The sequence below is a fragment of the Vreelandella sp. 2A-K22 genome (assembly GCF_054065485.1).
The window spans coordinates 57,672-160,881 of record NZ_JBSUGC010000015.1 but is presented as its reverse complement, the minus strand read 5'-3'; the positions used below and the strand labels follow the sequence as shown (position 1 = coordinate 160,881).

The 103,210-nt window shown below is 54.4% G+C and carries 107 protein-coding genes, 1 tRNA gene and 1 pseudogene (1 of these 109 running past the window's edge); 54 read left to right on the top strand and 55 right to left on the bottom strand.

Annotated features, from left to right (window positions below):
• Together ACW17M_RS19745 and smrA are read right to left on the bottom strand one after the other, a co-directional pair.
• On the bottom strand, nt 1-295 hold a 295-nt coding region (locus tag ACW17M_RS19745), incomplete at its 3' end, for a helix-turn-helix domain-containing protein (protein WP_457547995.1).
• A 95-nt stretch (nt 296-390) separates the two neighbouring features.
• The gene (gene smrA / locus ACW17M_RS19740; protein ID WP_027959436.1) at nt 391-981 is read right to left on the bottom strand and encodes a DNA endonuclease SmrA; all 591 of its coding nucleotides are present in this window, start codon (nt 979-981) and stop codon (nt 391-393) included.
• A 217-nt stretch (nt 982-1,198) separates the two neighbouring features.
• On the opposite strand from smrA, the gene ACW17M_RS19735 reads away from it, so the two are divergent.
• The 3 genes from ACW17M_RS19735 to ACW17M_RS19725 all read left to right on the top strand — a co-directional run bounded on the left by ACW17M_RS19735 (nt 1,199) and on the right by ACW17M_RS19725 (nt 2,779).
• Entirely contained in the window at nt 1,199-1,669 is a 471-nt protein-coding gene (locus tag ACW17M_RS19735; RefSeq protein ID WP_159177929.1) for a gamma-glutamylcyclotransferase family protein, read from the top strand.
• Nucleotides 1,670-1,754: 85 nt separating this feature from the next.
• Nucleotides 1,755-2,378, top strand: coding sequence for an NAD(P)H:quinone oxidoreductase (wrbA, locus tag ACW17M_RS19730; protein ID WP_039859893.1), 624 nt, complete (start codon nt 1,755-1,757; stop codon nt 2,376-2,378).
• Nucleotides 2,375-2,779, top strand: coding sequence for a DUF2069 domain-containing protein (locus tag ACW17M_RS19725; protein ID WP_027959438.1), 405 nt, complete (start codon nt 2,375-2,377; stop codon nt 2,777-2,779). The genes wrbA and ACW17M_RS19725 overlap by 4 nt, the downstream gene beginning before the upstream one ends.
• Nucleotides 2,780-2,790: 11 nt before the next feature.
• On the opposite strand, the gene ACW17M_RS19720 is transcribed toward ACW17M_RS19725, so the two are convergent.
• Complete coding sequence (locus ACW17M_RS19720; RefSeq protein WP_159176796.1) at nt 2,791-3,477, bottom strand: cytochrome b/b6 domain-containing protein; 687 nt, start codon at nt 3,475-3,477, stop codon at nt 2,791-2,793.
• 235 nt (nt 3,478-3,712) lie between these two features.
• Between ACW17M_RS19720 and pdxH the strand changes: the two genes are divergently transcribed.
• A complete protein-coding gene (gene pdxH / locus ACW17M_RS19715; protein WP_009287866.1) occupies nt 3,713-4,357 on the top strand; it encodes a pyridoxamine 5'-phosphate oxidase in 645 nt (214 codons plus the stop codon).
• A gap of 74 nt (nt 4,358-4,431) precedes the next feature.
• Here the strand turns inward: pdxH and ACW17M_RS19710 are convergent, their stop codons facing one another.
• Nucleotides 4,432-7,179, bottom strand: coding sequence for a bifunctional acetate--CoA ligase family protein/GNAT family N-acetyltransferase (locus ACW17M_RS19710; RefSeq protein ID WP_159176797.1), 2,748 nt, complete (start codon nt 7,177-7,179; stop codon nt 4,432-4,434).
• A gap of 103 nt (nt 7,180-7,282) precedes the next feature.
• On the opposite strand from ACW17M_RS19710, the gene ACW17M_RS19705 reads away from it, so the two are divergent.
• Both ACW17M_RS19705 and ACW17M_RS19700 read left to right on the top strand, forming a co-directional pair.
• On the top strand, nt 7,283-8,224 hold the full coding sequence (locus ACW17M_RS19705) for a histone deacetylase family protein (protein ID WP_009287865.1): 942 nt from the start codon (nt 7,283-7,285) through the stop codon (nt 8,222-8,224).
• 122 nt (nt 8,225-8,346) lie between these two features.
• Complete coding sequence (locus ACW17M_RS19700) at nt 8,347-8,979, top strand: helix-turn-helix domain-containing protein (RefSeq protein WP_009287864.1); 633 nt, start codon at nt 8,347-8,349, stop codon at nt 8,977-8,979.
• A gap of 33 nt (nt 8,980-9,012) precedes the next feature.
• Here the strand turns inward: ACW17M_RS19700 and ACW17M_RS19695 are convergent, their stop codons facing one another.
• From ACW17M_RS19695 to ACW17M_RS19665, 7 genes are all read right to left on the bottom strand, one after another.
• On the bottom strand, nt 9,013-9,363 hold the full coding sequence (locus tag ACW17M_RS19695; protein ID WP_233973984.1) for a TusE/DsrC/DsvC family sulfur relay protein: 351 nt from the start codon (nt 9,361-9,363) through the stop codon (nt 9,013-9,015).
• A gap of 1 nt (nt 9,364) precedes the next feature.
• Complete coding sequence (gene tusB, locus ACW17M_RS19690) at nt 9,365-9,655, bottom strand: sulfurtransferase complex subunit TusB (RefSeq protein ID WP_041159476.1); 291 nt, start codon at nt 9,653-9,655, stop codon at nt 9,365-9,367.
• 16 nt (nt 9,656-9,671) lie between these two features.
• Entirely contained in the window at nt 9,672-10,037 is a 366-nt protein-coding gene (gene tusC, locus ACW17M_RS19685) for a sulfurtransferase complex subunit TusC (protein ID WP_041159477.1), read from the bottom strand.
• A gap of 10 nt (nt 10,038-10,047) precedes the next feature.
• The gene (gene tusD / locus ACW17M_RS19680; RefSeq protein WP_041159506.1) at nt 10,048-10,437 is read right to left on the bottom strand and encodes a sulfurtransferase complex subunit TusD; all 390 of its coding nucleotides are present in this window, start codon (nt 10,435-10,437) and stop codon (nt 10,048-10,050) included.
• An 84-nt stretch (nt 10,438-10,521) separates the two neighbouring features.
• Complete coding sequence (locus ACW17M_RS19675; RefSeq protein ID WP_457547994.1) at nt 10,522-11,202, bottom strand: Bax inhibitor-1/YccA family protein; 681 nt, start codon at nt 11,200-11,202, stop codon at nt 10,522-10,524.
• Nucleotides 11,203-11,506: 304 nt separating this feature from the next.
• Nucleotides 11,507-11,677 (bottom strand): hypothetical protein, encoded by a 171-nt coding sequence (locus ACW17M_RS19670; RefSeq protein WP_022523446.1) that lies wholly within the window; start codon nt 11,675-11,677, stop codon nt 11,507-11,509.
• A 142-nt stretch (nt 11,678-11,819) separates the two neighbouring features.
• Nucleotides 11,820-12,002 (bottom strand): hypothetical protein, encoded by a 183-nt coding sequence (locus ACW17M_RS19665; RefSeq protein WP_457547993.1) that lies wholly within the window; start codon nt 12,000-12,002, stop codon nt 11,820-11,822.
• Nucleotides 12,003-12,135: 133 nt separating this feature from the next.
• On the opposite strand from ACW17M_RS19665, the gene ACW17M_RS19660 reads away from it, so the two are divergent.
• The 4 genes from ACW17M_RS19660 (at nt 12,136) to ACW17M_RS19645 (ending at nt 14,104) form a co-directional block, all read left to right on the top strand.
• Nucleotides 12,136-12,306, top strand: a complete 171-nt coding sequence (locus tag ACW17M_RS19660) for a hypothetical protein (RefSeq protein WP_457547992.1) — start codon at nt 12,136-12,138, stop codon at nt 12,304-12,306.
• Between the two features lie 50 nt (nt 12,307-12,356).
• Nucleotides 12,357-12,683, top strand: a complete 327-nt coding sequence (locus ACW17M_RS19655; RefSeq protein WP_141224391.1) for a hypothetical protein — start codon at nt 12,357-12,359, stop codon at nt 12,681-12,683.
• Entirely contained in the window at nt 12,680-12,823 is a 144-nt protein-coding gene (locus ACW17M_RS19650; protein WP_155705851.1) for a hypothetical protein, read from the top strand. Before ACW17M_RS19655 ends, ACW17M_RS19650 begins: the two co-directional genes overlap by 4 nt.
• Before the next feature lie 219 nt (nt 12,824-13,042).
• Nucleotides 13,043-14,104 carry an ion channel gene (locus tag ACW17M_RS19645; protein ID WP_457547991.1) on the top strand — a complete coding sequence of 354 codons (1,062 nt, stop codon included), beginning with the start codon at nt 13,043-13,045 and terminating at the stop codon, nt 14,102-14,104.
• 99 nt (nt 14,105-14,203) lie between these two features.
• Here the strand turns inward: ACW17M_RS19645 and ACW17M_RS19640 are convergent, their stop codons facing one another.
• The 3 genes from ACW17M_RS19640 to ACW17M_RS19630 all read right to left on the bottom strand — a co-directional run bounded on the left by ACW17M_RS19640 (nt 14,204) and on the right by ACW17M_RS19630 (nt 19,102).
• Nucleotides 14,204-15,109 carry an extracellular catalytic domain type 1 short-chain-length polyhydroxyalkanoate depolymerase gene (locus ACW17M_RS19640; protein ID WP_041159480.1) on the bottom strand — a complete coding sequence of 302 codons (906 nt, stop codon included), beginning with the start codon at nt 15,107-15,109 and terminating at the stop codon, nt 14,204-14,206.
• Nucleotides 15,110-15,400: 291 nt separating this feature from the next.
• Nucleotides 15,401-17,023 (bottom strand): BCCT family transporter, encoded by a 1,623-nt coding sequence (locus ACW17M_RS19635; RefSeq protein ID WP_457547990.1) that lies wholly within the window; start codon nt 17,021-17,023, stop codon nt 15,401-15,403.
• 129 nt (nt 17,024-17,152) lie between these two features.
• A complete protein-coding gene (locus ACW17M_RS19630) occupies nt 17,153-19,102 on the bottom strand; it encodes a winged helix-turn-helix domain-containing protein (protein WP_457547989.1) in 1,950 nt (649 codons plus the stop codon).
• Nucleotides 19,103-19,324: 222 nt separating this feature from the next.
• On the opposite strand from ACW17M_RS19630, the gene ACW17M_RS19625 reads away from it, so the two are divergent.
• Nucleotides 19,325-19,930: a DUF1326 domain-containing protein gene (locus ACW17M_RS19625; RefSeq protein ID WP_457547988.1), complete on the top strand. Its 606-nt coding sequence runs from the start codon at nt 19,325-19,327 to the stop codon at nt 19,928-19,930.
• Nucleotides 19,931-19,955: 25 nt separating this feature from the next.
• Nucleotides 19,956-20,717 (top strand): DUF2182 domain-containing protein, encoded by a 762-nt coding sequence (locus ACW17M_RS19620; RefSeq protein ID WP_457547987.1) that lies wholly within the window; start codon nt 19,956-19,958, stop codon nt 20,715-20,717.
• Nucleotides 20,718-20,856: 139 nt separating this feature from the next.
• Here ACW17M_RS19620 and ACW17M_RS19615 read toward each other — a convergent pair whose 3' ends face one another.
• Nucleotides 20,857-22,164 (bottom strand): ATP-grasp domain-containing protein, encoded by a 1,308-nt coding sequence (locus ACW17M_RS19615; RefSeq protein WP_009287860.1) that lies wholly within the window; start codon nt 22,162-22,164, stop codon nt 20,857-20,859.
• 311 nt (nt 22,165-22,475) lie between these two features.
• Nucleotides 22,476-23,597 (bottom strand): endonuclease/exonuclease/phosphatase family protein, encoded by a 1,122-nt coding sequence (locus ACW17M_RS19610; protein ID WP_027959452.1) that lies wholly within the window; start codon nt 23,595-23,597, stop codon nt 22,476-22,478.
• Between the two features lie 255 nt (nt 23,598-23,852).
• On the opposite strand from ACW17M_RS19610, the gene ACW17M_RS19605 reads away from it, so the two are divergent.
• The 6 genes from ACW17M_RS19605 (at nt 23,853) to ACW17M_RS19580 (ending at nt 32,892) form a co-directional block, all read left to right on the top strand.
• Nucleotides 23,853-25,610: a sensor histidine kinase gene (locus ACW17M_RS19605; RefSeq protein WP_051430427.1), complete on the top strand. Its 1,758-nt coding sequence runs from the start codon at nt 23,853-23,855 to the stop codon at nt 25,608-25,610.
• Nucleotides 25,607-26,989, top strand: a complete 1,383-nt coding sequence (locus ACW17M_RS19600; RefSeq protein WP_081742516.1) for a sigma-54-dependent transcriptional regulator — start codon at nt 25,607-25,609, stop codon at nt 26,987-26,989. Before ACW17M_RS19605 ends, ACW17M_RS19600 begins: the two co-directional genes overlap by 4 nt.
• Before the next feature lie 227 nt (nt 26,990-27,216).
• Nucleotides 27,217-28,260, top strand: a complete 1,044-nt coding sequence (locus ACW17M_RS19595; RefSeq protein ID WP_161463403.1) for a TAXI family TRAP transporter solute-binding subunit — start codon at nt 27,217-27,219, stop codon at nt 28,258-28,260.
• Nucleotides 28,261-28,341: 81 nt separating this feature from the next.
• Nucleotides 28,342-30,474, top strand: coding sequence for a TRAP transporter permease (locus ACW17M_RS19590; RefSeq protein WP_457547986.1), 2,133 nt, complete (start codon nt 28,342-28,344; stop codon nt 30,472-30,474).
• Between the two features lie 167 nt (nt 30,475-30,641).
• Nucleotides 30,642-31,583, top strand: a complete 942-nt coding sequence (locus tag ACW17M_RS19585; RefSeq protein WP_457547985.1) for a cobyrinic acid a,c-diamide synthase — start codon at nt 30,642-30,644, stop codon at nt 31,581-31,583.
• A 97-nt stretch (nt 31,584-31,680) separates the two neighbouring features.
• Nucleotides 31,681-32,892, top strand: coding sequence for a toxic anion resistance protein (locus tag ACW17M_RS19580; RefSeq protein WP_457547984.1), 1,212 nt, complete (start codon nt 31,681-31,683; stop codon nt 32,890-32,892).
• Between the two features lie 55 nt (nt 32,893-32,947).
• On the opposite strand, the gene ACW17M_RS19575 is transcribed toward ACW17M_RS19580, so the two are convergent.
• Nucleotides 32,948-33,235, bottom strand: coding sequence for a sll1863 family stress response protein (locus ACW17M_RS19575; RefSeq protein WP_022523436.1), 288 nt, complete (start codon nt 33,233-33,235; stop codon nt 32,948-32,950).
• A 103-nt stretch (nt 33,236-33,338) separates the two neighbouring features.
• Nucleotides 33,339-34,199 (bottom strand): amidohydrolase family protein, encoded by an 861-nt coding sequence (locus ACW17M_RS19570; protein ID WP_457547983.1) that lies wholly within the window; start codon nt 34,197-34,199, stop codon nt 33,339-33,341.
• 89 nt (nt 34,200-34,288) lie between these two features.
• Between ACW17M_RS19570 and ACW17M_RS19565 the strand changes: the two genes are divergently transcribed.
• From ACW17M_RS19565 to ACW17M_RS19550, 4 genes are read left to right on the top strand one after another with little or no spacing between them, the layout of a single operon-like run.
• Nucleotides 34,289-35,047 (top strand): GntR family transcriptional regulator, encoded by a 759-nt coding sequence (locus ACW17M_RS19565; RefSeq protein ID WP_009287856.1) that lies wholly within the window; start codon nt 34,289-34,291, stop codon nt 35,045-35,047.
• Nucleotides 35,048-35,102: 55 nt separating this feature from the next.
• Nucleotides 35,103-36,065: a Bug family tripartite tricarboxylate transporter substrate binding protein gene (locus ACW17M_RS19560; protein ID WP_009287855.1), complete on the top strand. Its 963-nt coding sequence runs from the start codon at nt 35,103-35,105 to the stop codon at nt 36,063-36,065.
• A 29-nt stretch (nt 36,066-36,094) separates the two neighbouring features.
• A complete protein-coding gene (locus ACW17M_RS19555; RefSeq protein WP_400674396.1) occupies nt 36,095-36,541 on the top strand; it encodes a tripartite tricarboxylate transporter TctB family protein in 447 nt (148 codons plus the stop codon).
• 15 nt (nt 36,542-36,556) lie between these two features.
• Complete coding sequence (locus ACW17M_RS19550; RefSeq protein WP_457547982.1) at nt 36,557-38,047, top strand: tripartite tricarboxylate transporter permease; 1,491 nt, start codon at nt 36,557-36,559, stop codon at nt 38,045-38,047.
• Between the two features lie 389 nt (nt 38,048-38,436).
• On the opposite strand, the gene ACW17M_RS19545 is transcribed toward ACW17M_RS19550, so the two are convergent.
• From ACW17M_RS19545 to ACW17M_RS19520, 6 genes are all read right to left on the bottom strand, one after another.
• Nucleotides 38,437-38,961, bottom strand: coding sequence for a DUF4411 family protein (locus ACW17M_RS19545; protein ID WP_035579397.1), 525 nt, complete (start codon nt 38,959-38,961; stop codon nt 38,437-38,439).
• The gene (locus tag ACW17M_RS19540; RefSeq protein ID WP_457547981.1) at nt 38,961-40,133 is read right to left on the bottom strand and encodes an ImmA/IrrE family metallo-endopeptidase; all 1,173 of its coding nucleotides are present in this window, start codon (nt 40,131-40,133) and stop codon (nt 38,961-38,963) included. The genes ACW17M_RS19545 and ACW17M_RS19540 overlap by 1 nt, the downstream gene beginning before the upstream one ends.
• 527 nt (nt 40,134-40,660) lie before the next feature.
• Nucleotides 40,661-40,816 carry a hypothetical protein gene (locus tag ACW17M_RS19535; RefSeq protein WP_457547980.1) on the bottom strand — a complete coding sequence of 52 codons (156 nt, stop codon included), beginning with the start codon at nt 40,814-40,816 and terminating at the stop codon, nt 40,661-40,663.
• Between the two features lie 49 nt (nt 40,817-40,865).
• Nucleotides 40,866-41,336: a VRR-NUC domain-containing protein gene (locus ACW17M_RS19530; RefSeq protein ID WP_457547979.1), complete on the bottom strand. Its 471-nt coding sequence runs from the start codon at nt 41,334-41,336 to the stop codon at nt 40,866-40,868.
• The gene (locus tag ACW17M_RS19525; RefSeq protein WP_457547978.1) at nt 41,333-41,992 is read right to left on the bottom strand and encodes a metallophosphoesterase; all 660 of its coding nucleotides are present in this window, start codon (nt 41,990-41,992) and stop codon (nt 41,333-41,335) included. The genes ACW17M_RS19530 and ACW17M_RS19525 overlap by 4 nt, the downstream gene beginning before the upstream one ends.
• Nucleotides 41,993-42,070: 78 nt before the next feature.
• Nucleotides 42,071-42,376, bottom strand: coding sequence for a hypothetical protein (locus ACW17M_RS19520; protein WP_457547977.1), 306 nt, complete (start codon nt 42,374-42,376; stop codon nt 42,071-42,073).
• 260 nt (nt 42,377-42,636) lie between these two features.
• Between ACW17M_RS19520 and ACW17M_RS19515 the strand changes: the two genes are divergently transcribed.
• From ACW17M_RS19515 to tal, 8 genes are all read left to right on the top strand, one after another.
• The gene (locus ACW17M_RS19515; protein WP_141441081.1) at nt 42,637-43,140 is read left to right on the top strand and encodes a hypothetical protein; all 504 of its coding nucleotides are present in this window, start codon (nt 42,637-42,639) and stop codon (nt 43,138-43,140) included.
• Between the two features lie 201 nt (nt 43,141-43,341).
• Nucleotides 43,342-43,752, top strand: a complete 411-nt coding sequence (locus ACW17M_RS19510; protein WP_457547976.1) for a hypothetical protein — start codon at nt 43,342-43,344, stop codon at nt 43,750-43,752.
• A 406-nt stretch (nt 43,753-44,158) separates the two neighbouring features.
• Entirely contained in the window at nt 44,159-44,887 is a 729-nt protein-coding gene (locus tag ACW17M_RS19505) for an SDR family oxidoreductase (RefSeq protein WP_041159501.1), read from the top strand.
• 262 nt (nt 44,888-45,149) lie between these two features.
• Entirely contained in the window at nt 45,150-46,088 is a 939-nt protein-coding gene (locus ACW17M_RS19500) for an ABC transporter substrate-binding protein (RefSeq protein ID WP_427769530.1), read from the top strand.
• A 62-nt stretch (nt 46,089-46,150) separates the two neighbouring features.
• The gene (locus ACW17M_RS19495) at nt 46,151-47,653 is read left to right on the top strand and encodes a sugar ABC transporter ATP-binding protein (RefSeq protein ID WP_027959477.1); all 1,503 of its coding nucleotides are present in this window, start codon (nt 46,151-46,153) and stop codon (nt 47,651-47,653) included.
• Nucleotides 47,650-48,630 (top strand): ABC transporter permease, encoded by a 981-nt coding sequence (locus ACW17M_RS19490; RefSeq protein ID WP_457547975.1) that lies wholly within the window; start codon nt 47,650-47,652, stop codon nt 48,628-48,630. The genes ACW17M_RS19495 and ACW17M_RS19490 overlap by 4 nt, the downstream gene beginning before the upstream one ends.
• Before the next feature lie 67 nt (nt 48,631-48,697).
• Nucleotides 48,698-49,429 carry an SDR family oxidoreductase gene (locus ACW17M_RS19485; RefSeq protein WP_039859866.1) on the top strand — a complete coding sequence of 244 codons (732 nt, stop codon included), beginning with the start codon at nt 48,698-48,700 and terminating at the stop codon, nt 49,427-49,429.
• A gap of 203 nt (nt 49,430-49,632) precedes the next feature.
• Entirely contained in the window at nt 49,633-50,586 is a 954-nt protein-coding gene (gene tal / locus ACW17M_RS19480; RefSeq protein ID WP_414126782.1) for a transaldolase, read from the top strand.
• 131 nt (nt 50,587-50,717) lie between these two features.
• Here tal and ACW17M_RS19475 read toward each other — a convergent pair whose 3' ends face one another.
• Both ACW17M_RS19475 and ACW17M_RS19470 read right to left on the bottom strand, forming a co-directional pair.
• Nucleotides 50,718-51,728 carry a LacI family DNA-binding transcriptional regulator gene (locus ACW17M_RS19475; RefSeq protein ID WP_230805727.1) on the bottom strand — a complete coding sequence of 337 codons (1,011 nt, stop codon included), beginning with the start codon at nt 51,726-51,728 and terminating at the stop codon, nt 50,718-50,720.
• Between the two features lie 325 nt (nt 51,729-52,053).
• A pseudogene (locus tag ACW17M_RS19470) lies at nt 52,054-52,248 on the bottom strand (IS4 family transposase); the annotation flags it as partial.
• Between the two features lie 9 nt (nt 52,249-52,257).
• Between ACW17M_RS19470 and ACW17M_RS19465 the strand changes: the two are divergent.
• From ACW17M_RS19465 to ACW17M_RS19455, 3 genes are all read left to right on the top strand, one after another.
• Nucleotides 52,258-52,467 carry a hypothetical protein gene (locus ACW17M_RS19465; protein WP_457547974.1) on the top strand — a complete coding sequence of 70 codons (210 nt, stop codon included), beginning with the start codon at nt 52,258-52,260 and terminating at the stop codon, nt 52,465-52,467.
• A gap of 100 nt (nt 52,468-52,567) precedes the next feature.
• The gene (locus tag ACW17M_RS19460) at nt 52,568-52,978 is read left to right on the top strand and encodes a DUF3617 domain-containing protein (RefSeq protein WP_457547973.1); all 411 of its coding nucleotides are present in this window, start codon (nt 52,568-52,570) and stop codon (nt 52,976-52,978) included.
• Between the two features lie 99 nt (nt 52,979-53,077).
• Nucleotides 53,078-53,251, top strand: a complete 174-nt coding sequence (locus tag ACW17M_RS19455; RefSeq protein WP_457547972.1) for a hypothetical protein — start codon at nt 53,078-53,080, stop codon at nt 53,249-53,251.
• 113 nt (nt 53,252-53,364) lie between these two features.
• On the opposite strand, the gene ACW17M_RS19450 is transcribed toward ACW17M_RS19455, so the two are convergent.
• Nucleotides 53,365-53,913 (bottom strand): hypothetical protein, encoded by a 549-nt coding sequence (locus ACW17M_RS19450; protein ID WP_457547971.1) that lies wholly within the window; start codon nt 53,911-53,913, stop codon nt 53,365-53,367.
• A gap of 118 nt (nt 53,914-54,031) precedes the next feature.
• Between ACW17M_RS19450 and ACW17M_RS19445 the strand changes: the two genes are divergently transcribed.
• Nucleotides 54,032-54,295, top strand: a complete 264-nt coding sequence (locus ACW17M_RS19445; protein ID WP_457547970.1) for a hypothetical protein — start codon at nt 54,032-54,034, stop codon at nt 54,293-54,295.
• Nucleotides 54,296-54,410: 115 nt separating this feature from the next.
• Here the strand turns inward: ACW17M_RS19445 and ACW17M_RS19440 are convergent, their stop codons facing one another.
• The 8 genes from ACW17M_RS19440 to ACW17M_RS19405 all read right to left on the bottom strand — a co-directional run bounded on the left by ACW17M_RS19440 (nt 54,411) and on the right by ACW17M_RS19405 (nt 58,900).
• The gene (locus tag ACW17M_RS19440) at nt 54,411-54,863 is read right to left on the bottom strand and encodes a 3TM-type holin (protein ID WP_457547969.1); all 453 of its coding nucleotides are present in this window, start codon (nt 54,861-54,863) and stop codon (nt 54,411-54,413) included.
• Entirely contained in the window at nt 54,833-55,147 is a 315-nt protein-coding gene (locus ACW17M_RS19435; RefSeq protein ID WP_457547968.1) for a hypothetical protein, read from the bottom strand. Before ACW17M_RS19435 ends, ACW17M_RS19440 begins: the two co-directional genes overlap by 31 nt.
• 17 nt (nt 55,148-55,164) lie before the next feature.
• Nucleotides 55,165-55,713 carry a glycoside hydrolase family 24 protein gene (locus tag ACW17M_RS19430; protein WP_457547967.1) on the bottom strand — a complete coding sequence of 183 codons (549 nt, stop codon included), beginning with the start codon at nt 55,711-55,713 and terminating at the stop codon, nt 55,165-55,167.
• Between the two features lie 45 nt (nt 55,714-55,758).
• The gene (locus ACW17M_RS19425) at nt 55,759-56,316 is read right to left on the bottom strand and encodes a hypothetical protein (protein WP_457547966.1); all 558 of its coding nucleotides are present in this window, start codon (nt 56,314-56,316) and stop codon (nt 55,759-55,761) included.
• 105 nt (nt 56,317-56,421) lie between these two features.
• Complete coding sequence (locus ACW17M_RS19420) at nt 56,422-57,168, bottom strand: hypothetical protein (protein WP_457547965.1); 747 nt, start codon at nt 57,166-57,168, stop codon at nt 56,422-56,424.
• 215 nt (nt 57,169-57,383) lie between these two features.
• The gene (locus tag ACW17M_RS19415; protein ID WP_457547964.1) at nt 57,384-57,515 is read right to left on the bottom strand and encodes a zinc ribbon-containing protein; all 132 of its coding nucleotides are present in this window, start codon (nt 57,513-57,515) and stop codon (nt 57,384-57,386) included.
• Between the two features lie 195 nt (nt 57,516-57,710).
• Nucleotides 57,711-58,262, bottom strand: a complete 552-nt coding sequence (locus ACW17M_RS19410) for a hypothetical protein (protein WP_457547963.1) — start codon at nt 58,260-58,262, stop codon at nt 57,711-57,713.
• Nucleotides 58,263-58,285: 23 nt separating this feature from the next.
• Nucleotides 58,286-58,900, bottom strand: a complete 615-nt coding sequence (locus ACW17M_RS19405) for a hypothetical protein (protein WP_457547962.1) — start codon at nt 58,898-58,900, stop codon at nt 58,286-58,288.
• 332 nt (nt 58,901-59,232) lie between these two features.
• Here ACW17M_RS19405 and ACW17M_RS19400 point away from each other — a divergent pair, with 332 nt between their 5' ends.
• Entirely contained in the window at nt 59,233-59,427 is a 195-nt protein-coding gene (locus tag ACW17M_RS19400; RefSeq protein WP_457547961.1) for a hypothetical protein, read from the top strand.
• 133 nt (nt 59,428-59,560) lie between these two features.
• On the opposite strand, the gene ACW17M_RS19395 is transcribed toward ACW17M_RS19400, so the two are convergent.
• Nucleotides 59,561-59,651: transfer RNA gene (locus tag ACW17M_RS19395), tRNA-Ser, on the bottom strand.
• Between the two features lie 49 nt (nt 59,652-59,700).
• Nucleotides 59,701-61,407, bottom strand: coding sequence for a potassium/proton antiporter (locus tag ACW17M_RS19390; protein ID WP_009287833.1), 1,707 nt, complete (start codon nt 61,405-61,407; stop codon nt 59,701-59,703).
• A gap of 152 nt (nt 61,408-61,559) precedes the next feature.
• Here ACW17M_RS19390 and ACW17M_RS19385 point away from each other — a divergent pair, with 152 nt between their 5' ends.
• On the top strand, nt 61,560-62,696 hold the full coding sequence (locus tag ACW17M_RS19385; RefSeq protein ID WP_027959544.1) for an ABC transporter substrate-binding protein: 1,137 nt from the start codon (nt 61,560-61,562) through the stop codon (nt 62,694-62,696).
• 40 nt (nt 62,697-62,736) lie between these two features.
• On the top strand, nt 62,737-63,036 hold the full coding sequence (locus tag ACW17M_RS19380; protein ID WP_233975166.1) for a hypothetical protein: 300 nt from the start codon (nt 62,737-62,739) through the stop codon (nt 63,034-63,036).
• Nucleotides 63,037-63,070: 34 nt separating this feature from the next.
• Here ACW17M_RS19380 and ACW17M_RS19375 read toward each other — a convergent pair whose 3' ends face one another.
• The 3 genes from ACW17M_RS19375 to ACW17M_RS19365 all read right to left on the bottom strand — a co-directional run bounded on the left by ACW17M_RS19375 (nt 63,071) and on the right by ACW17M_RS19365 (nt 66,763).
• Nucleotides 63,071-63,874: an alpha/beta fold hydrolase gene (locus ACW17M_RS19375; RefSeq protein WP_230805697.1), complete on the bottom strand. Its 804-nt coding sequence runs from the start codon at nt 63,872-63,874 to the stop codon at nt 63,071-63,073.
• 40 nt (nt 63,875-63,914) lie between these two features.
• Nucleotides 63,915-64,583: a 7-cyano-7-deazaguanine/7-aminomethyl-7-deazaguanine transporter gene (locus tag ACW17M_RS19370; protein ID WP_009287831.1), complete on the bottom strand. Its 669-nt coding sequence runs from the start codon at nt 64,581-64,583 to the stop codon at nt 63,915-63,917.
• A gap of 206 nt (nt 64,584-64,789) precedes the next feature.
• Nucleotides 64,790-66,763, bottom strand: coding sequence for a propionyl-CoA synthetase (locus tag ACW17M_RS19365; protein WP_338127292.1), 1,974 nt, complete (start codon nt 66,761-66,763; stop codon nt 64,790-64,792).
• 278 nt (nt 66,764-67,041) lie between these two features.
• Between ACW17M_RS19365 and ACW17M_RS19360 the strand changes: the two genes are divergently transcribed.
• Nucleotides 67,042-67,362, top strand: coding sequence for an ArsR/SmtB family transcription factor (locus ACW17M_RS19360; protein ID WP_022523354.1), 321 nt, complete (start codon nt 67,042-67,044; stop codon nt 67,360-67,362).
• A gap of 17 nt (nt 67,363-67,379) precedes the next feature.
• Here the strand turns inward: ACW17M_RS19360 and sohB are convergent, their stop codons facing one another.
• On the bottom strand, nt 67,380-68,423 hold the full coding sequence (gene sohB, locus ACW17M_RS19355; RefSeq protein WP_457547960.1) for a protease SohB: 1,044 nt from the start codon (nt 68,421-68,423) through the stop codon (nt 67,380-67,382).
• Nucleotides 68,424-68,604: 181 nt separating this feature from the next.
• Between sohB and ACW17M_RS19350 the strand changes: the two genes are divergently transcribed.
• Nucleotides 68,605-68,916, top strand: coding sequence for an SCP2 sterol-binding domain-containing protein (locus ACW17M_RS19350; RefSeq protein ID WP_022523352.1), 312 nt, complete (start codon nt 68,605-68,607; stop codon nt 68,914-68,916).
• A gap of 25 nt (nt 68,917-68,941) precedes the next feature.
• Here the strand turns inward: ACW17M_RS19350 and nudC are convergent, their stop codons facing one another.
• From nudC to ACW17M_RS19330, 4 genes are read right to left on the bottom strand one after another with little or no spacing between them, the layout of a single operon-like run.
• Entirely contained in the window at nt 68,942-69,727 is a 786-nt protein-coding gene (nudC, locus tag ACW17M_RS19345) for an NAD(+) diphosphatase (RefSeq protein WP_039859836.1), read from the bottom strand.
• Nucleotides 69,720-70,460 carry a DNA polymerase III subunit epsilon gene (gene dnaQ / locus ACW17M_RS19340; protein ID WP_457547959.1) on the bottom strand — a complete coding sequence of 247 codons (741 nt, stop codon included), beginning with the start codon at nt 70,458-70,460 and terminating at the stop codon, nt 69,720-69,722. Before dnaQ ends, nudC begins: the two co-directional genes overlap by 8 nt.
• The gene (gene rnhA, locus ACW17M_RS19335; protein ID WP_022523349.1) at nt 70,460-70,930 is read right to left on the bottom strand and encodes a ribonuclease HI; all 471 of its coding nucleotides are present in this window, start codon (nt 70,928-70,930) and stop codon (nt 70,460-70,462) included. Before rnhA ends, dnaQ begins: the two co-directional genes overlap by 1 nt.
• A complete protein-coding gene (locus tag ACW17M_RS19330; RefSeq protein ID WP_138801556.1) occupies nt 70,923-71,825 on the bottom strand; it encodes a class I SAM-dependent methyltransferase in 903 nt (300 codons plus the stop codon). Before ACW17M_RS19330 ends, rnhA begins: the two co-directional genes overlap by 8 nt.
• Nucleotides 71,826-71,936: 111 nt before the next feature.
• Here ACW17M_RS19330 and gloB point away from each other — a divergent pair, with 111 nt between their 5' ends.
• From gloB to ACW17M_RS19300, 6 genes are all read left to right on the top strand, one after another.
• Nucleotides 71,937-72,704 carry a hydroxyacylglutathione hydrolase gene (gene gloB, locus ACW17M_RS19325; RefSeq protein WP_009287828.1) on the top strand — a complete coding sequence of 256 codons (768 nt, stop codon included), beginning with the start codon at nt 71,937-71,939 and terminating at the stop codon, nt 72,702-72,704.
• Nucleotides 72,705-72,734: 30 nt separating this feature from the next.
• A complete protein-coding gene (locus ACW17M_RS19320) occupies nt 72,735-73,958 on the top strand; it encodes a transglycosylase SLT domain-containing protein (RefSeq protein WP_233975169.1) in 1,224 nt (407 codons plus the stop codon).
• 42 nt (nt 73,959-74,000) lie between these two features.
• The gene (locus tag ACW17M_RS19315) at nt 74,001-75,941 is read left to right on the top strand and encodes an extracellular solute-binding protein (protein WP_457547958.1); all 1,941 of its coding nucleotides are present in this window, start codon (nt 74,001-74,003) and stop codon (nt 75,939-75,941) included.
• Between the two features lie 77 nt (nt 75,942-76,018).
• Nucleotides 76,019-77,092 carry a microcin C ABC transporter permease YejB gene (locus ACW17M_RS19310; protein WP_007114307.1) on the top strand — a complete coding sequence of 358 codons (1,074 nt, stop codon included), beginning with the start codon at nt 76,019-76,021 and terminating at the stop codon, nt 77,090-77,092.
• 2 nt (nt 77,093-77,094) lie between these two features.
• Nucleotides 77,095-78,171, top strand: coding sequence for an ABC transporter permease (locus tag ACW17M_RS19305; RefSeq protein ID WP_457547957.1), 1,077 nt, complete (start codon nt 77,095-77,097; stop codon nt 78,169-78,171).
• Nucleotides 78,164-79,747, top strand: a complete 1,584-nt coding sequence (locus ACW17M_RS19300; protein WP_457547956.1) for an ABC transporter ATP-binding protein — start codon at nt 78,164-78,166, stop codon at nt 79,745-79,747. Before ACW17M_RS19305 ends, ACW17M_RS19300 begins: the two co-directional genes overlap by 8 nt.
• A 137-nt stretch (nt 79,748-79,884) precedes the next feature.
• On the opposite strand, the gene ACW17M_RS19295 is transcribed toward ACW17M_RS19300, so the two are convergent.
• Both ACW17M_RS19295 and ACW17M_RS19290 read right to left on the bottom strand, forming a co-directional pair.
• On the bottom strand, nt 79,885-80,589 hold the full coding sequence (locus ACW17M_RS19295) for a pseudouridine synthase (RefSeq protein WP_027959554.1): 705 nt from the start codon (nt 80,587-80,589) through the stop codon (nt 79,885-79,887).
• A 2-nt stretch (nt 80,590-80,591) separates the two neighbouring features.
• Entirely contained in the window at nt 80,592-81,404 is an 813-nt protein-coding gene (locus ACW17M_RS19290) for an amidohydrolase (RefSeq protein ID WP_027959555.1), read from the bottom strand.
• 72 nt (nt 81,405-81,476) lie between these two features.
• Between ACW17M_RS19290 and rarD the strand changes: the two genes are divergently transcribed.
• Nucleotides 81,477-82,385, top strand: a complete 909-nt coding sequence (gene rarD / locus ACW17M_RS19285) for an EamA family transporter RarD (protein WP_141441058.1) — start codon at nt 81,477-81,479, stop codon at nt 82,383-82,385.
• Here rarD and ACW17M_RS19280 read toward each other — a convergent pair.
• Nucleotides 82,356-84,017 carry a methyl-accepting chemotaxis protein gene (locus ACW17M_RS19280; protein WP_457547955.1) on the bottom strand — a complete coding sequence of 554 codons (1,662 nt, stop codon included), beginning with the start codon at nt 84,015-84,017 and terminating at the stop codon, nt 82,356-82,358. The genes rarD and ACW17M_RS19280 overlap by 30 nt on opposite strands.
• Before the next feature lie 266 nt (nt 84,018-84,283).
• Here ACW17M_RS19280 and ACW17M_RS19275 point away from each other — a divergent pair, with 266 nt between their 5' ends.
• From ACW17M_RS19275 to ACW17M_RS19245, 7 genes are all read left to right on the top strand, one after another.
• Nucleotides 84,284-85,984 carry a SulP family inorganic anion transporter gene (locus ACW17M_RS19275; RefSeq protein WP_027959558.1) on the top strand — a complete coding sequence of 567 codons (1,701 nt, stop codon included), beginning with the start codon at nt 84,284-84,286 and terminating at the stop codon, nt 85,982-85,984.
• A 238-nt stretch (nt 85,985-86,222) separates the two neighbouring features.
• Nucleotides 86,223-87,383 (top strand): TAXI family TRAP transporter solute-binding subunit, encoded by a 1,161-nt coding sequence (locus tag ACW17M_RS19270; RefSeq protein WP_027959559.1) that lies wholly within the window; start codon nt 86,223-86,225, stop codon nt 87,381-87,383.
• 53 nt (nt 87,384-87,436) lie between these two features.
• Nucleotides 87,437-89,446, top strand: coding sequence for a TRAP transporter permease (locus tag ACW17M_RS19265; RefSeq protein ID WP_457547954.1), 2,010 nt, complete (start codon nt 87,437-87,439; stop codon nt 89,444-89,446).
• A 60-nt stretch (nt 89,447-89,506) separates the two neighbouring features.
• Nucleotides 89,507-90,925 (top strand): enoyl-CoA hydratase/isomerase family protein, encoded by a 1,419-nt coding sequence (locus ACW17M_RS19260; protein WP_457547953.1) that lies wholly within the window; start codon nt 89,507-89,509, stop codon nt 90,923-90,925.
• 3 nt (nt 90,926-90,928) lie between these two features.
• Nucleotides 90,929-92,122 carry an acyl-CoA dehydrogenase family protein gene (locus ACW17M_RS19255; RefSeq protein WP_009287819.1) on the top strand — a complete coding sequence of 398 codons (1,194 nt, stop codon included), beginning with the start codon at nt 90,929-90,931 and terminating at the stop codon, nt 92,120-92,122.
• A 7-nt stretch (nt 92,123-92,129) separates the two neighbouring features.
• Nucleotides 92,130-93,248, top strand: a complete 1,119-nt coding sequence (locus ACW17M_RS19250; RefSeq protein WP_039859830.1) for an acyl-CoA dehydrogenase family protein — start codon at nt 92,130-92,132, stop codon at nt 93,246-93,248.
• A 35-nt stretch (nt 93,249-93,283) separates the two neighbouring features.
• Nucleotides 93,284-94,063 carry an enoyl-CoA hydratase/isomerase family protein gene (locus ACW17M_RS19245; RefSeq protein WP_039859829.1) on the top strand — a complete coding sequence of 260 codons (780 nt, stop codon included), beginning with the start codon at nt 93,284-93,286 and terminating at the stop codon, nt 94,061-94,063.
• On the opposite strand, the gene ACW17M_RS19240 is transcribed toward ACW17M_RS19245, so the two are convergent.
• The 7 genes from ACW17M_RS19240 to ACW17M_RS19210 form a co-directional block, all read right to left on the bottom strand.
• Nucleotides 94,045-95,004 carry an NAD(P)H-dependent flavin oxidoreductase gene (locus ACW17M_RS19240; protein WP_039859828.1) on the bottom strand — a complete coding sequence of 320 codons (960 nt, stop codon included), beginning with the start codon at nt 95,002-95,004 and terminating at the stop codon, nt 94,045-94,047. The genes ACW17M_RS19245 and ACW17M_RS19240 overlap by 19 nt on opposite strands.
• Nucleotides 95,005-95,208: 204 nt before the next feature.
• Nucleotides 95,209-96,135, bottom strand: a complete 927-nt coding sequence (locus tag ACW17M_RS19235) for an electron transfer flavoprotein subunit alpha/FixB family protein (RefSeq protein ID WP_039859826.1) — start codon at nt 96,133-96,135, stop codon at nt 95,209-95,211.
• A 70-nt stretch (nt 96,136-96,205) separates the two neighbouring features.
• Complete coding sequence (locus ACW17M_RS19230) at nt 96,206-96,955, bottom strand: electron transfer flavoprotein subunit beta/FixA family protein (RefSeq protein ID WP_457547952.1); 750 nt, start codon at nt 96,953-96,955, stop codon at nt 96,206-96,208.
• 132 nt (nt 96,956-97,087) lie between these two features.
• Nucleotides 97,088-98,476 carry a hypothetical protein gene (locus ACW17M_RS19225; RefSeq protein ID WP_009287815.1) on the bottom strand — a complete coding sequence of 463 codons (1,389 nt, stop codon included), beginning with the start codon at nt 98,474-98,476 and terminating at the stop codon, nt 97,088-97,090.
• On the bottom strand, nt 98,477-98,944 hold the full coding sequence (locus ACW17M_RS19220) for a PaaI family thioesterase (RefSeq protein WP_009287814.1): 468 nt from the start codon (nt 98,942-98,944) through the stop codon (nt 98,477-98,479).
• Nucleotides 98,941-100,542: a class I adenylate-forming enzyme family protein gene (locus ACW17M_RS19215; RefSeq protein WP_009287813.1), complete on the bottom strand. Its 1,602-nt coding sequence runs from the start codon at nt 100,540-100,542 to the stop codon at nt 98,941-98,943. The genes ACW17M_RS19220 and ACW17M_RS19215 overlap by 4 nt, the downstream gene beginning before the upstream one ends.
• A complete protein-coding gene (locus tag ACW17M_RS19210) occupies nt 100,542-101,693 on the bottom strand; it encodes an acyl-CoA dehydrogenase family protein (RefSeq protein WP_022523327.1) in 1,152 nt (383 codons plus the stop codon). Before ACW17M_RS19210 ends, ACW17M_RS19215 begins: the two co-directional genes overlap by 1 nt.
• A 218-nt stretch (nt 101,694-101,911) precedes the next feature.
• Between ACW17M_RS19210 and ACW17M_RS19205 the strand changes: the two genes are divergently transcribed.
• On the top strand, nt 101,912-103,210 hold the 5' portion of the coding sequence (locus ACW17M_RS19205; RefSeq protein ID WP_009287811.1) for a 3-hydroxyacyl-CoA dehydrogenase. Its footprint extends 225 nt past the window's final position; only the first 1,299 of its 1,524 coding nucleotides appear in the window; its start codon is at nt 101,912-101,914; its stop codon lies off the right edge, out of view.

Here is a 103,210-nt window from a genome sequence, read left to right as displayed (position 1 = left end):
TTTCCCACTGCCGTACGACGCTCGTACCACCTCGAATATCGAACAGAGTCGTCGCTTGTAAGGCTGATAGCTCCTCTTGCCTCATCTGTTGCAACACCGCTAATTTGAACTCAGCGCTGTAGTGGGTGAACTTTTTCTGCAAGCCACTTAGACCATGCTGTTCAAAGTGTTTAACCCAACGCCTGACGGTTGTAGGGCCAAGACCGTACTGTCTGGCCAGACTCTTGTAACCCTGCTGTCCTTCTGCGTAGCGTTGCACTACTAGTAACTTGAACGCTTCATTATGTTTCGTCATGAAAAACACCCCAATCGTTGGATGAGCGTCCAACTTTTGGGGTGCAGTTCATTCGGCTGCCCTTTTTATTTGTGACTGGCTCTATTATTAAACCGTCACCCTCGCCGCTTCTGCTGGCGCTCGCGGTTATTGGCTTTGGCGCGATCGCTTTTACGTAGCATTACCCAGGTCGCGCCCAACCCACCTTCCGAAGGCTGTGCGGAGACGTACGCCTGCACTTCCTCAAACTGGCATAGCCACTTGGCCAAGTATGAACGCAGTACGTTGGCGGGGCTATCAATCTCTCGCCCGCGGCCATGCACGATCATAACGGAGCGTAAGTCGTGGGCGTAGGCTTCTTGAATAAAGGGAAACAGCATACGGCGACACTCTGTTAATGGGCGCCGAAGCAAGTGGAGCTGCGACTGAACGCTATAGCCCCCGTGCTTTAATTTATCGACTACACCCTGCTGAATGCCCTCGCGGCGATACTCCATGGGATCAAAGGGGGGCAGCAGATCGACAAAGTCGTCGGACAGAAAGTTGCGTGCCCCCATCTCTTCCTCTGCCCACTCCCGCCGAGCCAACTGGGATTCTGAGGGGCTTTTGCGATTAGCGCCTGGGTCAGCACGATTTCTCGGTGGCAAAGGTTTCACATCACCTACAAGAGCACGAAAATCCAGATCATCACGAAGCGGCTGATTCATTGCAGGCTCCTACGGCAGGTTCTAATGAGCACCTATTTTACATGCAGGCTTTACCAACATAGCCTAGCAAACCTGGGTAGTTTGCTTAAGCAGATTCATACAGTCGATAACATAGAACTTGTCATCCTCTGCCTGTAGCGACAAGCTAAACGTCCGTTTTTTTATCGCCCCATTCATATTCTCATCCTACATTGCGAGGCGCCCTGGTGTGATTAAAATGGTTTGGCTAAAACGCCTTTTGATTTTAAGTGGTGTGGGGCTGCTTAGCCTAGCCGGGTGGCTCTGGTTAACCATGCTGAGCCCGTGGTTTTATGACCGACCTGACGATCTTCCTACTATCGAACAGCGCACCCATCAGGTCTTTGTTTATGGCACGCTACGCTATGCCCCCGTTCGCTTAGTGGTCATGGGAAGTTTCGGCGCCCCTAAAGATGCGGTGCTAGAGGGGTACCAACGCAACGGCCTCGACCTTTCACCTCATCCAGGGAGCAACGTTAAGGGCCTACTGTTACGAGTGGATGCCGACGAGCTGTCTCGCCTTGATCGCTACGAACGCCTGGGGGTTCGTTACGAGCGCAGGACAATAACCCTCGACGATGGTACCCGGGCCTGGGTCTACCTGCGTTTACCTGAGCAACAAAATACGTTTGTGCAGCACGCGGACTTCCCGTTCGCTCTGATACCATAGACACCACGCTGTGCCCTATTTTGCAAAACCCTCATGCAAAACCCCATTGCCAGGACAGCTTTTATGAACCCATTCAGGAATAGTGATGAGTGAAATGACACCGTACGTTTTGGTTCTGTACTACTCGCGCTCTGGCGCGACCGCCACCATGGCGCAGCAGGTTGCGGCTGGTGTAGAAAGCGTGCCAGGTATTCAAGCGCGTTTACGCACAGTGGCGCCGGTTTCAACGACCTGTGAAGCCGTAGAGCCAGAAATTCCTGCAGAGGGCGCGGTGTACGTTGAGCTAGACGACCTGCGCAACTGCAGCGCGTTAGCACTGGGTAGCCCCACTCGGTTTGGCAACATGGCCGCTCCGCTTAAGTATTTTATCGACTCCACCAGCAGCTTGTGGATGAACGGTGCCTTGATCGACAAACCCGCCAGTGCCTTCACTTCGACCTCCAGCCTCCACGGTGGGCAAGAGAGCACCCTGCTCACTATGCTGGTGCCACTACTGCATCATGGCATGGTCTACGCAGGGGTTCCTTACAGTGAAACCACCTTGCTGGAAACGCGTACAGGTGGCACGCCCTATGGTGCAAGCCACTTAGCAGGAACGCGTAGTGACCGTTCTGTCGATGAGCACGAACGCGCGCTGTGTGTTGCTCAGGGCAAACGACTGGCACGACTCGCTCTAGCGCTGCACGCCATGCGTCAGGAGGCATTATGAGGCAGTGGCTGGAGGATGTAGAAGCACGCCATGGGCTTGATAAACTGACCCTTCGAAGCCGACAGGTGGTATTAGCCAGCTTTGCCATACTGCTGCTACTGGTTGTTTACCGTGGACTTGTACTTCAAGGCGACGAATTTAATTGGCGCCCCGTGGTCGCGTTCGTGCTTCCCCTGGTGCTGTTTTTACCCTCTATCATTGGTAAACGCGCACGCGGGCACGCATGGCTCGCTTTTGTTAGCCTGCTCTACTTCACCCAAGGTGTGATGTTAATAACCCTGCCTGGGCAAGGTCTGCGCGGAATTCTAGAGGCGGTTGTCGCGCTGGTGCTTTTTGCTGGCTGCATGGGCTATGCGCGCTTTCGCAGTCGACAGTTGCGTCAACAGAAAACGAGGCAATAAAAACAAGTGCTTTAAAACCACAGCCATAGGACGACGCCAGCAGCAATAAATAAACTGCCGATGGCACGTAAACGCAGCGTGGCAACATTATACGGTTCGTTACGCGCATCGACTGGCTGCTGGCGAAAGCGCTTGGTACCTACCAGCATTGCTGCTACTAGCGGTTCACCTAGCAGCCGATGTGCGATCAAGCCAGCCAGGTGCAGACCGATTAGAATGATGAGTAGATCACTATTGAGTTGATGCAGGGTTCTAAGCTGGCCACCTACCCCATCGCCAAATACGCCATAGAGCGGCGCCTGAAAAAAGATATCGTCACTTAAAAACAGGCCACTCACGGCTTGGAAACTAAGCGAAAGCAGCATCAGCAGTACCATCCACCCGCCTAGCGGATTATGGCTGGCATAAGCGCCGGGCCGACGCTTTAGCAGCAATTGGGAATAAGCAACTGTTTCAACGGGTGGATATAAAAACGTTTTAAATCTCGCATACACGCTCCCCAGTAGGCCCCACAGCCATCGGAAAACGAGTAATCCGATTATGAGGTAGCCCGCTTGGGCATGCACTTCAATTGGAAATAGGAAAGGCGCTCCGCTAGTCTTGGTGGTATAAAATGAAATCAACACCGCCGCCACTAACCCCCAGTGAAACAGGCGAAGCCAGCCATCCCATACCTCAATCGCTACCTTGTCGCGCATAACATGTCCTCTCTCAGCAGTGATGAGCCCCCAGTGGTGAGATAGCTTCGCATTAATTGAGCCTTTCTCATAGAATGCGAGACAGTTAGCCGCAATCGTCAGTCGTAACGGTTAGTCGCAACACCGCCGAAAATATAAGCAGTGAGTCAACGCATTAAACATCCATTGATGTCGGTCACTTGAGCTTTAAAGACAGACCGGCGAACATGGATGAAACTCCAGGGAGAAGTATTCGATGACACGTAACATAGCCGATATCAGGCGTGATTATGAAGGCGGCAGGCTTGATGAGTCCCAGACACCCGACGATCCATTCGTGCTATTCGATGAGTGGTTTAGCCTCGCCCTGGAAAAAGAGGGCAAAGATGGCAACGCCATGACACTAGCCACCGTAGATAGCCAAGGCCGCCCTCACGCGCGGGTGGTGCTGTTAAAGGGATTTGATGAGCGCGGCATGGTTTTTTACACCAATTACCATAGCCATAAGGGGAGCGAGCTGAGCAATGTGCCCTTCGCGGCCATGACTTTCTGGTGGCCTTCGCTTTCACGGCAGGTACGCATAGAAGGCCCCGTTGAGCAGGTTTCAGCCGATGAGTCTGATGAGTACTTTGCCAGCCGACCTCGGGGTAGCCAATTGGGCGCATGGATTGCGACTCAAAGTGTAGTGATTCCCGACCGTAACTGGATCGAAGAGCGCCAAAAGCGCTTTGAGCAAGCCTATGATGGCCAGGATATTCCCCGCCCGATCCACTGGGGGGGCTATCGTGTCACGCCGGAAATGATCGAGTTTTGGCAGGGTCAGCCTAGTCGCCTACATGACCGCCTACGCTTTGAGCGTCGTGACGGCGGTGAATGGGGCCGTTTCCGCATGGCGCCATAACGTCAGCAACAAGTTCACAATTTAGGCCTGTGTTTTATACGCAGGCCTTATCGTTTTTAAAGCTTTTCAAATGCCTAATCCGGTAGGCTCTCAAGGCGGTGCCGCTGCCATTCACTTTCGGGCTCGTTGAGACGCAGCACGGCATCAATCACTTGCTCCTCCATGTTGTAGCGGCATTTAAAGCCTAAGTGTTTCATTAGCGCCCGCATTGGATGGTTATCGACCATAATTTTGCCGACCATTTCCAGAGTGCCGATGTTCGTGCAGTAATCGATCATCTTCTTCATTAGCAGGCTGCCAATGCCCAGCCCTTGAAGGTCATCACGAATAATGACCGAGAACTCGGTACGAATATTGTCCGGGTCATTCCATACCCGCACCACCCCAAGCATCTCTTTGCTGCCCTCATCGCCTAAATATTCCGCGATAAACGCCATCTGACGGTCGTAATTGATATGCGACAGGATCGACAGGTCGCGCTGGGTTAAATTGGACTTATTATGGAAATAGCGGAAACGGATGCTCTCTTCTGAGAGCTGGCGATGGAAGGTGGTAATCAAATGGGCATCTTCGGCACGAATAGGCCTTACCTCGACCTGCCAGCCGTTTTTCAGCGTCACCCATTCACGCAGCTCTTCAGGGTACGGCATGATCGCAAAGCGCGATGGCGAACCAAGATCCAAGGCGAAATCGACGGCGACCATACCGTCACGATTCAGCAGCAGAGGATTTACTTCCAGACCCCGTAGATCGCTTAGATCGGAGGCCATTTGCGATAGTTTGACCAGCATTTGGCATAAATGCTGAATGTCACGCTCTGGGTCGGCGGAGTGTTCACGAATTAATGAGGCGGCGTGGGTTCTCCCTACCACATCGGCAGCCAGGCTCATATTGAGCGGCGGCAGCGCGACCTGGCGGTCAGCCAGCACGTTGACCTTATAACCACCGATGCCAAAGACGATAAGTGGGCCGAACACCGGATCACGGGTAATGCCCGCGCAAATCTGCATCGAGTGCTTGCCACGCTGCATGGGCTGTAAACAGTACTCGCGGATCGCATACTCGGGAAATTTTTCAGCGACTTTTTCACCTAGCTGGCGAACGCCTTCCGCTACCTGTTCGGGCGTATCCAAATCCTGTAGCAAGCCTGCTGAAATTTTATGCGGGTGCTTGCGGTAGCGATAAGGACGACAGTTGCCTTCATGAACCACTTTCAGCGCCTTGGTGCCAGGTATCTCTGCAGCGCGAGCAAGCGCCTCATCGGGGTTGGCCAAATACACGCTGGGTGCCGTGGGGATACCATAGGCCTCGAGCACTTGGGCGGTTTCAGAGTGGGTCAAGGTTTGCCTGCCCTGCTCTTTTGCCTGCTTAATCAGTGTACGGCACTGGGCGCGTATTTCTGGACTGGTGGAAAATGGCAGGCTGGGGGGGATCTCTTGCAGCAGCGCTTGAACGCGCTGATAAATCACCATATGCATAAACGCCTTAACGGCCTTTTCGGGTGAAATATAGGTTGGAATCCCGGCTAAATTACAGATATAGCGCGCATTAAGCGCCTCTTTTAAGCCCATCCAGCTGGTGAGCAGGTTGCGGCGAAATTTCTTGCGGTTATCGATCAGCGCCTGGGCAGTCACCAGCGATGGCGCCATCCGGGTGGGTGCGTGCACCACCAGTACAGCATCCACGTTGGCGTCAGCAGCGACAATCTCCAGCGCTTGGACAAACCGCTCGGGCGAGGCGTTGCCGCCCAGATCCACCGGGTTCTCGCCCGGCTTGCTCATATCGACCTCGCTACGGTGCAGCGCTGCCTGGGTTTCGTCGCTAAATTCAGCCAATTTACCGCCCGCGCTAATCAGCTTATCGATCGCCAGCATGGCGGGCCCTAAACCGTTAGAGACAATGGCCAGACGATCGCCCTTCAGGGGTTTCATGCGCGACAGGGTTTCCAGCGCATCAAGCAGCTCATCGGAATCATTTACCCGCACCACCCCTGCCCGAGCAAAAGCGGCATCAAACACCACGTCACGGTTAGCAATCCCAGGCGTGGGTGACATGCCGGATATATCCGATTCTGGGGTGCGGCCGCTTTTTATTGCCAGTACCAGACGATTACGTGATGCATCACGCACGGCGGTCATAAAGTGCTGGGCGTCGCTGATTCGCTCAAGGTGCAGCATAATGGCCTGAGCGGGCGAGAATTGATTAACGTAATCGATCAGGTCTGGCAATAGCACATCGACACTGTCGCCAACGGTTATCAAGTGCGAAAAGCCCACATCACGCCCGGCGGCCCAATCAATCATCGCATTGGCCAGCATGCCGGACTGGCCCAGGTAAGCGACGCGGCCCGCTTTCACCGGCTGACTGGCGTAAGAGGCGTTAAGCTTTTTGCCCGGTACAATTAGCCCCATGCACTCGGGGCCGAGTACACGAATACCCGAGACGCGTGCCGCACTCAACATTCGTTCGCGAATGGAACCCTGATTGCCTTTATCTCGATCCAGGTAAGCCCCGCCAGAGAGCACCAGGGCCGCTTTGACACCGTATTGCCCAAGCTTTTTAATCAGGCTAGGCACACCTTCAATCGGCGAGCAGACCACGGCTAAGTCGGGCACTTCGGGTAGCTCGCTTACGCGGCTGACGCACGGCACACCGAAGACTTGAGAGTAGCCTTTTAGATTGACTGCCCAGAGCGGCCCTTTGAAGCCACCCTCCTGAATATTTCTCAGCACTAGACCGCCCAACGACGCGGGTTTTTCAGAGGCGCCAAACACCGCTAGTGTGCGAGGTTCGAAAAAATGGTGTAAAAAGCGCGTACTCAAAATGCGTCTCCCCTGACATGAATCGCGGCTGTACGACTTATTGACACTGTCGCCCAGACCCTGAAGGCGATTAAGGTGGCATCAATGATAATGGAGCGTTGGAATGATTACCGCCTACCTTACCCACCCAGACTGCTCATTGCACCACATGGGGCCGGAGCATCCTGAAAGCCCTCAGCGTCTGGAGGCTATTCGCGCTCGCCTATCGCTTGTTGGGTTATTACAGCAAACCATGCAGGCCGATGCCAAGGCAGCCTGCGAGGAGTCTCTTGCCAGAGTACACCCCTTGCGCCATTTGCGCTCCCTAGAGAAGTGCTTGCCCACCGAAGGCATCGTTACGCTAGATAGCGATACCATGATGAATCCTGACAGCTTACAAGCCGCACGGGTTGCAGCGGGAGCGGTTATTCGTGGGGTAGATCAGGTATTTAAGCGTCAGGCGGATAACGTTTTTTGTGCGGTTAGACCACCAGGCCACCATGCGGAAGCCAGCGATGCGATGGGATTCTGTTTTTACAATAATATCGCCGTGGGGGCGGCCCATGCGCGAGCCAAATATGGTGCCAAGCGTATCGCTATACTGGATTTTGATGTTCACCAGTGCAATGGCACCATCGATATCTTTAAAAATGATCCTGAGATACTGATCTGCACCAGCTTCCAGTATCCGTTTTACCCCTGGCGTTATTTGCGCAGCGAGTGGCAAAACGTTGTGAATACCCCGCTTGAAGTGGGCACCGATGGCCCAGAGTTCCGGCGCATCATCGAAAACCACTGGCTACCTGCCCTGCACGCCTTTAAACCTGACTTGGTGATGCTCTCCGCGGGTTTCGACGCTCACCGTGATGACCCCATGGGGGATATCTGTTTAGAGGATGAAGACTTCTACTGGATTACCCATCTAGCCATGGAGATCGCCACCCTGTATGCCGATAATCGCATTGTATCGGTGCTTGAAGGCGGCTATAACCCGAAGTCGCTGGCAAGTGGCGTTGAGGCACATCTAAAAGCGCTGTTGGGGCTGCCGTTTGCTGAAGTGCCCTAAGCAAGCGTCAGCGCTCTTGCTTCTGCCAGCCGTTCTTAGCCGCTTCTTTGCTGTGATATGATGTTCGTTTACGCGCGCCTATAGACACGCACCGTTAGACAACGCAGCCAATGTGACGACCTATGACCGCTACGACTGAAGAGCATGCCGCGCTGCGTATTGCATCGGGAAGCAAACCCTTTGTTGAGCCGTTGCGTTTAGGCGAGCGGCTCAAACAAATTCGTCTCGCTAATCAGTGGACGTTGGAAGAGGTTAGCCAGCGCACTGGGCTGGCCCGCTCAACGCTGTCTAAAATTGAGAACGATCAAGTCTCCCCCACCTTTAGCGTGGTGCAAAAACTCACTACCGGGCTCAACATCGACTTGCCTCAATTGCTCACGCCCCCCAAGCGGGAACGTTATACCATGGGGCGGCGCGATCTAACTCGTAAAGGCAAAGGGCAACTGCACCCCACGCCCACGTACGAGCACGAATTATTGGGCCATCAACTCGCCCAAAAACGTATGATTCCCTTCAAAACCATCGTACGTGCACGCAGCTTTGACGAGTATCACCAGTGGGTACGCCATGATGGCGAAGAGTTTTTGATGGTGCTGCATGGCGATATTATGCTCTACACCGAATTTTACGCCCCATTAGTGCTAGCTGAGGGCGACAGCATCTATTTTGATAGTGATATGGGCCATGCACTGGTATCCACTAGTCCAGACGATGCCGTTGTTTTGTCGGTCTGTACGCGCGGTGATGTGGCCTAAGCTATTCGAGAACCAGCGAGCCATTTACACGGGTTATAGGCAGTTGGTAGGCTTCGGCAAACCGGCCAAGCGGGCAATTCGCTTTGCCGGGCTGCCGGGGAAAAGCTGCATCAGGTAAATGGAACGCCCTTTCTCTTCACCCAGTGCGTTTTTGGTTGCTTTCACAAGCGGTCGCATCGCCGGAGCCATTTCGTAACGCTGATAAAATGCCCGCACGACTTCGATGACTTCCCAGTGTTCAGCGGTAAGTGTTAACCCCTCTTCTTCAGCCATTAAATGAGCGACAGATTCGTCCCACTCTGACTGGTTAACGAGATATCCTTCTGGGTCTAGCGGATATTTTTTTTGCGAATCAAGATAACGGTATATTTTCGTGTCAGACATCTTAGTACCAGGTAACTGTCTTTTCATACTGCTCGGTGAGCGCCACAAAGCCATCCATCTCTAGCGTGGGCAGCTCATTATCCGTGGCAATGCTGGCAAGCCCGCGGCTTATAAGGTCTTCCGATAGAAGGAATATGCGCGACTGACACTGCTGCCATGCCTGCCAGGAGGGATCAAGGGCAGCTGTTACCGCTTCTTCGATCAGCAGCACGGCATCCTGCCCCCCTATCGCTTGCTGCATTTGAGTAGCGACAATACTATCAGGCGCTTTGGTGAGGATGTGTAAGATCATAATTCTCTCACTAGGCCTAAAAGTTAAGTATCTGGGTGTGCTGCTGTAACAGCCCTGGTATTTCCTGATCCGCTATCAGGGTGATGCCCTCTACCAGTGAATCGGCGGATAGATGCATCCCTTGCAGCGCTTCTTCGGTCACCCAAAGCTTGTCAATATCATACATTTCCAACATATCAATGGTGGGCAGCGTGGCTTTTTGCCCCGGCGCACCACTGCCCTGTTCTTTCAGCAGTGCCATTATACCCTGCCCCATAAACAGCAAATGCACGGGTTGTCCAAAGGCCGCCGCCACCAGTGCGGCATCTAACCCTTCACGTAACCAGTTTGAGCTGTGGGGCGCGTGGCGAATTATCACTAATAGTGCATCAGGTGTCGCCATTGGCTCTCCTCTAAGCAAAGGTAATCAGGCGATCAGCGCGTTGCTGTAGCTCAAGCAGTTGCCCTAGCCCTGTCAACTCGAAAGGAGGTGCTACATTAAAGACCTGCTTGCCATGTCGCTGTGCTTCCGATTCGCTCATCAAACCTCGTCGCAACGCAGCGGCAATACAGACATCTAACTGAATCGCATGCTGCTGATGCAGTTCAATCCAGGCTTCTCTGAGGTTGAGTTCATCCTGGGGAGGAGCCATCAGCGATGATGCATTATGAACGCCGTCGTGATAGAAAAAAACACCGGCAATCTGATGCCCTCGCGCTAGAACGGCATGGGCAAAACGCAATGCAGAGTGCGGTGCTGGACTGCTATACGGCGCCCCCATCACCAATAAGCCGTACTGCATCATGATAATACCTGGTAACAGTTACCCTAAAAAAAGACAGGCCCTAGCAATAGGGCCTGTCATATCGTCTATCGCTTGCTTAGATCAATCGCTGCTCATAATACCCAAAATCGACAACAGGCTAACAAACAGGTTGTAGATGGATACGTAGAGCGTCACCGTAGCGAGAATGTAGTTCGTTTCACCTGCGCGATGAATGATCTCGCTGGTTTGATACAGAATGGCTGCTGAAGCAAACAGTACAAAGCCAGCTGACACCATCAATGAAAGCGCCGGGATGTTAAAGAAGATTCCAGCCACCATAGCGAGAATCAACACGATGGCACCAGCCATCAGGAAGTTGCTCAAAAAGCTAAAGTCTTTCTTGGTGGTCAACGCGACCGCGGAAAGACCAACAAACGTCAGACCGGTCATGGCCAACGCGTTCATAATCAACGCACCGCCATTAGGCAGAGTCAGATAGGCAGAAAGAATCGGCCCAAGCGTGAACCCCATAAAGCCGGTAAAGGCGAACGTTGCCAATAAGCCGGCCGCAGAATTTGCGGTTTTATGTACCAGGAACATTAAGCCGTAGGCACCAATGAAGAACACGAAGATGTTCATCTGTTGGATGCCGAGGGCTACAGCAGCACCCGCGGTGACTGCTGAGAACAGCAGCGTCATTGCCAGCAGTGCGTAGGTGTTACGCAATACCTTGTTAGTGCTAACACTATTGGCAACGCCACTCGACTGAGGACGTGCCGTACGTAAATCGTTGTAAGCCATGTGTTCATGCTCCCTAATGGTATTTCCAACAACTGACAAGCATGCCGTTACCGAGTTCCAGACGCAAGCCTTTGTCTGTATCGAGAACTCCCCTTCACCAATGGTTATTCAACGTTAAAACCGCTTTGTAAGCGTTGTCTATGCTGGTTAAGCACTTCGTTTGGACACCAAAAGATGAAAAAAGTTCTACTTACTGATCGTTCAAACCGCCCCTTTGGCGACGCCCAGCGCCGCCAAAGGGTTGCTAGCAGGGCTAGGTTATAGCTTCACCGGCTTCAAAAACCGGATCGAGGATAACCACAGCTTAGCTTTGCACCTCTTCTTCGTCTTCTTTTTCATCTTTATGTGGCGTAACGGAGGTCACAGCCGTTTGACGCGCATCTTGAGGAGAATTATAGATACGAGCATCAATCACATGCAGTACCGCCAATTGCGCAAACAATACCGCAAAACAGACGATCAAACCTTTTAACATGGCGGCATATCCAGGGATGGTGGGACTAACATCCGCATATTAGCCGATCGCTAGCCAAACACAATCTATTTTGTGCGCCTGAAAACACCCTGTTTGAAAGCGTTGAATAGCGCGCAAAGCAGCAGTTCAGAACACGCCGCGGCTACTCCTTAACGGATACTTTGCGCAGATCCTCAACCACTACCCCCTCGGGTAAATCTGATTCCTCCGCGGGCAGCCATACGGGAGAGAGAGCGCTATCTTCCCGGCCATCTTCATACTGATGACCGGGAATGCGGTAAACGATCTGACTGTGGTGGTGATCCCATGCAAATACACGTTCCATATGCTTATCCTAAAAAATAAAACTTCAGCTATGACATTCAGGTTAAGCACGATGTTCCCTCGCATTACATCGACACATGCAATGCCTATAAGGTTAAATGTCGGATGGATTATTTGCTGACAAGGAGTCATCAATGAAAGCACTCATCGCCCTTTGCCTGGTTACCTTTATACTTGCAGGCTGCAGTTCAGGCCCCACTTCATCAAGAACCGCAGACTGTCGCCAACTGGCAGAGAAGGCTGGCGACACCATGGTCTACGGTGACTGCATACGCGGCACCCAAGTGAATAAGGCAGGATTTTAATACCACATTGTTTTCACGTTGATTTTGCTGGATTAATGGCAGGTGATGGCTTGAAAGAACCTCATGGCGGTAAAGACCCACAAGAGGCCCTGCGTGCCAGGCTAACGAAAAGCTTACAAGAACGCAGGGCCTCGGCCCATCGCCGTAGAATCGGCGCCCGAGCGACTCGTCAACAGTTTTTAGAGGCGACTCGCAACGTTGGGGTCATTGTGGTCGCTACTTGCTTCACTGCTGGCTGGGTAGTCACTAACCCCAGCCTGAATACCGATAACGTTTGGCTCGGCGTGGGGCTGGGTATAATCTTGATCTTTGTAGGGTCTTTCGGCTATGGTTACGTTGAGCGTGATAAAACCTCAGATGAGGACGATAAGCCATGAATGAACTTATCCTTGCTGGCATGTTGATGAGCCTAGTGGTCGTGTCAGGTGGCATGGTATGGAGCCAGCACCGAGAACATCACGGTAAAAAATCGCTAACCGATAGCGCATTTTCCTGGATTGCCAAACACTTTGCTTAATAAATCCAGTTAGCAAATATGAAAGGGTCGCGAATAGCGGCCCTTTTGTTTATTAAGAGTACGCTAGCAGGCGCGTATTGTTTCGTTTCAACAGCACATTTTTATTTTAAAGATGATGATAGGGCTAGCGACAGCGAAGGAACCGGGTCACTCTTTTATCATCAATCAATTCCCATGCCGAAAAACTGGGCTGACACACCATCACCGTAAGAGATCACCATGCCTGTTATTCAGCGACTGCTCCGCGTTCTTAAAGCCTCTACGCTACAAATTTCGTGGACATTTCTGCTTCTTATTGTGCTCACCCATATGGGCACCACCTGGGTGCTTTTCTCACTGGTCGGCGAAACGGTGGCTGACTCCGCTACCGACTGGGTTTATTTTTATGTGGTCGTCTCCAGCACCGTAGGTTTCGGTGATTTCAGCCCGACAACCGTGGCCGGGAAGTGGATCGCTACGATCTATCTCATTCCAGGCGGCATTTCACTGTTCGCTGCCTTGATCGGGAAAGCCACCGTCACACTTTCAAATTTTTGGAGATTACAGATGCAAGGTAAAGGCGATTTCAGCCACTTATCCGGTCACACCCTTGTCATTGGCTGGCACGGCGAAACTACCGAGCGCATTTTGGACATTCTTAAAGCCGATAAGGGCCTGCCGGATGAAGTCGTGCTCTGCGTTACCAAAGAGATGAGCAACCCACGCCCTGCGGATTTAAAGTTTATTAAAGGGGAAAGTTTCTCCAATGCCGAGCTTCTCAAGCGAGCGGGTGTCGAAAGCGCCAGCCGCATCATCATTTACGACACCAGCGATGATCGAGTGGCCACTGTCGCGCTGAGTGCCTACAGCCTTAAAGCAAAAAACGCCCATATCGTCGCCCACTGCGCCAATCCCGACACCGCAGCGATGTTACGGCGCACTTTGCCCGGCATCGAATGCACCCAGGCCTTAGCGTTGGAAATGCTGGTACGCTCAGCCTCTGATGCGGGAATTTCGCGGGTCGTTAACGAACTACTCGCGGTTGATCGTGGCGCGACCCAGTATCAAACCAGGTTAAGCCAACCGCCTGCCGGAGCCACCTTTGGCGATCTATTTATGCAAGCAAAAAAGGTTTATAACGCCACCGTACTGGGGCTCGCCAATAGCAGTGGCGACGGCGAAGGTAATATGCTCAATCCCGCCAACGACCGCCCACTCAAAGATGGTGACATACTCTACTACATGGCTGATAGACGCCTTTCTCAGCAGCAACTGAGCGAGCTTCTCAGTGTGGAAAGTTAACGAGGTGGGTTTGTTCTTGTGATAGTTCTGATATAGCGCTTGGGTTTAGAGGCGGCGGTAAAAAGCGGTAGCGGGGAGGCACACCCGACTAACGCTCTCCTACTCCGTAAGCCCCCAAAAATGCGCTATATGCCGAGTCGACGAAATGCCGACTTCCAGCATATACTTATCTGCTTCTCCGAGGCCTTCGTCGCCTCCGGCCATGATTGGCGTTCCGTGGCCCATCCCCTCGATGATGTACTCCTCGATCACTTCCTGCCTATCCGCATTGCACCAGACCTGGCGGGGAAAACCGGCCACTTGCTCTACCCGTGTCGGTGGCCCTTCAACTTTGTGGATCTGCTGCCACTGCCGAACAATAGAATCGGCGTTGGCGTTATCAACGGTCGAATCGCTGCCCCCATGCCAGACCGAAATTGTTGGCCAAGGGCCGTCGAAAGTTGAAGCGCCACGCACAAGCGCGTCAAGCCGGTGGTCCGATGGGCCGCCATACCCCTTCATGCGAACCATCGCCTCTATCAGGTTGTCCGCGCTACGATAGGGAAGACCAGCGATGATCGCACCTCCTGCAAACACCTCTGGATAAGTCGCCAGCATCACCGATGTCATGGCACCACCTGAAGACATACCGGTGACAAACACCCGCGTGGAATCGATGGCGTGATCATCAACAACCTGCTTGATCATATGACGAATAGAGAGTGGTTCACCGCCGCCTCGACGGCTATCGCCAGACTTGAACCAGTTGAAGCTGCTAATAGGGTTATTGGTTTTTCTTTGCTTTGGATACAGCAGTGCTATGCCGCTCTCATCGGCAAGAGTCGACCAACCTGACCCGCGGTCATAACCCTCCGCCGACTGGGTGCTGCCGTGAAGCACGACGACGAGCGGCCCATTCTTGGGGAAGTTCTTCGGTATATAGGTGTCCGCATGCAGCGACCCGGGGTCAGCCCCAAATTGTTGCAAGTTGGTCAGACGATCATGGCTATTTGAAGATGTCGGCATATAACCTCCTTGTACAGGTTAGTTCTAAGCTGGGGGTAGCAATCCACTCGCAAAAAGACAGCATTAGAGCTACCCCTGCTGCCAAAGGACAAAGAGCGGGGCGAAGAATGAGTTATAACCGAACAATTTATTTCAGGGAGGGACGCTGCCTCCCTTGCAGCGCATCGCGCAACATCCTTGTTTAGGCATATCCTTTGCCTCTCTTGCTTTAATGATGAGCCTTAAAGCGCACATTTACCGTGCGCTAACGAACATAGCAGTGAGGATTTATGCAGACTAGAAAGCGTTCATCTACTCATCCGGCGCTAACTCCTCACGTCTGGGCGGGCGCCCCACCTGCACTTCGCTAAGATCTTCTTGGGACAGGCCGCGGTATAACGCAAACATCATTGCAAACACCAAAATGAACATCGGTAGGCCAACAACGGTAATCACCTCCTGCAAAGCAGTAAGCCCGGCCTCGCCAGCAAGCACAATCAGCATCGCTGCCAGCATACCCTCCGAAACACCCCAGAAAACACGCTGATGCCATGGTCCGGGATCCGCACTGCCGGTACACAGCATATCGACAACCAGGGACGCAGAGTCTGATGACGTGGCAAAGAAGATCGCAACGATCACAACAGCCAAGCCCTGGATTAACGTAGCGGCCGGGAAGCTCTCGAAGAATGCGAACATAGCGAGGGGGATGCTTTCACCTACGGCGGCAGACAAGATACCTGCCTGCTCTCCCAGTGCTTCTCGAGCATCGGGCCCAATCCCGTCGATCTCCATTGCCGACCAACCAAAAATTGCAAACCAAACCAGTGTAAAGATAGAGGGGGCAAAAAGCACACCAAGGACGAATTCGCGGATTGTGCGCCCGCGTGAAATTCGCGCCACAAAGATCCCGATGAAAGGCGACCACGTCACTGTCCAGGCCCAATAGAATACCGTCCAGCTACCCTGCCACCCCCAGGCGCCGCCATCCCTGGAATAGCTTGCCAGCGTGTCATTCCAGAAAGCCATGGGCAGCAGGTTCGTTATGTAGAGACCAAAGGTTTCGACCACAGCGCGCAAAAGGAAAACGGTCGACCCGGTAAAGAGTACAAACAACAACAGGCCGACGGCCATGGCGATATTGATATTAGAAAGCCGTTTCACGCCTGAATCCAGCCCCGCCACAATCGATCCCACAGCGACAGCCGTCAGCATGGCAATGATGAACACCTTGGTGATAACGGCATCTGGAATACCAAACAACTCCGTTAGCCCCGCATTGATCTGTTGGGTGCCCAGGCCGATAGAGACCGCTACGCCAAACAGGGTGCCAAGTATGGCGAAGACATCCAGAGATTTGCCGAGAGGGCCATAAATGCGCTCGCCTAACAGCGGATAGAATACTGAACTAAAACGCATCGGCAGATTATAGCGATAAATAAAGTAAGCAAAAGCCAGTCCGGGCATAGTGAAAATCGCCCAGGTATGTAGCCCCAGATGGTAGATCGAAAAACTCATGGCATCGTCGGCGGCTTCCACAGAGAAAGGCACAACATCCGGCCTGGGTGGATTAGAAAAGTGGGAAATGGGTTCGGCCACGCCCCAGAACATCAGCACCGTTCCGATGCCGCCTGCGAACAGCATGGTGAACCAGGAGATATTATTGTAGGCAGGTTTTGCATCATTGCCCCCCAAGCGGATCGCCCCGAACCGGCTAAGCGCCACCCACAGCAGAAACGCTACCCAACTTGTCACCCCTAAAATAAAAAACCAGCCAAGATTGGTAACAATCCATTCCCGCCCGGCACCAAAGGCTGCCCCGATGGGGCCCGGCGCAATCAGTAGCACCACAAGAAAAAGGATCATGATCCCTGCGGACGTGAAAAAAATGATGGGATCCGTCTTGAGGCCCAGTTTTCTCGCTAGTGCATCCATTATTATTCCTCCCGTGTCTTTCCACCAACATAGGAGTCATTGACCGATAACGCCAAGGGGCCAGCAAGCCGTGATATTTTCCCAGGAGAAACTACGTATGATAACCACTGCCTGATAGACGACAATCGATTATCTCAGCCGATAACCCACTCCAGTCAACGTCTCTATCCGCGCAGACTGGCTGCCAAGTTTGCGGCGCAAGGTGCGTACAATGGCATCAACCACATTGCTGCCTCCTTGATATCGGGTACCCCAGACATGCTGCAACAGCTCACGACGGGACACTGCCTTACCCTGGTGTTCGACCAAATAGCGCATGACACCGAACTCCAGGGGCGTCAGCGCAACGGAGCCTTCCGCTAACATCAGTTGCCGGGCTTCGACATCTAACAAGGCAGGATCACGCTTTATGCCCAGCTCTGCCGCGGCAAGCTCCGCTAGCCAGCCATCCACAGACGCCGGCCCGAAATCGAGCACCGCACTCGGATAGCAAAGACCATCCAGCTCCACCTCCCATCCGCCAAGGACTTCAAACCCCAACCGCTGCGCCACTTGTTGGTAGGCGCCAAGATCGGTCGCTGTTAGATAGACCCGCCGCAGCCCAGGGCGCAGCTCCATATAGCTTCGCTTAAGATCCAGCCAGATAGCCGCCTGTATTTCACTGGGTGAATCGCCTTCATTGAGACTTAGCCAGCGGCGACAAAATAACGCCACCTCGCCCGACCGCACAGGCGACTGTTCAAGATGGGAATACCACTGGGCGGTCACCGGGTCGTTGAGTAACCAACTAGGCTCAACCTGATCGGAACGCAGTTTGCAATACAGCCCTTCTACTTCCCCGGTCGCGCCCCGCACGATGGAAAACGCCTGGGGCATGCGCCGCCACCATTGCAGAAGCAACTCGCTGGCCTGACGGCCATCATGGGCGCGGACAATCCCGGTAAGGGCTTCATCGTCTTGAGGCTGTGCCGCTTCCACGCTGTGAAGCGCCGTCACGGTGGGGAAAAACGCCTCACGCACCACGGGGTTTTCAATCAGGTAGAGCATGTCCGCCGTATAGCGCCAGAGATCGTCACTGGCCGCGGATAGCGACTCGCTGACCAGCTGTCGCCAGGCCGACCGACGATAGTCCAGGTAGCGGCTAGGGTCGCTGGCATGCAGGGAGCGGGCAAGCGGATCACGCACGGCCTCATGAATAATCAGCCCATCATGCATGCCATCCACAAAGGGCAACCTGCGCAGCCGCTCGTAGGCATCCTGGGGATCGAGTTCCGGAAACAATGCCTGTAACAGAGAGACCGTCACCCGGCGTAGCACCACGGCGCCCTCCAGCACATGTCGGCTCGCCGAATCTTCCACATCGGCAAGAAACATCCGACTCAGCTCATCAACCGCGTGCTGTAGCACCGTCTCTTGCGGCCACGAACGGGCGTGGTTTTCCCGCCTGGCGGTGGCCGCCAGTTTCAGCGCCAGCGGATGACCATGGGCGGCCCGGATCAGGGATGCCGCATCTTCCTCCTGTATGCCATGCAAATTAAGGAGCACTTGAGCCTCCGTCGGGCTCAACGGCTGTACCGGCACACTCTGAACCAGGCGCCCCCAGCCCGGCGCTGAAAACCAGACATCCAGAGGGCGTTGGCGACTGAAGAAGACGATGCGTACGTTATCCGACAACAACGGGACAAATACCTGACGCAGCCAGGTATCGAGCAGCCTGAACACTTCGTAGGTGTCCAGCGCGAGAAGAACCGTGGGGCCCAGCAGGCCCAATCGCTCCACCAGCGCATCCACCCCCGATCCGCCATCCCCAATGGCGACACCTAGCGCATGTAAAAATCCAGGTTCGGTGGGCTCTATGTGGCGACAGTCCAGTCGGATGACGCTAGCACCTGCGTCCTCCGCCTCGGCCGCCAATATGTCCAGCAGTGCCGTCTTACCAATGCCGGTAATACCGTAGACATGCACCACCCGAGGCCCTGCCGTCGCAAGCACACCGCGAAGAGTATCAAGCTCATTAGTGCGGCCAACGAAACCCTGATAGGCCCGGTTGGTCGTCAAATCCGACGTACATTGCCACATGGCTGGTTTCTCTACGTGTCAGGCTTAGCTGATACCTGAGTTCAGCATAGCTACAAATAACCACCCGACACAGTAGTTGCGCGCCGAACGATGACACTCAGATGCAATTCTCACGTAATTCTCATCAGTTCCTCACATCCCGCGAGCGATTCAGCGCTATAACAAGAGATACCCAAAAAGAAATATCACAAAAGCCATCCAACGACGTTAGGAGGAGACGACATGAATCCCCAATGGAGCCTGAAAGGCGACTACCTCGAAAGCTGCAATTGCAAAGGTGCCTGCCCGTGTATCTACCTCGGCAGCCCTACCGAGGGTGAATGTACCGCCCTGGTGGGCTGGCACATTACTCAAGGCCAGTTCGAGGCAGTGGATCTCGGCGACAGGAATGTGGCTATCGCCCTGCACTCCCCCGGCCCCATGGCCGAGGGAAACTGGAAAGTCGTGCTGTATATCGACCAGCGGGCAGATGAGGCCCAACAGGAAGCGCTAAGCCGCATCTTCGGCGGCCAGGCTGGTGGCCATCCGGCGCTGTTGGCCACCTTTATCGGCGAGGTGCTCGCGGTAGAACACCTTCCCATCCAGTTTGAAGTGGGAAAGGGGCATCGACATCTGAAACTTGGCCAATCCGCCAACACGGAAATTACCGCCCTGGAGGGCCAGAACGGCGCTGAGGTGACCATTCATCATCACCCGTTGGCGGTAGCGCCGGGCGAGTCTCTGGTAGTGGCCAAGTCGCAATCGTTGCTGCACCGTGCTTACGGCATCAACATTGATCTTAGCGAACGCAGTGCGTTTTATTCACCCTTCGCTTACAGCGGGTCTTGAGGGGGCATTGGCGATGGAACTGACGATGAGCACTCTCCATGCCCGGGAACGCTTACTGACCTGGTTAGCACTGATAACCGTGGCAATATTGGCGTGGGGTTACCTGATTATGCACGGCATGCACGCGCAAATGCCGATGAATGGGGAGATGGCCAGCACAGGCGACGACGGCATGAGCGTGCTGGTCACGGCCACTGTGATGTGGAGCGTGATGATGGTGGCCATGATGCTACCCAGCGCTAGCCCCATGCTGCTTACTTTTCTGCGCATCCACCAGCAGCGCGAACGCGAGGCAGGTGCCAGCGCAGCCACCTGGGTTTTCATAGCAGGTTACCTTGCCGTGTGGCTGGCGTTTGCGGTGGCAGCCGCCGTCATGCAATGGGCGTTGCAGCAGAGTACGCTGTTAAGCTCATCCTTGGGCCACGTGACCCCACTGTTAGGAGGCACCCTGCTGGTAACCGCAGGTGCTTTCCAGTTCAGTGATCTTAAACAGGCCTGCCTGAACAAGTGTCGTTCGCCCTTAAGCTTTCTGATGACCGAATGGCGTGAAGGCAACGGCGGAGCGCTGATCATGGGGCTCCGCCATGGCGCCTACTGCACCGGCTGCTGCTGGGCTTTGATGCTGCTGATGTTCGTTGGCGGCGTCATGAGCCTAATTTGGATGGCGGGGCTAGCCCTTTATTTTCTAGCAGAGAAGCTACTCCCCCAAGCAGAACGGATTAGCCAAATCAGTGGGTTCCTACTCGCTGGTGTAGGCGTCATCATTTTGCTGTCTGCTGCCTATTAAATCGAATTACCTTGCCTTTTGGTGGGGCTACTCCCGCAGCGTTGGCAAAATAAAGGGCGCCTATATCAATATCGGGATTATGGAGTACTCCTGATACTGATATACGCGCCCATAGTTCAGCGTCTTGCGCTATCGAACGTTAGACGTAAAAGTCCAGATCCTCTTGGGCTTTTAGCAGATCGCGCATCTTGATGGGATCGTCGCCAAAGAAGAAGATGAGCCCCCAATGAGTCCCGAAAGCAGACCGGTCAGGCACTGTCTCTTCTGCCGGTGCGACCAGTTCGTGTGACTCGAAGTACGGGTGATTAATCGTCTCTTCGGGCATTTCCAGCTTGCTGACAACACGACGGCGTGGGTAGACACCGAAACAACCTGCGTAACCCTTCGCATCGACTACTTCGCGGGGGAAGAACGCCGCTACTTCTTCTTTCGTGCTTTTCGGGTCGAACACCAACATTGACGCTTGATAGGCATTGAAACCGTAGGCTTTTTCGATCAGTTCGAAAGCTTTGAAGCCGGGTGGGCGGTAGGCAACTTCGCCAAAGTACATCTCACCGTCAGCTGTCACGAAGTACTCGGGGTGAATCAAGCCGAACTGGATATCGAAGGTTTTGATCAACAGCTCGATCTGTTTGGTGATCGCATTGCGCCAGCTCTCAAGCTCCTGGGTAGCAGGCACGAACACCGAGTAGCCTAACGTCACGTATTCCGAAATATTCAGGAACTGAATTTTGCCATCGTGTATCCAGGCTTCAACGGCAAACTCCCAGCCGCTCAAGTGACTCTCCATCAGCAGCGGATACTCTTCATCCGGAATGTTATCAATTTCTTCTAACGTTCGGATCATCCGGTGGCCAAGACAACCGGCTTTATCGAATGCTTTGACGTGTATCGGGTCATCCGGATCACCATCAAGCTTGAGCAGCGTTTGATTGACGCGCTTCATAAAGCGGACGATGTCTTCTTTTTCGTGCGCCTCTTCAAATATCCCAACGCGGATACCGCCAAGCTGGGCACGGCGCTTCATCAAGGCCTTATCACGGAATAGAATAGACTGACCAAACATGCGTGGGCTGTCGAGAAGCACGGAGTTGATGGCACCTGACCACTCAACGGTTTCTTCAAACAGTGGGATGGCGACGTCTACGCCTTCAGCCTTCAACTTTTCGGCAATCTCCATGGAACGATCATTCAAGCGAATAAAATCCCAGGAAATGAACGGTATATTGTTCGCAGCACAGAAATCCTCAGCCCATTCGGGAGCAACGACGATATAGCGACGGTCAAACTTTTGCGCCGCCTTAATCGCGTTAATACTCCATCCAAGTAAGGCAATGTAACCTTTGTTCGGATCTTTGGGTGTCTCGGTACCTTTCACTGAGTCCATTTCCGGGTCACGCCAGGCCGCTACTGCTTCGGGTAATTGCTTTTCTGATGTTATCGACATTTAATGTCCTCCTTGCTGGTTAACCCAAATTGACTGGGCTGAAACTGGAGCGCACCAAGTGAGCCAAGCCGCAGTCAGTGGTGTTCAGAAACGATTGAGTAAGCCAGCATTAGGGTTTTTTTAGCGCACCCGTCGTAACTAAGCTAGTCGATACGGTTACAAATGGCAATTAAACTGTAGAGCTTCTGTTGAATAACTGTAGAAGTTATCTCACCGATAGATGGGGATAATTTTTAAAACGCAGCTGATCAACAGCAACCCTATGCATTGAAAAAATTCAGAAGGTCGAGCCTTTATTACCGCGTCATCGATTAACCACCATCATGTTCTGCAGCGTCTTCAGCTCCCTCCTCGACCATCTCTTCGGCCTCCTGCTCCTCTTCTGCGGAAGCTTCAGGCCTTCCTTGATCTTTGCGACCAACGGTAAGCGTGGTAGAGAGGCCAAAGTGGTCAGAGCCTTGCACCTTCACTATGTCGATATCAATAAGATGAAAACCGTCAGAAACGAAAAGATGGTCAATTGGGTATCGCCACCATGGGTATTCCGCATGGTAGGTGCTGAGCAATCGCCGGCCACGGCGGGGATCTTTGAGATCACTCAAGTCAGCGAAAAGCTTGGTGGTGTCAGACCACGCAACGTCATTAAAGTCACCGGTGACGATCCAGCGGTTGTCTGGGTCTTTTTCCACATGACGAGCAATAAGCATGAGCTCTGCATCGCGTTCTCGGCTGTCCCGTCGTTCGTCCTCGTTGCTGACGGTTCGTTCCTGCAGACCTGGCGGAACCGGATGGGCGCCAACGAAGCGCACTGGCCCGATGTCTGGCGCATCAATCGTTGCGAAAATGGAAGGCCGACGCTCAGAGACCAAATATTCAACCTCCTGCTCCAGCAGCGGAATCCGTGACCATAGCACTATCCCAAGGCCCTCATCGCGCACCTCCCCTACTCTATGGGCGTACTCCTCATTAAGTGGCGCTAGCCCATCAGCCCAAGCGCTATTAACTTCGATTAGCAGTAGTAAATCGGGATCCTCGCGCTGAACCATTGCCACTACCTCAGCGTACTGATCATTTTTGTAGTCAACATTTGCCGTTAGCACTTTTAACGTCGTCTGGTTTTCGCCGGGTTGAACCTCAGCGGTGGGCACCTCGGTCGACCAAACGGATGTAAATGGCAGGATGTGCGTTAAGTGCCACCCTCCCACTGCAAGGATGACCACTCCCCACACGGCGTGCTCTTTAGTTGGGCGCTTTAGCCAAGCGTGCACGCCTAGCAGCAGTAGTGGTAAGACCAACGCGCCCGTTAGCTGCAGTCGTGGAAAATCCCACAGCCTGATCCACCACTGACCGCTGGATATTAATGGCAGCAAGGCCACCACTACCATTAAGAGCACCAACAACCGGATAACCCAGAGAAGGAGTTTTAACAACATGAAACCTCTCAAACGCGACAACGGTAACCGGGAGAATCCCGGTTATACCGGCCTAGATTGCCGCGGATATTGTGACGATTTAAGCATACCCCTCTCTGGATAGCTGCATGCCCTCTGCAAACCGTATCCCGCCATAGTGGTAAAGCGATCATCACATCGATAGAGCCCGGAAAAACGCATACCGAAAATGGGACTGATCACGCCCAGGTGATAAGCTCACCAGCCTGCATAGATTCGACCTTTGAGGTAAGCATAGTGACGAGGAAAACCTTGCTACGTGCCCTGGTTCTGCCAACGCTGACAGCGCTGGTGTTTTTGGGTCTGTGGTGGTTATGGTATTGGCAATACAGCCAAGTCCAAGCCGATTCACATCGTCACGCTGAAAATCGCTTGGCGCTCTACACGAGCAGCCTGCAAGGGGCGCTAGAGCGTTTTACCTACCTGCCCGGGCTACTCGCCCAACACCCTTTAATTCATGCAGCGCTTCGCGAACCCAATGATATATTTCTGACGCAGGCTAACCAGCATCTGGCCTTGGTGGCCGAACGCTCCGGCGCCGAAACGATCTTTCTCATGAATGACCAAGGGGTCACGCTGGCCAGCAGCAACTACGAACTCGAGCAAAGCTTCATCGGCCACGATTATCACTTCCGACCCTATTTTTTCGATGCTATGGAGGATGGTAGCGGTGAATTTTTTGCGGTTGGCAGCACTACTGGACAGCCAGGTTACTTCAACTCTTACGCCGTCACTTTTTCAGACACTGCCACCGCAGGAGTGCTTGCGGTCAAGGTCTCTCTGGAGGCGCTCCAGGAAGATTGGCGCCGAGCAAATGAAAACGTCATATTGTCAGATGCCAACGGCGTAGTTATCCTTTCCAGCCGCGAGCAGTGGCGTTTTGGGCACATCGATCAACTTTCTGACGCCGCCTTAGAGCAGATTAATGCCCAACGCCAATTTCTTGATGAACCGCTCCCCCTATTGGGACGCCGCCTTCCTGACGACACCCTGGTAATGGAGGCTCAAGGAGAAGACGAACGTTTTCTGATCACCTCCTCATCGCTTTCCACGCTTGGCTGGTCGATGCATTACCTGAGCCCAGTGCAGCCGCTTTATACCAGTGCCCGCAACATGCTTTTGGCCGGTCTGATAACACTTTCCGCTTTACTGTTACTCGGCCTGTGGCTACGAGAACGACAAAAACGCCACCGCATGCGCGATGCTCAGGCGCAGATTATCCAGCAAACCAATATACGCCTGGAAGAGCGCGTCCAGGAGCGTACCCGGGCATTGGAAGATGCCCAGACCGAGCTGGTTCAGGCAGGTAAATTGGCCGCCTTGGGCACCATGGCGGCAGGTATCGCCCATGAGCTGAACCAGCCACTGTCCGGCATACGTACCTATGCTGCCAACGGCAAACGGCTGCTGGCGATGGGTCGTCAGGAAATGGCTAGTGATAACTTTCAACGCATTCAGGTATTGAGCAAGCGCCTGGCTCGGCTGATCGAACAACTCAAACTCTTCGCCCGCAAAGGAGGCAGCCTGGAGAGTGTCGATCTTCAAGCCAGCCTAAACTTCGTGCTTGAGCTACTCGAGGAACGCTTTCAGCAACAAAAAGTACGCCTTGAGCGTAACGGCGCCTGGCAGCAGCCACTGCTGGTACGCGGAGATGAAGTCCGCCTTGAGCAGCTACTTACCAATCTGCTTGGGAATGCTTTAGATGCCTTAAACGAAACGCCTGACGGCGTGATTTACCTTCACGCCGAAATAATCCCGACGCAAGTAATTTTGACCATTCATGATAACGGCCCGGGTTTGCCCCCAGAGGTTATCGAGCACATGTTTGACCCTTTCTTCACCACCAAGCCAGTTGGGGAAGGTTTAGGGCTGGGACTGTTTATCAGCTACGGTATTGTTCAGGATCTTGGCGGCAAGCTTAGCGCTGGCAATCAACCTACTGGAGGGGCTTGGTTTCGATTGGCGTTACCGCATGGAGAGGAGACTCCGTCATGACACAACCATCTTCTAACGCCTTCTCTCGCATACCAGCCGCCACGCTATCGGTTTGGTTGGTGGAAGACGAAGCAGATGTACGCGATTCGCTTAGTCAATGGCTGGAAGTATCAGGACTAGCGGTGCGAGCGTTTTCCCGTGCCCGCGAAGCGCTTAAGGCACTTCAAGATGATCAGCAGTGCGGCGTATTGATCAGTGACATCAAGATGCCGGAGATGGATGGCCTGGCCCTGTTTGCCGCCGTGCAAGAACTCGACACGCCGCCGCCTGTGATTCTGATTACGGGCCACGGTGACGTGCCCATGGCGGTGGCCGCAATTCAGCAGGGGGCTTGGGATTTTGTACAAAAGCCCTTCGATCCTGAGCGCTTGGAAGAGTGCGCGCGTCGAGCGTTGGAGCATCGCGCCCTGGCGCTGGAAAATTTGCAGTTGCAGCAGGCACTGCGGCATAACTATTTGAACACTCGGCTGCTCGGCGACTCTGCGCTGATGCAGGAGCTACGACGCCAAGTGGAAAACCTGGCCGCCAGCCGCGCCAACATAGTTATCAATGGCGAAACTGGTAGCGGCAAAGAGGTCGTGGCCCGAGCTCTCCACGATTTCGGTACCGGCAATCAAGGCGCTTTCGTGGCTTTGAACTGCGGTGCAATGAACAGCGAGTTGATCGAGTCGGAGCTTTTCGGGCATGAGAAAGGCGCCTTTACCGGGGCCGGAGAGCAGCGCATCGGGCGTCTGGAAGCCGCTAGCCACGGCACCCTGTTCCTGGATGAAATTGAGTCACTGCCGCTATCTGCACAGGTCAAGCTGTTGCGTGCGCTACAGGAAGGCGAAATCACTCGTCTGGGTAGCAATCAGGTGATTCACCTGCAGCTTCGCGTCGTGGCGGCAAGTAAAGAAAACTTATTAGAGATGGTCGCTGAGGGCAGTTTTCGAGAGGATCTCTATTATCGCTTGGCGATTGCCGAGCTGGCGATTCCACCCTTGCGTGAGCGGCGCGAAGATATTCCCTTACTGTTTCGCCACTTCTGTCACCAAGCCGCCGAGGTTCATGAAAGGCCTCTCCTCGAGCCTACAACGGAGCTACTTGCCGCCCTGGGTAATCACCGTTGGCCGGGAAACTTGCGCGAACTGCGCAATATTGCGACACGCTTTATTTTGGGACTGGATCTGCCCTGGCAAACGTCGAGTGTGCCGCTATACCAAGCCAGTGCCCTTTCGGCGCGCATGGAAGCATTCGAAGCCACGGTTCTGAAAGAGTCGCTAAAGCGCCATGCCGGTAATATTCAAGCGGTACTGGAAGAGCTTGACCTGCCCCGCCGCACGCTCAACCAGAAGATGCAGCGCCATCAGTTGCGCCGTGAAGATTTTCTCGTTCCCTAGACATCATTTAGGAAGGCTTTATTCATCGGCCATTTGTTGCCGATGATGGCGAAAACCATCGGCAACAAATGGCCGATAGCCGCGCCGCCAGCTTCGCCTTTCGTCGAATACGAAAACATGCAAACATTTGATTAATATCTGGTTATTTAAAGTTGGCTAGCTTCTCGCTCTATGGGGAAACGGAGTAGCGATTACTCCCATAATTCCAATAAGCCAGGAGCAACTCCATGTTGAAACGTCAATTTCTCAAAACCACACCTATTCTCAAAACCACATTGTGCCTTGCTACCGCCGCAGCAATCGGGGTCAGCACCTCCGCTGCTATCGCTCAGGAGAGTGATCAAGGCGGCCAGTACATCATGGGCACCGCGACCACCGGCGGGACTTTCTACCCGGTAGGCGTAGCGCTCTCCACCCTGGTACGCGTCAAGCTAGAGCCCACCCATGGCATCTCTGTTTCCGCCATCAGCTCGGCTGGTTCGGCCGAAAACCTGCGCCTGATGGACGACAGCCAAGCCCAATTCGGCATTCTACAAGCGCTTTACGGCGCCTGGGCTTGGTCAGGTGAAGGCCCGGTACCTAAGGCCTACGACAACGTACGCTCAATCTCCATGCTATGGCAGAACGTCGAACACTTCGTGATGCGCGACGAGCTTGTCGAAACCGGTACTATTGACGATCTGGTCCAGCTATATGGGCGCGGCTTCTCCATCGGCGCACGCAATTCCGGCACCGAAGGCTCCGGTCGGCAAATTCTTGCCGGTCTGGAAATTGATCCGGAGCAGATGAATATCGCCTACCTGGGTTACAGCGCCAGCGCTGATTCTATGCAGAACGGCAATATAGACGGCATGAACATACCGGCGGGCGTGCCGGCTTCCGCGGTGACCAGTGCTTACGCCAACATGGGTGGTGACATTACCACGCTGAATGTGACCGCAGAGCAGCTTGAGCGAATCAACGGCCAATATCCGGTGTGGAGCGCTTTCGACATTCCCGCCGACACCTATCCCGGCCAGGAAGCGCCGATCAACACTATTTCTCAGCCCAACATTCTGGTGGTCAACGCTGATGTTCCGGAAGAGCACGTGTATCAGATCACCAAGGCAATGTTTGAGAACCTGCCGTTCCTGAATAACATTCACCCAGCGACGCGCGATATGACACTCGAAAAAGCCCTGGATGGCCTGCCGATGCCCCTGCATCCCGGTGCTGCACGCTATTTCCAGGAGCAGGGCATGGAAATACCCGAGCATCTTCTCGAAGGCTAATGCCTCCCCCGCCTAGTATCCGCCCGGCACAGTTCGGGTGGATGTCCTTTCTATGCCTTACCGTGTTCCATGAGGTACACCATGAGCCATTCGACACCTGATACGGTGCGCGACGAATCCGCAAGCGATGAGGCGGAGCGCCTCGAACACCCTTGGCTTGGCCGGATTCTGAGCCTACTCGCCATCGTCGTTGCCCTGTCGCATATCTATTTCAATACCCTGGGCACAATCTCAGAGGTCTGGGTCAGCGCCCTTCACTTCGGCATGTTCGGTCTGTTGTGCGCCCTTTCCGTGCCTATGTTTAAAGCACGCTCTGCTAACGGCCAACGACTATTACTTGCGGTCGATGTGTGTCTCGGCCTGGCCGCCCTGGGCTGTGCGTTTTATTTGATTGGTTTTGAAGATGCGCTCTACGCCCGCGGGGTGCGCTTTTCCTTGGCTGACTGGATTGTTTCGATCACCGCTTTAGCGCTGGTACTTGAATTTGCCCGCCGTACTACAGGTTGGTTCATCCCGCTGCTCTGTATCATTGCGTTGACCTACGTTGCCTGGTGGGGGCGTTATATAGGTGGGGTATTCAATTTCCCCGGACTGAATTGGGAAACCGTACTCTTTCGCAGCTTTCTCGGCGGCGAGGGCATTCTAGGCTCGATAGCCAATATTTCCTGGTCCTATGTCTTCATGTTTATTCTCTTTGGCGCCTTTCTGGTACGTTCCGGTGCTGGAGAGTTCATCATCGAGTTGGCGCGCTGTGCCGCTGGTCGTTTTGTTGGCGGCCCAGGCTTCGTCGCGGTGTTTGCATCCGGGCTGATGGGGTCAGTCTCGGGTTCCAGTGTGGCAAATACGGTCTCTACCGGTGTGATTACCATTCCGCTGATGCGCAAGGCTGGTTTTCCACCACGCTTCGCTGCCGGTGTTGAGGCGGCGGCTTCTACCGGTGGTCAGCTCATGCCTCCAGTGATGGGTGCGGGTGCCTTTATTATGGCCTCCTATACCCAGGTGTCCTATCTCACCATCATCGGCGTCGCCGCCCTTCCCGCGCTGCTGTACTTTCTCTCGGTGGCCATGTTCGTGCGCATCGAAGCCAAACGGAGCGGTACCCAGCAGGTAGAAACCGAACAGGCACCTAAACTAATTGACGTGCTAAAGGGTGGCTGGCACTACCTGCTACCGTTGGTGATTCTGGTCGCGGCGCTTGTTAATGGTTTCACCCCTACTTACGCTGCAGGTATCGCCATCTTATCCGTGGTGGGTGCTTCCTGGCTGTCACGCACCCCCATGAAACTTCAGGCGATAATCGATGCCTTGGTGCTGGGTACCCGGAACATGATTTCCACCGCGATTCTGCTGCTGACGGTCGGATTAATCGTAAACGTGGTCTCCACGACCGGTATCGGTAATATTTTTTCGTTGATGATCGCCGACTGGGCGGGCGGTAGCCTGTTAATCACCATCGTGTTGATTGCATTGGCCTCCCTGGTACTAGGCATGGGTCTGCCAGTGACGGCCGCTTATATCGTATTGGGCACGCTATCAGCACCAGCGCTTTATGGTTTGATGGCGGAAAGCCATCTGCTGGAGCTGATCATGGCCGGTGACCTGCCTGAGCAGGCACGGGCGATCTTTATGCTTGCCGCTCCGGAAGCACTAGAGGCGTTGAACGCACCGATGGATGCCGCCAGTGCCCAGGAACTCTTGGCGGTCGTCCCGGACAACTTCCGTTCGCAGCTTTACGAGCAAGCGCTTTCATCGCATACGTTGTCGATGCTGCTGGTCGCGGCGCATATGGTGATCTTCTGGCTCTCTCAGGACTCTAACGTGACACCGCCGGTATGCCTTACCGCCTTCGCCGCGGCGGCTATCGCCAAAACCCCGCCTATGCGCACGGGCTTTACCGCCTGGAAAATTGCCAAGGGCCTCTACATTATTCCGCTACTGTTCGTGTGGTCGCCAATGATCACCGGTACACCGATGGAGATGCTGGTGGTGTTCGCCTTCGCGCTGTTCGGTATCTACGCCATTATTGCGGGACTGGAAGGCCACTTAGAAAGCGCGTTGCCCTGGTGGCTTCGTCTCGCTATGTTTCCCATCGGTGCCTTGATGCTATGGCCCCATGGAACCTTGCTGCTGGACTTCCTGGGCTTGGCACTGTTTGTTGCCACGTTGGTGTGGAGCTCTAAACGCGACCGTCAAATGGTTCCTGCTACAACCTAACGCATAGCAGACAATGCAAGAACAGAATGGCCGCCACCTACTCAAAGGGGCGGCCTTTTTTTGTACAACTGAACTGAGTCGAGTACATCTTGGTTGGTGCTTAGCGACCTATCTCAGTTATTCTAAACACAATATTTGCGTTCCATGACTGAAGGATAGCCATATCTATGTTGGGATTCCTGCAGGGATTTTCCTATGGCCTGTTTATGACCTGCCTGCCCTGGCTACTGGTCGGCCTCTTCAATCCTGGCCTGGCGCTTCCAGTGTCGACTACCAGTCGTCTCCAGGTAATCGCCCGCTATTGCCTAGTGGTTCCCTTCATCAGCATGCTGCTGTGGCTGACCTCCCTATGGGGTGGTTTCAGCCCCAGCCTGTTTGGCTGGTTGACAGGCATCGTCGCCATTCCTGTAGCGCTCCCTATCGAGCGAACGCTACGCGGCTGGCTGGCCCGCCGCCGCGTGCGTCGCCATGAGGTTCAACGAGAGGCCGCAGCACAGCAGCGCCGTGCTCAAGAGGAGCGCAACGCCTATGAAACGGGTGTGTCGGTGCTCGACCCCGCAAGGCCACCTGTGGGAGCCGACGATCTAGTCTTGGCCATGTGCCGGGCCAAGCAGAACTTGCTCGATGTGCACCGTCCCGACTTAGCAATCCTGACCGACCGCCTCTACAGCCGCTACCGCCATGTGATGGACGTACTAGGCGACCGATTCCATACTGGCGAGCTGGCTTTCGAGCGCTCGCAAGGCTTGGTCACCCAAGTCTGTTTCGGCGCGGTGGATACGTTGACGACCATGGCTTCCCAGGCACGTGGTGTGGTTAGCGTGGACGGTAATTACGTACGAGGTCGACTGGAGCGGGAGGGCAAACGATTAAGCGATGAAGAGCGTGCTGCCCTGGTGCGCCGCCTCGATTTGCTAGTGGAGACCAAGCACCGGCTGAACAAGCTCTCTGCCCGCATCGAATCCGCCCTAACCGTGCTAGACGATACCGCCGTTTCCATGGCGCGCATCGAGACGGCACGCCCACAGGCGTCGGTTACCACCGAAAAAGCGCTGGAGGATCTGCGCCGCTTCGTCGAAGGGGCCGATCGTTATGGCCGCAAGGATTAAGCTGACAGGCAGTGCTAACGTGCTGTTTTCACTCTGTTGTATTTAAACCGTTTTATTTCATCGCATTTTTAATAGCTTTATAGCCCAGGAGATCTCTATGGCTCAGCAATCCGATGACAAACGACGCCTCTCCCTGCCACCGGTGGACGAGATCGCTGACCAGTTGGGAGCTAGTCGATTGGGTGCAAGTCAGGCTGAATCGGTAACCCCCGATGAGCGTGATATCGACCCTGAGCTTGAGGCGATGGCCGACCGCTTTGTCGAGGATATTCTCGCCGAAGGTGATGAGGAGTCAGTGGTTCGCCAGCGCCGTGCCGTGGATGAGATGGGCCTTGAACTGCAGCAGCAGGCTGCCCATCGCAGCGCCATGCTGCAAACACCGCTGCGTAAGTTGGCCCACCAGGGCGACGAAGGTGGGCCGGTTGCCAAGGCACTGACCGATCTGCGTGGGCGCATGGAAGTGCTCGACCCTGCACGCCATCGCCTGGCGCCGACTACATTGGATCGCGTTCTGGCGGTCATTCCCGGCCTGGATAGCCGCTTGCAGCGCTACTTTCGTAAGTTCGAGAATACCCAGCAGGCCTTGGATGCGATCATCGAGGATCTGGAAAGCGGACGAGACATGTTACATCGTGACAACCTAACCTTGAACGATGACCAACTGGCGTTAACTAAAATCCTTGGCGAGTTGAACCGCCAAATTGCGCTGGGCCGCATGATCGACCACCGCCTGCAAGATGAAATAGCCGCTCGCGATGGCGATGATCCGCGACGTCAATTTCTTGAGGAAGAACTGCTCTTCCCCCTGCGTCAGCGTATCGTGGATCTACAGCAGCAACTGGCAGTAAGTCAGCAAGGCGTACTGGCGCTAGAGGTGATCATCCGCAACAACCGGGAATTAATGCGCGGTGTGGACAGAGCCATTAACGTCACCGTCTCGGCGCTCACCGTTGCGGTCACGGTGGCCATGGCAATGGCTAATCAGCGCCTGGTGCTGGATCGCATCGAAGCCCTCAATACGACCACATCGCAGATGATTGGCGGCACTGCCAAGGCCCTGCGACAGCAAGGCGTGGACATCCAGAAGCGTGCCTCCTCTGCAATGCTCGACATGCAAGTGCTTGAGGAGGCTTTCAGCGAGGTGATGGGCGCCATCGACGATCTATCAAGCTATCGGCAAGAGGCCCTACCCCGCCTGGATGAGCAGATCGACCGCCTGGCAACCCTGGCAAAGCAGGGAAATGCGTCCATCGAGCGTCTCCAAGAAGGCAGCGAATCGCAACCACAAGAGGGCCGCGACTCCAGCTAACTGTTCAGGCTTTTTTAAGTGAAACGCATGGTTTGAACAAGGTTAGTTGAATAAGCTATTTGAAACGAGAAGAGGCATCCCGGAAGGCTTTACGCATCAACTCCCAAGAGTCTTCCATACCTTGGCGGACAGTCTCCCAGGCCGCTTCGCTGGCATGCTGAAGCTCATCAAGTCTTTGTTGAGTCTCCGCCTGGCGCTTCTTGAGTCGATCGATGTCCTCTTGGTACTTCACCCTCGCCTCGTCGCTCGCCTGGCGAGCCTTGGCAGTCAGCTTATCGATATCAGCATTCCACTCGTCGAGCCTGGCTTTCATTTCTTCAACGAATTCGTCACGCTGTCTCATTGTGATATCTCCCCTTCAGTAACGGGCTCCAGTTCGAAGCGGATATCCCCCTGCTTCCAATCCGAGTCATATGTCAGCCCTCTTAGCAGTTGGTATACCCTCGCTATGAATCACCCAGGCGAAACAGGGCTCTAGGACTCGCATCAAGAATGTGCTGACGATCATCAGCATCTCTAACCCAGTCATTGAGCCATCCGTAAGTATCGCGGTAAGTGTGTTTATTCTCATGGCGCGTCCATGGCCAGTCACTGCCCCACACTAACCGATCACGTCCAAGATGATGCAACAATGCCTGGACATGCGGTCTGAGGTCAAACACAGGGGAACGATAGGGGGCTGAGAGCTTCACCCAGGTTCGTTCTGCCTGTCCTGACTCAAGCAGAAGACGACAGCCTGGGTCTTGCATAGGAACGTCGTCGACTGGCAGCCCAATATGATCAATGACTAACTTCACGCCATGCTCATGTAATGCTGGAAAAATTTCAGGTAACCGGTTCCCTTCCAGATGCAGCTCAAGATGCCAGTCCATAGCTTTAAGATTATCTAGAAAGTCTATCCATAGAGGATCCTTGAGGTTTGGCAATGCGCTGCGCCCCTCAATGAGATTCCATCGCACCCCTACAACACCTGCAGCATCAAGGGCGGCTATCTCTTCTAGCGTCGTCTCCTTGGCTAGCTGCACGACCCCTCGATACGCATGATTAAGCCTAGAGAGAATTTCGAGCAGTTGCCGGTTGTCGTTTCCCAGAAAGCTCGGTTGCACCAGTACCCCGCCTCTTAATTTGCAGCTTTCTAAGTTTTCTTGCCAATTCAAAAGTGGTGCAGGACGGGATGGACTGTAGTTAGACCCGTTGGCTTCCTTAACAGCCCCGTAGACATGAGCATGACAATCAAAACCTAATTTCACTTTTGACACCTCATTACGTTCTGACTGGGGATTTCGTATCCCTAAGTTGTTATACATAAGTCTAGTTCTCTAGAGAACTGGTTGACTGGAAGTATACACGGGTCTTCAATGACCTCAAGAAATCAAGATAACCACTGGGTGACCCTATGCAAGCCAAGTTCTCTGCTAATACGGACGGAAGATTACCCCTGTACGCCAAACTCCGTGATCAATTAGGCTCAAGGATCGCCAATGGTGAGTGGAAACCAGGCGACATGATTCCCTCGGAGAACCGTTTAGCCGAAGAGTATGGCGTTGCTTTAGCAACTATGCGGATGGCCCTGAAGCAGCTGGTCGATGAGGGGCTGCTGGATCGGCGGCGAGGTACCGGCACTTTCGTTAAGCAACCCGCCTTCCGAGCCGATCTGTTTCGTTTTTTCCATGTACATGATGTGGAAGATCCCGATGTACCCGTTATTCCGGAAAGTCGAATTCTCAGTCATCAGGAAGTCGCCCTTCCCGCCGACGTAAAGCAGGCCTTCGGCGAAGAATCAGTCAGCCACTGTATAAAGCTGGAACGTGTACGCCTTTGGTCAGGCGACCCGTTGCTGTTTGAAGAAATTTATCTACGTCTGCCCGATTTCAACGGGCTCATGTCGCTGAATCCAAAAGCGATGGGCCCTTTGTTGTATCCCGTATTTCTGGAGGAATTCGGGATTTTGATCTCGTCAGCAACCGACGAGCTGTCGTTCGGCACCGCCACCAAGGCCAGTGCAAAGCATCTAGAACTAGCCACTGGGGCACCGGTCGCCGCCATCCAACGCATTGCCCGCAATCCTGCAGGCAGAGTCATCGAGTTTCGACGAGTACACGGAAGGCCAGAGCGGTTCCGCTACCGTGTCACGCTCGGTGATCAACCTGCTTGAGATCGCATTAAATGCACACCTCATAACCCTGCATTTCAAAGAAAGGTAACTAACAATGAAAACATTACAGCTTACGTCTTTAGTTGCGCTATCAGCGTTTACCGCTATGCCTGTCATGGCTGACGACTATCCGAATCGTCCCATCGAAATAATCGTACCGGCACCAGCCGGCGGCGGCACTGACAACGTTGCGCGCATGCTCAATCAGTACCTGCAGGAAGAACTAGGAGAGTCACTTGCTGTGCTTAATGTCGCTGGTGGAGGTGGTGCTATTGGGGTCAACCAGATTGCCCGTGCCAAGCCCGATGGCTACACGCTGCTTTCTACCTGGAATAGTCCTATCACTACTGTACCGCACATGCAGCGTGTTCAGTACTCTTACGAGACATTGACCCCGATCACCAGCACTTCGCAGAGTGCTTACACTATGTGTGTAGCCCCCGATTTTCCAGCTGAAACAGGTGAAGAATTCCTTGCCGAGCTGCAGAATAACCCCGGTCAGTACACCTACGGCAATGACGGGGTCGGTGGAACCATGCGCTTGGCAGCAGAACGTATCTTTGAAGCCTATGACATTGAAGCCCGTCCTATTCCTTTTGGCGGCGCTGGTGAGACCCTCCAAAACTTCCTGGGTGGACACGTGGATATCTACGGTGGCTCCATCACACCCGCACTTCCCTATGTAGAGGATGGCAAGGCGAAGTGCCTACTCGTGACCTCAGCCGACGATAACGAAGCACTACCCCAGGCATCAGGCCTAGCAGCACTCGGTCATCCCGAGCTGGAAACAGTGCTATGGCGCATGATGCTGGCACCAGAGGGTATGGATGAGCAGCGCGTTAACGTCATCGCCGATGCCGTAGCTAGCGCCGTCGAGCATCCTGAGTTCCAAGCGTTCCTGACATCTCAAGGCGAGACGCTGAATCTCGTACGTGGTGAAGAGCTCCGTGAGCGTCTGCATCAAGAAACCGTAGCGATTGGTGAGACACTCGAAAAGCTTGGGCTTAAGAAAAACTAATTCATGACTGAATGGACGGTAACTTGCTCATGAACTTCAGAGATATTATCTCTGGCATCGCCTTCCTCATCTTTGGCTGCACGGTGGTCTGGGTGGGGAGTGGCTTTGATGCCGGCGCCGCTTACGTGCCCATGGGAGTTGGCATTCTGATGTGTCTTTTCTCACTTCCTCTGATCGTTAAGGGCGTGGTGCAAACGCAGCAAAATGGCGGTTTGAGCAGCGCCGCCGCCTTAATCGATCATCCGGGGAGGTTTATGGCGACAGTCGCCTGTTGCCTGATCTACTACTTAGCCATGCCAACCGTGGGTTTCTACTCCACTAGCACCCTTTTCATCATCCTGCTGGCTCTGGTACTGGGTGAAAGGCGCCCCGTCGTAGTTTTAGGTATTACGGTGGGCTTCATCATCCTCTTATACGGGCTTTTTGCGATGGTGCTAAAACGACCCTTGCCCGTCGAATTTTTCCTGGTTTCCTAAATAGGGTTACACGATATGTTTGATTCCCTGTTCAACGCACTACCTGTGGCCTTGCAACTTGGCTCCGTAGTCAGCCTCTTCGTCGGCACTTTGGTGGGTATCTTGATCGGAGCCCTACCTGGGCTCAACCCGGTCATGGCTATCGCTCTCATGCTCCCACTGACGTATGGGTTCGATCCTGTAATTGCTCTAGGGTTGGTAGCAGGTATCTATAATGGCTCAATGTACGGTGGAGCTATTCCCGCCATCTTGCTAAAAATCCCAGGAACGCCGGCTGCAATCGCGACAACATTCGACGGTTACCCTATGACACGTAACGGCCAGGGCGGGCTGGCTCTCAAGACTGCGTGCTGGTCGTCCGCCATCGGTGGAATTATTAGCGCCATAGCGTTGATGACGCTAGCCCCCCTTTTGGCACAGGTCACGCTTGCCTTTGGGCCGACTGAGTATTTCTGGGTAGCCGTTTTCGGACTTGTAAGCATCGCCGTATTGGTAGGCAGTGATATCAGCAAAGGCATGCTCAGCGCCCTGTTGGGCGTTATCATCGGCCTTGTAGGCGTTGACACAATCAGTGGAGCGGAACGCTATACGTTCGATTCGCTTTATTTAAGTGGGGGGTTCGACCTGATCATTGTACTCATCGGCCTCTACGCGATACCGCCAGTGCTGGAGATGGCGGAGAAAAGCAACGCGACTTACTATGATGCAGGAAGCTTCAAGGTTGATGCTAGCGGCAACGCACTCGGACTGATACGTCAGCACTGGCGCACTTGGACTCGCTCGTCGCTGATAGGCGTTAGTGTAGGTATCTTGCCAGGTGCCGGTGGCAATTTGGCAGCATTGCTGAGTTATAACGAAGCGAAGCGCAAGTCCACGAACCCCGAATCTTTCGGCACGGGTAATCCTGTGGGGGTTGCAGCAGCTGAATCAGGTAACAGTGCCGACAATGCTTCTGCAATGATTCCATCCCTAACGTTAGGGATTCCTGGCAATTTGGTTGCTGCCTTAGTGCTCGGCGCGCTTATGATTCATGGACTTCAGCCCGGCCCACAACTGTTTACGAAGTCGCCTGATGTGGTCTTCGGTTTCATGTGGCAAATGCTGTTTACTGCGATGCTACTTCTGTTACTAGGAGGCATGGTGGCCACCCGCCTATTCGCTCAGGTCTTGCGCATGCCCACCGCACTCTTGGTACCAACGACGTTGGTACTCATGGCCGTGGGTGTTTATACCGTCAAAGGGAACATGACAGACCTCTATGTAATGCTAGCCTTTGGGTTGCTCGGTTATTTACTCCATCGACTAGCCTTCCCGCTTGCACCAGTAGTGCTGGGAGTACTGTTAGGTCCAATGGCGGAACAAAACTTACGTTTGGCTATGCTGATTTCTCAGGATAACTGGGGATCCCTATTTACTCGTCCTATTTCGCAGGGAATCATCGCACTACTGTTGATGGTGTTATTCACCCAGGCCTGGAAAATACTAAAAAAAGGGCGTCAGAATTAACAATGCTATGAAAGTAATCCCACAGATGTATTGACGAAGGTTGTGCATGGGAGTCAGGCAGCATTCCTGTCTGGCTGCTCTGTATCAGCCAGAAACGGTTATGGATTTACTGCATATTCAAAGACAGCATTAACTAGCTAACAGCTTCGACATCACGAGAATAAATACACACCTAACCTCCCAGACATGCATTGACTCTCACGCGTGCTTTCACCCATAAAAGCTAATATCTTTATTTAGCCAATACTTGTAGCTTTCGATTTTTCAAAATGTTGACTATATCATATTGTTTGACCAGCAAAAAACATGGACATATTTTACATGTGTCCTTATAGCCTGATGAAAAGCTGTAAGCATTTATAAGACATAATCTTAGATGACTCAGACCATCAAATTACTTTTTGCCAGTCCGTACGGAAATCTAACTCACGGAGAAGAGTGAAAACATTACAACACCGAACGCCCAAAGCATCACAGACATCTGGCACTTTTCGATTGGCACGCTTTTTGCTTGGCTTTGAGACCTCGTTAGACACTACAATTCGATTCTGTGGATCCTTGAGTGCATAAGCTACCAAGAAAGGATCCATTGCAATCTTTTCAGTTTCAATTTCGTTCAAATCAGAGGCATACCCTTCACTAATAACTCTATTAAGAAGAGCTATTTCGAAGTCTTCAGCCAGAATTAAGCTTTTTCGCACATCTTTATGTTTAGCCCATTGCACATGCTGGGCTTTAACACCGCCTTTGATTTCGCTATGAGTTTCTTTTGGCATTCTGATTGACCCATTATCAGCATGAAACTCTAGCCACCGCCAAAATTCCGGAACTCGATCCATGTGATAATATAGATCGTGAGCATGGATGATGATATTTGCATCGAGCAAGAAAATTTCTTTTTTTTGTGCAGACATCACAGCCCCACCATTTGAGCAACATTACCTGGGCTCACACCGAGCACTCTGCCTGCTTTCGTTTCTGTAATAACGCCATCATGCAAAGAGCGACGTACAAGCTCAATTAGAGCCCCACCCGCACGATGTCGGCGCGTGTTATAAAAGTCACCTCCAGCATCTGACGTTTTAGATTTTTGTTGAGCTTTACTCTTGAGCCAAAGATCTCGCAGCTCAGTTCTAACTTGAACCCATTCAGTTTGTGAAATCATATTTTGCCTAAATAGCCGATAAGCTACGAGTGAGGCGCTAATATTCAAATTTTGAGCAAGCCTCTGCAGCGCAGGCAGGAAATCCTCATCTGAGTGCATGGCTTCATCGTATAGCTTTATGACTTCACCACTAGTCACTAGTAGGTTGCTAGCAACATCATTGCAGAATCGCTCAACAATATGCTCGTTATTCTGAGCACTGATGCCCGTTTTTCCCAGCCAAACATGCACGACTTCGTGCAAGAGCGTGAAACTCCAAGCTGCTTTCGAGTCATTTTGGTTAATAACTACAAAAGGCGCTATTGGATCAGACAAAGCGAAGCCGCGAAAAGCCTCAGTACTAATGGATGAGTGGTGGCTCCCCAAATCGCCTACAAGAAGAACATAAATTCCTTTCCTTTCCACACATCTTCTTAGGTAGTTGAAGGCATCATGTGGATTTGCATTGCGGCGATAAGTTTCTATATCAATATTAAAATAATTGATTGCAACTTGGCAGGCTTTTTTAATTGGCGTATCTGTACTGCCTTCTGAGACAAACTCAATGCCAACATCTTCATCACCGTCAATCAGCGCCTCTTTGACTATAGACTGACGAATGTATATGTCTCGCACAAGTGCTTTAACACTTCCCTCGTGCTCGTCAAACTGTGTATCCGGAAGCAGTCTAAAATCCTCGCCCATAGAAGCACTCATGGGCGGCTCTGGGAGAAAGAAAGTAATGAACGGACGGTGGTATTGTTTTGCCATATCCATTAGCTTTTTTTGGGTCGGCAATTTTGTACCCGTCTCATATGCTGACAATAGCTCAGCACCAGACATGCCCTTGCTCTTCAGAGAAAGCCTTCTCGCTGCCTCTTCAAGACTCAGCCCGGCCCCTTCACGCGCCCACCTGAGTATGTCTGGGTTTGGGATGCTCATCTTTCTCTATGGCCTAATTTGGTTAGTCACTTCATTTGTGAAGACCAGAGTAACCGTAGCCAGGTCGAAGAGCAAAATGAATACGTCAAATATTTGTAGTCTATTCGTGATTTTAGACCGATATATGCCTGCATAATCTAAAGGTAGTTCATTGGCGCACCTCCCCCACCGCCAACACCTGCCAAAGCCGCTTACGCCCTCGCTTACCCGCCACCTGCAACGCCTCAACACTCTCATCCCTCATTCAAGCCCCAGCTCCCTAAGCAGCACCTCCTGTCGCTCCACCATCTGCCTGGCAGTCACCATTCAAATGCTGTTACCCATTTTCTCCGGACGGATGCGGGTGGCCTGCATCAGCATTGCAGCGGCCTGGCTGGCAACAACCAACCACAGGTCTTATGCCACTGGCTTTGAGGGTGGTAGCGAAGCGAGGCCAGCATGGCCTGGTCACTACACCCACTACCTCCAGATGCACCACCTGCTAGAGCCGTTACACTGAACGGGTGAAAACCAGAGTTATCGTGACGCTAATCCAGCTGCAGCTCCAGCATGTTGTCTATGATGCGTGACACCGCTGCATCACGCGCTCGTTCATCTCTCTTCGCAGCCTCCACGACACGCCAAGGGTTTGCTACCCGCTTCCAATCATCAAACTGCATCTGGCTCCCCTTCTGCTGTGTCATCAACCCTTCCTCCACTCGGTACCGCTTTCCAGCGCCAGCCGCTCGCCGGCTATTTGCGTGCGTGGCCAACTGGCGTATTCCCTGAGTACCCCTTTGCCTCCTCGAGTCCCAGCGCCAGCACGGCGCAATAGCCCTCATATTCGCTATCTTCCAGCCACTTGAATTGGCTATCGGCTAGCGGCGCATCCTTGGGCGGGGTGGCCTTGAACTCCAGGTACAAGCCAAACCAACCGCCGCGGGCCTGACGCACGGGAAGATCGCTGACACCTGCTTTTACGCCCTGGCGTTTGAGGTCGCTCGCGGTTTTCTTACTGCGGTGGCCGCCGTTGGGCACAAGGAAGGTGGCGTCGAACAACTCGCCTACTGGGTGGCCGCGCATCTTCTCGCCATACAGCCTACGGATCAGAACGGCTTGCTCCTGCCCTTCCCAATCAACGGGCTTTGCCCGGGGCGCGCCGCTTTTGGTCAGTGCTCGAGGACTGCGTAGCTTTTTGGTAGTGGTTTGCTGGCGCCAGCTCATGCCAACACCTCCCGGGCATTGATCAACGTCAACCGGCCCGTATTAAAGGCACCGGTGTCGATATAGAACACATTGCCCAGCCAAGTAGGCTGCTCAACAATGGTGTGCCCGACCACTACAGCATCGATGCCGACTACTGGCGTCGTGTCCCTACGCTTTATACGAGTCCGGCCCCATACCATTTCCACTTTGCCTGCATCATCCGCCATCTCAACCTGCGACCAGTCCGCAGGCGGCTCGGCATGAACGATGCCCACCTGCTGCCCCAAAACATCTATCTGGCGGGCGTAAGGTAGATACTTCAGCGCCTCACGAAGAATTTGCCGGACTTCGATCATATTCTCAGTTATCGCCCAGGTGCCGCCGTTGATCATCCAAAGGTCTTCGGCGCTTCCCCCATTCTCAAGCGCATCAATGGCCAACATCTCGTGATTGCCACGCACGCCAAAAAACCAAGGCTCAAAGGCTAGCGATAAGCACTCGAAAGAATCCACCCCCCGGTCGATCAAGTCACCTACACAAAATAACCGATCCTTTGACTTATCGAAGTCAACGCGCGCCATGGACTCAAGCAGCAGGTCGTACTGCCCATGAATGTCACCAACGATAAAATCTCTTCCATCCATGTTCTGGCCGTGCTTTTGAATCAAGCTCATAGCCCTAGCTCCTGATCGAGTTCCCAATCCATAGAACGGTGATAAATCACCTCCCAAACCCTTCCGCCTCTGAACTCTTCACGCCCTCCCCCCAGCGATCTGGTCGAGCATTCGTTGCTGGCGCTCCCAACGCTGGTAGTCAGCGACGACCCGTTCCAGCATGGCCCGCGCCGTGTCGTTATGATCCAGCTCGGCGCGGCTTTGGATGCGACACGAATGACGGATGAAATCAGCGCAATCCTCCAGGCTGTGGGTACCATCGGGCAATTGCCGATATTCAAGCGCTTTTGCCTGACGGCGGCGGCAATCGAGGTACAAACCAAATCGCACGTTTTGGCACAATAACGCGGCACGACGCGCCTGCTGCCCACCTTTCTCGGCCATAGAGCACCTCCGGCCACAAACATTAGGCGGTTTTTTAAAACCAGTCCTAAACTAGAAATGACCACCCCCTCCTTAACATTCTGTAACGGAGAGAAACAATGAAATTTCAAAAGAGATGCCAAGCAGGAGAATGGGATCCTCCGGGCCAAATCCCATGTGTTCCACCGATAAGGATTCCCAGACCAGAACCTCGTTTTCCTGATGATCCAGACTTTCCTGAAGACGAAGTCTGCATACGCTCCTAGTAGGGATTTAATGACATGAAAGATGTAAGCCTTCCCAGTATTCCTGAAAGGCACGACCCAATGTCGTTCGAGGAGGCTATTGATGGCACCTGTTACATGGTTAGGTATATGCAACTACAGCAAAGGCTTTTTAGCAGGATGGCCAACGTGTTCACGTTCACCAGTCTTTTTGGCGGTAGTGCTGCTTTTGCAGGAGTCATCACTGAGCACACGGTTTTGACCGCTACCAGTGGTGTCATTGTTGCAGTAAGTACCATGCTGGATTTTGTAATAGATCCCAAAAAGCACGCAGCTCAATGTCGCAAGGCAAGGAGACGCTTTCAGAAGCTCTACATGAAGAAAGCGGCTTACAGCTTTGAAGAATACGAATGTGAAACGTGCAGGATCGCTTTGATCGACTTCCCCGATATAGAAGGCCTTCGTAGGCCTGCTTTTAACGATACCTGTGTGCAGCTCGGGCGCACAAAAGGAGTGGTTGTTCTCAACAAGTGGGAACGCTTATTGAAGCTGATCACTTAGAGCTTGATTTAAAACGAACATTACCCTCCATCGCTTGGGGAGCATTGCATTACTTCCCATGTGATATTGGTGAATAGGCGGAGCCTTTATCATAGCAATTCCCAGAAATAGAAAGCCCAGCCTCAGGCCAAAGAAGAATTGAGCAAAGTCACCCAATATCGCTATATTGGTGGCTTCTAAACTAGGGATAAGGGGAAAGCGTTGGACAAGGCCGCCTACCACAAGCGTTGGGATCAGCTCGAGCAGATGCAGCGGGAATACAGCAACCTGCCAGAGTCGGGCGTCGAAAACCTCGAAGCACTGCACAAAATGCTGGTTAACACTTTCCGAGAGTTTGTCGTTGCTTGTTATTGCGACCACTGGCGTGACGCCTACCGGGGCGCTGCGTTCCCCCTCGACGCTGATCGAGATGTACTGATAGCCCGCGCCATCAAAGCTCACCACTGGACACCGGGGATTGCCACCAGCCTCTCCAGCTACGACCTTGCCCTTTCTCTCATTGATGAGTTGGCGACGTTCACACTGACAGAAATGGCCGTTCACGTGTCGTATATGAACCTGCAGGCACTGCCCAAGGCAGATTACCAAGCACTCATTCAACCGCATGAATGACAGCTGATCTGCATCAGCCCCTCGGACGCTTGCTCGGGAATTGGAAGCCACGCCAGTGCCCGTTATAGTGGTAATTGCCGCACCACCCACCCATAGAAAAACATCGACATATGCTGATCAACGGCAACTGTCGGGTCATTGATTAGCTCCACCTCTTCAAAAGACCAAAGCCTAGACATTGGTCTTAATCCCATTGATTCGTTTTCAAATAGAGAATAGCTTTAGGAATGTTGACGTCAACATAAAGAGTTTCAGTCCACTAGGCATGTGCCTTGGAGATGAATCAGGGACGAGTAAGCACAAAAGTTGATCCTGCTCATCAGAGACACCTCGGGATCATTCACAAGCCACTCCAGAAACCAAACGGCCTCGTCAATCGAGGAACCTGAATATAGGAGATTATAAGATGACCAATGAACTCACTGGAAAAGTTGCTGCCGTTACTGGCGCAGCATCAGGTATCGGGCTTGCCACTACCAAGGCCATGATTGACGCTGGTGCCAAAGTGGTCATGATTGATAGAGATGAGGCTGCGCTGAAAACCATCTGTGAAGAACTTGGCGAAGCTGCATTTCCCCTAGTTATTGACCTACTTGACCCACAGGACTGCGACACTCTCCTCTCACAAATCTTAAAGAAGGCGGGACAGTTAGATATCTTTCATGCTAATGCCGGTAGTTATATCGGCGGCGATTTGATCGACACCTCCCCTGCCGCCATCGACAGAATGCTGAACCTCAATGTTAATGTGGTGATTAAAAATGTCCATAACGTCTTACCCCACATGATCGAACGTCGCACGGGCGATATTATGGTGACAAGCTCCGTTGCGGGGCACTTCCCGGTTCCCTGGGAGCCAGTCTATGCTTCCTCCAAGTGGGCCATCAACAGTTTCGTTCAGACTACTCGTCGTCAGATCAACAAGCACGGTATTCGCATGGCGTCAGTCTCTCCTGGGCCTGTAAATAGTGCGTTGCTCGCCGATTGGCCAGAAGAAAATCTGCGCAAGGCAAAAGAATCCGGCAGCATTATCGAACCAACGGATGTATCTGATGCGATTATGTTCATGCTTACTCGCCCCCGAAATGTAACCATCCGAGATATGGTTGTTTTGCCTAGCAACTTTGATATGTAGGAAGTATTCAATCCAGCAACTATTAAGGTGTTTCTTTAGCTTAATCAGATCAACCAGCCTTACAACCTCTTACAGTTTTGAATAAACACTTCGCATGAACGCTTTGATCATTTGTAAAATCCTAGAGGAATAGACATTGGTCGTATGACCGTTGACCAACCTCTAAAGGGCACATAGTCTTCAAATTGTTGACGTTAACATTAAGAGCTTTGTCAACATTGAAAAACCTTTAAGAGAAACAATAACAATCACGGAGTTAACAATGAAAATTAATAAGATCACCGCAAATTTTCGCAAAACGGCTCTTGTCGCCGCCTGCGCAGCCGCCTTTGTAGCAGGAACCGCAGCAGCCGATGAGCATACTTTGACAATCGGCATGTCCTTTCAGGAGCTCAACAACGAGTATTTTGTGACCATGCAGGAGGCACTCGAGACCGCCGCAGAGAGCCTGGGGGCTGAGGTGATTGTCACCGATGCACGCCACGATGTCTCCAAGCAGGTCAGCGACGTAGAGGACATGATCCAACGTGGCATCGATATTCTGCTGCTCAACCCTGCCGACTCCGTCGGGGTTGAAACGGCGGTGTTGTCTGCCCGAGAAGCAGGCGTCACCACGGTCGCGATCGATGCCCAGGCAGAGGGCCCAGTGGATGGCTTCGTGGGTTCCAAGAACTATGACGCCGGCTACTTAGCCTGCGAATACCTCGCCCAACAACTCGATGGTGAAGGTCAGGTAGCCCTACTGGATGGCATTCCGGTTGTGCCGATCCTGCAACGTATTGAAGGCTGCTCCGACGCGCTTAATGAGTACGATGGCATCGAGATCGTAACCAAACAGAATGGCCGTCAGGAGCGTACCCATGCGATGACAGTCACCGAGAACATCATCCAGGCAAACCCGGATCTAAATGGTCTCTTCAGCGTCAACGATATCGGCGCGCTGGGCGCTCTGATAGCCATTGAGGCCAGTGGTCAGGACATCAAGCTGGTCAGCGTCGACGGTCATCCCGAGGCAGTCGCAGAGATCCAGAAGGCTGATTCCGCGTTCATCGCCACCTCAGCGCAATATCCCGCAGACATGGTGCGTGTAGGGCTCGGCCTGGCGCTGGCTAAGCACTGGGGTGCAGAAACTGCGCCCGCGGAAATTCCCATCGACGTACAACTGATCGACCGCGACAAGGCCGCTGACTTTAGCTGGTAACCCCTCCCACCGACGATGATGACGTGTGCTGCCCCCTACGGGCGGCGCACGAGGGTATCCCTATGACTCCATTACTTTCCCTGAGACACATCTCGAAGTCATTTCCCGGGGTGAGGGCCCTCACGGATGTATCGCTCGATGTCCATGCTGGCGAGGTGCATGCTCTGCTTGGCGAAAACGGGGCCGGCAAGTCGACTCTGATGAAAATTCTCTGCGGCATCTACCGACAAGATGAAGGTGAGATCAACATCAATGGCGAGGTATGCAATTTCCATGGCTACCAAGACGCCCTCAACGCGGGCATCGGTATCATCTTTCAGGAATTCAGCCTGATCCCCGACCTGGACGCCGTGGATAATATATTCCTTGGGCGTGAATTGCGTAACAGATTCGGGCTGCGAGACCGGCGCAGCATGATCGCCGAGGCGCAGCACCTGCTAGACCGCCTCAAGGTCTCGATCCCCTTAGACCGCCCCATCGCCGACTTGAGTGTCGCCGACCAGCAGTTCATCGAGATCGCCAAGGCCCTGTCACTGAAAGCGCGCATCCTGATCCTCGACGAGCCGACAGCAACCCTCACGCCTAGCGAAGCAGATCACCTGTTCACCATCATGCGCAAACTGCGCGAGCAACAGGTCGGCATGGTATTCATATCACACCACATGGAAGAGATATTCACCATCTGTGATCGTGTCACCGTGATGCGTGACGGTGAGAAGGTCGACGACTGCGACGTCGTCTCGACTACCCCCGACGACCTAATCGAGAAAATGGTCGGCCGCCGTGTTGAGAATCTTTATCCCGAACAGCGTAGCGATGCCGATTATAACGATGTGGTATTAGACATTGAATCCCTGCGCCTTGATGTCAATGGCCCCGAACACTCATTGAAGCTCTACCGCGGCGAGATCCTCGGCTTTGCTGGCTTAGTGGGGTCGGGTCGCACAGAACTGGCTATGGGGCTGATCGGTGCGACGCGCCCCGTGCATGCCAAAATCCTTATGGAGGGCAAGCCAACTAAACTCCTACACCCCGCCACCGCCCTGAAGCAGGGGATCGGCCTTCTACCGGAAAGCCGAAAGATCCAGGGATTGATCCTACCGTTCTCTTGTCGCGAAAACATCACCCTGAACAATCTGACACAATTTCAGAGTGCTTTGCCACTGATCAAGCGCCGCCAAGAGTCCAGTACTGCCGCCGATCTGATGAAGGCAGTCCGCGTCAAGGCTCCCAGCCCCGAAACCCCAGTGGGCAATCTCAGCGGCGGCAACCAGCAGAAGGTTGTTATCGCCCGCTGGCTGGGCCACCAGTGTAAGGTGCTGATCTTCGATGAGCCCACCCGCGGCATTGACGTCGGCGCCAAGTCAGAGATCTACGCCTTAATGAAAGAGCTCACTGCCCGAGGCGTGTCGATCATCATGATTTCGTCCGAACTCCCGGAAATTCTTGGCCTATGCGATCGCGCAGCGGTCTTCTACCAGGGACAGATCGCCGCCGAACTGCAAGGCAACGATCTCAATTCACAATCCATCATGCATCACGCCACGGGGGGACTCAGCTCATGAGCCAGCTCGACTCAATACCCGGCAACACCCACCAGTCCCTCAAGATGCGGCTGGCCAGTTGGCGCCGTACTCCAATCTTCTACCCGCTGATCGGTTTCATCGTCGTTTTCATTGCCATGTCGACCATCAACGACAACTTTCTAACCATAAGCAACCAAGCCAATCTGGTGCGTCAGACCTCGATCATCGCCATCATAGCTGTGGGGGTGAGCCTAGCTATTCTCACCGGCGGCATCGACCTCTCCGTGGGCCCGGTAATGGCCTTGTCGGGAACAGTAATGGCTGGGCTGATGGTGGCGGGGGTTCCTCCGTCGCTAGCCATCCTGCTAGGCGTATTGGTAGGTGCAGGCTTCGGAGCTTTCAATGGCTTTTTTGTTGCTTTTGCCGGCATGCCACCCATCATCGTCACTTTGGCCACCATGGGGATTGCCCGCGGGCTTGGCTTGATATACACCGGAGGCTACCCAATTTCCGGCCTCCCCCCGGAATTTGCCTTCTTCGGTCGCGGCAGCTTGGCCGGCATCGAAACCCCGATACTGATCATGATCAGCGTCTACGCACTCGGCTTTTTGCTGCTTCACCATACTGCGACCGGACGCTACCTGTATGCCATTGGCGGCAATGAGGAAGCGACTCGGCTATCCGGTATCCGAGTGTCCCGCTACAAGTTGCTGGTCTACACCCTGAGTGGCACGACTGCGGCCATTGCCGGGTTGATCTTGACCTCTCGGTTGATGAGCGGCCAACCCAACGCCGGGATCGGCTTCGAGCTCGACGCCATCGCCGCCGTAGTACTGGGCGGCGCCGCTATCACCGGTGGGCGAGGAATGATTCTAGGCACACTGGTAGGCGCCATGCTGCTTGGCGTGCTCAACAACGGCCTTAACCTGATGGGGGTATCGCCCTACCTTCAAAACGTTATCAAGGGCCTGATTATCCTGTTGGCGATCTACATTAGCCGCAAACGAACTCCCTGAGACCCTGCTCATGCCGATCATGCATCGGCTAAATGCCAATCCCAAATCGAGCGAGTGACGCCACATCATGAACTTCGAACTCCACAACCAACGCATCCTCGTTACGGGAGCGACCAGCGGCATCGGCCTCGATATCGCGCGGTCTCTGGCTGAACTCGGTGCCGAACTGGTGCTGTTTGGTCGCAACCGGGATCAGCTAGCCAAACTCGAGAAAGAGCTGGGGGCACGCACCCTGGCCGTCGACATCACCGATGAGGCCGCAGTTGTCGCGGCCTTCGTCGAGATGCCCGTCCTCGATGGCCTGGTCAATTGTGCCGGTATCTCGATCCTCGACGATGTCTTGGATTTCAAGGCGAAGGATATCGAGAACATTATGAACACGAACGTCACTGCCAGTGCCGTGGTGGCACGGGAAGCGGCTCGCCACATGATCGCGCACGGCCGTCAGGGCAGCATTGTCAACGTCTCAAGCCAAGCATCCATGGCCGCTCTGCCCGGCCACCTAGGCTATTGCGCGTCTAAAGCAGCCATGGATGCCATGACTCGTGTGCTGTGCCTCGAGCTGGGTTCCAAAGGCATCCGCGTCAACAGTGTCAACCCGACGGTGACCCTGACCCCCATGGCCGAACGTGCCTGGGCCGATCCCGCCAAGCGCAACCCGATGCTGGCCGCCATTCCCCTAGGGCGCTTTGCCACTCCCAGGGAAGTCGCCCTTCCGGTTGCCTTCCTTCTCAGCCCGGCCGCGTCGATGATCAGCGGAGCCTGCCTGCCGGTCGATGGTGGTTTCACGTCTCACTAGCCCCTTGTGTTAGAAGGAACCTGACATGTATATCGGTGTGGATTGTGGTGCTCAGAGCCTCTTGACGAGAACCCCGAACCCGACCGCGCCGCTGCCTATGACCAGGCCTATGCCCATTACTGTCAGGCCTTGGCCAATCATTACGGCTGAACACCCATCCCTATGCCTTACATAACCGACCACTTATTCGAGGAAGATACTTCATGACCCAACGACTCGACGCCCTTCGTCAGCACTCCATGGTGGTCGCAGACACCGGCGACCTTGACGCCATCAAACGCTATCAACCCCATGATGCCACCACCAATCCCTCGCTAATCCTCAAGGCTTTCGATCTGCCGGCCTACCAAGCACTGATCGATCAGGAACTCGCGGCGGTCAAGTCCGAGGATAACGGCCGGCGAGAAGCGCATGCCGTAGATCGCCTTGCCGTGGCCATGGGCAGCGAGATCGCCAAACTGGTGCCCGGCCGTGTTTCCACCGAGGTAGCCGCCAAGTTGTCCTTCGACACCCAGGCCAGCATACGCAAGGCCCACGAGCTGATCGAGCTCTACGAGCAACGCGGCGTGTCCAAGGATCGAGTGCTGATCAAGCTGGCATCAACCTGGGAAGGCATCTGCGCCGCCGAGGTGCTGGAGAAAGAGGGCATCAACTGCAACCTGACGCTGCTGTTCAGCGACGCCCAGGCCAAAGCTTGTTTCGATGCTGGCGTTTTCCTCGTCTCACCGTTCGTCGGCCGTGTCACTGACTGGTACAAAAAGGAGACTGGCCAGAATTTCCCCCCCGAGAACGACCCTGGGGTGCAATTCGTACGCGGCGTCTGCGAACGGGTCAGCCAGGGCGGCTTCGACACCGTGGTGATGGGCGCGAGCTTTCGCACTGTCGACCAGGTGCTGGCACTCGCCGGCTGTCCCCGACTAACCATCACACCTACGCTGCTTGAGGAACTCGCTACCGCAACGGGAGCGGTGGAACCCAAGGTGTTAATGACACGCAACGGTGGCCCTCGTCCTACTCCACTCTCAGAGTCCGCCTTCCGTTGGGATCACAACAAGGATGCCATGGCCAATGACAAACTGGCCGAGGGGATACGGCGCTTCGCCGATGATCAGGAACGCCTGGAGGAACTGATCGCCGACCGTTTGGCGACTCTCTAAGCTCGTAACCTGAACTGCAACTAGCCGCCGATTGGGAATCCTTACGCCAAGTCCGGCCAACCCGCTATGGGCCAACCGCGACCGCTTCGTGCTCTCCGAGGGTATGATGCAAGACGAAAGCTGATGACTAGTCAGTTACCGCCGGAGGATATAAGTGTGGCGGAGATCACGACCTCACGGCTGGCGGCCATGGGATCCTCAATCTGTTCAAAGAGTATGTGAAATGCCTCGTGCCCTAACCGGTAGGTGTCATGCGCAGCACAAGGCACTGACACCTCGAAGATATCAGCATAAGGCAAACGGTCGACCCCCAATACCATCACATCGTCCCGAGACACACGTGCATCATGCAGGGCACGCATGGCGCCCAAAGTAATCAGCTGATTGAACCCAAACACGGCTTCGGGGAGTTTGCCCTGACGTAGGTAATCGGCCATATCGCGATAGGCCGGTTGCAAGGTGTAGTCCCCGGGGCGCTGCTCCACCACTAAGGAGACGCCCGCCACGTCAAAGGCTGTCTTCAGGCCGATCAGCCGGTCTTGGGTGATCCGCGAGTCACGCGGCCCCGTCAACGCAAGCACCCGGCGGATGTCCTTCTTCACAAGCAGTTCACCAAGCAGACTCCCGGCAAGACGGTTGTCCAGTACCACACGGCTGAAGTCGGATACGTTCAAGGTACGATCCAGCATAACCACTGGTAAGCGGGTAGCACGCAAGCGATCAAGGTAAGCGGGGCGATAGGCGGCAGCGTCGGAGACGGGCGAAAGGATGATGCCGGCTACCTGATAGCTGAGCAGGGTTTCGATCGCCACTTCCTCGCGCTGTGGCGAGCCATCTGTATCAATCAGAATGATGGTGTAGTCACGCTCCTCGGCCGCACGAGAAACTGCCTTGATCACCTCGCTATAAAAGGGATTATCCACGCTTGCCGTGACCAGGCCAATCAGCCGGTTCTTACGACTCCGAAGATGGCTCGCAAAAGCATTAGGGACATACCCCAGTTCCTTCGCAGCGGCGAGGATCTTCTCCCGAGTCGCTACTTTCACCTTGTCAGGATTATTCAAGGCACGCGACACCGTCATATTGGTCATGCCCACATGTTCGGCGATGTCGGTGATAGTAACCTTGTGGCGACTTACCATACTTTACTCTGTTGTGAATTTTGTCGTTTTGATATGCCCCTCGCTGCTCTACCCAACGAAGCAGCACCAGCGTCGTAAGGATACTACGCCAGGTCTGCTCACGAAAATGGGGATGATTTATGGATGTAACCTACCGGCAGGGATCCGAACCCTGGATAGGCTATTAACCTATGCCGGTTTTCAACACACCGAGGCTATGCTGCCACTTAATCTAACCAACTGATAATTTAATGTTTGTCCGTTTGGTGCAACGTGACTCAATGGCATAAAAGGCACATTTCGCTCGCGCTTGTGGCGATGTCGTCAGGCGAACAAATCGACCTTAACGACCCAACGCGTAGATTTCTTCATCCTGTGTTCCCTTCCGTAATGGGATCAGCCAGTGGTGCTGCTCGCTTGCTTGCTGCCACGCATGCAGCAGGCCCAGCGAATAAACCCCACGGTCAAATAACGTTAGAGAATAGTCAGGCGTACTGGCCATCAGGTCTGTCGTCAACTCCATTTGACACACCATCCGCACGGCCAAACATTGGAGAAAGAACGCCTAGCAGCCGCTGCCGAGCTAAATGAGCCCGAGTGGATAGGCGCGGATCGAGCTCAAGAGCCGGAAACGGTCACCATAAGCCGCGCTGAATACGACCAGCTGCTAGCCGATCAAGCCAAGCTGCGCGCCCTGGAAGCCATGGGCGTCGATAACTGGCCTGGCTATAGCGATGCCATGGAGCAATTGGCCGCTTAAGTGTTTACTTGTTTAATACTGCTTTATTGAGGCAATTCGCATGCAAGCAGTAAATTAAGCTATTCTTAGCCCTCCCCCTTTTACATAACTGGAGAGAAATATGCTACGGAAGAGCCTAATTGCCACACTGCTGGTAACAGCTTCGCTGCCTGCTTGGGCTTTTGAATTGAAGCCAGGTCTATGGGAACAGACCATTGAAAGCAATGCTCTTGGTGGTGAGACGCCGGAGGAAATGACCGATCAGCAATGTATTACAGAAGAGGAAGCTAAAGACCCTGAAGCGGCATTTCGCAGTGACTTCAGTGAGGCTGGATTTACTGATGTTGAGTTCACGCAGAGCGGCAACACAGTTCATGCTTCTGCGTCTAATTCATACGGTGATCAAGATGTTGAGATTAATATCACCATTACGCAGCATAGCGAAGAGCACACTACCTCCAAGACCGAGCTGATTAGTAGCGAAACAATTACAACGACCCAAGAAAACCATTGGATTTCAGAAGACTGCTAACGCAGCATTATCGTTTAATTCGCGCTGAAGAAAGGCCATCCATTGAGGTGGCCTTTTTAATGCCTGCAATTCACACCCATCCACTCTAAGAGTACTCCCATGTCACACCCAACCGATGTGACCAAGTTCCTAGAGGACTTGGACGGCGGCGTATTGGCAGAACGCCTAGGTAAAGTCCTGAGCCATGCAGCAGCGTCGGCAACGGACAACCCGAAAAAGAAAGCCAAAGTGTCGGTTGCCTTGACGGTCGGAGAATTGGCTCTTGCAGTTTAATCAGCTAACCGTAGATCCTCCACGGGAGGCATGCTAATTTAACCAAAACCTGATATAAAAACGAAAAAAAGAAAGCAATATGTCCCACCTCTCAGTAGGTATAACAACTGTACTTACATCACTACTATTCGCCGTTCCAGCCCACTCTGATAGTCTTTATCGCTGGCATCCAGTCCGTAGTTCTGACGCTCAAGCTTGATAACGCGGGCGAGGGCTTGGGTACCATGGCCCATGCACTTGCCGACGTACTCCAGGGGAATATCAATCTCAGTCACGCCAGTAGGCAGTTCAATCTTGATCTTGCCTTCTGCCAGCTGGCTTTCCAGCCGCTCGGCATAACGCTCAGCAATACCCCGCCAGCGCTCCAAGGTTTTGCGGTGCCCCTTAACCACGGCGGCATTCTCGTTAGCCGCCTGTTCGACTACCTGCTCATCGTCCCGGTCGTAAGCGGCTTGCGCTTCAGGCAAAAGCGTGGCGCGGGTAATCTTCTCCTGGGTGCGTTCACGTACACGCTCGGTAAGATCTTTTGTCCAGCCATATTTCTTTTGTCGGCGGGAGATATTAGAGCGGTTCACGCCGTGACGGGCTTCAAGCTGAGCAAGAGAAAAACGACCGGTGCGGTACTCACGCTCGATCAACTCCCAGTCGTGTCTTTTCGCCATAAAAAAACGCCACCATTGCTGGCAGCGCCCTAAAATATATTGTTTTAGAACAGCGTTTCCTTTAACTTCTAATTTCTATTAAGAAGCGGTCTATTAACTGTCAACAAGGAATCTGAGTGTGTTTGAATTCTCTTTCGGCCTGATGCCAATACTCTTAGCGGTGGCTTTGCCGCTTATCTATGTCGTTACACGTCAAGCACGTCGTGCAATTGCCTGGGTCGGAAAAAATGAACCACCCAAAGAGCGAGCTTGGGTTATCGTTTTGATAGCAGCTCTTTTCGGGCTTATTGTTGGAAGCTTTATTCAACCAGCATATGAGCAAGCTCTGGTTTGCAATGCATATGCTCAACCGCTTGTTCAGTGCGTTCTAACCAACCTATAAAATTAGATGTGCCCGGGCGTCTCACGACGTGCCGGGCGTTTGGTGGCACTGCCTCACGGCATGGCCTTAGGTGACGCTTCACAGCGTTGCCTTGTCGCCTCGCGGCGAGAACCAGTTACTGCTTTGGAATTTGTTGGTAAATGCTCTGTTGCGCTTTCGCTTGCTCACGGGCCACCTGTCCACTTTGCCAGGTTGAAATACCTCGCTCAGCGGTTTGACCAGCGATATAGCCACCTACACCCAACGTCATAAGGTTCCAAAGGGCTTCAGGGAGTGGCAGCGTCAGGCCTACGCCAAACATCGCAGACAGATACGGGGCGATCAGGTAGTTGTTGGCGACGATGGCCACAATCGTGAGCATGAGAATCGGACGCCAGTTGCGTTGCAGCCAGCTCTCACCAGCCGCTTCTGCCAATATCACCTTAAGTGCACTGTTCTCGGCATCGATCAACTGAGTTTGGCTCTCGTGCTTCAGTCGGGCGGCTTCGTCTTTGTCAGTGACTGCCTTGTCGATCACGCTGAACAGCGGGCCGGTAATCACCGATAACGCTTTAGCTGCAATGCACACTGTCTGGTCTCCAGCGCCGACACGCGGCTGTTCAAGTTATCGATACGCCCTTCTATCTCATCCAGTTCACGCCTGGCATCCGTGGTTCGGTAGTAGGTATCACCCCATTCCCGTAGCTCTTGGCGTAGCTCATTGAGCATTAAGCCCTGGGTTGTCAGTCGCTCCTCAAGAACAACCGACTGCTGCCCCAGCTTCACAAGCTCGGTACCCGCCCAAATGATCAGTGCCACCAGCAGCACTTGGATTCCTGTCTGCATATGCCGCTCGAATACGGATGGTTTCACGTCGCGCTCCTGGGGCATTACGCCGCCCTCCGTAACTTGGCGCGCTCGTACCAGGTCTGGTCGTTAGCACACAGCTCGCCTTGGGCGCGCTTAAACTCCAGCAGCAGGCGCTCTAATGAATGCTCATGTTGGCCGTAGCCTGCACCTGGCAGCGACGCCCAGATATTCCGGCACCGATGAATAGCCTCTGCAATCTCGCCTGCTTGAATGAGGGGCAAGGCGCGCTGTTCGCGGATTTGCTGAATAGCACAACGGTCTTGGCTGATTGGCCCGAAATCGGGCAAGCCAAGCTGGTCGCGGTAATGAGGCCAAAAGCGGCTTAACTGCTGGTACCGGCCTGCTGCTGTTGAGTGCAGTCCTTTACGCACCTTCACGTTTTGGCGTGGATGGTCGGCGTAATCGTCCAGCAGAATCAGCTTGCTTGGGATAGAGCCCACAATGATGCGGTAACCGCCATCGGTGAGTGGGTCTTGCAGCATCGGCTTGCCAATCTCGGCAAACGCCAACACATCCAGAAACGCACAGACGTTACTGCCGCCAGCGGCTTGGGGAGTAATACGGGGCATAGGGATACCTACTGTCTCACGACAGTAGAAAGATACAATATTAAATCAACGAATTTTTGCTAAGAATTTTTCTGCAACGTCATCCAGAGCGGCCTCAATTTTAGTTTTTATCTCAATAACATCCTCTATTTCTTCGGATCGGCTTAAATGTCCAAGACTTTCCCGACGCCGGAACAACTCTCTTAAGTCGTTAGGAGTATTATCAATAATCCCAATATATTGATAAAAATGAATATTTACTGTTGCACACAAATCTCCAACCTGAGATTTCAAGTAAGCCTTTTCTTTCTTTAAGCTCAGTTGAGGCCTACTACCAATTTGTTCAGTAATAATCGCTTTAGCCACAAGACGCGTATCGATATCTTGCAACTCTTCCCTGCAAAACTTAGCAAGTCTGAAAATTTTTTCGGCATTATCTCGCCTAGCAATTTTGTTTTGAGCATTGAGAGTTGCCCAATGAGAAATCAACCCACCTAATAGCGCGCCGATGAGCGTGCCAGCTACAGTTCCTGCTATAGTCCACCAATCTGTAGGTATTGGAGACATTGCTTGAACAGATACTTGGATAGGTTGATTTAAGATCTCTGGTAGCAACGGCGGCACTCGCAGGGCCTCATAGCAAAACGCCCCGGCAAAGCCGAGGCGTAAATGGGATAGTGGGAATATACTAGCTATTTCAGGCACAAGGAGCAAGAACTTTGCAATCTGCTATGCATACCCCTGCTCAATGTCAAACGTAGTAGGCATACCAATTTCCTTAAGCAGCATTCGACCGAGCTGAGAAATTTCAACACTATGAGCAAAATCTCCTGCCCTTGGGTCAAAGTCAGGTACTTGGCCTCTCTTGACGTTGCCATAATTTTTTCTTAATAGCCCCATGCGAAGTAAATGTTTGGGGCCGCTTTCATAGAGATGTTCATGCTCTATGTCTTCCATACTTGAATTCAAATGCGTCGGATGGGGACGTTTTACATCGGAGAATGGATCATCGTGGCAGTGACCATATGCGCGGCCATGGGCATTCAGCAAAACTAACTCATCTTCATCCAGTTCGCCCAATATTGTTAGCAAACGCTTCCTGCGGACTAAATCTGCATCATCTAGCGTCAGCCCTCTTGAAACAGCCTCAACGATCATTTCTATACGCTTGCTGGAAGTAGCCCTGGCTGCTTGGTAGCCTCCCTCTTCAATGAGGTCAACTTTTTCGGGATACTCTAAAAGCGTTTCCTGAACAGTGGACTCAAGCTGCTCTACTCTTGCAGAGAGAGCTCGTAGGTATTTAGCAACACGGCCTGCTCGCTGGCCAGGTATTACGTTCCCAATGATTTCGGCCAAGGGGCCTCCAACCATTGGGATCAAACCAGTCGCGCCCTTCCCCAGAGATACAAGCTTATCAACTAACTCGTCGTCAAGGCCGTCATTATGGGCCTTGTCCGACTGTGTTTTATCCGTCACTGCTGCCCCCTAAATTTAGTAAAGCTTAGCGTTCCAGCATAACCAATAAATTAGTCATCACCAATGTTACATCAGTTAGCAGGCTCTAATCTAAAATGCCTACCAGACGCTTGTAGGTAGGGCGTCGCCTCATATTTACAGGGATTAACAAGAAAGCAGCATAGACAGAAAAGGCCCACCGCTTAGCAGCAGGCCCTTATTCATTTTGAGATGGTTTAGCTAAATTCAGTACCGTGGCAGCTTGGACATGGTGGTAAAGTGTCAGTATGGTCATCCAAAATGACATTGTCACCGCAATTATCGCAAGTATAAGTGCCTTTGCCTGGTTTCTCGCCGGTAGTAGGCATAACTGCTCCTTATGTTTGATGGTGTGATAATCCCCCTGTGGGAACTATCAGCCTAGAGCACTTAATGAAAACTAACCAGCTCACTGAGGCAAAATGCTCCAGAAAGCCGAGACGCAAGAATGGATATTAGGGTTATCATGGTTCATTCGTGCCCAATATGCAAGCCTTCAAATCTTATAATCCTATCAAGGAGGCTCAATATAATTTTGCATTCTTCCATGGTTCATTGAAAATTTTATTGCGCCTTATCAGGAAGCAGGTAAATAAAGTAATGGGAAGAACGATCATGAATGGAATAAGCCATACTAAAGGCCAAGTACCAAAGACGTAAATTATATCTCCATGCGAATTAATAGCGATCCCCATTAAGACGACGATAAAAACTGCGATAGTGGTTATTTCCACCGGTCTTCTAGAAGCATTGCGCACAAGCTCTGTCGAATATGGTTCGAATAGAGGAAATTCGTTATCTACATCCGACCGAGCCCTTGACCTCACTGCAATGATCTCAGCCGCAACTGCTAGAATTGACATTGTGGCGCCGGATCTTTTCATGAACTCACCAGGCTCGTCGAATTGAATTCCTACCATAAAATAGAGTTGTGAGTATAAAAATGGTACCAAAGATGAAAGAAGGACTAATACGCCCGCCATGTATAGACCAAAATTAACCCTAAACTGCCTTTTTCTGCATTCCCCCCTTGCTCCAGGATCCATATTAACAATCATACTTTGAATTGTTTCCATTTATACCGCTTCGCCTTGAATGATCACGCTGCTTTAAATATGAGTGCAGCCACTGGTGCCAGCGGCTGTCCCTCCCAGTGGTCTAATGTATCCAGTAATCGCCCCCATACGCCACCCCAGCAAACACGCCCGCGGCGAGACCAACGCCCTACATCTACCATTTCCCCATGCTCCACCTTAATCCAGACGGCAATCCTACGCGGACTATGCAGCCCTGGTCGGTTATACGGGTACGTGGTTTCCGCGTGGTGGTGAATCGCTGCCGACACGATCCAGCGCAGTTGTTGCGCTGCCTCTGCCGGGGGATGCTCGCTTTGCCCCTGTCCCGGCAACCGCATCTGCATACCGGCGTGCATCAACGCGGTGTGTATACACTCCCTATCCTCTGCGAGTTCATCGCGAGTAAACGGCCCAAAGCAGTAACGGGCTAACGCTGCTAAGTGCGCTGGCTGATTTTCAACGGCACTAATCACCGCGCCCGCTTCCAACCCATTCACAATGCGCCAGTCGTTGTTATTGCGCTGTGTCATCTGAACCTGAGAGCCCATGCACGCTATCTCTTTCGCATACGCCATCACGCTTCCACGCTGCTCGTGATACGCGTCAAAAATCATCTGTCGAGCTGAGATATATCGCATCACTTTCCCCTACCGTTGCGTTCTCGTTGCGTTATTGCGCAACCGTTGCGTTTTGTTGCCCTTAGCGTTGCGTTTTCTTTCGTCAACGACTTGATCCCACACGCTTTTCACCTTATTCAGCTCACCCCGTACGGCATCGTTTTACGCAGCAGCAAAGCAGGCAAACAGGCTGTGATCCCCTGGGATGATGAGCTGAGGCGTTTAGTGCAGGAGATAAAGGCCGACAACCTAGGCCGTGGCAAGCAAGGCTCTACGCTGTTCTGTAAGCGGGACGGTTGCCCTACAACAAGGATAAGTTTCACAGTCGCTGGCAGTACGGGGTGCGTAAGGCGATGCATGAGGGCCACATCGAATGGTTTACCGAGCATGATATACGCGCAAAGCACGCAACCGCTGCAGATGACCAAGGCTATGACGCCATGACCAATTTGCAGCACAGCGACCGGCGAACGACGGAGGTCTATCTACGTGCTAAGCGAGTGTTGACGGTAAGCACGCTGGGGGCGGGAGAGTTCTTAGGAGATTAGACATTAGTCTATTATGCGCTGGTCTGGCTGGAGCAGTATAACGGTAGGTGTTCCCCTCGTTATATGTTCGCCCTTTTCCGATGCTCAGACATAAAAAAAGGAACCAGCTAATTAGCTGATTCCCTTGAATAAGTGGCGGAGGGACAGGGATTCGAACCCTGGATAGGCTATTAACCTATGCCGGTTTTCAAGACCGGTGCATTCAACCGCTCTGCCATCCCTCCGGCTTATGGGTGCGTATACTAACAGCTTTTCCTTGGAAGTCAACGCCTTTTAGTACAAACGTAACCCGACGCGGGTAATCTTTCCGCCTTCCATATCGCTGACCACCCAATGAATGCCGTGCCAATCGACGTCGTCCCCGATAACCGGGTGGCCACCCACGCGCAGGGCGATAAATTCCGCCAGTGTCATGTCCTGTTCACCGGGGCTGAGCGTTAGGCCATAGGCTTGGGCGATATCCTGCATTTGCGCGCTGCCATCCAGGGTAAAGGTACCGAAGAAGGCACGCTCCTGCTTGAGCTTGGCATCGCCATTGAATAGTCGGTTAAGCGCGTACAAGTCCTCTGAGCGGCCGATCACACAAATCACATCGCCCAGCTTCAAGCGCGTGCTGCCCTTGGGGTGCAGCATGGCGTGGTCGCGGAACAGCGCGGAAATCAAAGCACCTGAAGGAAAACGCAGCAGCCGGATGGGCACATCCTCTAAATCCTGGTTTTCAACACCGTACACAAATAGCTCAAAGTCGTTTTCCGGCAAGATGCCTAGCGGGCCGCGCCGGTTAGGCACGGTGCCTACCGGCACTTCCACCTTCAACCACTTGGCCATCAGTGTTAGTGAGCCCCCCTGAATCAGTAGCGACATCAATACCACGGCGAAGGCCACATTAAAGTAGAGCGAGGCATTTTCTACCCCACCGATGACCGGGAAAATAGCCAGCACGATAGGCACCGCCCCTCTCAAGCCCACCCAGGCAATGAAGAAGGTTTCCCGCCAACGGAATTTGAAGAACGGTTTGATGGTGATCAGCACCGCCAACGGGCGGGCAATAAAGATGAGCGCCAGTGCCACCAAGCCCGCGGGCAGTGCCACGTCCCATAACTCACTGGGTGTAACCAGCAGGCCAAGCACCAGGAACAGGCCGATTTGGCTTAGCCACGCCAAGCCGTCGTGCACCGGCAGAATAAAGTTAAGGTGGCGCCCAGGCTGGTTACCAATCATCAAACCAGCAAGGTAGATGGCCAAAAATCCGCTACCGCCCAGCACACTGGTTAAACCGAATACGCTGAACCCCAGAGCCAGCGCCAGCATGGCATAAAGGCCTGGGGCTAAATCGAGCCAGCGAAGCAGCTTGGCACTCAGCCAACCGCCCCCTAGGCCGACAATCAAACCAATACCAAACTGAGAAAGGAAAAACAGCAGGGTTTCAACGGGGCCGCCAATATCACCAACAAGCAGCTCAACCAGCATCAGGGTCAGGAAAATTGCCATCGGGTCGTTGGTACCCGACTCGATCTCCAGCGTCGCTCCTACCCGTTCGTTGAGATTAACGCCGCGACCGCTGAGCATGGAGAAAACCGCAGCGGCATCGGTTGAACCTACGATGGCGCCAACCAGCAGGCCCTGTACTATCGTTAGGTCAAAAATCCACATCGCGATAACGCCAACAATGGCGCTGGTGATAAAGACGCCGAAGGTCGCGAGGGAAAGCGCGGGTTTAAAACCCACTCGGAAGGTTTTGAGGCGAGTACGTAAGCCACCGTCTAACAAAATCATGGCCAGCGCGAGGTGGCCGATGGCAAAGGCCATGGAGTAATCGTCAAACACTACGCCCAGTACGCCCTCTTCACCTGCTAGCATGCCTAGCCCAAGGAAGATCAGCAGCAGCGGCACACCCATCATCGACGATAAGCGGCTGGCCAAAATGCTGAGGGCCATAAGAGAACCGCCTACCAAAAAGAACGTATAAATTGTGTCCATGACTCTCCGTCTCTACATCAATACAGCGCTATTATTGCATGTAACCGTTGAATTTACTGTCTCTTCTCAGCGCCCCCTTATGCTCAAGGGGCTGGTCAGAAGCTTTCCCAGGCGGCTACACTTCGCCGTTACAACCCCTGGAGTTACTGACTATGTTGCGTTGCCTCTTACGCTGTTGGCACCCTATCCTGTTGAGTCTTATCGTCACCTTATTGTTTTCTAATTCAGTTATTTACGCAAATGAAGAGCGCGAAGAAAGCCCTTCAGAAACGGCCCCGCTGACGCTAGATACAGATGTTGAGGTGCCGGAAGCATTTTGGCGAAACATTGACAGCGAAAGCGTCGAGGAAGTGCCCACCACGGCGCAAACCCCGGCACCGCCGCTCGAACCACCGCCGGTTAAACACATCACGCTAATGCTGGATTGGTACTTGAGCCCGCAGCACGCAGCCTTGGTGATTGCTAAAGAGCGAGGGCTGTACGCTGCCCAAGGACTTGAAGTGGAGATTCAGTCACCGGCCGACCCCTCCATCGCTATCAAGCTGCTAACCGCAGGTGAAGTCGATTTGGCGCTGACCCGCCAGCCGCTGCTTCATATGCAGGCTCATAACGGCGCGCCAATCGTCCGCATCGCGACACTGATCGAAACCTCGCTGACGGCAGTCATTGTGGCGGGCGAGGAGCAGGCGGAAACCGAAAATACCTTGGCAGGGTTACACTACGGTTATACTACCGGAGAAGGCCGCGACCTGAGCATTCCGCGTTTACTCCCCCGCTCGGTACAGCAAACCGATGATTTCACCCCGCCCATCAACCTGCACTTCGACCCCATTCGAGCAATGCGGGAGGGTCAGATTGACGCGGTCGCCGATGGCTTTTACCACTACCTTCCTCAGCAGTTGGCGACTGAAGGCATTAACACTCACGTCATTCGCTTCGATGAGTTAGATATCCCCCGTAATGACGGCCTGGTGGTATTGGCCAATAGCGATACGCTTGCGCGCCGCGCTGATACCTGGTCTCGGTTTGTGCTTGCCGTTGAGCAAGCGAGCCACTGGATTATCGACAACCCTGACGCCGCCTGGGAGCTGCTGATTAGCGCGCACCCTGTGCTCGATAATGACATTAACGCCAACGCCTGGGAGGACATCCTGCGCCGCATGGCGCTGAGCCCCGCGGCGTTAGATAGCCGCCGTTACGCTGACTTTGAAACCTTTCTACACAAAATGGGCCTTACTGACGAGACGCTGCCCGTATCGCGTTTAGCAGTAGATCCACACACTTTATAACCAAGTATTAATAGCTCTCCATCCACTACCATGGCGGCCCATGAGCGAAACAGCTTTAATTTTTGCAAAAGGTAAGGGGCGTTGTTTTGCCAATCAGGTGGGCAAGTGCCGTGGCGCGTGCAATGGTCAGGAGTCGATAGCAGCGCATACCCAGCGGACGCAGGAAGCGCTCACCCCGCTTCAGGTCAATGTTTGGCCGTGGCCGGGCAGCATTGCTATTGAGGGGCAGTCAGCGGGCGCTACAGCAGCGCCCGCAAGCTTTGATGTGGATAGCTACCGAATTTTGAACCGTTCCCTGCATTACCCAGAGCAGCACGGCTTAACGGTCACGCCACTCTGATAAAACAGCGCTTCTTAAGTATTTGAACACGCATCTACTGCGCGTCTAGAAACGCCGTCACTGCCTGCTGGAAGGCTTCCGGCTGGTCGGCGTGTAGCCAGTGGCCGGCATTTTTGAGCGTTACCACACGAGCGCGGGGTAACACTTCACGCAGCGCGGGGATCATATCGTCAGCCACATAGTGAGAATCGCCGCCGCGTAGCACCAACGCCGGGCCTTCAAAAGGCTGCTCGCCACCGGGCACGCCGATAATGTCGCTATAACCACGCTTGATCTGATCTAAGCCCACCCGTATCGCCATCACGTTATCGTCATTGCGCACCAGATTAGTGGCCAAGAACAGCCGTGTGGGTCGCGACTCAACATGCTCGCCCAGCAGATCATCGGCTTCACGACGACTTTTGGGTTGACCTTCCCGCACATTATCGAGCGCGGCAAACACATCATCGTGGCCATGCTCATAAGCCACCGGGGCAATATCCGCCACAATCAACGACGCCACCCGCTCAGGCGCCAAGCGCGCCAAACTGATCGCCACTTTGCCACCCATGGAGTGGCCCAGCACATGAGCGCGCTCGATCGAGAGCTTGTCCAATAGCGCTATCACGTCATCCGCCATGGTGGCGTAACGCATTCCCTCTGCATGGGGTGAGCGGCCATGGTTACGCAGATCCAGCGCAATCACCCGGCGGCTGCCCTGCCACACTTTTAAGTGCGAACGCCAATTATCGGCACTCCCCAGCAAACCATGAATCACCACCAGCGGAGGTGTATCTGCGGCGGCTTCGTCGGCGGGCATATCGATAAAGTGGAGATCAACGGTGGCAACGTCAGTCATGCTAGCTCCTCAGCCTTGCGGACTCTGTGTGTTTACGCGATTACGCCGTACGGGGCTCGGCATCCACCTGGCCTGTCCAAACCACCAAGCGGCGCGTTAGCCAGGCAAGCAGCAAGCCATACAGCGGAAGGAAAAACAGCAGGCTGATAGCGAGCTTAATGGCATAGTCGACGGCGGCGATTTCTATCCAATTGGCGGCCATAAAGGGGTCTGGGCTGTTATAGAACGCCGCCGAGAAGAATGCAAAGGTGTCAGCCAGGTTACCCAACACCGTTGAGCAAACGGGTGCTACCCACCATGCCCACTGGCGCAAACGGTCAAACACTTGTACATCCAGCAACTGGCCAATCACATAGGCCAGGAAGCTGGCGAGGGCGATACGGGCGACAAACAGGTTCCACTCCGAAAGTGCCTCAATCCCGGCAAAGCTGCCGCGGGGAAATACCACGGATACCACATAGGAGACCAGCAGTGCGGGAAGCATAACGCGCAGAATAATCGATCGCGCCGGCCCTTTGCCAAACAGACGTACCGTTAGGTCGGTGGCTAGAAAAATAAACGGGAAGCTAAACGCGCCCCAGGTGGTATGAAAGCCAAACAGCGTAAACGGCAGCTGAACGAGATAGTTACTGGCGGCAATAATGCCGATATGGAAAGCCACCATCACCATTAGGCAACGGCGGTGTTGAGTCTCACTCAATGCAAACATGCGGGTAGACCTTTTTTTAATAGATAAGAGGGGTTAGGGAACCCTCGGGGTAGTAAGCGCATCGCCAAATCAACGTTGATAAAACTGGCGCTGTTCTGGGGAGCGCATTATACGGCTTATACATGATATTAAAAGCCAAGGGATGGAAGCCGCCACCCCTTGGCTATCTGCATGCCCTCGCACTTGGCTAATAAAAAGTAGCCGCATCAATCCAGCGGTGTGGCTCTATCAGCGGCACCTACCGAGCGTTCACGCATGACGGCGTGAACATCGGTCAGGCTGGTGGGGTCATCAATGGTGGAGGGAATACCAAACTCTTTGCCATCGGCAATCGTGCGCAGTAGCTTGCGCAGAATTTTACCCGAGCGGGTTTTGGGTAAGCGGTCAACCACTAACACCTGCTTGAAGCAGGCAATCGGGCCAATATGCTCGCGAACTCTCGCAATCAGTTCGGCCTCAAGTGTGGCTTCATCACCATTAAAGCCATCTTTAGGGATGACTAAGCCGATCGGCAGTTGCCCTTTTAAATCGTCATGAATCCCAATGACCGCGCACTCAGCCACCGCTGGGTGGGCACCCACCACCTCTTCCATTTCCCCTGTTGAAAGCCGATGACCCGCGACGTTAATGACATCATCAGTGCGGCCCATAATGAACAGGTAGCCCTGCTCATCGAAATAACCGCCATCCCCGGTTAAGTAGTAACCGGGGAATGCCGCCATATAAGCACTATGAAAGCGCTTCTCGTCACGCCATACGCCGGTTAGGCAACCAGGTGGCATGGGTTGTTTGATCACCACACTGCCCTGCTCCATGGGTTTGGCCTGCTCGCCATCGCGGTTGAGCACTTGCACATTGAAGCCAGGAACAGGGAACGTTGCGGATCCCGCCTTGGTGGGCACGGCCTCTATGCCGGGCAAGTTAGCGGCGATGGGCCAGCCGGTTTCAGTTTGCCACCAGTGGTCAATGACCGGTACGTCCAAAAGGTCATCCAGCCAGTGAAACGTGGGTGGATCGAGGCGCTCACCGGCCACGTAAAGATGCTTTAAGCTGCTGATATCGTAGTTCTGTAGCAGTTTGGCATCAGGATCCTCTTTCTTAATCGCACGGAAGGCCGTGGGCGCAGTGAAGAAACTCTTCACCCGGTACTCCTCGATCAAGCGCCAGAAGCTGCCCGCATCGGGGGTTTTTACCGGCTTCCCTTCGTATACCACCGTGGTGCAACCAAGTAGCAAGGGGGCGTAAACAATGTAGGAATGCCCAACGACCCAGCCCACATCCGAGGCGGTAAAGAACACTTCACCGGGCTCTATGGCGTAGATCGCCTGCATCGAATAGGCCAGCGCTACCGCGTAGCCACCCGTATCGCGCATAACCCCTTTGGGTTTTCCGGTGGTGCCTGAGGTATAGAGGATATACAGCGGGTCGGTTCCCTTCACCGGCACGCATTCAGCAAACGGCGCCTTCGCAACCAACTCTTCCCAGTCGTAATCGCCCTCCTCCAGTTCAGCCCGGTGCGCTTCACGCTGATAAACGACGCAGGCATCCGGCTTATGGGCGCTTAATTCAACGGCTTGGTCTACCATTGGCTTATAGGGCAACACCTTGCCCAGCTCGATACCGCAGGAAGCGGCAACCACCACTTTAGGCTCGGCGTCTTCAATCCGCGCCGCCAGCTCATGGGGGGCGAAGCCACCAAATACCACCGAGTGAATAGCGCCAAGCCGCGCGCAGGCGTACATGGCCACCAGCGCTTCGGGGATCATCGGCATATAAATCACCACGCGATCCCCCTTAGTGATGCCTAGTTGCGTTAGCGCCCCCGCGAAATACGCCACTTTATCGCGCATTTCGCGGTAGCTAAGGGTGAGCTTGGCTTGTGCGGCAGGCGAATCCCAGAAAATCGCCGCCTGATCACCGCGCCCATTTTCGACATGATAATCCAGTGCAGCGTAGCTAAGATTCATTTCACCGTCGCTAAACCAACGGGCATGCGCTGCCCCAGCGCTCTGCTCATCGTAGCTGAGAATGGTTTTAGGCGGCGTGTACCAGGGAATACGTTTGGCCTGCTCGGCCCAGAACGATTCAGGGTGTTCGATGGAGCGTTGGAAGGTGTGTTGGTAGCGGCTCATGGTGTCCCTATCTTTTTTGTAGTAACGATCAAAAAGGATTGTTGACACTTTATAAAGGAAACCGATATTTCGCCCTCATACTATGGGCTAAATAGCGACCAAAGCGGTAGACAGGCACCGACATTGTCGACAAGGTGTCAAATGACTACCATTGATTAACCGTTAAACAGCAGCTTGGACAAAACTCGCTAAATTACTGATCATTAAACAACATGATCCTCGCGACGCGACGATGCCTCGACAACGTACAGCAATGCCTTTAAAACGACGCCTTTAAAACAATGCTTATAAAACGCTGATGTAACAGTGTAGGCAAGGAGATCATTATGTCTGCTTCTACAAGCGCCGCTACACGCCTGCTTGAACATAACTGTCGCGCTATTGAGGCGGGAACCAACCTGCTAAAAGCGTTGGCCAATGAAAAACGGCTGCAAATCCTCTGCCTTCTTGCCGAGAAAGAGCTGTCAGTGACGCAAATTAATCAACAGCTTGCGTTAAGTCAGTCGGCACTTTCGCAACATCTGGCTATTTTGCGGCGTGATGAGCTCGTCGATACCCGACGGGAGTCACAAACCATCTATTATTCGTTAAGCAGCGAAAGCGCCAAGGCCGTGATCGATACCTTGGCACACCATTACGCTGCATAACGCTTCAAGGTTTAATCTCAGCGCCGCTGCCACCCAGCGGCGTCGATTAGACCAAGCGCTTTCAGCGCTGCTTTTTCAACGCCTTCTGAAATGGCCAACCCCAGTTTACGACTGACGGTTTTAGGGGCTTCTAGCTTCACTGTGAATACTTGCGCCTCGGTCATACGTTCTACCAGATAGGCTTCGCTAGTCCCTACGCTGTCGACAAGCTGACGAGATAATGCCTCGCTACCGTACCAAATCTCGCCTGTGGCGAGGGTGTCAATATCCATGCTGGGACGCCGTTCTGCCACATAGCTTTTAAACAAGCGGTGCGTATTCTCTAAGTCGTCCAAGAACTTCGCTTTATCCTCTTCGGTATTTTCACCCAGCACAGTTAAGGTACGTTTGTATTTACCGGCGGTAAGCAGTTCGACGTCAACATCATGGCGCTTAAGCAGGCGATGAATATTGGGAACTTGTGCCACCACGCCGATGGAGCCAATCACTGCGAAGGGCGCGGCTTTGATGTGCTGTGCGGTACAGGCCATCAGGTAACCACCGCTTGCCGCCACCTTGTCGATACAGACGGTTGTGTTTAGCCCTGCCGTGCGCAGCCGGTCTAACTGCGCCGCTGCCAACCCATAGGCATGCACCAGGCCACCCGCGGATTCAAGGCGCACTACTACCTCGTCTTCCTTAGCGGCGACACCGATGATGGCCGACACCTCTTGAGCAAAATGCTCGGTTTGCGAGGCTTTCAGATCGCCATGGAAGTCGAGCACCCAAACCCTTGGCGCTGAGGCGCCGTCTTGCTCCGTTTTGTGCTCCTTGTGACGCTTTTTATCTTCACTGCGAAATAGTTTCAGCAGTTTTTTGCGCGCACCAGGGAGCGTGGCAGCCAGCCGCAAACGCCGGACACGGCGGCGTCGTTGATCGTTAAGTGGCTCGATCGTGAGTTTCAGCTCGCTCTCTTTGTCCTGCTTGGTTCGTGCAATCAGCAGCAGGCCAAAGCCTATCAGCGCCATCACGATGGTGGTTTGCACAACAAAGGTGCCTATCTCTGCTACCCATTCACTCATTGACGTTCTCCATTAGAGGATTAATTCCTTTATAGCTCGTGCGTTGTATATGCGTATGCTGATAGTGACTAGCGCGCTTGATTGGAACGCCCGTATGAAATAACCTCGCTTGCCTTTACGATTGTTTCTTTTGGCTCTGGTCGCTAGCCTTAGCCTGATCTACTTAACCGAGAGATATGTTATGTCAAACAACACCCTTGAGAAGTTAAAAGCGCGTTTTAATCCGGAAGCGGCAAAGGGCATGGATGAAGTTTTCCAGTTTCACTTTACCGATGCGGGCAGCTACTACTTAAATATCCAGGATGGCACGCTGGACGTACAAGAGGGTGAGCACGACGACCCTTCTGTCAGCTTAAGCCTAACCACTGACACGCTAAAAGGCATTATGAGCGGTGAGATCAATGGTATGACGGCCTTTATGACCGGTAAGCTAAAAGCGACTGGTAATGTCATGCTGGCCACTAAGCTGACTAGCTTATTCCCTAGCGAGTAATCGTCATATCGGCACGCGGCGCCGCTTACTCTTCGCGCCAGCGTGCCAAATGGGTTTCGATTAGTTCGCGGGATATCGAGTAAGGCGGCGGCAGAGAGGGCAACTGACGAGGTGAAAACCACGCCGCATCGCTAATTTCCACCCCATCGATGCGAATGCGCCGGGTGGTGGCTTCGGCGAAGTAACCAAACATCAACGAGTGCGGGAATGGCCACGCCTGACTTTGGTGATAACGCAGTTGATCGATATGCACGCCCACTTCCTCAAACACTTCACGATGCACCGCCTCTTCCGCTGACTCCCCAGGCTCGATAAAACCCGCCAAGGTGGAGTAGCGCCCGGGTGGAAAGCGCGGACTGCGGGCAAGCAGCATCGCCTCCCCGCTGGTCACCAGCGTGATAATACACGGTGAGATACGCGGATAGTTGCGGTGCCCACAGGCGTGGCAGTGCATAGCAAATTCCGCAGTTAGCTTGGTGGCCGGTGCACCACAGCGGCCGCAGAAACGGTGATTCTCTAACCAAGCACCTACCTGCAGCGCCGTGGAAAGCAGGCTAAACCAAACGGTTGAAAGCTCGCTCATCCATTGACGACCATCAATCCAATCGTTTCCAGCTTTGGATTCCACAAGCAGCGCCACCGGTTCATCATCCCAGTAACACAGCGGCTGCATCTGCTCTGTCCAGGGTTGATAGGGCTGCAGCGGGGTCAACTCTTCACTACCGTTTAACGGTGCGGGCGCCAATAGGCTACGCGACAGCCGAATAACCCGACCAGCTTGTTCGTGATGGGGGATTTCTCGCCTAAGCATCGCTGGCCGCACCCTCCTCAAACCAGTTCAATTGATGCGCCTCGCACTTGGCCTGATGGGCCGCTCGCTCTTCGTCTGTTGGCCGCACCACGCGCAACTGGCCCGGCGTTAAAGAAAGCCGCTGAATCGACATCCCCTCATTGGAGGTATCCGCCTGTTCCTGTTCCGCTGCGGAGGCCGCGTCCAAGGTCAGCGCGGTCTGCCCACCGGTCATCGCCAGGTAGACTTCGGCGAGGATTTCAGAGTCTAACAGTGCGCCGTGCAGTACCCGGTGGCCATTGTCGATATCGTAGCGTTTGCACAATGCATCAAGACTGTTGCGCTGACCGGGGTGCATCTTCCGCGCCATGGTCAGCGTATCTAATACGCCGCAATGATCGCTTACCGGCCCCAACACAGGGGATTTACGCTGCCGATTCAACATGCCCAGCTCGTGGTCAATAAAGCCCACATCGAAGGGGGCGTTATGAATCACCAGCTCCGCGCCTTCGATAAATGCCCAAAACTCATCGGCAATTGTCGCGAATACCGGCTCGTTAGCGACTCTGGCATCATCAATCCCGTGAACGGCGACTACTTCAGCATCGATATGCCGCTCAGGATTGATGTATTGGTGATAAGTGCGACCAGTGAAGCGTCGATTGACCATCTCAATAGCACCAATTTCGACTAGGCGATGGCCATCTTTGGGGTCAATACCCGTGGTTTCAGTATCCAAGATCACCTGACGCATCATGCTCTCCTCTTTTGGTGCTCATCAATCGCTTCATTGGCCAGCGCATCGGCGCGCTCGTTGCCAGGGTGGCCGCTATGCCCTTTTACCCAGTGCCACTCGACTTGGTGGCGCTGGGTCTCTTCGTGCAGGGTCTTCCACAGTTCGGCATTTTTGACCGGCTGCTTGGCAGCGGTTTTCCAGCCGCGCTTGATCCAGTTATGAATCCACTGGGTAATCCCCTGGCGTACATATTGGGAGTCAGTCCAAAGCGCCACTTCACAAGGGGTATTGAGGGTGCGTAGCGCCATAATCGCAGCCATTAACTCCATGCGATTATTAGTGGTATCTGCTTCATAGCCTTTCAAGGTTTTCTCATGCTCGCCACTCGCCAGCACGACGCCCCATCCGCCGGGCCCTGGGTTGCCCCTACAAGCCCCATCGGTATACACCGTTACCCGAGGTAGATCTCCCGCCGCCTCTTTAGTCAATCTCCTGATCCCCCGGTCTATGTAAAACAGATTTATGTAAAACAGGCTTCTGTGGATCAGCTTTATTTGAATCAGCTGTGTGCCTATCCGTTTGCCGTGTTTTGGCTTGCGATGTTCTAGCGGGAGGCGTTTGATAAGCTTGGTAGTGGGTGGATGAGCCTGAGCGGGTAACTCCCAACGACGCCGGGGACACTGGCGCCTTCAAACCAAATTTCAAACGCTGCACTGGCGCTTGGCGCTGCTGTCGGCGTGCTTGAATCATATAACTTTCGCCCAGCGGCAGGTTATGCCGCCGCCCTAACGACTCCCAATACTCACCGCACTTGGCGTTCATCCGCCCCCTGAAACAGCAATAGTCTACCCGCTCCACCTCAAAGTCGACAAACGCCAACCAGTCCCGCAGGCGGCTAGCCGAGCGCCAGGTACCGCTCAAGGGAAACGTCTGTTGGCGCTTTCGCAACTGCCGGGTAAGACCACTCACACCGACAGGGTTAAAACCAAACAGCACCATAATGCCGTTGTCAGCAGTGACACGCGCAGCCTCCTGAAGCGTAAAGTGGGCATCGGTTAAGTGCTCAAGCCAGTGGTGGATGACCATCACATCTAAACAGCGATCCGGCAGCGCAAGCTGATCCGGTGGGCATACCAAGGTGCTATCGTTTTCGGCTAACTGACGCGTAGGCAACCAGCGTATGGGGTGCGCAATGGCCGACATGGTCATCAGTGCCGGCCCCATGCTCATTTCCAAGCTGTGGCCGCCCACACGCGATTCCACAACGGGCCCTAAGCAGGCACGCTGTGTTTCCCACAGCGAACGCCCCGCCTCTGTTTGCCAATAAGGCTGGCTACTTTGTAAGCGCTTAGCCAGTGTCGTGGCCATCGTCGAATTTGACATGAACAGCGCTTCCCTCCACAGTAACGGCTTTTTAACGCCTTTTACGCACCGATTTAGCGCTAATAAGCGCAATGTTTGATGTGTTTTTTCGTAACTTAAAGGATCTCGCCGATGATGAGCGTGACACCGATCCCCGCCCTTAGCGACAACTATATTTGGCTATTAAGACAAGATACCAGTCAAAGCGTTTGTGTGGTGGATCCCGGTGAAGCTGCCCCGGTGATCGAGTTTCTTGAGCGTGAGTCGCTCACCCTAAGCTGCATTCTGATTACTCACCATCATCATGATCATACCGGTGGTTTAGCAGAATTAATTAAACGCTACTCTCCGCACGTTATCGGCCCCGACAATCCCAAGATTGAAGGCATCGATGAAACCGTGGGTGATGGCGACGAAGTCCGCATTATGGGTCGCTTGTTTGACGTCATGGCGACCCCCGGCCATACGCTGGATCATATCAGCTACTTCACAGCGGGTATCCCTGCACTACTGTTCTGCGGTGATACCCTTTTTTGCGCGGGTTGCGGTCGTTTATTCGAGGGTACCCCGGAGCAAATGTACACCGCGCTGAAAAAATTTGCGGAACTCCCTGAAGATACACTGGTCTTTGCAGCCCATGAGTACACTCAGGCAAACCTAACGTTTGCCCGTGCTGCGGATCCTGAAAACGAAGACGTCAAACACGCCTTGCAGGAGTGTGAAAAGGCGCGGGCATTGGATCGCCCCACCTTACCCAGCACGATAGGACGCGAGCTGAAAATTAATCCCTACCTCCGTGTGGGCACTGATAGCGTGCGCCAAGCGGCAGGCACCCAGGGTGTTAATAATGATGATCTCGCTACGTTCACCACTCTACGCGAGTGGAAGAACCGTTTTTAAGAACGCTATCGAAACCAAACGAATGCAACTATGACCTATCGAACGATTCGCCAGCGCTTGATGCTGAGCGCTGGCAGTACCGTAATAATGGGCCTAATGTTAGCCGCTGCGGCAAGCTCACAAGCCTCTGCGACAGCCTATGAAGGATCTACGGCATCAACCAGTAAATCAGTAGACGCTACAAAACCACGCCCCACGCCGTTCCGAATCCATTTTTGGGAGGCGCTGGAGCTGGAACCTCAGGACGCTTGGACAACGCTGCGTAAAAGCTTTCAGTGGCAAGAGAAGTCACTGCCAGACGAGGCCCAAGCACGGGTAGACGAATGGATTGAGCACTACCGTTCCAGCCCCGAAAACATTGCTACTATCACCGAACGCGCCTCTCCCTGGCTTGCCTGGATTACCCAGCAAGTTAGCGAGCGTGGCCTGCCTGGTGAAGTCGCGTTAATCCCCTTCGTCGAGAGCTCCTTTGACCCAGGCGCGCGAAGTCATCGCGGCGCTGCTGGGCTATGGCAGTTTATGCCCGGCACTGGTGATGCATTGGGTTTGGTACGCAACGGAAACTACGATGGCCGGTTAGACGTTTTAACCTCCACCGAAGCGGCGCTGGACTACTTGGAAATGCAGGCCGATCAGTGGTATGAAGGCGATCTGATGCTTTCATTAGCGGCTTATAACGCCGGCGCAGGCACCGTTAACCGCGCTCGACGCCAGGCCCAAAGCCAAGGCCTAAACGGTGATTACTGGGATCTCTCGCTGCCCTATGAAACCATGCAGTATGTGCCCAAACTGAAAGCCATCGCGACCATCATTAACGACCCTGAGCAGTACGGTGTCAGCTTGCCGGAAATACATGTTGATCCGGCCTTCGCTAAAGTTAAGTTGGCCCAAGCAGTGACGCTCTCAGAAGCCTCTCAACTTCTGGGTGTCAGCCAAACAGCGTTAGCCGAATTAAACCCTGGCTTGCTCAATGGCAGCATTGACCCCCGTAGTGCTCAGACACTGCTGGTACCTGAAGAAGTGGATACCCAGATGCTAGCGCAGCTTTCTCAAGGCGGCAGTCAAACACAAGACAGCAACCAAGCGTTTGCGCAAAACAGCCGTGGCAATACCCACCGCGTTGAAAGAGGCGACAGTCTCTCTGCGATTGCGGCCCGGTATAATATTGACCAGCAAGACCTTATACGCTGGAATGCGATTGACCGCCCCAGCACTCTGCAACCAGGCCAACTGCTGACACTTTCAGGGCGTTAAACCGGGTTAACTAGTTGGCTTTGTTCACATGGGATGTCTCAAATGCCGCGTGGTTTGTTTTTTGCGAAAACGCTTCTACTCATCAGTGGCCTGCTGTCCAACGTTTCAATACTGGCTTCAGACGCCGAAACAATAGCGTCAGAGTCGACGTCTATCACCGCCACCAACACTAATGTGGTGGGTGATTTGAACACCGACGCAAACAACGTGGTTCCTATTGAAACAGTTCATGGGTTATCGCTTTACGATAGCCCCGAGCTGCCAGCCGACTTCCCCTACTTCCCTCACGTAAACCCACAGGCCCCCAAAGGCGGCACCATTACCCATACCGCCGTGGGGAGCAGCTTTGACTCGACCAATCCGTTTATTATTCGCGGCACGCCAGTTACCGGCATTTCACAAATTTATGACACCCTTATGGCCAGCAACCCCAATGAGCCCTTTAGCCTCTACGGCTTGCTGGCCGAAGGCGTGCGCCTTGACCCTGACAGGGAGTGGATTGAGTTCGACCTGCGCCCTGAAGCGCGTTTTCAAGATGGGGAACCTGTCACGGCCTACGATGTGGTGTTCTCGCTTAACCTGCTCCGCGAAGAGGGAAATCCGTTTTACGCCAGTTACTACGCGGGAGTGGAAGAAGCCATCGCCCTCAATGAGCATCAGGTACGGTTCACCTTCAACGACACTCAATCCCGAGAGCTGCCGTTAATAGTCGCCCAGTTACCCATACTCCCCCGCCACTACTGGGAGCCCCGCGAATTCACCTCCCCCACCCTTGCGGCACACCCAGGCTCCGGGCCCTATCGCATTAGCGAAGTAGACCCAGGTAGGCGAATTGTTTATCAGCGCGATGAAGATTATTGGGGTAAAGATTTGCCGGTCAACGTTGGCCGATACAATATTGATCGCATCATTTACGACTACTACCGTGATCGGGATATTGCCTGGGAAGCGTTTAAAGCGGGTCTCACCGACTTTCGTACCGATGCCCGCGCCGCCACCTGGGCAATTGGCTACGACTTCCCAGCTTATGAAGAGGGCTTGGTAAAGCGGCTAACGGTACCGGACGTTAACCCTTCGATGATGCAGGCGTTTGTTTTCAACCTGCGTAAAGAGAAGTTCCAAGACCCCAGGGTGCGGGAAGCGTTGAGCCTGACCTTCGACTTCCCGTGGCTCAACACCAATATTTTTTACGGTACCTATCAGCGCACCGAGAGCTTTTTCCAAAATTCAGAGATGGAAGCCACCGGCTTACCCTCTGAGGAGGAACTGGCGCTGTTGGAGCCCTTTCGGGAGGAGTTGATTACCTCTCATGGTTCTGACCGTTTGTTCACTCAGCCCCTGCCTATCGATCAGCCCATCGAGCTGCGTGAGCGGCTTCGTAAAGCGCTCGATCTCCTCCGCGAGGCAGGTTATAGCGTTGAAGACGGCATACTGGTTAACCAACAAACCGGGCGGCCTTTAAGCCTGGAAGTGCTGCTCTACGACTCAGGGCTTGAACGGGTGGTGCAGCCAATGCTCCGCAACATGGCCCGTTTAGGGGTACAGACGTCGCTGCGTATCGTTGATATTAATCAGTATTTAAACCGACAGCGTAATTATGACTATGACATAGTGATCAGTCATTTCCCTCAGTCGAACAACCCGGGCAATGAACAGCGCGACTTCTGGACCAGCGCCGCCGCCGAAGCACCGCAAAGCCGTAACCGGATGGCGCTGGCACATCCGGCGGTCGATGCACTGGTGGAGGAGATCATTAGTGCTGAGGGCCGTGAAGAGTTGGATACCGCCACGCGCGCGTTGGATCGGGTGCTGCGCTGGGGGTTCTATGTGATTCCCCACTACCACTCTGGGGAGACCCGCATCGCCATTTGGGATAAGTTTGGTTACCCCGAACCCTTCCCCAAATACGCCATGGATCTGGATGCGTGGTGGGTAGACACTGACCGTGAAGCAGAACTGCAGCGCCGCCAGCGCGGCCGTTAACTTTGGCCCGATTACAACTTCTTAAGTGCAACGGCTTGTCCTCAACGGTTTCATCGTCATAAACCTCGGAGTGCTCTGTGGCCCGTTATACCCTACGCCGACTGCTGCTAATGATTCCGACCCTTTTCGGGATCATGCTACTCAATTTTATTATTGTTCAGGCGGCGCCGGGTGGGCCAATTGATCAGATGCTGGCGCGTTTTGAAGGCGCCGACGCCATGGCCAGCACTCGCTTGGATATGGGGGGCGCCGATGTCCAGGTCAGCGATGACTCCCGGGGAGCCCGAGGTATTGACCCACGCTTTATCGAGCAGCTGGAGCAGCAGTTTGGTTTTGACAAACCCGCCCACGAACGCTTTATCGGCATGATGGCGGATTACCTCACCCTCGATTTTGGCACCAGTTTCTTCCGCGACCGCCCGGTCACAGAGCTGATGATTGAGCGGCTGCCGGTTTCCATATCACTGGGGCTCTGGACGACACTGCTGGTCTATTTAATCTCTATCCCGTTAGGCATTAAAAAGGCGCTACGCCACGGCTCCCGGTTTGACGTCTGGTCGTCGGGGTTAGTGATTGTCGGCTATGCCATTCCGGGCTTCCTGTTTGCCATCCTGCTCATTGTCCTGTTTGCCGGGGGCACCTACTGGGACTTATTCCCTTTACGCGGTTTGACCTCACCCGACTTCGACCAGCTTTCAGCCTGGGGCAAGGTCAAAGACTACTTCTGGCATATCACACTGCCGGTTATCGCCGCCTCGATTGGCAGCTTTGCCACGCTGACGATGCTAACCAAAAACAGCTTTCTCGATGAGATTCACAAGCAGTATGTAATTACCGCCCGCGCCAAGGGGGCCGACGAGCGGCGCGTGCTTTACGGCCATGTGTTTCGCAATGCCATGCTGATTATTATCGCGGGCCTACCCGCCGCCATGATCGGTATTTTCTTCACCGGCGCGCTGCTTATCGAAGTGATCTTCTCCCTGGATGGGCTGGGCCTGCTCGGTTTCGAAGCGGTCATGCAGCGGGATTACCCGGTGATTTTCGGCACCCTATTCCTGTATACCGTGATCGGCTTAATCCTCAAGCTGATTTCCGATTTGACCTACGTGTGGGTAGACCCGCGTATCGATTTTTCGACTCGGGAGTCGTGATAATGGCCTTTTTATCATCACGTTTATCGCCTATCACTCGCCGTCGACTGTCCGCTTTTAAAGCCAATCGCCGTGCCCGGGTGTCACTTTGGTTATTTGCCACGCTGTTTATTCTTAGCCTGTTTGCCGAGCTAATTGCCAACGACAAACCGATCATCATGCAGTACGACGGCCAGTGGTACTTTCCCATGCTGGTGGACTACCCAGAAACCGAGTTTGACGGCTTTCTACCGACCCGAACGGACTATCTGGATCCCTTTGTTCAGCAACAAATTGATGATCATGGCTGGGCGCTATGGCCCATTATTCCGTTTTCATATCAGACCCTGGACATGAATATGACCCGCCCTTCTCCGGCCCCGCCGGATAGCCGCCACTGGCTGGGCACCGATGACCAAGGGCGGGATGTGACCGCACGGGTGATTTATGGCTTTCGACTCTCGGTAGCCTTTGCACTGGCACTCACCGCAGGATCACTAGTCGTCGGTGTGGTAGTGGGCGGTGTGCAGGGCTACTTTGGCGGCAAAATTGATTTGATCGGTCAGCGATTCACTGAAATTTGGTCCGGCTTACCGGTGCTATTCCTGCTGATTATTTTAGCCAGCTTTGTTCAGCCGGGATTTTGGTGGCTGCTGGGGATTATGCTGCTCTTTTCGTGGCTGGGCCTGGTCGATATCGTGCGTGCCGAGTTCCTGCGTGCACGCAATTTGGAGTATGTGCGCGCGGCCAAAGCCATGGGCTTGCCGTCACGTTTAATCATGTGGCGTCACGTGCTACCCAATGCCATGGTCGCCACGCTGACGTTTATTCCGTTTCTGTTTACCGGCGCCATTGGCACCTTGACCGCTCTGGATTTTCTCGGCTTCGGCCTGCCGCCGGGTGCTCCCTCGCTGGGTGAGCTTGCTGCCCAAGGCAAAAATAATCTACACGCCCCTTGGCTGGGCATCACGGCGTTTATGACCTTGGCGATCATGCTGTCACTGCTGGTATTTATCGGCGAGGGCTTGCGCGACGCCTTTGATCCCCGCCACGTACAACAGCGCCAAGCAGGCCCAGCTCAGGAGACTCAGCATGCCTAATCCCCTGCTGCGCATTGAACACCTTGATGTCACTTTTGATAGCACCCCGGTGGTTCACTCACTCTCACTCACCCTCCATGCAGGTGAAACCCTGGCCATTGTCGGTGAGTCCGGCTCGGGTAAATCGGTATCGGCGCTGGGCATGGTGAATTTGCTGCCCAGTAATGCCAGCGTTCAAGGCGAACGCTGGCTAGGTGATACCAATCTGGCCACTTTAACGGAAACTGAGTGGAACACGGTGCGTGGCAATCGCGTCGGTTTTATCTTCCAGGAGCCGATGACCTCGCTCAACCCCCTGCATCGGGTGGGCAAGCAGATTGGTGAGGCCTTGCGGCTGCATCAAGGACTGCGGGGCCAGGCGGCCCGGGAACGCTGCAAAGAACTGTTGGAACAAGTGAAACTACCGCGCCCGGACGAATTGTTGGATGCCTGGCCCCACCAGCTCTCGGGTGGGCAGCGCCAGCGGGTGATGATTGCCATGGCGATTGCCAACAATCCCTCACTGCTGATTGCCGATGAGCCCACCACCGCGCTGGACGTCACGGTACAGCAGGAGATTCTCGCCCTGCTGCGTGAACTACGCGATCATCATGGCATGGGCATGCTGTTTATCAGCCACGACTTAAACCTGGTGCGCCGCCATGCCGATCGCATTTGCGTGATGTACCAGGGACGTATTCAAGAAATCGGCCCGGTGGAGCAGGTCTTTCAGCACCCTCAAAGCGATTACACTAAAGCGCTACTGGCCGCTGAGCCGGAAGGTAGGCCCCAAGCTATAGAGCATACAGCGCCGCTACTGACCGCTCGTCAATTAAGCGTGAGCTTTAAGCGCCCTAAGACCGGCTTATTTAAGCGCCAGCCCCCTGCTTTTGTGGCGGTGCATCCAATAGATTTCCAAATCGCGCCAGGGGAAACCCTGGGCATTGTCGGTGAATCCGGCTCAGGTAAAACCACGCTGGCGTCAGCGGTCATGCGGCTGGTCACTAGCCAAGGCGATGTTACCCTTGGCAAGGATAAACTAAGCGCCCTAACCGGCGATGCGTTACGCCGCCACCGCCATCGCCTGCAAATGGTGTTTCAAGACCCCTATGGCGCGCTTTCACCGCGTATGCCAGTGTTTGATATCGTCAGCGAGGGGCTGCGCTTTCACTACCCCCATCTCACCACTGAAGAAGTCACCCAGCGGGTTAATCAAACGCTGCACGAGGTAGGTTTGCCCGAGAGCTGTGCCGCGCGCTACCCCCACGAGTTCTCCGGCGGTCAGCGCCAGCGCATTGCCGTGGCAAGAGCGATTATCTTAGAACCGGAACTATTGGTGCTGGATGAGCCAACCTCGGCGTTAGACCGTACCGTGCAGAAGCAGCTAGTCACCCTGTTGCGCGATCTGCAGGCACGCCGTCAGCTAAGTTATTTATTCATAAGCCATGACTTAGCCGTTGTGCGTGCTATGGCACACCGTATTATGGTGCTCAAGGATGGCGAAGTGGTCGAACAAGGCCCCTGCCTAGAGGTGCTTTCAGCGCCACAGCACGCTTATACTCAAGCGTTGATTGCCGCTGCGCATCTGACTCACTAGTTCTGACTTACTAACTTTATCGAGTCACGATACTTGCTATTGTTGGTGGCAGAACTAAGATAACGGTATAAATATCCAGATAAAATAAAGCCGCTTACCCTTTTGGGAAGCGGCTAATAGAGACCTTAAGCAAGGACTCAGAAAAGCGCGATTTCGTCGGCGGTTAATTCTCGCCACTCGCCGGGCGCCAGGTTGGCATCCAAAGCCAAATCACCGATAGAGCTGCGGTGCAGTGAATTCACGTGATTGCCCAAGGCGGCAAACATACGCTTCACCTGGTGATAGCGCCCTTCGGTAATGGTGAGTTCTGCCTGGGTGGGCGAAAGCAGCCTAAGTGTTGCGGGCTGCGTCGGGGTCTCCTCTCCATCCAGCATCAGGCCATCGGCGACTTGACCAATCGCCCACTCCGCCGTCGCACCTTCCATCGGTTCCGCTAGCTCGGCGATATACACCTTGGCGCAGCGATGGCGCGGTGACGTGACACGGTGCGACCACTGGCCATCATCGGTTAATAGCAGCAGTCCCGTGGTATCCACATCCAACCGCCCTACCGGCTGTAACCGATCGGCTTTGGGCAGATCTATCAGATCTATCGCGCGCTGATAGAGTCCGCGGCGGGCATTGCATTCAACGTCGACGGGCTTGTGCAGCATAATGTAGCGCAAGCCAACCAGCGCCAACCGCTCGCCGTTGAGCACCACCACATCGTTATCGGTATCGATCTGGGTCGCCGACTGCTTGATCGGCTCGCCGTTGAGGGTTACCTCACCATTTTTGAGTGCCCGCTTAGCCAGGCTACGGGTTAATGGCGTGGTTTCACTCAAAAAGCGATCAAGGCGCATCATTAACCCACTCCTGGCAGCAGTTGAAAGTGGTCGGCATCTTGCCAGGCAGGAAATTTTTCACGAAAAGCATCAAGGGCAGTTTTATCCAGCGTGCCCGTTTCTATAAACGGGGTATGGGCAGGTTGATCAATGAGCGGTTCGCCTTTGAAGTCCACCAACAGGGAATCGCCACTATAGGCAAGCCCTTTGGCATCTTCTCCAACGCGGTTTACGCCAATGACATAGCTTAGGTTCTCGACCGCACGGGCCTGCAGCAGCGTGCGCCAAGGGTGACGACGGGGTGCTGGCCAGTTGGCGATACACAGCAGCGCATCATACTCGAAATGCTCCCCTTCTGCTGGCTGCTGGCGCATCCAGACCGGAAAACGCAGGTCGTAGCAAACGCTCAGCAGCAGCTTAAAGCCATTGAGCTCTACCACTTTACGCTCACTGCCCATACCGTAGCGCTCATGCTCACCGGCCATACGGAATAGGTGACGCTTATCGTAGTGGGTTAACACCCCCTCCGGCGTTGCCCAAATCAAGCGGTTATAAAACTCACCGTCCTCTTCGATCGCCACGCTGCCGGTCATCACACAGTTGCGTGCCTTCGCTTGGGCCTGTAGCCAGGCAACGCTTTGACTTTCCGCCATCGGCTGGGCCATTTCGCGGGAATTCATGGTAAAGCCAGTGGCAAACATCTCAGGCAATACAATAAGATCCGTGTCGCGGCTATCCAGCTCGCCCAGCAACTTCTCAAGATGAGCGTGGTTGGCCTGGGGATCTTCCCAGCGCAGATCACACTGCACTAGCGTGTTCCTAAGTTGACTCACTTAACACCTCCAATTCGTCAGTCTCAAGACAACGTTTATGCTAGATTAGCATCTTTAAATAATGAGGCTGCTATGCTTCCTACTCCAACACGCGACCCTGATGCCGTCAAAGGCGTTATGTATGGGCTAACCGCCTACACCATGTGGGGCTGCTTTCCGCTATTTTTTGCCCTGTTTGACGGCATTCCCGCCTTTGAAATATTGATTCACCGTATCATTTGGGCGTGTCTATTTCTGGTCGGCTTGATTACCCTTCTGCGCCGCTGGCCGCCCGTTGTCACCGCATTGGGGGAACCCAAGCGGCTTGGTCGGGTGTTGGCCTGTGCGCTATTGATTGCGTTTAACTGGGGTATCTATATTTATGCAGTGGAGTCGAAGCAGGTATTGCAGGCGAGCCTGGGCTACTTCTTAACGCCATTAGTGAACGTCGCGCTAGGCATGCTGGTACTTCGGGAAGTGATGGCCAAGCTGCAGCTGGTCGCCTTGGGCTTGGCCAGCGTGGCCATTGCCACGCAGTTTGTGATGCTGGGTGAACTGCCCTGGCTTAGTCTACTACTGGCGTTAAGCTTCGGCAGTTACGGCCTGTTTCGTAAGCAGGTGCCACTGGACGGATTATCGGGACTGTTTGTGGAAACCCTGTTGCTATTCCCACTCGCCCTGATCGCCTTGACCTGGTTAAGCTGGAACGGCAGCTCGCATTTTCTTCAAGATACGTCATCGACTGGCCTGCTGATCGCCAGTGGGGCTTTGACCGCGCTGCCGTTAATGGCCTTTGCCGGCGCGGCACGCCGGTTGCGTTTGGCAACTCTGGGCTTTTTGATGTACATCAACCCCAGCATTCAGTTTCTGATTGCCTTAACCGTGTTCGGCGAGCCCCTGGGCCTTATTCAGTTGGCAACGTTTGTGCTTATTTGGATCGGGCTCGCGCTCTACTCCTGGTCGGCGTGGCAGTCACGCCCGCGCTACGCTGCGGCTAGTTAGTGCAAGCGGTGGCACTGGGGCGGCCTCTGACTGCAACGCAGGGGGAGTCGCTATATCACGCTCAGGCTGGTAGCCAACCCGGAATCCGCCCCAGTGCTTACCCTGCACATACACCGGCACAGAGAGGTCGTGCATGATTTCGCCGGTATCGCGCTTGTAAGTTTGCAGTAGCAGCGGCTTTTCATGAGCCCCACATCGGCTGCCCGTCGGGTCATCGAAAATGCGTTTGTTGCGGCAGAACTTTAAATCGTGCGCGTAGTCACCGGTTGGTGCAAGACTGACCGCTTTGTTATGGGTCGGCACATAGCCTTTACGGTCACAGGCAATGGCATAGCTTAAGCTTAGCTGCGTGAGCAAAGGCTCTTGCAAATCGGGCAGGTACCTATCAGTGAAACTATCAAAGCCGGTTTTATATTGCGGCGGCTGCGTACCCGGAATCTGTTCATAATGAGGCTGGAACAGGTGGGTGTCTGAAAGCTCCCCGCGGGCAATCGCTTTTTCCAGCAGCTTACCCAACTTATCGGCGGTTAATCGTGCAGCGTGGAATACCTGCTGGTGGCGACCCTCCAAATGCTGTTGAGCCAGTTCACCATCGACCCCTTCGGCAGCCTCCATCAATGCCCGGGCCTGCTCGGCCAAATCATGCATATTACGATTGCCTTCATCGACATCATCTTCCAACTGGCTCAGGCTGTCCGCCACGGTTTGACTATGTTGGCGAGTGTTTTCCATGGCATCGGCAACACGGGTAATTTCCCTCTGCACTTGGTCGAATTCTTGAGTCATCGTACCCAGACTGTTGCCGACCACTTGTAGCCCCTTGGAGCGCTTGCTGATACGGGTCATTAACTGGCCCATAGTGGCGACGACCGACTGGCCGCTCTGATGCATATCCTTAACCAGCTCATCGACACTTTGCGTTGCGGTAGAGGTCTTGAGTGCCAGGTTGCGCACTTCGCCGGCGACGACTGCAAACCCTCGCCCGTGTTCACCCGCTCGGGCCGCTTCAATTGACGCATTGAGCGACAGCAGATGGGTTTGTTCGGCGATATCCTCAATCATGGAAGTAACGTTACGTACACGCTCAATTTTATCGTTCAGCGCGGTTAGCATTTTCAGCGCTTGGTTTGAGCGGTCGGCAACATCGCTCATGTCCTGAATAATATCGTCCAGTTCAGCATGGTTGTGATGACTGGCCTCCCGGGCGCTCTCTGCCAGCGCTGCCACTTGGCTGGCGCTGGCACTCACCTGCATAATGGCTGCATTAATGGCCGTCATGCTCGATGAAGCTTCACGAGCCATGGTTTCTTGCTTTGAGAGGCGCTGATCCATCAGATCGGCATAGTGCGACACTTCTGCCGAGGCAATCGCTGTGCTGCTAGCGCGGTTCATTAACCTGTAGGCCATGGCGCGAAGCGAATGGTAATCACGCAGTGGCTTAAAGCCAAGCCGATGCTGTTCCAGGCGACGTTGGTCGGCTCGGTAGACGCCTTCCAGTACGCTGAGTAGCATAGCGCCACCGCCTAGCGCGGCGAATAGAAGTGCCAGATAACGCCAGAGCCCTCCTTGTATGGCAAGCCCTATCGACAGCACTACAAACAGCACCGGAACACACAATCGCAGTAAGTGCATGAGCTGTACTCTTTTATTGATGTTATTGAGTATCGAAAATACTACTTCTGAGGGGTTCAACCCCCTTTGCGACTAAGCTTAGCGTGTAACGCTTATGAAAGAAGTAGCACTTTGGGGGAAGGAAGTAGCACTTTTGGAGAAGACACAAATCCTATAAGCGCTTGGTCATCATTGGGTTACCGCAGTAAAAATGAATATAAGCACTGCAATGAAATGGAATATCCCTTACTCTCTTGGTTCTGCCACTTCTACAACACCAGGACCCCATGCTAAAGCGCTACTTGCCGATCCTGACATGGCTCCCCCACTACCATAAACGCCTATTGGGGGCAGACCTTTTGGCGGGCTTGATCGTCACCGTGATGGTCATTCCCCAATCGCTGGCCTATGCGCTGCTGGCCGGGTTACCCGCGGTGGTAGGCCTGTACGCCAGCATCCTGCCTCAACTGATCTATACCCTGTTTGGCACCAGTAAAACCCTCGCGGTCGGGCCGGTGGCAATCATCGCGCTGATGACCGGTGCCGCGCTCTCCTCAGTAGCAGCCGCGGGTACGGAGACCTACTTACAGGCAGCGCTGATCCTGTCACTGCTTTCCGGTGGCATGCTGGTCGTGATGGGGCTGCTGAAAATGGGCTTTTTCAGCAACTTTTTAAGCCACCCGGTTATCTCCGGCTTCTTAACGGCGTCGGGTATTTTGATTGCGGCCAGCCAGCTTGGCAGCCTACTGGGGGTTGAGAGCAGTGGCTTTACCCTGGTGGAACGTCTTATCACCCTGGTACCAAACTTAACCACCTTTAACTTACCCACCCTACTGATTGGCAGTGGAACCCTGCTGTTTTTGATTGCCATGCGGCGCCACGGTAAAGCCGCCCTGCTCACGCTGGGCCTGCCACGCACTCTGGCGGACTTGATCGCCAAAGCGGGGCCAGTCTTTGCGGTCGTGATTACCACCCTGGTGACCTGGCATTGGCAGTTGGCCGATAAAGGCGTCTCCGTGGTAGGGCAAATTCCCGGTGGTTTACCCTCGTTAAGCTTTCCTTGGGCGGACTACTCGCTATGGCGGGCACTGCTAATCCCAGCGCTGCTGATTAGCCTGGTCGGCTTTGTGGAGTCGGTCTCCATGGGCCAGATGTTGGCCGCTAAACGGCGCCAGCGCATCTCTCCCAATCAGGAACTAGTGGGCCTGGGCGCCAGCAATTTAGCCGCCGGGTTTTCCAGTGGTATGCCGGTAACCGGTGGTCTGTCCCGCACCGTTATTAACTACGATGCGGGTGCGCAAACACCTGCCGCCGGTGCCTTTGCGGCGCTAGGTATTGCGCTGGTCACCATGTCGTTTACCGGTTGGCTCTACTATCTGCCCATCGCGACCCTGGCCGCAACAATCACCGTCTCGATTTTGACACTGGTAGACATCCCCATGCTGCGCCAAACCTGGCGCTACTCCCGCAGCGACTTTGCCGCCATGGCGGTGACGATTCTACTCACGCTGTGCGAAGGCGTTGAAGCCGGCATCATTAGCGGTGTGACACTTTCTATTGCGCTATTTTTGTACCGCACCAGCCGCCCCCATAGCGCCTTGGTAGGTCGTGTGCCCGGTACCGAACATTTTAGAAACACTACCCGCCACGATGTCGAAACGGTCAATACCGTTGCCCTCTTGCGCATCGATGAGAGCCTCTACTTTGCCAATGCACGCTATTTGGAAGACACCGTTTATAACCTGGTGGCGAGCCAACCCGAGCTTGAGCACGTTGTGCTGATCTGTTCGGCGGTCAACCTGATCGATGCCTCGGCGCTAGAGAGCCTGGATGCGATCAACGCCCGTTTAAAAGACTCCGATGTAAAACTGCATTTATCCGAGGTCAAAGGCCCGGTAATGGATCAGCTTAAGAAGAGTGACTTTCTGGATGCACTGACCGGACGGGTATTTCTAAGCACCTACGCCGCTTGGCGTGAGTTTTCTTAACAGTATTGCTCTCGCTACCGCTCTGAAAAACCAGGCTTTTGCCTGGTTTTTTTATGCCTGTTGTTTACTAACGGACACTTCTGATGACAACGGCATTGACAGCCACCCAGCGGCTTCTCTACTATCACCCGACCATTAAGCAAAATACAATACCGCACAGCAAAACACATTCAATCAAATAACCAGCAACTAAACGTCACCATCAACGTCACTACAACCACAATAAAGGAGCATCCCAATGCGTCCCTTCGCTCAACGCCTACTTATTGCCGCCTTACCTCTATCGCTACTCGGCGCAGCCGTCAGCCACGCCAACGAAATTGAACTGCCCGGCACCATGGCCTGGACGGCCTATGGCACCAACTCAAGCGGCTATGCCCAAGCCGTCGCCATCGGCAATATGTTGCAGAACAAATACGATTCGTCTGTACGTATTCTGCCGGGTGATAACGATGTATCACGCATGACGCCGCTCAAGCAGGGCCGCGTTGACCTTTGCGCCTGTGGGATCGCCAGCTACTACGGAGCGGAAGGTGTGATGATGTTTGCCGACCGTGACTGGGGCCCTCAGCCGCTGCGCGTGATTACCACTTCCACCGCCTCTTTTGGCCTCTCCCTTGCGGTCGCGGGCGACCTGGATGTTGAAACGCCCGCTGACTTGGCGGGCAAACGCATCGCCTATATCCGTGGCGACGATGCGCTCAATAAAGGCACAGAGGCGTACCTCGCCTTTGGCGGTTTAACCTGGGATGACGTAGAGCGGGTTGATTACCCCGGCTACGGCCGCTCGTTCGACGGCATTATCGCTGGCGATGTGGATGCCTCCTTTACCACAACGGTCACCCCGCCCGCCCAGCAGTTGGCCAGTAGCCCTCGCGGCATTAGCTGGCCAGTGCTAGACCCCAACGACGAAGCCGGCTGGGAGCGTATGGCTGCGGTGGCGCCCTACTTCCGTCCTCACGAAGTCACTTCCGGGGCAGGCGGCATCAGCGCCGAAAACCCGGTGCCTAGCGCTAGCTACCCTTACCCTATTGTTGTCGCCAACCAAGACCTGGACGACAACGTGGCTTATGGCCTGATCAAGGCCATGCAGGAAAACTTTGATGACTATAAAGACAACGCTCCAGGCGCACTTGGCTATGCACTAGAGCAACAAGATCTTCAATGGGTAGTGCCGTTCCACGATGCGGTCGTGGAGTACTACAAAGAAATCGATGTATGGACCGATGAAATGCAGGCTCATCAGGACAAGCTCGTTGAGCGTCAGAACGTGCTGCTAACCGCCTGGGAAAGCTTTATGCAGGACGCACCCAGTGAAGATGAGGCATTTACTACCGGCTGGATGGAAGCCCGTGCCACCGCGCTGAGCGATGCCGGTTTCGAACCGATCTTCGAGTGATACACCACGGGGCGGCACTTGCCGCCCCCTGCTGATTGACGGATGTCCCCCCCATGACCACAGATACCTCGCCTGCCAATAATCAGCAGGTTAAAGAAAAGATCAGCCAAATTCGTCAGCTTCCTACTGCACTGCGCTGGATTCCCGCCACGGTCACCGTCATTTTGATGGCGATGACGCTGGATTATCTTTTCAACGTTGGCTTACTGACGTTCGTAACCGGCTTGGAAACGCAGTTCTACTATGCCGTTGTGGCGCTGCTGCTACCGCTGGTGTTTTTGCTTTGGCCCATGCGCAGTCGCCAACAAGAGCAGCCTATTCCCTGGTACGACTACACATTGAGCGCCATCACGCTTATCGTTGGCGGCTATTTTGTTTACAACGCAGTACCTATTTTGGAGCGCGGCTGGGCCTTTTCAGCGCCCGAAATCGCCATTTATGCCAGCTACGCCTACTGGCTGCTGATTGTCGAAGCAGCACGCCGGGCGGGTGGTTTACCCATTGCGATTATTGCCGGGGTATTCTCGCTCTATCCGCTGGTGGCCGATATCGTCCCTGGCCCGATCCAGGCGTTTCCTTCCACCCTTGAACAAACCGCCATGTACCACACCATGAGCACCGAAAGCATCATGGGGGTGCCGCTGCAGGCGTTCGCGGGCCTGGTGATCGGCTTTTTGGTCTTTGGTGTCGTGCTGCAGAAAAGCGGCGGCGGTAAGTTTTTTATTAATCTGGCCTTTGCGCTCCTGGGTCATGTACGCGGCGGCCCTGCTAAGGTGTCGATTTTCTCCAGTGGCCTGATGGGCTCCATGAGCGGCAGCGTGATCAGTAATGTATTGACCACCGGCGTGCTATCGATTCCCGCCATGCGTCGTATCGGTATGAGCCGCTCCTTTGCGGGCGGTGTAGAAGCCTGCGCCTCAACCGGCGGTGTATTGATGCCCCCTGTTATGGGTGCCACCGCTTTTGTCATGGCGATGTTTTTGGACATTCCCTACTCCGCTGTGGCGCTGGCCGCCGTGATTCCTTCGATTCTGTATTTCCTGGGTCTGTTTATTCAGATTGATGCCTACGCGGCCCGCCACGACATTAAAGGCTTGCCCGCCGTTGAACTGCCTTCGCTATGGCAAACCCTCAAAGAGGGTTGGTACTTTATTTTTGTCTTTGCTTTATTAGTTTGGATGCTGCTGATTATGCAGCGCGAAGCCGTGGCACCTTTCTACGCCACCGCGCTGCTGTTGGTGCTGAACCAGCTTTCCAAACATAACCGCTGGGGCTGGAAGGATGTAGCCGATACGCTGTCGTCTGCGGCCAAGCTGTTTGCCGAGTTAATCGCTATTTTGGCTGGCGTGGGCATGCTGGTGGGTGCACTTTCGATGACCGGCCTTTCCGGCACCATCGCTAACGACTTTATCAATATTGCCGGCGGCAGCGTGCCGTTGCTGCTGATTATGGGCGCCGTGACCAGTTTCGTGCTCGGCATTGGCATGACCGTGACGGCCGCCTATATTTTCCTCGCCGTTGCGCTAGCCCCCGCGCTGATTCAAGGCGGAGGGTTGGATCCCATGGCGGTGCATATGTTCATCCTTTACTGGGGCATGCTGAGTTTTATTACTCCGCCGGTCGCCCTGGGTGCCTTTGCCGCCGCCACCGTGGCCGGTGCCCGGCCCATGGAAACGGGCCTGCAGGCCATGCGGCTAGGTAGCGTGATCTACTTTATTCCCTTCCTATTCGTACTCAACCCCGCGCTGATTATGCAGGGTGCGCCGCTGATGATCGTGGCTGTCTTTATCCAGGCGGTCATCGGCATCATCCTGTTTGCCTCTGCCATGCAGGGCTACCTGATGGGGGTTGGTCGACTGGGCTATGGCGCACTGCAAGAGATCGTTATTCGTGCCCTGATACTGATCGCAGGCCTACTACTGGCGCTACCTGGTGGTGGGATGGTGCCACTTAGCCAGTGGGAATTGATCGGTCTGGCCGCTGCCGCGCTGGTACCCGGTGTTTTGATGGCACGCTTAAGCCAGCGCCACCATCGGCGATCGCATAGCGCCTCTGCTGCTTAGCAGATGGAACGCCAAGGTTATTTTTCAATTCACTATCATACGAAATACGAGAGCCTAACTATGTCCGTTCACTACCAACGCCACGGTGATATAGGCGTTATCCAAATTGCTAACCCGCCGGTTAACGCCTTGGGGCACGCCGTGCGCAGCGGCTTAGTCAACGCGCTCAAAGAAGGTATTGCCGACGCAGATGCTAAAGCGCTGGTCGTGCTAGCCGATGGCCGCACGTTTATTGCCGGGGCGGATATCCGTGAGTTTGGTAAGCCGCCTCAAAGCCCCCTGCTGCCCGATGTGATTACCCACCTGGAAGCCTGCCCAAAACCGCTGATCGCCGCCCTGCACGGCACGGCCCTGGGCGGCGGTTTGGAAGTGGCACTCGGTTGCCACTACCGAGTGGCACTGGCGGGAACCCGAGTGGGTCTTCCGGAGGTTAAGCTGGGTCTACTGCCCGGCGCTGGTGGCACCCAGCGTTTGCCGCGTTTAGTAGGCGTTGAGCGCGCCTTAGAGATGATCACCAGCGGGCGTTTTGTGGAAGCAGAAGAAGCACTTGAGGCAGGCATTATCGACGCTATTAGCAGTGCTGAAACGCCGCTTGAAGCGGGTTTAGCGGCCGCCCAGGAAGTGCTGGCAGGCGCCCAAACGCCCCGTATCACCGGCCAACTTCCTGCCCCGGCGGCGAACCCCCAGGCCATCACTAAGACGTTGGATCAGCTTAACCAACAGTCTTCCGAACTGTTCTCGCCGTTTCGCATTGTCGAAACGATTCAGGCCTGCGTGGATGCCGAGTCACTGGAGGCTGGGTTACGCCGCGAGCGGGAGCTGTTTCTAGCCTGTATGGACTCCCCCCAGCGCGCCGGGCTTATTCATCTGTTTTTTGCCGCACGCAGCCCGCACCTAGTGCCCGACGTTGAGAAAGCCAGTGCTTTTAAACACGTTGCGCTGATTGGTGAGCATCCGCTCTTTGAACGCCTGCAAAAGGCCGCGCAAAAGGCAGGCATTAGCTTAACCAACGCATCCAACGAGGCCACCGAGCTTTGCCTACTGGGGCCAAATACGACTCAGGATTCCCTCGCGAATTGCCCGGTTGTTGCACTGGAAGAGATTGGCAGTGCCTGCTCCACCGCTAGTGCACTAAGCCTGATCATTGCTGAAAATGGCCAAATAGGTGAGTTAGTCAATGTAAGCGCAGAGCCACTTACTCAGCAGCGAGCCGCACTGACCCTTAAAGCATTGCGGCTAAACATCGTGGTCAGCCAACAAAAAAGCATACTTCGCGCGATGCATGCTGCCATTCAGCAAGCTTCAGCCAGTGAAAAGCAGTCAGCGCTTGAACAGGCAAGTATCAATATAGCGGAACAGGGCTTCTGCTACCGGGAAAGTGACATCGATTTACTCGCGGTGGAAGCGTTTGGCTACCCGCGTCACCTAGGAGGGCCACACCGCCAGGCCACGCTCTCAACTGCTGCTAAGGATGTATAGACCATGAACCTCACCTTTAGCCCCGAAGAGCAGGCATTTTGCGAACAGGTACGCCGCTTTCTAGCCGATGCACTGCCCAGCGATATCAGCCAGCGCGTGCGCTTGGGCCGCCATCTGCGCGCTGATGACTACCTGCGCTGGCAGAATATTCTTAGCGAACAGGGTTGGTTGGCGTCTAACTGGCCAAAAGAGTTCGGCGGCCCAGGCTGGGGGCCGGTACAGCGGCATATTTTCGACGAAGAGTGTGCTGCTGCCCATGCACCTACAGTCGTACCCTTCGGCGTTAACATGGTGGCTCCCGTCATCATGAAATTCGGCAGTGTCGAGCAGCAACAGCACTACCTGCCGCGCATTTTGAGCAATCAGGATTGGTGGTGCCAAGGCTACTCAGAGCCCGGCGCTGGCTCTGATTTAGCGGGCCTAAATACCCGCGCCGTGCGTGATGGCGACCACTATATCGTCAATGGTCAGAAAACCTGGACTACCCTGGGCCAGCACGCCAACATGCTGTTCTGCCTAGTGCGCACCGACCCAGACGCCAAGAAGCAGGCTGGCATCAGCTTTCTGCTGATTGATATGCAGAGCCCCGGTATCACCGTGCGGCCAATTATCACTTTGGATGGCGCCCATGAGGTCAATGAAGTCTTTTTAGACAATGTTCGCGTGCCGGTTGAAAATCGCGTTGGTGAAGAGGGCCAGGGCTGGACCTGCGCTAAGTTCCTGCTCACCCACGAACGTACGGGGATTGCGGGGCTTGGTCACGCCAAACAGGCGCTGCGTCACTTAAAATCCTTGGCTAGCCGGATTCAACATCGTGGCAAGCCGCTGCTGGAATTACCCAGCTTCCGCCAGCGGGTAGTGAAAGCGGAACTCGAACTTATGGCGCTAGAAGTGACCAACCTGCGCGTGATTGCCGCGGCCCGGGATGGCGGCGTACCCGGCGCAGAGAGCTCGCTGCTGAAAGTACGTGGCTCAGAGCTTCGCCAGGAGCTAAGCGAACTCACCCGCCGTGCCCTTGGCCCCGCCGCACTGCCATTTTTCCCCGACTTCCTGCATGGCGAAGGCAGCCTGGATGACGAGCGCGCCCAAAGCGCGGCCGCCAGCGCCCAGTACTTCAACCGTCGCAAGCTGTCGATTTATGGCGGTGCCAACGAGATACAGAAAAGTATCGTCGCCAAAACCATTTTAAACATGTGAGGTCACCATGGATTTTGCTTTAACCGACGAGCAGCGCATGCTCGAAGAAACGCTCACCCGTTTGGTGGCCGACCAGGTTTCCCCCGAGCAGCGCCGCGCTATGCTAGCCGCTGCTCCAAACCGCGCTTCTGCACTATGGCGCACCTTTGCCGAGCTGGGTTTGCTGCATATGTCCTTCAGCGAAGACGTAGGCGGGCTAGGCGGCGATGGCACCGACCTGATGATTATTATGCAGGCATTGGGACGAGGCTTAGTGCCCGAGCCCTATCTGGCTGGCCTAGTGCTGCCCGGCCAACTGCTGGCCGTTACCGCCAACAGCGAACAGCAAACCCGATGGCTAGCCCCACTACTTGAAGGTGAGCATCAGTTGGCGCTTGCCTGGCAGGAGATTGGCGCCCGTTACGACGCCTTTACGGTATCTACCCAGGCTACCCAGCAAGGCGACCAATGGCAGTTAAATGGTAAAAAACACGTGGTACTTAACCTTGAAGCCGCTGCGGGTACGCTGGTCAGTGCCCGATTAGCTAACGGCAAGCTAGGGCTGTTTATTGTGCCCGCTGATGCACCGGGCACATCGACGCACCTATATCGCACTATCGACGATCAGCCCGCCGGTGACCTGACCCTGGACAGCGTCAAGCTGCCGTTAACCAACTGCCTGAGTGAAGATGTTAGCGATAAGCTAGCGGAGGTGCTGGCCGTTGGCCGAGCAGCGCTCTGCGCCCAAGCCATCGGCGCAATGGAGGAGGCCTGCGACCAAACGCTCGCTTATTTAAAAGAGCGCAAGCAGTTTGGCGTACCGCTTTCGACCTTTCAGGCCCTGCAGCACCGTATGGTAGATATGCACCTGCACCTGGAGCAGTCTCGCTCCATGGCGATTTTAGCCGCCACTAGCCTCGCACTCCCTGCCAGCGAACGGGATTACAAAATTGCCGCGGCCAAAGCCTACTGTGGCGAGTCGGCTCGCTTTATTGCCGAACAGGCGATCCAGCTGCATGGGGCGATGGGTATGACCGAAGAGTGCTATGTCGCGAACTACGCCAAGCATCTGGTAATGTTCGATCACTACCTGGGCGACAGCGACTATCATCTCGAAACGGTCAGCGAGCTGTTAAAGGTTGCCTGAGAACGTTGCCAGAAAAGCTAATTAGGGAGCGATACATGCCAGATTACGTCGGCGAGTTAGTGACTGTCAGCGCTATTGAAAACGGCATCGTAGAAGTGGCCATTGCACGCCCCGAAGTACGCAATGCGCTGAATGAAGCCACCGCCCTGGCACTCAACGAGGCGCTGGCGGTGGTGGCAGACAATGAGCAAGTTCGCTGTGTGATTCTGCGAGGTGAAGGTAGTGCGTTTTGCGCCGGCGCTGACCTGGCAGAGTTTGAGAAGGCAACGTCTCAGCCTGCGAGCGAACGGCTGGAAACGCTCTTTCTGCCTGCCCTGCGTAGCCTAATGGCAATGAATAAGCCGGTGATTGCAGCGGTTAGCGGTGCGGCTGCGGGCATCGGTGTTTCCTATGTGCTCGCCAGCGATATGGTGGTGATGGGCCACTCCGCCTACCTGAAGCTTGCCTTTATCAATATTGGGCTCATCCCCGACGGCGGTGCCTGCTGGCATCTGGTGCGCCAGCTTGGCCATGCTAGGGCATTTGAAATGGCTGCCCTAGCGACGTCCATTTCGGCAGAGCGATGCGTGGCACTGGGCCTGGCCAACCGGGTTGTCGAAGATAACCAAGTACTAATGGAAGCTCGGTCGTTGGCGCAAGCACTTGTGAGTCAATCGCCCCAGGCGCTAAGCGCTACCAAACGCGCCTTACGGGAAGCTGCCCAGCGCCCGCTAAATGACACGATGCAATTAGAGGGCGAGCTTCAAGATCAGTGCAAAGCGTCGGAAGATTTTCACACCCGGGTGGCGGCGTTTCGTCAAAGCCGCCGTAAATGATCTAACGCTTTCTGGTAATCCTGGCGCAGCGTGGCCACTTCTTCGGCCACGCTGTGCATAGAGGCAATAGCGCCTACGCCCTGCCCCGCGCCCCAGATATCCCGCCACGCTTTTGCCTTACTGCTCCCCCCTGAGCCATAACGCATAGCGGTTTTATCACCTTCAGGCAGCGCATCAGGATCCAATCCCGCCTGCTCGATACTTTGCCGCAGATAGTTACCGTGCACGCCGGTAAACAGGTTGGTATAGACAATGTCGCCTGCCGCTGCGTCCAGCACCATCAGTTTATAGGCCGCTTGAGCGTTTGCCTCTTGGGTGGCGATAAAGCGCGTGCCCATATACACCAAGTCCACGCCTAGCGCCTGGGCGGCAACGATCTGTTCACCTTTGCTAATCGCCCCCGCCAGCACTAACGGGCCATCGTAAAAGCGGCGCACCTCCGCCACAAACGCAAAGGGGTTTAACCGCCCGGCATGGCCGCCCGCGCCGTGGCAGACCAGTATCAGCCCATCAACTCCCGCATCGATCGCTTTCTTGGCGTGCCTCAACGTGGTCACATCGTGAAACACCAGCCCGCCATAGGCGTGCACCTTTTTCACCACCTGATTAGGCGCATGCAGACTGGTAATCACCAGCGGCACCTTGAACTCGGCGCATAATGCGACATCGTGCTCTAGGCGATCATTGGTGGGGTGCACGATTTGGTTCACCGCAAAGGGCGCTGAGGGTTGTTCGGGGTGCTGCTCGTCGTAGTCGGCCAGGGTTTGAGTGATCTGCTGTAGCCAATCACGTAATACATCAGCAGGTCGGGCGTTGAGCGCGGGGAAAGCACCCAGAATGCCCGCTTGGCACTGGGCAATCACCAGTTCTGGCCCGGAGACGATAAACATGGGTGAACCGATCACCGGCAGGGTTAATGAAGCGGTTAGGCGCGTTAGCATGGGAAACTCGCTGGTTGTTATTGTGCGGTGATACTGCAAAAGGCCCCTCTGGGCCTTTCAAGAAGATGTCACACTGCAATGGCATGGTCGGAACAACCCTACGCGGGGGCGCTGTGAACCCATCCATGGGCGCTACTTTCGCCATCCCTGGCGAAAGACCCCCGCTACGGGTTGTTCCGACCAATACGTGGATGCCAGAAGCATTTACAGCTTGCTCTCAAGCTCCGGCAGGATCTCAAACAGATCCCCCACCAGGCCGTAATCCGCCACCTGGAAGATCGGTGCTTCGTCGTCTTTGTTGATCGCGACGATCACCTTGGAGTCCTTCATGCCCGCCAGGTGCTGGATGGCACCGGAAATGCCTACAGCGATATACAGATCCGGGGCAACGATCTTGCCGGTCTGACCGACCTGCATATCGTTGGGTACAAAGCCGGCGTCTACCGCGGCACGGGAAGCACCAATAGCGGCGCCCAGCTTGTCGGCAATGCCGTCGAGTAGCTTGAAGTTTTCGCCGTTGCCCATACCTCGGCCACCGGAGATCACCACCTTAGCACCGCCCAGTTCAGGACGATCCGACTGCGCCAGTTCCTCCTTCACAAAGCTGGACTGGCTGTTGTCCACCACTACGTCGACGGTTTCAATCGTCGCGCTGCCGCTGGTGCCGACCGCATCAAAGCCGGTGGAGCGCACGGTGATCACTTTCAGCGCGTCGTCGCTTTTAACGGTGGCAATGGCATTACCGGCGTAGATCGGGCGCTTGAAGGTATCGGCGCTATCCACAGCGATAACGTCCGACAGCTGGCTAACATCTTTTAGCGCCGCTAAACGCGGCAGGACGTTTTTGCCGGTAGTGGAGGCGCTGGCCAGCACGTGGGTGTAGCCATCGGCCAGTTCGACCAGCAGCGCGCCCATGGGCTCGGCCAGTTGGTGGGCGTAAACGGCGTTATCCGCAACGCGCACTTTGCTTACACCGTCAAGTTTGGCGGCGGCTTCGGCGGCGGCTTGAACGCCTTCACCGGCCACCAGAACGTCAATATCGCCACCGATGGCTTGGGCGGCCGCCACGACGTGGGCGGTGGCGCCGGCCAGCTGGCCTTCGTGTAGATCCGCAAGTACCAGAATGCTCATGGCATCAACTCCTTTCAAAGCTCTTTTCTTAAAGTATGGTTTTCAAAGCACTTATCTTAAAGAGCTTATCTCAAAGAACTTTGGCTTCGTTTTTCAGTTTGTCGATCAGCTCGTCTACCGAGGCGACTTTGACGCCGCCTTTGCGCTCGGCGGGCGACTCGACTTTGAGCAGACTGACCTTGGAGGCGACCTCGACGCCGTAGTCGGCGGGGGTTTTCACATCCAGCGGTTTTTTCTTGGCCTTCATGATGTCAGGCAGCTTGGCGTAGCGCGGCTCATTCAAACGCAGGTCGGTGGTGACAATCGCCGGTAGCGTCAGTGCGATGGTTTGCAGACCACCGTCGATTTCACGGGTCACATGCACCTTGTCACCGTCCACTGCAACTTCCGAGGCAAAAGTGCCTTGGGGCAGACCGGTCAGCGCGGCGAGCATTTGGCCGGTCTGGTTGTTGTCGGTGTCGATAGCCTGCTTACCCAGCACCACCAACCCCGGCTGCTCTTCTTCAACCACTTTGGCCAGCAGCTTGGCCACGGCCAGGGATTCGGCGAGCTCGTCAGTTTCGATATGAATGGCGCGGTCGGCGCCCAGCGCCAGCGCCGTACGCAGCTGCTCTTGGGCGGCTTTGGGCCCTACCGTGACGGCGACGACTTCTGTCGCCACGCCCTTCTCTTTCAGGCGTACCGCCTCTTCCACGGCAATTTCGCAGAAGGGGTTCATGGCCATTTTGACGTTGGTAAGATCCACGTCCGAATGATCCGCCTTAACGCGGATTTTGACGTTATAGTCGATGACGCGTTTCACCGCGACGAGTACTTTCATAAGGCGTGCTCCTGGCGATTAAAAATATTCAACCTAGATGATTTCGCATAGCAGAATTATGTTTCACTTTATAAAAAGAACAATAAAAAAACACTGCACAAAGGTCAAGCGCTTCCTCATTCTTACCCCCCTTTAAAAGGGTGCCCATACAAACCTCGCTGCCAATAGCGGAATCGAGGCGACCAGAAATCTGCCGTTCCAGCGGTAGCCGATACGCGTGGCGGGCACACCGGTAAATCGGGATAAAATCAGCATTGATGCCGTCATCGGCGACGACATTAGCGCCAGCGCCCAACCCACCATCAGCGATGCACCTATCAGTGCGGGTGTTAGTCCCTCGATAGCTAACTGCGGTAGCAGCCCCACCAGCAGCGTTACCGTCACGATAGGATTAACGCCGACCTGGGCCAGCCCCACCACCATCAGCATCGCCAGCACGGCATTGAAGGCGCCCCACTGGTTCAACACGGTTAGTAGCGGCGCCAACTGTTGAGTGTCCACCAGTCCAACGCATAAGTGCCCCAAATAGCCCGCCGCCCCTAGCACCACGATCTCATTGGCACTGGGCGAAAGTAGCCACGGCAACTGACGATGCACCGCGCTAACCGCGGCAGGCAGCCCACCGAAGCCAAGCCTACGCCGCTGCCAGGCAAGCCAAACCAGCGCCCCCGTGGGCGCACCTAACAGCGCGGCAATGGGTAAGCGCAGTTCTAATAGCCAAGCAAGGCTAAACACTAGCGCCACAATCCCTAGCAGCAACACACTGAACTGGGCCAACGGGCGTAATGAAGGGGCAGCTACCAAGGCTTTATTGGCAGGGGGATGTGGCCCGGTGAGAAAATCCACTGCCCAACCCGCCAGAAAAATCAGCACTGCGGCACCCAAAATATACGGCGCAAGCGCCAGCCAGGTAACCTGAGGAAGGCTCGACAGCACCACCGCCACCCCAATGCCCATAGGGGAGATCAGTGGCGCCAGGGAAAACCCACGTAGCAGCGCCAACATCATGCGCCGCTGGCGAGCTTCTCGCACCCAGGCACGCCCTTGGGCCGCGCCTAGGGTGTTACTCTTCTCAATCATGGCAGCAAATAAGTTAAGCACACCGATATTGAGAATAATGCCAAACAGCGCAGAACCGAGCGATAAAATCGGGTAGCGGCGGCTAGGCGGTTGAAGCAGCATGCTCTGCCCACAGCGGCGCACCAGCCGTGAACGGTAGGCAGGCAAACGTAGCATGCTCAACGCCACCACAAAGGTAGCAAAAAACGCAAAACGTCCACTGGCTTCAAACAGCAGTTGGCTTGGGTTTGGTGAACGCCAGAGCGCTAGCAGCGACATTATAAAGGCTACTAGCAGTAACCCTTTGGCCATACGTGTTAGCTTGCCAGCAAGCGTTAATAGATAGAGCGCCAGCGCGGCAATGCCAACGGCTTGCCAAAACAGGCTGCCAACCACCAGATGATACAGCGTTGCCAAGGTGACCAGCAGTAACAGAGAAACCCGCAGGCGGGCTGGGCTCACTCAGCCTTCTCCATGGGTATTTTTTTCCGGGAAGCCTTCAGACGATTCACTGCCACTGCGGCGCCGAAATGAACCTTCACCCATGGCCACTAAATTGCCTTTCTCATCAACGATCTCACCGCTGCTCATATAGGTTTTCTGTCCGCCGCCGCGCACCGTGCCTATTGCCTTCAACACACCTTGCCGGGCGGGGCCCACAAAGGTCGTGGTTAATGAGAGCGTCATTCCCCGGCGTATATTGCCCGGTACGTCGCAGTGCAGACCGGCAAGGCTTAAAGCGCTATCCAGCATTGAAGCCAATACACCGCCGTGAACATTACCGCTGCGGTTTAGATGTTTGGGCTCGATAGTGAGCTCCACCACGGCACGATCTTGCTGCCACTCAACCACCTGCATACCTAGCAACTCGTGATAGCCCATAAGTGCTTGTTGAGGCGTATCTGGCCTGTGTATTTGCGAAGAACTCATGAGGCGCTCTCCTGCTGGGCTAAATCCCGCAGCCGCCCTTTAAGAATTTTGCCGCTGGCAGTGGAAGGTAGCGTATCCATCAATACAATTTGAGTAGGTCGTTTGTAAGGCGCCAACCGTTCGGCGATAAACGCCTTTAGCTCCGCCACATCAACGTCAACGCCTGGCTCACACTGCACAAACGCCACGACTTCTTCATTACCGGCGATTTGACGCCCCACTACGGCGGTAAGCGTTACCGCAGGGTGCTCGTTAATCACCGCTTCCACATCCGGCGGGTAGATATTGAAGCCAGAGCGGATAATCAGCTCTTTGCTACGCCCTACAATATAGAGTTGGTCATGGTGATCGAGTTTGGCGATATCACCGGTATTGAGCCAACCATCTTCGGTTAGGGTGGCGCGGGTAGCTTCCGGCTGGCGGAAGTAACCCTTCATAATATTAGGCCCGCGCACCCATAGTTCACCCACTTCATCTCCAGGCTGCTCGGCAGTTCCGCTGTCGCTAAGCGGTTCCAGGCGGTACTCAAGTAAAGGCAATACCCGGCCAACGGTGCTAGTTGCATGGTGGTCATCGATGCGGGTCTGGCTGATGGTAGGGCTGGCCTCGGTTAAACCGTAGCCGTTATGCAGCGTCAGCCCAAAGGCGGCCTCTACCCGCACTTTGGTGTCGCTATCTAACGGTGAACCTCCTGCTGACATATAAATTAGATCAGGCGCTTCTAACGGGCGCTGTTCACGTTTTAAAAACTCTAACGCCCGGGCATACATCGCCGGCACTCCCTGGAGAACGGTAATGTGCTCCTGCTTTAGCGTCGCCAACATATGGGCGGCATCGAAGCGCGGCACGGTATACAGGCAGGCGCCGTTATAGAGCGACCCCATACATACCGAAGAGAGGCCAAACACATGAGACATGGGCAGCACGCCGTAGACCCGCTGCCCTTCGCTTAAATGACGCATGCCCCCAGAGATTGAGGCAATATACAGAATGCCACGATGGGTCAGCATGACGCCTTTAGGTGTGCCAGTGGTGCCTGAGGTGTAGATCATCGCCGCCACCTGCTCGGCCCCGCTCGCGCAGACCGGCTCGGGCTCACTGTCATACAGCGGCGAAATGGCCAGCCCACCCAACTGAGGGTGTTGGTAGCGGTCAGCCGCGTGGCGCTCGGCGTGCTGGCACGCCTCTGGGGATGCTTCACAGGTATAGAAGACTCGCCGGGGCAGGCAGTTGCCCTGAATCAGGTCAACTTCCTGTGCTGACAGGCGCGAGTTCACAATCGCTACCCAGACATCCAATTCACTGGCGGCCAGCAGCAGCACGACCAGAGCGCGACAGTTTTCACTCACCGTCATAATCCGGTCGCCAGGGCGAATGCCCAATGCGCTTAACCAGCCATAAGCGGCGTGTATTTCTTGACCAAGCTCCGCATAACTCCAGCGCACAGTGCCATCCACTATAGCCGGGTGCTCGCCAAGCAGCTTGGCATTTTCAAGCACGCGGGTACTGAGGCGCTCGGGAAGCTCGGCCACCAGCTCGCTGGCAAGGCGCCCAAAAATAGCCTCGTCCGGCGCTTGGTAGGAAACCGATAAAGCCATTAGGACGCCTCCCGCACCATGTTGCGAGCAATGACGATTTGTTGAATCTGGGTGGTGCCTTCGTAAATACGGAATAGCCGCACATCGCGGTAGAAACGCTCAACCGCGTATTCCGACATGTAACCCGCCCCACCGTGAACCTGCACCGCGCGGTCTGCGACACGGCCCACCATTTCGGCGCAGAACAGTTTGCAGCAGGAGGCCAGTGTCGAAACATTTTCGCCATTGTCTTTACGCCGTGCAGCGTCCATCACCATGGTTTTGCCTGCATAGGCTTCGGTTTTGCTATCCGCCAACATGGCTTGGATCAGCTGATGCTCGGCAAGCGCCGCGCCAAACTGCTTACGCTCCATGGTGTAGCGCAGCGACTCTTCCACTAAGCGCTCGGCCACGCCTACACAGACCGCCGAAATATGCAGCCGCCCACGATCCAGCACCTTCATCGCCGTTTTAAACCCTTGTCCCTCTTTCCCGCCAATAATATTTTCAGCGGGCACCCGGCAGTTGTCGAAAATAATATCGCAGGTATGGGCGCCCTTCTGGCCCATCTTGTTATCCGCAGGGCCGCGTACCAGCCCTGGCGTGTTACCTTCGACGATAAAGGCTGAGATCCCGCCCGCACCTTTATTCTCTGGGTCAGTACGCGCCATCACGGTAAACAGATCGGCTTCTGGGCCGTTGGTGATATAGCGCTTGGTGCCGTTCAAGATATAGTCATCGCCATCCCGCACCGCCGTCGTGCGCAGGCTGGCGGCGTCGGAGCCGGAATCGGGCTCGGTGAGACAAAACGAGCTAAGAATCTCGCCCGTGGCCAAGCGTGGCACATACTTGGCTTTCTGCTCATCAGTACCATCAATCAAAATACCCTGGGCGCCAATGCCATTATTAGTGCCAAACACCGAGCGAAAGGCAGGCGAGGTTTTACCAATCTCCATCGCCACCAGCGCTTCTTCCTCCATCGTCAGGCCTAGGCCGCCGTACTCTTCTGGAATCGATAGCCCGAAAAGCCCCATCTCTTTCATTTCCGCAAGAATTTCCGGGGGCACCGCATCCTCTTCGGCTAGGCGTGCCTCATTAGGAATTAAGCGCTCACGGACAAAGCGGGCGATGGTATCGACAAGCTGGTTAATCAATTCGGGATCGCGAATCATGACGGCTCCTGGTGGCAACGGGTTTTATGGTTAGAGTTATCATTCGAAGTAGCGCTGGGCGTGGACAGTACATGCATTTTGCATAGCAAAACTATTGTCCACTATTCTTGTCAGGCACTTTTGCATAGCCTAGGATGGCAGTCAATAATTGAAACACCATTTTGCAATGCAGAATCACAATGCTAAATATACACCCATTTGCAGAGAGGACTTAGCGTATGGCTAGCGAATCAACACCTTCCCCCTTTACCACGCTTGGCATCGTCGGCACCGGCGCCATGGGGCGTGGCATCGCACAGTTGGCTGCCCAGGCCGGTCTAGACGTCATGCTTTTTGACGTTAAAGAGGGTGCTGCACAAGAAGCGAAAGCCTTTATTAATGGCTTATGGCAGAGAAGTGTCGAAAAGCAGCGCATTAACGCAGAACAGGCGCAGCACTATAGTGAACGGTTGATTGAAGCCAGCGAGCTTGCCGCGCTCGCTCCCTGCGATATTGTGGTGGAAGCCATTGTCGAGAAGCTGGAGGCCAAGCAGGGGCTGTTTAGCGATTTAGAAGCAATCCTCAGCCAGCAGGCTGTGTTGGCGACCAATACCTCTTCACTCTCCGTCACGGCCATTGCCGCCGCCTGCCAGCACCCTGAGCGGGTTATTGGCTTTCACTTCTTTAATCCAGTGCCGCTGATGAAGATTGCCGAGGTCATCCCTGGCTTGCGTACCACCGATGAGGTGACTCAGCGGGTCAATGCTCTAGGACAAGCCATGGGCCACTTTACGGCCCAAACCACCGATACACCTGGGTTTCTGGTTAACCATGCCGGTCGTGCCTTCGGCACTGAAGCGCTGCGACTGCTAGGCGAAAGCGTCGCTGACCCGGCCACTATTGACCGTATTATGGTTGATCAGGGCGGATTCCGGATGGGGCCCTTTACCCTGCTTGATCTTACCGGGCTGGACGTTTCCCACGCCGTGATGGAGTCGGTGTATCACCAGTATTATGAAGAAGCGCGTTTTCGCCCTTCACCGTTAACCCGACAGCGCTTGGCCGCGGGCTTGCTGGGGCGTAAAACCGGCGAAGGCTTTTACCGCTATGTGGAAGGCAAACAGCAGATGCCGGATGAGCCGGTCATCAAGCCTGCCTCACCTTGCCCGGTATGGATTAGCCAGGAAGACCCCGAGAGTGCCAAGGCACTCACCGCGCTGGTGCATGCGGCGGGCTGGCCATTAGAAACTGACCCTCTACCCACTGCCCAAGCGCTATGCCTGCTGACTCCCTTTGGAGAAGATGCCACTAGCTGCGCCCTGCGCCAGGGGCTAGACGCTGAGCAGTGTGTAGCGGTGGATATGCTCGCAGGGCTCGATAAACGCCGCAGCCTCATGGCCACGCCAATCACCCACTCCGCTTTCATTCAAGCAGCGCAAAGCCTGCTCAATCATGACGGCACGCCGGTAAGTACTCTGCAGGACAGCAACGGCTTCGTTCTTCAGCGCATTATTGCCTGCATCGTCAACGTCGGTGCC

What these genes read in the sequence shown, in the direction of transcription:
- smrA (WP_027959436.1), bottom strand. Translation starts at nt 981, where the DNA reads ATGAATCAGCCGCTTCGTGATGATCTGGATTTTCGTGCTCTTGTAGGT.
- ACW17M_RS19735 (WP_159177929.1), top strand. Translation starts at nt 1,199, where the DNA reads ATGGTTTGGCTAAAACGCCTTTTGATTTTAAGTGGTGTGGGGCTGCTT.
- wrbA (WP_039859893.1), top strand. Translation starts at nt 1,755, where the DNA reads ATGAGTGAAATGACACCGTACGTTTTGGTTCTGTACTACTCGCGCTCT.
- ACW17M_RS19725 (WP_027959438.1), top strand. Translation starts at nt 2,375, where the DNA reads ATGAGGCAGTGGCTGGAGGATGTAGAAGCACGCCATGGGCTTGATAAA.
- ACW17M_RS19720 (WP_159176796.1), bottom strand. Translation starts at nt 3,477, where the DNA reads ATGCGCGACAAGGTAGCGATTGAGGTATGGGATGGCTGGCTTCGCCTG.
- pdxH (WP_009287866.1), top strand. Translation starts at nt 3,713, where the DNA reads ATGACACGTAACATAGCCGATATCAGGCGTGATTATGAAGGCGGCAGG.
- ACW17M_RS19705 (WP_009287865.1), top strand. Translation starts at nt 7,283, where the DNA reads ATGATTACCGCCTACCTTACCCACCCAGACTGCTCATTGCACCACATG.
- ACW17M_RS19700 (WP_009287864.1), top strand. Translation starts at nt 8,347, where the DNA reads ATGACCGCTACGACTGAAGAGCATGCCGCGCTGCGTATTGCATCGGGA.
- ACW17M_RS19695 (WP_233973984.1), bottom strand. Translation starts at nt 9,363, where the DNA reads ATGTCTGACACGAAAATATACCGTTATCTTGATTCGCAAAAAAAATAT.
- tusB (WP_041159476.1), bottom strand. Translation starts at nt 9,655, where the DNA reads ATGATCTTACACATCCTCACCAAAGCGCCTGATAGTATTGTCGCTACT.
- tusC (WP_041159477.1), bottom strand. Translation starts at nt 10,037, where the DNA reads ATGGCGACACCTGATGCACTATTAGTGATAATTCGCCACGCGCCCCAC.
- tusD (WP_041159506.1), bottom strand. Translation starts at nt 10,437, where the DNA reads ATGCAGTACGGCTTATTGGTGATGGGGGCGCCGTATAGCAGTCCAGCA.
- ACW17M_RS19675 (WP_457547994.1), bottom strand. Translation starts at nt 11,202, where the DNA reads ATGGCTTACAACGATTTACGTACGGCACGTCCTCAGTCGAGTGGCGTT.
- ACW17M_RS19670 (WP_022523446.1), bottom strand. Translation starts at nt 11,677, where the DNA reads ATGTTAAAAGGTTTGATCGTCTGTTTTGCGGTATTGTTTGCGCAATTG.
- ACW17M_RS19665 (WP_457547993.1), bottom strand. Translation starts at nt 12,002, where the DNA reads ATGGAACGTGTATTTGCATGGGATCACCACCACAGTCAGATCGTTTAC.
- ACW17M_RS19660 (WP_457547992.1), top strand. Translation starts at nt 12,136, where the DNA reads ATGAAAGCACTCATCGCCCTTTGCCTGGTTACCTTTATACTTGCAGGC.
- ACW17M_RS19650 (WP_155705851.1), top strand. Translation starts at nt 12,680, where the DNA reads ATGAATGAACTTATCCTTGCTGGCATGTTGATGAGCCTAGTGGTCGTG.
- ACW17M_RS19645 (WP_457547991.1), top strand. Translation starts at nt 13,043, where the DNA reads ATGCCTGTTATTCAGCGACTGCTCCGCGTTCTTAAAGCCTCTACGCTA.
- ACW17M_RS19640 (WP_041159480.1), bottom strand. Translation starts at nt 15,109, where the DNA reads ATGCCGACATCTTCAAATAGCCATGATCGTCTGACCAACTTGCAACAA.
- ACW17M_RS19635 (WP_457547990.1), bottom strand. Translation starts at nt 17,023, where the DNA reads ATGGATGCACTAGCGAGAAAACTGGGCCTCAAGACGGATCCCATCATT.
- ACW17M_RS19630 (WP_457547989.1), bottom strand. Translation starts at nt 19,102, where the DNA reads ATGTGGCAATGTACGTCGGATTTGACGACCAACCGGGCCTATCAGGGT.
- ACW17M_RS19625 (WP_457547988.1), top strand. Translation starts at nt 19,325, where the DNA reads ATGAATCCCCAATGGAGCCTGAAAGGCGACTACCTCGAAAGCTGCAAT.
- ACW17M_RS19620 (WP_457547987.1), top strand. Translation starts at nt 19,956, where the DNA reads ATGAGCACTCTCCATGCCCGGGAACGCTTACTGACCTGGTTAGCACTG.
- ACW17M_RS19615 (WP_009287860.1), bottom strand. Translation starts at nt 22,164, where the DNA reads ATGTCGATAACATCAGAAAAGCAATTACCCGAAGCAGTAGCGGCCTGG.
- ACW17M_RS19610 (WP_027959452.1), bottom strand. Translation starts at nt 23,597, where the DNA reads ATGTTGTTAAAACTCCTTCTCTGGGTTATCCGGTTGTTGGTGCTCTTA.
- ACW17M_RS19600 (WP_081742516.1), top strand. Translation starts at nt 25,607, where the DNA reads ATGACACAACCATCTTCTAACGCCTTCTCTCGCATACCAGCCGCCACG.
- ACW17M_RS19595 (WP_161463403.1), top strand. Translation starts at nt 27,217, where the DNA reads ATGTTGAAACGTCAATTTCTCAAAACCACACCTATTCTCAAAACCACA.
- ACW17M_RS19590 (WP_457547986.1), top strand. Translation starts at nt 28,342, where the DNA reads ATGAGCCATTCGACACCTGATACGGTGCGCGACGAATCCGCAAGCGAT.
- ACW17M_RS19585 (WP_457547985.1), top strand. Translation starts at nt 30,642, where the DNA reads ATGTTGGGATTCCTGCAGGGATTTTCCTATGGCCTGTTTATGACCTGC.
- ACW17M_RS19580 (WP_457547984.1), top strand. Translation starts at nt 31,681, where the DNA reads ATGGCTCAGCAATCCGATGACAAACGACGCCTCTCCCTGCCACCGGTG.
- ACW17M_RS19575 (WP_022523436.1), bottom strand. Translation starts at nt 33,235, where the DNA reads ATGAGACAGCGTGACGAATTCGTTGAAGAAATGAAAGCCAGGCTCGAC.
- ACW17M_RS19570 (WP_457547983.1), bottom strand. Translation starts at nt 34,199, where the DNA reads ATGTATAACAACTTAGGGATACGAAATCCCCAGTCAGAACGTAATGAG.
- ACW17M_RS19565 (WP_009287856.1), top strand. Translation starts at nt 34,289, where the DNA reads ATGCAAGCCAAGTTCTCTGCTAATACGGACGGAAGATTACCCCTGTAC.
- ACW17M_RS19560 (WP_009287855.1), top strand. Translation starts at nt 35,103, where the DNA reads ATGAAAACATTACAGCTTACGTCTTTAGTTGCGCTATCAGCGTTTACC.
- ACW17M_RS19555 (WP_400674396.1), top strand. Translation starts at nt 36,095, where the DNA reads ATGAACTTCAGAGATATTATCTCTGGCATCGCCTTCCTCATCTTTGGC.
- ACW17M_RS19550 (WP_457547982.1), top strand. Translation starts at nt 36,557, where the DNA reads ATGTTTGATTCCCTGTTCAACGCACTACCTGTGGCCTTGCAACTTGGC.
- ACW17M_RS19545 (WP_035579397.1), bottom strand. Translation starts at nt 38,961, where the DNA reads ATGTCTGCACAAAAAAAAGAAATTTTCTTGCTCGATGCAAATATCATC.
- ACW17M_RS19540 (WP_457547981.1), bottom strand. Translation starts at nt 40,133, where the DNA reads ATGAGCATCCCAAACCCAGACATACTCAGGTGGGCGCGTGAAGGGGCC.
- ACW17M_RS19535 (WP_457547980.1), bottom strand. Translation starts at nt 40,816, where the DNA reads ATGACACAGCAGAAGGGGAGCCAGATGCAGTTTGATGATTGGAAGCGG.
- ACW17M_RS19530 (WP_457547979.1), bottom strand. Translation starts at nt 41,336, where the DNA reads ATGAGCTGGCGCCAGCAAACCACTACCAAAAAGCTACGCAGTCCTCGA.
- ACW17M_RS19525 (WP_457547978.1), bottom strand. Translation starts at nt 41,992, where the DNA reads ATGAGCTTGATTCAAAAGCACGGCCAGAACATGGATGGAAGAGATTTT.
- ACW17M_RS19520 (WP_457547977.1), bottom strand. Translation starts at nt 42,376, where the DNA reads ATGGCCGAGAAAGGTGGGCAGCAGGCGCGTCGTGCCGCGTTATTGTGC.
- ACW17M_RS19515 (WP_141441081.1), top strand. Translation starts at nt 42,637, where the DNA reads ATGAAAGATGTAAGCCTTCCCAGTATTCCTGAAAGGCACGACCCAATG.
- ACW17M_RS19505 (WP_041159501.1), top strand. Translation starts at nt 44,159, where the DNA reads ATGACCAATGAACTCACTGGAAAAGTTGCTGCCGTTACTGGCGCAGCA.
- ACW17M_RS19500 (WP_427769530.1), top strand. Translation starts at nt 45,150, where the DNA reads ATGAAAATTAATAAGATCACCGCAAATTTTCGCAAAACGGCTCTTGTC.
- ACW17M_RS19495 (WP_027959477.1), top strand. Translation starts at nt 46,151, where the DNA reads ATGACTCCATTACTTTCCCTGAGACACATCTCGAAGTCATTTCCCGGG.
- ACW17M_RS19490 (WP_457547975.1), top strand. Translation starts at nt 47,650, where the DNA reads ATGAGCCAGCTCGACTCAATACCCGGCAACACCCACCAGTCCCTCAAG.
- ACW17M_RS19485 (WP_039859866.1), top strand. Translation starts at nt 48,698, where the DNA reads ATGAACTTCGAACTCCACAACCAACGCATCCTCGTTACGGGAGCGACC.
- tal (WP_414126782.1), top strand. Translation starts at nt 49,633, where the DNA reads ATGACCCAACGACTCGACGCCCTTCGTCAGCACTCCATGGTGGTCGCA.
- ACW17M_RS19475 (WP_230805727.1), bottom strand. Translation starts at nt 51,728, where the DNA reads ATGGTAAGTCGCCACAAGGTTACTATCACCGACATCGCCGAACATGTG.
- ACW17M_RS19460 (WP_457547973.1), top strand. Translation starts at nt 52,568, where the DNA reads ATGCTACGGAAGAGCCTAATTGCCACACTGCTGGTAACAGCTTCGCTG.
- ACW17M_RS19455 (WP_457547972.1), top strand. Translation starts at nt 53,078, where the DNA reads ATGTCACACCCAACCGATGTGACCAAGTTCCTAGAGGACTTGGACGGC.
- ACW17M_RS19450 (WP_457547971.1), bottom strand. Translation starts at nt 53,913, where the DNA reads ATGGCGAAAAGACACGACTGGGAGTTGATCGAGCGTGAGTACCGCACC.
- ACW17M_RS19430 (WP_457547967.1), bottom strand. Translation starts at nt 55,713, where the DNA reads ATGCCCCGTATTACTCCCCAAGCCGCTGGCGGCAGTAACGTCTGTGCG.
- ACW17M_RS19415 (WP_457547964.1), bottom strand. Translation starts at nt 57,515, where the DNA reads ATGCCTACTACCGGCGAGAAACCAGGCAAAGGCACTTATACTTGCGAT.
- ACW17M_RS19410 (WP_457547963.1), bottom strand. Translation starts at nt 58,262, where the DNA reads ATGGAAACAATTCAAAGTATGATTGTTAATATGGATCCTGGAGCAAGG.
- ACW17M_RS19405 (WP_457547962.1), bottom strand. Translation starts at nt 58,900, where the DNA reads ATGCGATATATCTCAGCTCGACAGATGATTTTTGACGCGTATCACGAG.
- ACW17M_RS19400 (WP_457547961.1), top strand. Translation starts at nt 59,233, where the DNA reads ATGCATGAGGGCCACATCGAATGGTTTACCGAGCATGATATACGCGCA.
- ACW17M_RS19390 (WP_009287833.1), bottom strand. Translation starts at nt 61,407, where the DNA reads ATGGACACAATTTATACGTTCTTTTTGGTAGGCGGTTCTCTTATGGCC.
- ACW17M_RS19385 (WP_027959544.1), top strand. Translation starts at nt 61,560, where the DNA reads ATGTTGCGTTGCCTCTTACGCTGTTGGCACCCTATCCTGTTGAGTCTT.
- ACW17M_RS19380 (WP_233975166.1), top strand. Translation starts at nt 62,737, where the DNA reads ATGAGCGAAACAGCTTTAATTTTTGCAAAAGGTAAGGGGCGTTGTTTT.
- ACW17M_RS19375 (WP_230805697.1), bottom strand. Translation starts at nt 63,874, where the DNA reads ATGACTGACGTTGCCACCGTTGATCTCCACTTTATCGATATGCCCGCC.
- ACW17M_RS19370 (WP_009287831.1), bottom strand. Translation starts at nt 64,583, where the DNA reads ATGTTTGCATTGAGTGAGACTCAACACCGCCGTTGCCTAATGGTGATG.
- ACW17M_RS19360 (WP_022523354.1), top strand. Translation starts at nt 67,042, where the DNA reads ATGTCTGCTTCTACAAGCGCCGCTACACGCCTGCTTGAACATAACTGT.
- sohB (WP_457547960.1), bottom strand. Translation starts at nt 68,423, where the DNA reads ATGAGTGAATGGGTAGCAGAGATAGGCACCTTTGTTGTGCAAACCACC.
- ACW17M_RS19350 (WP_022523352.1), top strand. Translation starts at nt 68,605, where the DNA reads ATGTCAAACAACACCCTTGAGAAGTTAAAAGCGCGTTTTAATCCGGAA.
- nudC (WP_039859836.1), bottom strand. Translation starts at nt 69,727, where the DNA reads ATGCTTAGGCGAGAAATCCCCCATCACGAACAAGCTGGTCGGGTTATT.
- dnaQ (WP_457547959.1), bottom strand. Translation starts at nt 70,460, where the DNA reads ATGCGTCAGGTGATCTTGGATACTGAAACCACGGGTATTGACCCCAAA.
- ACW17M_RS19330 (WP_138801556.1), bottom strand. Translation starts at nt 71,825, where the DNA reads ATGTCAAATTCGACGATGGCCACGACACTGGCTAAGCGCTTACAAAGT.
- gloB (WP_009287828.1), top strand. Translation starts at nt 71,937, where the DNA reads ATGATGAGCGTGACACCGATCCCCGCCCTTAGCGACAACTATATTTGG.
- ACW17M_RS19320 (WP_233975169.1), top strand. Translation starts at nt 72,735, where the DNA reads ATGACCTATCGAACGATTCGCCAGCGCTTGATGCTGAGCGCTGGCAGT.
- ACW17M_RS19315 (WP_457547958.1), top strand. Translation starts at nt 74,001, where the DNA reads ATGCCGCGTGGTTTGTTTTTTGCGAAAACGCTTCTACTCATCAGTGGC.
- ACW17M_RS19305 (WP_457547957.1), top strand. Translation starts at nt 77,095, where the DNA reads ATGGCCTTTTTATCATCACGTTTATCGCCTATCACTCGCCGTCGACTG.
- ACW17M_RS19300 (WP_457547956.1), top strand. Translation starts at nt 78,164, where the DNA reads ATGCCTAATCCCCTGCTGCGCATTGAACACCTTGATGTCACTTTTGAT.
- ACW17M_RS19295 (WP_027959554.1), bottom strand. Translation starts at nt 80,589, where the DNA reads ATGCGCCTTGATCGCTTTTTGAGTGAAACCACGCCATTAACCCGTAGC.
- rarD (WP_141441058.1), top strand. Translation starts at nt 81,477, where the DNA reads ATGCTTCCTACTCCAACACGCGACCCTGATGCCGTCAAAGGCGTTATG.
- ACW17M_RS19280 (WP_457547955.1), bottom strand. Translation starts at nt 84,017, where the DNA reads ATGCACTTACTGCGATTGTGTGTTCCGGTGCTGTTTGTAGTGCTGTCG.
- ACW17M_RS19275 (WP_027959558.1), top strand. Translation starts at nt 84,284, where the DNA reads ATGCTAAAGCGCTACTTGCCGATCCTGACATGGCTCCCCCACTACCAT.
- ACW17M_RS19270 (WP_027959559.1), top strand. Translation starts at nt 86,223, where the DNA reads ATGCGTCCCTTCGCTCAACGCCTACTTATTGCCGCCTTACCTCTATCG.
- ACW17M_RS19265 (WP_457547954.1), top strand. Translation starts at nt 87,437, where the DNA reads ATGACCACAGATACCTCGCCTGCCAATAATCAGCAGGTTAAAGAAAAG.
- ACW17M_RS19260 (WP_457547953.1), top strand. Translation starts at nt 89,507, where the DNA reads ATGTCCGTTCACTACCAACGCCACGGTGATATAGGCGTTATCCAAATT.
- ACW17M_RS19255 (WP_009287819.1), top strand. Translation starts at nt 90,929, where the DNA reads ATGAACCTCACCTTTAGCCCCGAAGAGCAGGCATTTTGCGAACAGGTA.
- ACW17M_RS19250 (WP_039859830.1), top strand. Translation starts at nt 92,130, where the DNA reads ATGGATTTTGCTTTAACCGACGAGCAGCGCATGCTCGAAGAAACGCTC.
- ACW17M_RS19245 (WP_039859829.1), top strand. Translation starts at nt 93,284, where the DNA reads ATGCCAGATTACGTCGGCGAGTTAGTGACTGTCAGCGCTATTGAAAAC.
- ACW17M_RS19240 (WP_039859828.1), bottom strand. Translation starts at nt 95,004, where the DNA reads ATGCTAACGCGCCTAACCGCTTCATTAACCCTGCCGGTGATCGGTTCA.
- ACW17M_RS19235 (WP_039859826.1), bottom strand. Translation starts at nt 96,135, where the DNA reads ATGAGCATTCTGGTACTTGCGGATCTACACGAAGGCCAGCTGGCCGGC.
- ACW17M_RS19230 (WP_457547952.1), bottom strand. Translation starts at nt 96,955, where the DNA reads ATGAAAGTACTCGTCGCGGTGAAACGCGTCATCGACTATAACGTCAAA.
- ACW17M_RS19220 (WP_009287814.1), bottom strand. Translation starts at nt 98,944, where the DNA reads ATGAGTTCTTCGCAAATACACAGGCCAGATACGCCTCAACAAGCACTT.
- ACW17M_RS19215 (WP_009287813.1), bottom strand. Translation starts at nt 100,542, where the DNA reads ATGGCTTTATCGGTTTCCTACCAAGCGCCGGACGAGGCTATTTTTGGG.
- ACW17M_RS19210 (WP_022523327.1), bottom strand. Translation starts at nt 101,693, where the DNA reads ATGATTCGCGATCCCGAATTGATTAACCAGCTTGTCGATACCATCGCC.